General features: G+C 33.2%; 113 protein-coding genes and 1 riboswitch (2 of these 114 cut by a window edge). Of the genes, 28 read left to right on the forward strand and 85 right to left on the reverse strand.

The window, feature by feature from the left end; genetic code table 11:
- From rplX to J2S15_RS03975, 15 genes are all read right to left on the reverse strand, one after another.
- Positions 1-150, reverse strand: the 5' end (the start) of a protein-coding gene (gene rplX / locus J2S15_RS03905; RefSeq protein ID WP_307405660.1) for a 50S ribosomal protein L24. It extends 159 nt beyond the left edge of the window; the window shows 150 of its 309 coding nt (coding positions 1-150); the start codon lies at positions 148-150; its stop codon lies beyond the left edge, outside the window.
- Positions 151-161: 11 nt separating this feature from the next.
- Positions 162-530, reverse strand: coding sequence for a 50S ribosomal protein L14 (rplN, locus tag J2S15_RS03910; protein ID WP_307405661.1), 369 nt, complete (start codon positions 528-530; stop codon positions 162-164).
- Between the two features lie 19 nt (positions 531-549).
- The gene (gene rpsQ, locus J2S15_RS03915; RefSeq protein WP_442319961.1) at positions 550-810 is read right to left on the reverse strand and encodes a 30S ribosomal protein S17; all 261 of its coding nucleotides are present in this window, start codon (positions 808-810) and stop codon (positions 550-552) included.
- 12 nt (positions 811-822) lie between these two features.
- Complete coding sequence (rpmC, locus tag J2S15_RS03920; RefSeq protein WP_307405664.1) at positions 823-1,020, reverse strand: 50S ribosomal protein L29; 198 nt, start codon at positions 1,018-1,020, stop codon at positions 823-825.
- A gap of 2 nt (positions 1,021-1,022) precedes the next feature.
- A complete protein-coding gene (rplP, locus tag J2S15_RS03925; RefSeq protein WP_307405667.1) occupies positions 1,023-1,436 on the reverse strand; it encodes a 50S ribosomal protein L16 in 414 nt (137 codons plus the stop codon).
- Between the two features lie 2 nt (positions 1,437-1,438).
- A complete protein-coding gene (gene rpsC / locus J2S15_RS03930; RefSeq protein ID WP_307405669.1) occupies positions 1,439-2,287 on the reverse strand; it encodes a 30S ribosomal protein S3 in 849 nt (282 codons plus the stop codon).
- A 10-nt stretch (positions 2,288-2,297) separates the two neighbouring features.
- On the reverse strand, positions 2,298-2,633 hold the full coding sequence (gene rplV / locus J2S15_RS03935) for a 50S ribosomal protein L22 (protein ID WP_307405670.1): 336 nt from the start codon (positions 2,631-2,633) through the stop codon (positions 2,298-2,300).
- A gap of 14 nt (positions 2,634-2,647) precedes the next feature.
- Complete coding sequence (rpsS, locus tag J2S15_RS03940) at positions 2,648-2,920, reverse strand: 30S ribosomal protein S19 (protein WP_307405671.1); 273 nt, start codon at positions 2,918-2,920, stop codon at positions 2,648-2,650.
- Between the two features lie 18 nt (positions 2,921-2,938).
- Positions 2,939-3,772, reverse strand: a complete 834-nt coding sequence (gene rplB, locus J2S15_RS03945; protein ID WP_307405673.1) for a 50S ribosomal protein L2 — start codon at positions 3,770-3,772, stop codon at positions 2,939-2,941.
- A 66-nt stretch (positions 3,773-3,838) separates the two neighbouring features.
- On the reverse strand, positions 3,839-4,126 hold the full coding sequence (gene rplW / locus J2S15_RS03950) for a 50S ribosomal protein L23 (protein WP_307405674.1): 288 nt from the start codon (positions 4,124-4,126) through the stop codon (positions 3,839-3,841).
- The gene (rplD, locus tag J2S15_RS03955) at positions 4,126-4,755 is read right to left on the reverse strand and encodes a 50S ribosomal protein L4 (RefSeq protein WP_307405676.1); all 630 of its coding nucleotides are present in this window, start codon (positions 4,753-4,755) and stop codon (positions 4,126-4,128) included. Before rplD ends, rplW begins: the two co-directional genes overlap by 1 nt.
- A gap of 3 nt (positions 4,756-4,758) precedes the next feature.
- Complete coding sequence (gene rplC / locus J2S15_RS03960) at positions 4,759-5,517, reverse strand: 50S ribosomal protein L3 (RefSeq protein WP_307405678.1); 759 nt, start codon at positions 5,515-5,517, stop codon at positions 4,759-4,761.
- Between the two features lie 12 nt (positions 5,518-5,529).
- Positions 5,530-5,841: a 30S ribosomal protein S10 gene (gene rpsJ, locus J2S15_RS03965; RefSeq protein ID WP_277490622.1), complete on the reverse strand. Its 312-nt coding sequence runs from the start codon at positions 5,839-5,841 to the stop codon at positions 5,530-5,532.
- A 327-nt stretch (positions 5,842-6,168) separates the two neighbouring features.
- Complete coding sequence (locus J2S15_RS03970) at positions 6,169-6,852, reverse strand: TIM44-like domain-containing protein (RefSeq protein ID WP_307405680.1); 684 nt, start codon at positions 6,850-6,852, stop codon at positions 6,169-6,171.
- Positions 6,853-7,103: 251 nt separating this feature from the next.
- Positions 7,104-7,850 (reverse strand): nitroreductase family protein, encoded by a 747-nt coding sequence (locus J2S15_RS03975; RefSeq protein ID WP_307405682.1) that lies wholly within the window; start codon positions 7,848-7,850, stop codon positions 7,104-7,106.
- A gap of 115 nt (positions 7,851-7,965) precedes the next feature.
- On the opposite strand from J2S15_RS03975, the gene J2S15_RS03980 reads away from it, so the two are divergent.
- The gene (locus J2S15_RS03980) at positions 7,966-8,370 is read left to right on the forward strand and encodes a VOC family protein (RefSeq protein ID WP_307405684.1); all 405 of its coding nucleotides are present in this window, start codon (positions 7,966-7,968) and stop codon (positions 8,368-8,370) included.
- A 34-nt stretch (positions 8,371-8,404) separates the two neighbouring features.
- Here J2S15_RS03980 and J2S15_RS03985 read toward each other — a convergent pair whose 3' ends face one another.
- From J2S15_RS03985 to J2S15_RS04020, 8 genes are all read right to left on the reverse strand, one after another.
- The gene (locus J2S15_RS03985; RefSeq protein ID WP_307405686.1) at positions 8,405-8,911 is read right to left on the reverse strand and encodes an energy-coupled thiamine transporter ThiT; all 507 of its coding nucleotides are present in this window, start codon (positions 8,909-8,911) and stop codon (positions 8,405-8,407) included.
- 41 nt (positions 8,912-8,952) lie between these two features.
- A riboswitch (TPP riboswitch) is annotated at positions 8,953-9,056 on the reverse strand.
- 233 nt (positions 9,057-9,289) lie between these two features.
- Positions 9,290-12,616: a toxin Cry1Ac domain D-VI-related protein gene (locus tag J2S15_RS03990; RefSeq protein WP_307405688.1), complete on the reverse strand. Its 3,327-nt coding sequence runs from the start codon at positions 12,614-12,616 to the stop codon at positions 9,290-9,292.
- A gap of 19 nt (positions 12,617-12,635) precedes the next feature.
- A complete protein-coding gene (locus J2S15_RS03995; protein ID WP_307405690.1) occupies positions 12,636-13,994 on the reverse strand; it encodes an RNA polymerase sigma factor in 1,359 nt (452 codons plus the stop codon).
- A 222-nt stretch (positions 13,995-14,216) separates the two neighbouring features.
- A complete protein-coding gene (locus J2S15_RS04000) occupies positions 14,217-15,653 on the reverse strand; it encodes a glycoside hydrolase family 1 protein (RefSeq protein ID WP_307405692.1) in 1,437 nt (478 codons plus the stop codon).
- Positions 15,654-15,666: 13 nt separating this feature from the next.
- Positions 15,667-17,094, reverse strand: coding sequence for a glycoside hydrolase family 1 protein (locus J2S15_RS04005; protein WP_307405694.1), 1,428 nt, complete (start codon positions 17,092-17,094; stop codon positions 15,667-15,669).
- Positions 17,095-17,146: 52 nt separating this feature from the next.
- Positions 17,147-17,482, reverse strand: a complete 336-nt coding sequence (locus J2S15_RS04010; protein WP_307405696.1) for a PTS lactose/cellobiose transporter subunit IIA — start codon at positions 17,480-17,482, stop codon at positions 17,147-17,149.
- 24 nt (positions 17,483-17,506) lie between these two features.
- Complete coding sequence (locus J2S15_RS04015) at positions 17,507-18,742, reverse strand: PTS sugar transporter subunit IIC (RefSeq protein WP_307405699.1); 1,236 nt, start codon at positions 18,740-18,742, stop codon at positions 17,507-17,509.
- 31 nt (positions 18,743-18,773) lie between these two features.
- The gene (locus tag J2S15_RS04020; protein WP_307405701.1) at positions 18,774-19,085 is read right to left on the reverse strand and encodes a PTS sugar transporter subunit IIB; all 312 of its coding nucleotides are present in this window, start codon (positions 19,083-19,085) and stop codon (positions 18,774-18,776) included.
- A 414-nt stretch (positions 19,086-19,499) separates the two neighbouring features.
- Between J2S15_RS04020 and J2S15_RS04025 the strand changes: the two genes are divergently transcribed.
- Positions 19,500-21,413: a BglG family transcription antiterminator gene (locus J2S15_RS04025; protein WP_307405703.1), complete on the forward strand. Its 1,914-nt coding sequence runs from the start codon at positions 19,500-19,502 to the stop codon at positions 21,411-21,413.
- 73 nt (positions 21,414-21,486) lie between these two features.
- Here the strand turns inward: J2S15_RS04025 and J2S15_RS04030 are convergent, their stop codons facing one another.
- The 11 genes from J2S15_RS04030 to J2S15_RS04080 all read right to left on the reverse strand — a co-directional run bounded on the left by J2S15_RS04030 (position 21,487) and on the right by J2S15_RS04080 (position 31,993).
- The gene (locus tag J2S15_RS04030) at positions 21,487-22,197 is read right to left on the reverse strand and encodes an Rv2686c family ABC transporter permease subunit (RefSeq protein WP_307405705.1); all 711 of its coding nucleotides are present in this window, start codon (positions 22,195-22,197) and stop codon (positions 21,487-21,489) included.
- Entirely contained in the window at positions 22,194-22,874 is a 681-nt protein-coding gene (locus J2S15_RS04035; RefSeq protein ID WP_307405706.1) for a fluoroquinolone export ABC transporter permease subunit, read from the reverse strand. The genes J2S15_RS04030 and J2S15_RS04035 overlap by 4 nt, the downstream gene beginning before the upstream one ends.
- Positions 22,871-23,716, reverse strand: coding sequence for an ABC transporter ATP-binding protein (locus J2S15_RS04040; RefSeq protein WP_307405708.1), 846 nt, complete (start codon positions 23,714-23,716; stop codon positions 22,871-22,873). The genes J2S15_RS04035 and J2S15_RS04040 overlap by 4 nt, the downstream gene beginning before the upstream one ends.
- 55 nt (positions 23,717-23,771) lie before the next feature.
- Positions 23,772-24,368, reverse strand: coding sequence for a TetR/AcrR family transcriptional regulator (locus tag J2S15_RS04045; protein ID WP_307405710.1), 597 nt, complete (start codon positions 24,366-24,368; stop codon positions 23,772-23,774).
- A gap of 273 nt (positions 24,369-24,641) precedes the next feature.
- Positions 24,642-25,715 (reverse strand): SIS domain-containing protein, encoded by a 1,074-nt coding sequence (locus J2S15_RS04050; protein WP_307405712.1) that lies wholly within the window; start codon positions 25,713-25,715, stop codon positions 24,642-24,644.
- Positions 25,716-25,725: 10 nt separating this feature from the next.
- Entirely contained in the window at positions 25,726-26,721 is a 996-nt protein-coding gene (locus tag J2S15_RS04055) for an SIS domain-containing protein (protein WP_307405714.1), read from the reverse strand.
- A gap of 15 nt (positions 26,722-26,736) precedes the next feature.
- Positions 26,737-27,549 (reverse strand): PTS system mannose/fructose/sorbose family transporter subunit IID, encoded by an 813-nt coding sequence (locus J2S15_RS04060; protein WP_307405715.1) that lies wholly within the window; start codon positions 27,547-27,549, stop codon positions 26,737-26,739.
- Positions 27,536-28,306: a PTS mannose/fructose/sorbose/N-acetylgalactosamine transporter subunit IIC gene (locus tag J2S15_RS04065; RefSeq protein ID WP_307405717.1), complete on the reverse strand. Its 771-nt coding sequence runs from the start codon at positions 28,304-28,306 to the stop codon at positions 27,536-27,538. The genes J2S15_RS04060 and J2S15_RS04065 overlap by 14 nt, the downstream gene beginning before the upstream one ends.
- A gap of 13 nt (positions 28,307-28,319) precedes the next feature.
- Positions 28,320-28,790 carry a PTS sugar transporter subunit IIB gene (locus tag J2S15_RS04070; protein WP_307405719.1) on the reverse strand — a complete coding sequence of 157 codons (471 nt, stop codon included), beginning with the start codon at positions 28,788-28,790 and terminating at the stop codon, positions 28,320-28,322.
- A gap of 12 nt (positions 28,791-28,802) precedes the next feature.
- Positions 28,803-29,252 (reverse strand): PTS sugar transporter subunit IIA, encoded by a 450-nt coding sequence (locus J2S15_RS04075; protein ID WP_307405721.1) that lies wholly within the window; start codon positions 29,250-29,252, stop codon positions 28,803-28,805.
- Positions 29,253-29,296: 44 nt separating this feature from the next.
- On the reverse strand, positions 29,297-31,993 hold the full coding sequence (locus J2S15_RS04080; protein ID WP_307405723.1) for a sigma 54-interacting transcriptional regulator: 2,697 nt from the start codon (positions 31,991-31,993) through the stop codon (positions 29,297-29,299).
- A 114-nt stretch (positions 31,994-32,107) separates the two neighbouring features.
- On the opposite strand from J2S15_RS04080, the gene J2S15_RS04085 reads away from it, so the two are divergent.
- On the forward strand, positions 32,108-33,325 hold the full coding sequence (locus tag J2S15_RS04085) for an RNA polymerase factor sigma-54 (protein ID WP_307405725.1): 1,218 nt from the start codon (positions 32,108-32,110) through the stop codon (positions 33,323-33,325).
- Between the two features lie 14 nt (positions 33,326-33,339).
- On the opposite strand, the gene dmpG is transcribed toward J2S15_RS04085, so the two are convergent.
- Genes dmpG through J2S15_RS04120 form a run of 7 tightly spaced genes read right to left on the reverse strand, consistent with a single transcriptional unit; the run spans position 33,340 to position 38,890 of the window.
- The gene (dmpG, locus tag J2S15_RS04090; RefSeq protein WP_307405727.1) at positions 33,340-34,344 is read right to left on the reverse strand and encodes a 4-hydroxy-2-oxovalerate aldolase; all 1,005 of its coding nucleotides are present in this window, start codon (positions 34,342-34,344) and stop codon (positions 33,340-33,342) included.
- A 1-nt stretch (position 34,345) separates the two neighbouring features.
- A complete protein-coding gene (locus J2S15_RS04095) occupies positions 34,346-35,227 on the reverse strand; it encodes an acetaldehyde dehydrogenase (acetylating) (protein WP_307405729.1) in 882 nt (293 codons plus the stop codon).
- Between the two features lie 8 nt (positions 35,228-35,235).
- Positions 35,236-36,006 carry a 2-keto-4-pentenoate hydratase gene (locus J2S15_RS04100; RefSeq protein ID WP_307405731.1) on the reverse strand — a complete coding sequence of 257 codons (771 nt, stop codon included), beginning with the start codon at positions 36,004-36,006 and terminating at the stop codon, positions 35,236-35,238.
- Between the two features lie 4 nt (positions 36,007-36,010).
- Positions 36,011-36,829, reverse strand: coding sequence for an alpha/beta fold hydrolase (locus J2S15_RS04105; RefSeq protein ID WP_307405733.1), 819 nt, complete (start codon positions 36,827-36,829; stop codon positions 36,011-36,013).
- Between the two features lie 55 nt (positions 36,830-36,884).
- On the reverse strand, positions 36,885-37,820 hold the full coding sequence (locus J2S15_RS04110; RefSeq protein WP_307405734.1) for a catechol 2,3-dioxygenase: 936 nt from the start codon (positions 37,818-37,820) through the stop codon (positions 36,885-36,887).
- 12 nt (positions 37,821-37,832) lie between these two features.
- Positions 37,833-38,114 (reverse strand): 2Fe-2S iron-sulfur cluster-binding protein, encoded by a 282-nt coding sequence (locus J2S15_RS04115; RefSeq protein ID WP_307405736.1) that lies wholly within the window; start codon positions 38,112-38,114, stop codon positions 37,833-37,835.
- Complete coding sequence (locus J2S15_RS04120; RefSeq protein WP_307405739.1) at positions 38,111-38,890, reverse strand: IclR family transcriptional regulator; 780 nt, start codon at positions 38,888-38,890, stop codon at positions 38,111-38,113. The genes J2S15_RS04115 and J2S15_RS04120 overlap by 4 nt, the downstream gene beginning before the upstream one ends.
- Positions 38,891-39,212: 322 nt before the next feature.
- Between J2S15_RS04120 and J2S15_RS04125 the strand changes: the two genes are divergently transcribed.
- Complete coding sequence (locus J2S15_RS04125; RefSeq protein ID WP_307405741.1) at positions 39,213-39,761, forward strand: hypothetical protein; 549 nt, start codon at positions 39,213-39,215, stop codon at positions 39,759-39,761.
- Between the two features lie 41 nt (positions 39,762-39,802).
- On the opposite strand, the gene J2S15_RS04130 is transcribed toward J2S15_RS04125, so the two are convergent.
- Positions 39,803-40,405, reverse strand: coding sequence for a hypothetical protein (locus J2S15_RS04130; protein ID WP_307405742.1), 603 nt, complete (start codon positions 40,403-40,405; stop codon positions 39,803-39,805).
- Positions 40,406-40,474: 69 nt separating this feature from the next.
- On the reverse strand, positions 40,475-41,317 hold the full coding sequence (locus tag J2S15_RS04135) for a DUF2238 domain-containing protein (protein ID WP_307405744.1): 843 nt from the start codon (positions 41,315-41,317) through the stop codon (positions 40,475-40,477).
- A 215-nt stretch (positions 41,318-41,532) separates the two neighbouring features.
- On the opposite strand from J2S15_RS04135, the gene J2S15_RS04140 reads away from it, so the two are divergent.
- The 6 genes from J2S15_RS04140 to J2S15_RS04165 all read left to right on the forward strand — a co-directional run bounded on the left by J2S15_RS04140 (position 41,533) and on the right by J2S15_RS04165 (position 46,443).
- Positions 41,533-42,030 (forward strand): VanZ family protein, encoded by a 498-nt coding sequence (locus J2S15_RS04140; protein WP_307405746.1) that lies wholly within the window; start codon positions 41,533-41,535, stop codon positions 42,028-42,030.
- 91 nt (positions 42,031-42,121) lie between these two features.
- Positions 42,122-43,294: an NAD(P)-dependent malic enzyme gene (locus J2S15_RS04145; RefSeq protein WP_307405748.1), complete on the forward strand. Its 1,173-nt coding sequence runs from the start codon at positions 42,122-42,124 to the stop codon at positions 43,292-43,294.
- Positions 43,291-44,139, forward strand: coding sequence for a fumarate hydratase (locus J2S15_RS04150; protein ID WP_307405750.1), 849 nt, complete (start codon positions 43,291-43,293; stop codon positions 44,137-44,139). The genes J2S15_RS04145 and J2S15_RS04150 overlap by 4 nt, the downstream gene beginning before the upstream one ends.
- Positions 44,136-44,657, forward strand: coding sequence for a Fe-S-containing hydro-lyase (locus J2S15_RS04155; protein WP_307405752.1), 522 nt, complete (start codon positions 44,136-44,138; stop codon positions 44,655-44,657). Before J2S15_RS04150 ends, J2S15_RS04155 begins: the two co-directional genes overlap by 4 nt.
- The gene (locus J2S15_RS04160) at positions 44,650-45,384 is read left to right on the forward strand and encodes a copper homeostasis protein CutC (protein WP_307405754.1); all 735 of its coding nucleotides are present in this window, start codon (positions 44,650-44,652) and stop codon (positions 45,382-45,384) included. The genes J2S15_RS04155 and J2S15_RS04160 overlap by 8 nt, the downstream gene beginning before the upstream one ends.
- Positions 45,385-45,396: 12 nt before the next feature.
- A complete protein-coding gene (locus J2S15_RS04165; RefSeq protein WP_307405756.1) occupies positions 45,397-46,443 on the forward strand; it encodes an alpha/beta fold hydrolase in 1,047 nt (348 codons plus the stop codon).
- Between the two features lie 53 nt (positions 46,444-46,496).
- Here the strand turns inward: J2S15_RS04165 and J2S15_RS04170 are convergent, their stop codons facing one another.
- Both J2S15_RS04170 and J2S15_RS04175 read right to left on the reverse strand, forming a co-directional pair.
- Positions 46,497-46,895, reverse strand: coding sequence for a VOC family protein (locus tag J2S15_RS04170; protein ID WP_307405758.1), 399 nt, complete (start codon positions 46,893-46,895; stop codon positions 46,497-46,499).
- 107 nt (positions 46,896-47,002) lie between these two features.
- The gene (locus J2S15_RS04175) at positions 47,003-48,199 is read right to left on the reverse strand and encodes a PucR family transcriptional regulator (protein ID WP_307405760.1); all 1,197 of its coding nucleotides are present in this window, start codon (positions 48,197-48,199) and stop codon (positions 47,003-47,005) included.
- A gap of 125 nt (positions 48,200-48,324) precedes the next feature.
- Here J2S15_RS04175 and J2S15_RS04180 point away from each other — a divergent pair, with 125 nt between their 5' ends.
- Complete coding sequence (locus J2S15_RS04180; protein ID WP_307405762.1) at positions 48,325-50,259, forward strand: NAD(P)/FAD-dependent oxidoreductase; 1,935 nt, start codon at positions 48,325-48,327, stop codon at positions 50,257-50,259.
- A gap of 80 nt (positions 50,260-50,339) precedes the next feature.
- On the opposite strand, the gene J2S15_RS04185 is transcribed toward J2S15_RS04180, so the two are convergent.
- From J2S15_RS04185 to J2S15_RS04210, 6 genes are all read right to left on the reverse strand, one after another.
- Positions 50,340-51,122 (reverse strand): MerR family transcriptional regulator, encoded by a 783-nt coding sequence (locus tag J2S15_RS04185; RefSeq protein ID WP_307405763.1) that lies wholly within the window; start codon positions 51,120-51,122, stop codon positions 50,340-50,342.
- Between the two features lie 181 nt (positions 51,123-51,303).
- Entirely contained in the window at positions 51,304-52,116 is an 813-nt protein-coding gene (gene rhaD, locus J2S15_RS04190; RefSeq protein ID WP_307405765.1) for a rhamnulose-1-phosphate aldolase, read from the reverse strand.
- A 1-nt stretch (position 52,117) separates the two neighbouring features.
- Positions 52,118-53,371: an L-rhamnose isomerase gene (locus J2S15_RS04195; RefSeq protein ID WP_307405767.1), complete on the reverse strand. Its 1,254-nt coding sequence runs from the start codon at positions 53,369-53,371 to the stop codon at positions 52,118-52,120.
- Positions 53,349-54,758: a rhamnulokinase gene (locus tag J2S15_RS04200; RefSeq protein WP_307405769.1), complete on the reverse strand. Its 1,410-nt coding sequence runs from the start codon at positions 54,756-54,758 to the stop codon at positions 53,349-53,351. The genes J2S15_RS04195 and J2S15_RS04200 overlap by 23 nt, the downstream gene beginning before the upstream one ends.
- A 72-nt stretch (positions 54,759-54,830) precedes the next feature.
- Complete coding sequence (locus J2S15_RS04205; protein ID WP_307405770.1) at positions 54,831-57,368, reverse strand: hypothetical protein; 2,538 nt, start codon at positions 57,366-57,368, stop codon at positions 54,831-54,833.
- Positions 57,369-57,457: 89 nt separating this feature from the next.
- Positions 57,458-58,432 (reverse strand): AraC family transcriptional regulator, encoded by a 975-nt coding sequence (locus J2S15_RS04210; RefSeq protein ID WP_307405771.1) that lies wholly within the window; start codon positions 58,430-58,432, stop codon positions 57,458-57,460.
- A 332-nt stretch (positions 58,433-58,764) separates the two neighbouring features.
- Here J2S15_RS04210 and J2S15_RS04215 point away from each other — a divergent pair, with 332 nt between their 5' ends.
- Positions 58,765-59,328 carry a type III toxin-antitoxin system ToxN/AbiQ family toxin gene (locus tag J2S15_RS04215; protein ID WP_307405772.1) on the forward strand — a complete coding sequence of 188 codons (564 nt, stop codon included), beginning with the start codon at positions 58,765-58,767 and terminating at the stop codon, positions 59,326-59,328.
- A 67-nt stretch (positions 59,329-59,395) separates the two neighbouring features.
- On the opposite strand, the gene J2S15_RS04220 is transcribed toward J2S15_RS04215, so the two are convergent.
- Positions 59,396-60,769: a PTS transporter subunit EIIC gene (locus J2S15_RS04220; RefSeq protein WP_307405773.1), complete on the reverse strand. Its 1,374-nt coding sequence runs from the start codon at positions 60,767-60,769 to the stop codon at positions 59,396-59,398.
- A 320-nt stretch (positions 60,770-61,089) separates the two neighbouring features.
- Between J2S15_RS04220 and rpoN the strand changes: the two genes are divergently transcribed.
- The 8 genes from rpoN to J2S15_RS04260 all read left to right on the forward strand — a co-directional run bounded on the left by rpoN (position 61,090) and on the right by J2S15_RS04260 (position 70,877).
- Positions 61,090-62,340, forward strand: a complete 1,251-nt coding sequence (rpoN, locus tag J2S15_RS04225) for an RNA polymerase factor sigma-54 (RefSeq protein ID WP_307405774.1) — start codon at positions 61,090-61,092, stop codon at positions 62,338-62,340.
- Between the two features lie 2 nt (positions 62,341-62,342).
- Positions 62,343-65,096, forward strand: coding sequence for a sigma 54-interacting transcriptional regulator (locus J2S15_RS04230; RefSeq protein ID WP_307405775.1), 2,754 nt, complete (start codon positions 62,343-62,345; stop codon positions 65,094-65,096).
- A gap of 148 nt (positions 65,097-65,244) precedes the next feature.
- The gene (locus J2S15_RS04235) at positions 65,245-65,670 is read left to right on the forward strand and encodes a PTS sugar transporter subunit IIA (protein ID WP_307405777.1); all 426 of its coding nucleotides are present in this window, start codon (positions 65,245-65,247) and stop codon (positions 65,668-65,670) included.
- Positions 65,664-66,146 carry a PTS sugar transporter subunit IIB gene (locus J2S15_RS04240; protein WP_307405778.1) on the forward strand — a complete coding sequence of 161 codons (483 nt, stop codon included), beginning with the start codon at positions 65,664-65,666 and terminating at the stop codon, positions 66,144-66,146. Before J2S15_RS04235 ends, J2S15_RS04240 begins: the two co-directional genes overlap by 7 nt.
- Before the next feature lie 24 nt (positions 66,147-66,170).
- Positions 66,171-66,968 carry a PTS mannose/fructose/sorbose/N-acetylgalactosamine transporter subunit IIC gene (locus J2S15_RS04245; protein ID WP_307405779.1) on the forward strand — a complete coding sequence of 266 codons (798 nt, stop codon included), beginning with the start codon at positions 66,171-66,173 and terminating at the stop codon, positions 66,966-66,968.
- A complete protein-coding gene (locus tag J2S15_RS04250) occupies positions 66,961-67,782 on the forward strand; it encodes a PTS system mannose/fructose/sorbose family transporter subunit IID (RefSeq protein ID WP_307405780.1) in 822 nt (273 codons plus the stop codon). Before J2S15_RS04245 ends, J2S15_RS04250 begins: the two co-directional genes overlap by 8 nt.
- Before the next feature lie 8 nt (positions 67,783-67,790).
- Complete coding sequence (locus tag J2S15_RS04255) at positions 67,791-68,867, forward strand: SIS domain-containing protein (RefSeq protein WP_307405781.1); 1,077 nt, start codon at positions 67,791-67,793, stop codon at positions 68,865-68,867.
- A 57-nt stretch (positions 68,868-68,924) separates the two neighbouring features.
- Positions 68,925-70,877, forward strand: a complete 1,953-nt coding sequence (locus J2S15_RS04260; protein WP_307405783.1) for a Gfo/Idh/MocA family oxidoreductase — start codon at positions 68,925-68,927, stop codon at positions 70,875-70,877.
- A 23-nt stretch (positions 70,878-70,900) separates the two neighbouring features.
- On the opposite strand, the gene J2S15_RS04265 is transcribed toward J2S15_RS04260, so the two are convergent.
- Together J2S15_RS04265 and J2S15_RS04270 are read right to left on the reverse strand one after the other, a co-directional pair.
- Positions 70,901-73,177 carry an ABC transporter permease gene (locus J2S15_RS04265; protein ID WP_307405784.1) on the reverse strand — a complete coding sequence of 759 codons (2,277 nt, stop codon included), beginning with the start codon at positions 73,175-73,177 and terminating at the stop codon, positions 70,901-70,903.
- Complete coding sequence (locus J2S15_RS04270) at positions 73,177-73,881, reverse strand: ABC transporter ATP-binding protein (protein ID WP_307405785.1); 705 nt, start codon at positions 73,879-73,881, stop codon at positions 73,177-73,179. Before J2S15_RS04270 ends, J2S15_RS04265 begins: the two co-directional genes overlap by 1 nt.
- 159 nt (positions 73,882-74,040) lie before the next feature.
- Here J2S15_RS04270 and J2S15_RS04275 point away from each other — a divergent pair, with 159 nt between their 5' ends.
- Positions 74,041-74,664 (forward strand): TetR/AcrR family transcriptional regulator, encoded by a 624-nt coding sequence (locus J2S15_RS04275; protein ID WP_307405786.1) that lies wholly within the window; start codon positions 74,041-74,043, stop codon positions 74,662-74,664.
- Positions 74,665-74,671: 7 nt separating this feature from the next.
- On the opposite strand, the gene J2S15_RS04280 is transcribed toward J2S15_RS04275, so the two are convergent.
- The 5 genes from J2S15_RS04280 to J2S15_RS04300 all read right to left on the reverse strand — a co-directional run bounded on the left by J2S15_RS04280 (position 74,672) and on the right by J2S15_RS04300 (position 86,458).
- Positions 74,672-75,760 (reverse strand): hypothetical protein, encoded by a 1,089-nt coding sequence (locus J2S15_RS04280; RefSeq protein WP_307405787.1) that lies wholly within the window; start codon positions 75,758-75,760, stop codon positions 74,672-74,674.
- A 196-nt stretch (positions 75,761-75,956) separates the two neighbouring features.
- A complete protein-coding gene (locus J2S15_RS04285; protein WP_307405789.1) occupies positions 75,957-78,908 on the reverse strand; it encodes a hypothetical protein in 2,952 nt (983 codons plus the stop codon).
- A 10-nt stretch (positions 78,909-78,918) separates the two neighbouring features.
- A complete protein-coding gene (locus tag J2S15_RS04290; RefSeq protein ID WP_307405790.1) occupies positions 78,919-80,235 on the reverse strand; it encodes an RNA polymerase sigma factor in 1,317 nt (438 codons plus the stop codon).
- A 462-nt stretch (positions 80,236-80,697) separates the two neighbouring features.
- Positions 80,698-83,826: a UvrD-helicase domain-containing protein gene (locus J2S15_RS04295; RefSeq protein ID WP_307405791.1), complete on the reverse strand. Its 3,129-nt coding sequence runs from the start codon at positions 83,824-83,826 to the stop codon at positions 80,698-80,700.
- Position 83,827: 1 nt separating this feature from the next.
- Complete coding sequence (locus tag J2S15_RS04300) at positions 83,828-86,458, reverse strand: PD-(D/E)XK nuclease family protein (protein ID WP_307405792.1); 2,631 nt, start codon at positions 86,456-86,458, stop codon at positions 83,828-83,830.
- A gap of 706 nt (positions 86,459-87,164) precedes the next feature.
- On the opposite strand from J2S15_RS04300, the gene J2S15_RS04305 reads away from it, so the two are divergent.
- Positions 87,165-87,782, forward strand: coding sequence for a hypothetical protein (locus J2S15_RS04305; protein WP_307405793.1), 618 nt, complete (start codon positions 87,165-87,167; stop codon positions 87,780-87,782).
- Between the two features lie 23 nt (positions 87,783-87,805).
- On the opposite strand, the gene J2S15_RS04310 is transcribed toward J2S15_RS04305, so the two are convergent.
- The 3 genes from J2S15_RS04310 to J2S15_RS04320 form a co-directional block, all read right to left on the reverse strand.
- Positions 87,806-88,315 carry a transcription repressor NadR gene (locus J2S15_RS04310; RefSeq protein WP_307405794.1) on the reverse strand — a complete coding sequence of 170 codons (510 nt, stop codon included), beginning with the start codon at positions 88,313-88,315 and terminating at the stop codon, positions 87,806-87,808.
- Positions 88,316-88,318: 3 nt separating this feature from the next.
- Positions 88,319-89,086, reverse strand: coding sequence for a ZIP family metal transporter (locus J2S15_RS04315; RefSeq protein WP_307405796.1), 768 nt, complete (start codon positions 89,084-89,086; stop codon positions 88,319-88,321).
- A 78-nt stretch (positions 89,087-89,164) separates the two neighbouring features.
- A complete protein-coding gene (locus J2S15_RS04320) occupies positions 89,165-90,895 on the reverse strand; it encodes an ABC transporter ATP-binding protein (protein ID WP_307405798.1) in 1,731 nt (576 codons plus the stop codon).
- Between the two features lie 395 nt (positions 90,896-91,290).
- Between J2S15_RS04320 and J2S15_RS04325 the strand changes: the two genes are divergently transcribed.
- Positions 91,291-91,701: a Spx/MgsR family RNA polymerase-binding regulatory protein gene (locus J2S15_RS04325; protein WP_307405799.1), complete on the forward strand. Its 411-nt coding sequence runs from the start codon at positions 91,291-91,293 to the stop codon at positions 91,699-91,701.
- An 11-nt stretch (positions 91,702-91,712) separates the two neighbouring features.
- Here J2S15_RS04325 and J2S15_RS04330 read toward each other — a convergent pair whose 3' ends face one another.
- The 9 genes from J2S15_RS04330 to ade all read right to left on the reverse strand — a co-directional run bounded on the left by J2S15_RS04330 (position 91,713) and on the right by ade (position 99,398).
- Positions 91,713-92,579 carry a hypothetical protein gene (locus J2S15_RS04330; protein WP_307405800.1) on the reverse strand — a complete coding sequence of 289 codons (867 nt, stop codon included), beginning with the start codon at positions 92,577-92,579 and terminating at the stop codon, positions 91,713-91,715.
- 88 nt (positions 92,580-92,667) lie between these two features.
- A complete protein-coding gene (locus J2S15_RS04335; RefSeq protein ID WP_307405801.1) occupies positions 92,668-92,919 on the reverse strand; it encodes a hypothetical protein in 252 nt (83 codons plus the stop codon).
- A gap of 156 nt (positions 92,920-93,075) precedes the next feature.
- Complete coding sequence (locus tag J2S15_RS04340; RefSeq protein WP_307405802.1) at positions 93,076-94,386, reverse strand: hemolysin family protein; 1,311 nt, start codon at positions 94,384-94,386, stop codon at positions 93,076-93,078.
- A 150-nt stretch (positions 94,387-94,536) separates the two neighbouring features.
- Complete coding sequence (gene nudC / locus J2S15_RS04345; RefSeq protein WP_307405804.1) at positions 94,537-95,382, reverse strand: NAD(+) diphosphatase; 846 nt, start codon at positions 95,380-95,382, stop codon at positions 94,537-94,539.
- Between the two features lie 15 nt (positions 95,383-95,397).
- Positions 95,398-95,814 carry a pyridoxamine 5'-phosphate oxidase family protein gene (locus tag J2S15_RS04350; RefSeq protein ID WP_307405805.1) on the reverse strand — a complete coding sequence of 139 codons (417 nt, stop codon included), beginning with the start codon at positions 95,812-95,814 and terminating at the stop codon, positions 95,398-95,400.
- A gap of 82 nt (positions 95,815-95,896) precedes the next feature.
- Positions 95,897-96,100 (reverse strand): helix-turn-helix transcriptional regulator, encoded by a 204-nt coding sequence (locus J2S15_RS04355; protein ID WP_307405806.1) that lies wholly within the window; start codon positions 96,098-96,100, stop codon positions 95,897-95,899.
- A gap of 3 nt (positions 96,101-96,103) precedes the next feature.
- Positions 96,104-96,463, reverse strand: coding sequence for a hypothetical protein (locus tag J2S15_RS04360; protein WP_307405807.1), 360 nt, complete (start codon positions 96,461-96,463; stop codon positions 96,104-96,106).
- Between the two features lie 76 nt (positions 96,464-96,539).
- Positions 96,540-97,340 carry a Cof-type HAD-IIB family hydrolase gene (locus J2S15_RS04365; RefSeq protein WP_307405808.1) on the reverse strand — a complete coding sequence of 267 codons (801 nt, stop codon included), beginning with the start codon at positions 97,338-97,340 and terminating at the stop codon, positions 96,540-96,542.
- A gap of 264 nt (positions 97,341-97,604) precedes the next feature.
- Complete coding sequence (gene ade / locus J2S15_RS04370) at positions 97,605-99,398, reverse strand: adenine deaminase (protein WP_307405809.1); 1,794 nt, start codon at positions 99,396-99,398, stop codon at positions 97,605-97,607.
- A gap of 144 nt (positions 99,399-99,542) precedes the next feature.
- Between ade and J2S15_RS04375 the strand changes: the two genes are divergently transcribed.
- On the forward strand, positions 99,543-100,676 hold the full coding sequence (locus J2S15_RS04375) for a VanZ family protein (RefSeq protein WP_307405810.1): 1,134 nt from the start codon (positions 99,543-99,545) through the stop codon (positions 100,674-100,676).
- Between the two features lie 79 nt (positions 100,677-100,755).
- Positions 100,756-101,187, forward strand: a complete 432-nt coding sequence (locus J2S15_RS04380; protein ID WP_307405811.1) for a MarR family winged helix-turn-helix transcriptional regulator — start codon at positions 100,756-100,758, stop codon at positions 101,185-101,187.
- 45 nt (positions 101,188-101,232) lie between these two features.
- On the opposite strand, the gene J2S15_RS04385 is transcribed toward J2S15_RS04380, so the two are convergent.
- The 14 genes from J2S15_RS04385 to nagA all read right to left on the reverse strand — a co-directional run bounded on the left by J2S15_RS04385 (position 101,233) and on the right by nagA (position 113,345).
- Positions 101,233-103,539, reverse strand: coding sequence for an HAD-IC family P-type ATPase (locus J2S15_RS04385; protein ID WP_307405813.1), 2,307 nt, complete (start codon positions 103,537-103,539; stop codon positions 101,233-101,235).
- 277 nt (positions 103,540-103,816) lie between these two features.
- The gene (locus tag J2S15_RS04390; protein WP_307405814.1) at positions 103,817-104,245 is read right to left on the reverse strand and encodes a PTS sugar transporter subunit IIA; all 429 of its coding nucleotides are present in this window, start codon (positions 104,243-104,245) and stop codon (positions 103,817-103,819) included.
- A 1-nt stretch (position 104,246) separates the two neighbouring features.
- Positions 104,247-104,888, reverse strand: a complete 642-nt coding sequence (locus J2S15_RS04395) for an HAD family hydrolase (RefSeq protein ID WP_307405815.1) — start codon at positions 104,886-104,888, stop codon at positions 104,247-104,249.
- Complete coding sequence (locus J2S15_RS04400) at positions 104,885-105,976, reverse strand: SIS domain-containing protein (protein WP_307405817.1); 1,092 nt, start codon at positions 105,974-105,976, stop codon at positions 104,885-104,887. The genes J2S15_RS04395 and J2S15_RS04400 overlap by 4 nt, the downstream gene beginning before the upstream one ends.
- A 14-nt stretch (positions 105,977-105,990) precedes the next feature.
- Positions 105,991-106,467 (reverse strand): PTS sugar transporter subunit IIB, encoded by a 477-nt coding sequence (locus J2S15_RS04405; RefSeq protein WP_307405818.1) that lies wholly within the window; start codon positions 106,465-106,467, stop codon positions 105,991-105,993.
- A 13-nt stretch (positions 106,468-106,480) separates the two neighbouring features.
- Entirely contained in the window at positions 106,481-107,311 is an 831-nt protein-coding gene (locus J2S15_RS04410; RefSeq protein WP_307405819.1) for a PTS system mannose/fructose/sorbose family transporter subunit IID, read from the reverse strand.
- A gap of 3 nt (positions 107,312-107,314) precedes the next feature.
- Positions 107,315-108,094, reverse strand: a complete 780-nt coding sequence (locus tag J2S15_RS04415; protein ID WP_307405821.1) for a PTS mannose/fructose/sorbose/N-acetylgalactosamine transporter subunit IIC — start codon at positions 108,092-108,094, stop codon at positions 107,315-107,317.
- A gap of 151 nt (positions 108,095-108,245) precedes the next feature.
- Complete coding sequence (locus tag J2S15_RS04420; protein WP_307405822.1) at positions 108,246-108,974, reverse strand: GntR family transcriptional regulator; 729 nt, start codon at positions 108,972-108,974, stop codon at positions 108,246-108,248.
- Complete coding sequence (locus tag J2S15_RS04425) at positions 108,967-109,491, reverse strand: GntR family transcriptional regulator (protein WP_307405823.1); 525 nt, start codon at positions 109,489-109,491, stop codon at positions 108,967-108,969. Before J2S15_RS04425 ends, J2S15_RS04420 begins: the two co-directional genes overlap by 8 nt.
- Before the next feature lie 125 nt (positions 109,492-109,616).
- On the reverse strand, positions 109,617-109,889 hold the full coding sequence (locus tag J2S15_RS04430; protein ID WP_307405824.1) for a hypothetical protein: 273 nt from the start codon (positions 109,887-109,889) through the stop codon (positions 109,617-109,619).
- Between the two features lie 59 nt (positions 109,890-109,948).
- Positions 109,949-110,785: a PTS system mannose/fructose/sorbose family transporter subunit IID gene (locus J2S15_RS04435; RefSeq protein WP_307405825.1), complete on the reverse strand. Its 837-nt coding sequence runs from the start codon at positions 110,783-110,785 to the stop codon at positions 109,949-109,951.
- Positions 110,775-111,551, reverse strand: a complete 777-nt coding sequence (gene agaW / locus J2S15_RS04440) for a PTS N-acetylgalactosamine transporter subunit IIC (RefSeq protein ID WP_307405827.1) — start codon at positions 111,549-111,551, stop codon at positions 110,775-110,777. Before agaW ends, J2S15_RS04435 begins: the two co-directional genes overlap by 11 nt.
- A gap of 21 nt (positions 111,552-111,572) precedes the next feature.
- The gene (gene agaB, locus J2S15_RS04445; protein WP_307405828.1) at positions 111,573-112,049 is read right to left on the reverse strand and encodes a PTS galactosamine transporter subunit IIB; all 477 of its coding nucleotides are present in this window, start codon (positions 112,047-112,049) and stop codon (positions 111,573-111,575) included.
- Positions 112,050-112,154: 105 nt separating this feature from the next.
- The gene (nagA, locus tag J2S15_RS04450; protein WP_307405829.1) at positions 112,155-113,345 is read right to left on the reverse strand and encodes an N-acetylglucosamine-6-phosphate deacetylase; all 1,191 of its coding nucleotides are present in this window, start codon (positions 113,343-113,345) and stop codon (positions 112,155-112,157) included.
- A gap of 140 nt (positions 113,346-113,485) precedes the next feature.
- On the opposite strand from nagA, the gene J2S15_RS04455 reads away from it, so the two are divergent.
- The 3 genes from J2S15_RS04455 to J2S15_RS04465 all read left to right on the forward strand — a co-directional run.
- Complete coding sequence (locus J2S15_RS04455; RefSeq protein WP_307405830.1) at positions 113,486-114,352, forward strand: LysR family transcriptional regulator; 867 nt, start codon at positions 113,486-113,488, stop codon at positions 114,350-114,352.
- 149 nt (positions 114,353-114,501) lie between these two features.
- A complete protein-coding gene (locus tag J2S15_RS04460; protein WP_307405831.1) occupies positions 114,502-114,699 on the forward strand; it encodes a PLDc N-terminal domain-containing protein in 198 nt (65 codons plus the stop codon).
- 4 nt (positions 114,700-114,703) lie between these two features.
- Positions 114,704-115,343: the 5' portion of an ABC transporter ATP-binding protein gene (locus J2S15_RS04465; RefSeq protein WP_307405833.1), read on the forward strand. The gene runs 263 nt beyond the window's last position; the window shows 640 of its 903 coding nt (coding positions 1-640); the start codon lies at positions 114,704-114,706; the stop codon falls past the right edge of the window.

Here is a 115,343-nt window from a genome sequence, read left to right on the forward strand (position 1 = left end):
TTCTTGTGTAGGTTTCATATGTTTTTTCTTCATATTAACACCTTCAACAATTACCATATCTCTATTTGGAAGAACTCTTAGAACTTCAGCTACAGTACCTTTGTCAGATCCTGTAATAACTTGAACTTTATCACCTTTTTTGATTTTCACAAAGATACCTCCTATAAAACTTCCGGTGCCAAAGACACTATTTTCATAAAGTCTTTTTCACGCAATTCTCTTGCCACTGGTCCAAAAATTCTGGTACCACGTGGAGTATTGTCATCTTTAATAATTACTACCGCGTTATCATCGAACTTAATATATGTTCCATTTTCTCTACGGATTCCATAAACAGTACGAACGATGACAGCTTTAACAACTTCACCCTTCTTAACTGTTCCACCTGGAGCCGCTTGTTTTACAGTACATACTACAATATCACCAATGTTAGAAAATTTACGAACGCTCCCACCAAGGTTACGAATTACTAAAACTTCCTTTGCACCAGTGTTGTCCGCTACGCGTAATCTACTTTCATTTTGAATCATAAAATTACCTCCTAGCGTCCTAAAGCACAACTGCTTTTTCAACGATTTCAAGTAAACGGAAACGTTTTGTAGCACTTAATGGACGAGTTTCCATAATTACTACCTTATCTCCGATTTTTGCTTCGTTGTTTGCATCATGAGCTTTGAATTTTTTAGAATATTTAACACGCTTTCCATATAAAGGATGTGTTTTTTTAGTTTCAACTACAACCGTAATTGTTTTATCCATTTTATCGGAAACGACAGTTCCACGATATACTTTACGTCTAGATCTTTCCATCACAACATCCTCCTATTCTGCAACACGGGTTCTTTCACCCATGATTGTCTTAATACGTGCAATAGTCTTCTTAATATCTTTCATACGAGCACTGTTTTCAAGTTGCCCTGTAGCTTGTTGAAAACGAAGGTTGAAAAGTTCTTCTTTTAGTAAATCAACATCTTTTAGCAATTCTTCATTGCTTTTTTCTCTTATTTCTTTAGCTAACATAATTACTCTTCCCCTTTCTTAACAAACTTACATTTTACTGGTAATTTGTGAGAAGCTAAACGGAATGCTTCACGAGCAACTGCTTCTTCCACTCCAGCGATTTCAAACATAATACGTCCTGCTTTAACTACTGCTACCCAGCTATCTGGAGCACCCTTACCAGAACCCATACGTACTTCTAGAGGTTTTGCTGTTCTTGCTAAATGAGGGAAGATTTTAATCCAAACTTTCCCACCACGTTTCATATAACGTGTCATCGCAATACGAGCTGCCTCGATTTGACGGTTACTTACATAGTTACCTGTGTCTGCCATCAAACCATATTCACCAAAAGCAATCTCACGACCTGCTTTTGAACGACCTTCGTAACTTTGACGGTGAGGTCTTCTATACTTTGTTCTTTTAGGCATTAACATAATTAATTACCTCCTTCAGTTTTAGCTGCTGCTTCAGGAGCTTTTGCTTCTGGTTTTGCTGCTGCCTTCACTGGACCATTTCCTCCTGCATTTCCTTGTGCAGTACGGTTATTGTTATTTCTGTTATTATTGTTGTTTCTGTTATTGTTGTTATTTCTTCTTGGACGACGACGGTCTCTCATATCAACTTTAGGTGCTTCTGGTTCTTTAACCATTTCTCCTGGTAATACTTCACCACGACAAATCCAAACCTTAACTCCTAAACGACCATATGTAGTAGCCGCTTCTTCCCAAGCGTAATCGATATCTGCACGAAGTGTATGTAAAGGTACATTTCCTTCACTATATCCTTCAGTACGAGCCATATCAGCTCCACCTAAACGTCCTGAAACAGCAGTTTTAATTCCTTTTGCTCCAGCTCTCATCGTTTGTTGGATTGTTCTCTTTTGTGCAGTTCTAAATGATGCACGGTTTTCTAATTGGTCTGCAATGTTTCTTGCAACAAGTTTAGCATCTAAGTAAGGATTAGCAATTTCTAAAACTTTAATATAGATTGCTTTGTTGTCAGTCATTTTAACAAGTGCTTTTTTCAATTTTTCAACTGTTTCACCACCGTTAGATCCAATTACCATACCTGGCATAGCAGTTTTGATAATTACATCAACGCGACTTTTCGTTCTTTCAATTTCAACTTTAGAGACTTGAGCGTTCTTTAGTTCTTTAAATAAATATTCACGAATTTTAATATCTTCTAGTAATAAGTCAGCATAATCCTTTTCAGCGAACCATCTTGATTCCCAATCACGAATAATACCAACTCTCAACCCGATTGGACTTACTTTTTGACCCATGAGCTACCTCCTAATCTCTTTCCGCCACAACTACTGTAATGTGGCTTGTACGCTTGTGGATTGCACTTGCAGATCCCTTAGCACGTGGCATGAAACGCTTCAAAGTAACACTTTCATCTGCATAACATGCTTTCACGAATAATTTTTCTTCATCTAAATCATGATTATTTACAGCATTTGCTACTGCTGAGTTTAACACTTTACCTGCTGCATCTGCTGCAAAGTTTGGTGTAAAACGCAAGATAGCTGCTGCTTCTTCTACATCTTTTCCACGGATAAGATCCAAAACTAATCTAGCTTTTCTTGGTGGAACACGTAGAGTTTTTGCTGTTGCTTTAACTTCCATTATTAATTCCTCCTCTATTTCGTTTTCTTATCATCACCGTGACCAGAATATTTTCTGGTTGGTACGAATTCGCCTAATTTATGGCCTACCATATCTTCAGTAACAAATACTGGCAAATGTTCTTTACCATTGTAAACAGCAAACGTGTGCTCTACAAATTGTGGGAAGATAGTTGATCTACGAGACCAAGTTTTAATTACTTCTCTTTTTCCAGACGCGCTAACTGCTTCCACTTTTTTCATTAAGTGCTCATCACAGAAAGGTCCTTTTTTAAGACTACGACTCATTTACTTTCCTCCTTTGCCTTACTTACTGTTACGACGACGAACGATTAATTTGTCCGATGCGTTCTTTTTCTTACGAGTAACAACACCCATAGCTTTTTTACCCCAAGGTGTCATAGGTGACTTACGCCCGATAGGTGTACGTCCTTCCCCACCACCATGTGGGTGATCATTAGGGTTCATAACTGATCCACGAACTGTTGGACGAATACCTTTCCAACGGCTTCTACCAGCTTTACCAATGTTAACCAAGCTGTGGTCTTCATTTCCGACAACACCAATTGTTGCACGGCAGTTTGCTAATACTTTACGAACTTCTCCACTAGCTAAGCGAAGTGTTACATATTTACCTTCTAAACCAAGGATTTGAGCAGAACATCCAGCAGATCTTGCAAGTTGTCCACCTTTTCCAGGTTTTAATTCAACGTTGTGAATTACTGTACCTTCTGGCATATCTTTCATTTCCAGACAGTTACCAACCTTGATATCAGCGTTTTCACCAGATTCTACCTTTGTTCCAACAGTTAATCCTTTTGGAGCTAAGATATATCTTTTTTCACCATCTGCATAGTTTAACAATGCGATGTTAGCTGAACGGTTAGGATCATATTCAATTGCAGCTACTGTAGCTGGAACTGCATCCTTATTTCTTTTGAAATCAATAACACGATACAATCTTTTGTGTCCACCACCTTTGTGGCGTGTTGTTATACGTCCGTCATTATTACGACCAGAGTGTTTCGTAAGTGTTTCAGTAAGACTTTTCTCTGGAGTTGTTTTTGTAATTTCTTCGAACGTTAAACTAGTCATACCACGACGACCTGGCGTGGTTGGCTTATAATTCTTAATACCCATTTAACATTTCCTCCTAACGCATTTTATATACGAGAAATAGCGTGATTCTCCTCGTTCTATTCACTCTTATTCAGCGAATAAGTTAATTTCTTGTCCATCAGCAACTTTTACGATAGCTTTACGAATTGCTTTAGTAGTTCCTTCGTATTTACCCATACGTTTTGCTTTTGGGCGAACATTCATAATGTTCACTTTATCAACTTTAACGTTGAAGATTTCTTCAACTGCAAGTTTTACTTCTGTCTTATTGCTTCCCTTCGAAACTTCGAAAGTCACCTTGTTTTCATTATCCATGTATGTCATCGTCTTTTCAGTGATGATTGGACGGATGATAATATCTCTAGCATTTTTCATTATCCAAGCACCTCCTCAACCTTTTTCATAGCAGCTTCTGTGAAAACTAATTTGTTTGCATTTACAATATCGTAAACATTGATTCCATCTGATCCTAACATCATCATTGAATCGATGTTACGCATTGATAAGAATGCATTTTCGTAATCTTCTTCAGTATCAACTACGAATAATGTTTTTCTTCCTGCACCAATTGCATCAATGATTTTCTTGAAATCTTTTGTTTTTGGTGCTGCAAGTTCAAACTTGTCAACTACGATAATATCTTTATCATTTGCTTTTTCAGATAATACTGATTTTAAAGCTAATCTTCTAACTTTTTTGTTTAAAGAATATTTGTAACTTCTTGGAGTAGGTCCGAAAACAATTCCTCCACCTCTCCATTGAGGAGATCTGATTGACCCTTGACGAGCACGTCCGCTTCCTTTTTGGCGGTATGGCTTACGCCCCCCACCTCTAACTTCAGTACGGTTCTTCACATCGTGAGTACCTTGACGTTTAGAAGCTTGTTGCATAACGATTGCGTCAAAGATTACTTGCTGGTTTGGCTCAATTCCAAAGATATCAGCTTTTAGAGTGATGTCTTTTACTTTTTTGCCTTCTTGGTTAATAACGCTCACCTTAGCCATCTTCTATTCCTCCTTAGCATCGCTAGCTTCACTAGCTACTTCTTCTACTACTGGTACTTCTACTTCTTCAACTGCTTCTTCTACAACTTCTTGTGCATAAGAAACTAAAGTTTTAGCATCAGTTTTTGTTTTCTTAACTGCAGATTTAACGATTACAAGTCCTTTTTTAGGTCCTGGGACATTACCTTTAATTAATAAGTAGTTTTGTACTTCATCAACTTTGATAATTTCCAAGTTTTGGTTTGTAGTCTTATATCCACCTTCTTGTCCAGCCATAACTGTACCTTTGTCAATCTTACCTTTACGAGAAGTAATCCCCCCTGTAGCAAGAGATCCAATGTGTCTATGGTGACCAGAACCATGTGATTTAGGTCCAATCTTCGCATTGTTACGAACAACTGTTCCCATAAATCCTTTACCTTTTGAAGTCCCTGTAACATCAACGATGTCACCAGCTTCAAAAATACTAACTTTTACTTCCGAACCAAGATCTAAGTCCATCATTTCGTTTCCACGAATTTCTCTAGCAAATTTCTTTGGGCCAGTGCTTACTTTAGCAGCATGTCCTTTGATTGCTTTTGTAGCTCTTTGTTCTTTCACATCTTCAAAACCTAATTGAACAGCTTCGTATCCATCGTTATCCACTGTTTTCTTTTGTAATACGATATTTGGTGTAGCCTCAACTACTGTTACTGGAATAAGTACTCCATCTTCAGTGAAAACTTGAGTCATACCAATTTTACGTCCTAATATACCTTTCATAGTTTTCACCTCCTATAACTTAATTTCGATATCCACACCGCTTGGCAATTCTAATCTCTGTAGAGAATCGATTGTCTCAGCTGTAGGTCCAACGATTTCAATCAAACGCTTGTGAGTTCTAACTTCGAATTGTTCACGAGAGTCCTTGTATTTATGTACCGCACGCAAGATAGTAACTACTTGCTTTTCAGTTGGTAATGGTACTGGCCCAACGATTTTCTTCGCACCGTGAGATTGTGCTGATTTTACGATCTTTTCTGCAGAAGCATCCAAGATTCTGTGTTCATACGCTTTTAATCTAATACGTACACTGTTTTTTGCCATGATTAACTCCTTTCATCTATAATTGATTATAGACTCGCTCCATCCGAATTCCCCAACACACCTTCATGACAACGTTCGTCGGTGTGTCAGCAACCTCGCACTTCATCGCGGTCACGAATTGATTATACTCTCTATTCATCGGGTTTGCAAGACTTTTTTTATTTTTTTGCAAACGATTTTTCTCACCTGTTTTTTAACGCCTTTTCCAAATCAAAAAGGCGTTCATTATGAACCCCTCTGTTTGTTTTCTTCTATATTCTTTATTACCTTCAACAATCTTACGAATCATAGCATGGTATTTAATTTCTTTCTATATATTATATATGTCTACAAATTATCTTGTATATTATATTGAATTAATGTCCATGTTAATGCATGTCCGTCTAATCCAGCCCCACAATACTCACACATACGATCATGTTTAGGTTTTACAGGCGCTCCACATTTTCTGCAATTTGTGATAAACCCAATTTCTCCAATTGGTGTTTGTGTTCCATAAGGCCGATCTAATCGAATTGTTGTTTCTACTGGCAATACGATATTTTCATCTTTTTGTAATTTATGAACTTCATAAGCTATCTTAAGTGATATTGCTTGCTTATTTCCTTTTCGATAACAATTTTCAAGTCGACAATCTTTCATCAGCAATGATGAATAGCTAAAGTCGTCCCCTTGTTTCTTTAATACATTGTGCGCTTCATGAAAATGTTTCAAAAGGTTCTCACTAACATATGATTTCACCCATTCATCATTCCCATCATTCATCATCTGGTATATTTTAAATAATAATTTTTCCATCCCATCTTGTAAAAGCGATTCACTGAATCCTTTATCAACTTTCTTCATAACTTCAATAGGACTCTTCTGAAGATATGGTTCATCCTGTTTCCAAGCCTGCTGAAGCTTTTCCATCTCTGCAGCTTCCTCTTCTTTTTTGTACTCAATCATCATTGGTATTGAGTTAATAATAATGATGATTGCAATCCCGATAACAATTAAAATCATTTCCATTTCTTTCCCCTCCAATCATATAAACTTTTTGTTAATTACTGTTTACTCTTATATAATATCTCAACCTTATCACTATAGTCGCTAGAATTATAATGATCAATTTTTTCATTATCAATTTTCCCTTTTGCTGATAATTACTTAAATTCGTTGTAGATGATGAACATCCACCTTTCCTTCATAATCGCTATCCCTTAACTATAAGACGACTCATAATATGAATAAGTTTCATTAATTTTATGAGTCGTCTTTATTTATTTTCCATCAAACAGCTTTATATATTCATTTACAGAACGTGTCATTTCCTTTGAAAAATCAGAATTATACTTACGATTATAAAAGGCTTTCACCCAGTTTTCAAAATCAAATGGTACATTTGGGGTTAATGATGCACGTTGCTCAAACATTTCTCTTAGTTCATCATTGTCCATTTGATGATATCCATTCTCATGAACAATATACTTTCGATCAAATCGATTTGGTTTCACTCTATCTGCTTGTTGTTTCGTTGGATAGCCAAATACTATTAACGTAACTGGAAACACATAACGAGGTAGATTCAATAATTCTTTATGATATTCAAAGCGTTCCATCATATCTCCAATATAACAAGAACCCACTCCATAGCTTTCAGCAGCTACAACTGCATTTTGTGCAGCGATTAAAGCATCATTACAACCCAATAGTAACTCTCCCACCCCAGGCATACGCGGTGCTTCTACCACTGACGCAAAAGTATCATACCATTTCTGATAATCGGCACAGAACACCAATGCCATTTTTGATTGCGCAATAAATGGTTGGTGATCACAACTTTCTGCCAATTTATCTAATATATCTTGATCTGTAATATTCAGAATCGTATACATCATTTGATTTCCTGCAGTTGGCGCTTGTATTGCCGCTTCAATAATATTATCCTTAATTTCTTTTGCTACTTCTTTATCTTCAAAAACTCGCACTGACTTTCGATCCAGCAGTTGCTTCATTGTTTCATTCATAACAAGACCTCACTTTTTTCTTATTATACCAAACTTAGATAAAAGTTCGAACCCATCTTTACACAATCTCTCTTTTCTATATATAATATACAAAACAAGAAAGAGGCGATTAGTTATGGATAAGTTCAAAAACAGAGGTTATGTAGTGTGCGAAACCGGACCTGTATATTACACAAAAGATATGGATAAAACGAGTAAATGGTTTGAAGATGTTTTAGGTTGGTATAGTGAAATTGATGAACGTGATGAAAACAACAATGGATTATACGGTTGTGTTTATGATACGCCTCCAGAATTTGAAAACTTACATCTTGCTCCTTTCACTGGAATTCATATGTTTTATGGTGAAAGCGATAAGCGTATGCTAGCATTCATGAAAGTTAGTGGAATTGAAAAATTAAGAGATTATGTAATTGAACATGGATGGAATGATATTACTAAAGTAAATATAGAACCTTGGGGTGCTAAAACATGTACCCTTACTACAATTGATGGTACAGTTCTTCATTTTTTCGAATAACAAATATAAAAAGACACGCAATGTGTCTTTTCATTTACTTCATAAAACGATCTAATGATTTCACCATAATTGGAATTAAAACCATCCCTAAGATTAGTGTTGGAACCATGTAACTTGCCTGATATGCCATAGAACCCCAAATATCAAGTCCCCAAACAACCATACCAGAAATGGTACTACATGCGAAACGCCATGCATTGGTAAATAGTACACCTGTGTAGAAATATCCAATATTTGGAAACACACAAGCAATTCCATAAATTGCAAATGCAAATAAATAATCTAAAGCAAATCCAATCAAATCTGGTGTATACATTGGACCAGTGATAAACTGCGCTGCAACTGATAAGGTTGAAACAGCTAGACCTTTCTTCCACCCTAAGTGATACGAAGCCATCAACAATGCGATTGTTGATACTCCTAAGGATCCACCATTTGGCATTTGCAAGAATGGCACCATATTTGTAATATAATCAAGGGCCATAAACAATGCAACATAAAATGCCATCAATACAAGTTCTCTAGTTTGATTTCTTTTCATAAAAAAACACCTCCGTGAGGCGTAGCAAAGTAATCTTACAAACTGAATAAGATCAGACTCCCTACGCTAGTATTAACTAGATCAGGTCGTAAGGGACCGTTGCAAAGCAACATCTCAGCCATATTCGGCGCCCCTGTCGTGACGTTATTATTATATAGAAGAATAAGTAAAGATGCAAATGCAATTTAAAAAGCAACAACCTTTCATTATTAAGTTTGTTGCTTTCTTTCTATTGAAGAACCAATACTGTTCCTCTAAGAACCTATGCATAAGGATTATACTATGAGATGAAGGGCGGTTTATCTAATAGTTTTATTACGTTATTAACGGGCGAACTGTTAATAGTAACAATTTATGCTCATTATGCATATATAAATTTTATTTTACATATTTTCTTTTAGTAATTACTACCACTCCAACAAGTGATATTGCAAACATAGCATATAGCATTGTTAAATCCGTACTATCACCAGTATTCACAGTACTTCCTCCTGTTGTTGAAGAAACACTTGAAACTGGTTTAGAGTTAGTAGGAGGAGCTATTGATGCATTTCCTTTCACATTTACAGTTAAAGGAACACTTACCTTTGCACCACTAACAAATTCTACTTCTACATCATATGTTTTATTCTCTAGTGTTAATAAGTAACTTTCTTTTAGTGTAATTATTGTACTACCACTTTTTACTTCATAGTTACTCTTATCAAGTTCTTTTCCATTTACATAAACTTTTGAGAAGTTTTCTGCTGGTGCATCTATTCTTGTACTTACATTCCCTTTTCCTGTAAATATAGCGAAACCTTCTAACACAACATATGTTCTTTCATCTACTTCTTTTTGTGCTTCTTTAATTAGATTTAATAACTCATCTTTTAAACTTCCATCTGGTAAGTTGTTTACTAGATCAAGCGCATCATTGATATCATCTTGTGTTACTCCATCTTTGATTGATCCATCTGGATTAAATAAATCATTCACTGCATCTTTTGCATCTAGCATGTCTTGCGCTTTATCAATCTCTTTTTGCAGTTCTTCTTTCTTGTCACCATTAGGTAACTTATCTACCGCTTTTTGTGCTTCATCAATTTCTGTTTGACCTACTTCATCACCTAAATCTGTTTTGTCTTCGTTGAATAAGTTATCTACTTTATCTTGAGCATCTTCATTTCTTTTATTAAGTGTAGTTTGTGCTTCTTCCACTTTATCTTTTAAGTTATCTTTAAACGTTCCATCAGGAAGTGCATTTACGATATCTTCTAATTCTTTAATCATTTCTTCAGTAACTGTAGATTTCAAGTTGCCATCTGCATCATACATATCATTCACTTCTTTTGATGCATCTAACATATCTTTTACAGTATTTACTATTTCTTCAAGCTGATCTTTTAGTTTTCCATCTGTAATTGAGTTTAATATTTCTTCTGCTTTACTCAGACTTTCTTCATCAACACCATCCCCTAAGTTTGTACCATTTGTTTCATCTTCTGTAATTAATCCATTAATTGGCACATATTCTGTTTTCCCTGTTGATGTATCAAAGATGATTTCTCCTGGATATACTGTATCATCATCATCAATTGTAACTACCATATCTTTTGGTATCGTCACTGTTCCATCACCATTATCAACTACTGTTGTTCCATTAGGAACTGTAATGTATGAACCTGATGAGATTGTTCCATCACTATCCATTTCTATATCATCAATTACATAAATAGTATCTCCATCTTTATTTGTGACCGTACTACCTGCAGGATACGTAACTGTTTTTGCTGAATCATTTGCATCAATTGTTATTTCACTTCCATTAGGTACAGTTATTGTAGTTGTTTCTCCACCAACAACAACTGTCCCACCCTCATTTATTATATTTTTAGAATATGAGTAATCTGCACCTGTTGTAATTTCTCCATCCTTAATTGTGAACTCTCCAGTGAATTCATACACACCATCACCTGTTACGACCGTACCTGAATCAAGTGTTATTGATCCATCATTACTAATATCTGTCACTACAGCGCCTATAATCAAATTACCTTCGTCATCCATAAGACTACCACTAGACAAATCAATATATGAACTAACTGATATACCTTTAAATGTGCCATTTTCATCATATCTAGGTAATCCAATTGCATATTGAGCGTCATTGTTTGCCGATATTACATAATAATTAATTGAATCATCCCATGAAAATGTTCCTACTGCTCCCAACAGTCTGACCATTGCACTATTCTCAGGTTTGCTACCTGATACATAGAATGAAGTCAATTTACTTAAATCAGCATTCTTTACCTTTGAGGCTGTTAAATTATTTAATGTATTAATACCACTTAAATCAATTATTAAATTAGGATTATAATGTGAATACAATGTTGTAAGATTTTCCAATCCAGTAACATTAACATCATCTAAATTGTTATTATTTACTTGTAAACTTACTAGGTTAACCATATGAGTTGCATCTAAAATTCCTGACAATTTATTTGTATTAACATTTAATGTGATTAATTCACTATTTTTTGATAAATCAATTGTTGCTAGTTTGTTATTATCAACCCTTAATGTTTCTAATTTTTCATTATTTGAAACATCTATTGTGTCTATTGAATTCGCATATAATTCTAGAGATACTAAATCCTCTGCATCGCTTATATCAATAGTTGTTAATTTATTTATGTATGCTGTTATTGTTTTTAGTTTAATATTTCTAGATAGTTTTAATTCTGTCAATAAATTTCTATATACAATTACAGTTTCTAATTTTTCTAACCCAGATACATCTATTGATTCTAGCTGATTAGTATGAGCTTGAAACATTTTCAATTCACTCAAATGTGTAAGATTTAATGATCCTGTTAATTTATTATTATCAACTCTTAATGTTTCTAGTTTTTCATTTTTTGATACATCTATCGATTCTATTAAATTCGCATATACTTGCAAGATTACTAGATTACTTGCATTTGTTACATCGATAGTTGTTAATTTATTATTATAGGCAGTTAGAGTAGTTAATTTGATATTACCTGATAACTTTAACTCTGCTAACTTATTATTGTATACAACAATTGTTTCCAATTGATCCAAACCAGATACATTTAGTGATTCTAACTGATTGGTATGGGCTTGAAAAGTTTTTAAATTACTTAAAGATGTTAAATCTAAAATACCTGTTAATTTATTATTACTGACATTTATTGATGTTAAATTAGTAAAATACTCTATTCCTTCCAGTGAGGAAATTTCTTTACTAAGTGCACTAATAAATGTTGTTGTAGTAATTTTAGTAATATCTGCCGTGCTTAATGTATTTCCTTTATCAGTACTGTCATCATAAGTTTTATTTCCTAATATTGTTGTAACTATATAAATTCGAAAGTTCGTATCAGGAAAAGCTTCTTCAAATGTTGTTGTATCAGCAATCAATGCAGAAGCAGATAATGGAACAATATCAGATATTGCTTTTACGCTAACCTCTTGTTTTATTTCACTATCAGTTGCTTCATTTAACTCCTCTTCTTTTATGTCTTCTGATTTTTCAGTTTCTTTTTCATTTACTTCTTCCGTTTTTACTTCTTCTACTTCATCAACGATTGGTTCTTCTATTTCATCTCCATTTACCACAGTTGGAGCTACCAATCCAATAATCAATGTTGTTATTGCTAAACTAGTTAATAGTTTTTTTAATGTATTCTTTTTCATATTTCCTCCAATTATTCTCTTAATTTGTTATGACGAGATACTTTCGATAGCAATTCTCATCAATATAAATACTTACCTCTATTTCACCTTTAAACTTACCTATTACTTTTAATTCATTCGTAACTTTATATTGCTTGCCATCATATTCCACATATGATAAGTCATAATCTACCTGCAATAATTTATCATCCAAATGTAACTGAAGATAGTCTCCATAATTATCAACACTAAGAAGCTGCGGTGCGTATGGATCAATAACATCGATTTTAAATGTTACTCGTTTCTCATTAATCACAACTGCATACTTACCATTCTCTGTCACTTTGAATGTGATATCCTTTTTATCTTTTTCAAATGATAGATGTTTTGAATCTGATGATATTTCTATATCTTTTTCATCAATATTCTTTTTTAGTTTAATTGTTATTTCTAGCGAATCTTTTGTAGGGAATGTTTCATAGTTAATACTTTCAATATAAGGATTACTATTTGCTTTATTAAACATATCTACATCAACAATCATTGCATCATCTAAACTAATCACAGAGGATTCATCACTTCCTTGATTCCAATAACCAGCAGCAACAACCGAAGCAATAATTGTAACTACAGCAGCAATTACGACTGCTAATACTTTCCCTGAAATTATTGTTGCTAGATTGGTAACTGCAGTTGTATTGGTTGCTTTGAATGCATTATTATCAAAATGCAAATCTTGACTACTACACATCTCTTCACGATATTCATTTAAAATCAATCCAATCATTGGCAGTAATGGAGCAGTATATAGTTTCACATTGTTCTTTATCTGATATTCACTAATTTGAGTTTCTAGACTTTTACGTCCTGCATGAAGTCGAGACTTTACAGACCCCACATTATAATCAAGAACTTCTGCAATCTCACCTATCTTCATTTCATCAAGATAATATAAAGTAATTACTTCTTTTTGTCTTTTAGGTAAATTATTAATAAAACTAGTTATTAATTCTTTCGTTTCTTTTAAGTCATATGCTTCATGTGGCATATTGTCACGTCTTTCTTCTTTTAAAGTTGTTTCAAAACTTTCTCGGTAATCTTCGTCATGTAAGAACTCAACCTCTTTCTTCTTATGCAAACGAATATACGTTAAACAATTATTTCTAACCAAACGATACATCCATGTATTAAACATCTCAGGATTTTGTAGTGATGAGATATTTCGATAAATATCTACCATTGCTTCCTGCGTCGCATCTTTTGCATCGGTTTCATTTCCAATGACGGTATAGCACCAGAAATAAACTTTATTTATTATTTGTGAGTATAATAATTCAAACTTACCAACATCCCTTTGAACCTCTTTCACAATCTGGGTAAGTTTCTCCTTCTCTACCATTTTTTTCGCCCTCCTTAGTTGTCACAAGTTATATACTTTGCTTACCCTTGATACATTAGTCTACTAAGGTAATCAAAAGGTTCGCTTTTTTATTTTTATTATTTTACTATCCAGTAATTGGTCGAAAAAAATCTACATATCGTTCATTTTTTACACAATAAAAACGCCCTGTTTCCAGAGCGTCTTCATTAAATGTGTTTTATATCTTATTTTGTTTTTAAATTAATCTAAATCTTCTCCATTGCTGGCAATAACTTTTTGCATCCAAGCGTAGCTATCTTTCTTGATTCTTTCACCACTACCTTTACCATAGTCATCAATATCAACATAGATAAATCCATAACGCTTACTCATTTCACTAGATGAACAACTAATGATATCAATTGGTCCCCATGCATAGTATCCACGAAGATCAACACCATCCTTAATTGCTTCTTTCATTGCTTTGATATGATCACGATAGTAAGCTACACGATAGTCATCATGTACTGCACCATCTTCTAGTTTATCAAAGTATCCTACACCGTTTTCGGTAATGTAAATTGGACATTGGTAACGGTCATAGAATTCATTTAATAAGATTCTTAATCCATTCGGATCAATTGACCAACCCCATGGGTTTGCATCTAATTCTTTATTACGACGAGGTCCTTCATCTTTGTCATAAGAATCCTTATCGCAGATTTGTGTATAGTAATAAGAAAATGACATAAAGTCAGCAGTATTCTTTAATGCTTCTTCATCACCTTCCCCAAACTCTACATGAATTCCTTTATCTTCAAAATAACGGAATGCATAACCTGGATAATATCCACGAAGCAATACATCTGCATAGAAGTATTCCATTTGGTTTACTTTTAATGTCGCTAATACATCATCTGATTTACAAGTAGCCGCATAAGAAGGTCCACCACATAACATCATCCCTACTTCATTGTCTGGATAGTTTTCATGTGCATACTTTGTGATTAATGCACTTGCCACCATTTCATTATGAACTCCTTGGTATTTCGCAGATAACAAGTCATCGACTTTATCTTCTGCAATTCCTAAGTGATTGAATGATTCATGTACAATCAGGTTAATTTGATTTACAACAATCCATTTCTTTACTTTTGTGTGATAGCGATCCAAAATCGTTTTTCCATAACGTACAAAGAAATCAATTACTTCTCTAGAATACCAACCTTTGTATTCTGTTGTCAGATGAATTGGAATTTCATAGTGTGACATGGTAATCATTGGTTCCATTCCATTTTTAATTACTTCATCAAATAAATCATCATAGAATTTTAACCCTGCTTCATTTGGCTCAGTTTCATCTCCTTTCGGAAAGATACGAGACCAGTTGATTGAAGTTCTAAATGTTTTCAGTCCCAATCCTGCTAATAACTTTAAGTCTTCTTTATAAGTATGATAGAAATCAATTCCCCAACGTTTTGGAAAAATACGTTCAGCACTGTTCATTGCTTCAATTACATATGAAGTAGTAATCTCCGTATTTGATTTCTTTTCTAACTCTACATCATCACGGAATTCATTAATATCCGCAACACACCATCCTTTGCCGTCAAGGTTCCATGCACCTTCACATTGGTTGGCAGCAACTGCTCCACCCCATAAAAAATCTTTTGGAAATCCTGTTGGTACTTTACTCATGTTATCTCCTCCTCTAAATTGTTTCTCCATTTGTATTAATAACTTTTTGATACCAGTAAAAGCTATCTTTCTTCATTCGTTTTCCACTACCTTGTCCTCTGTCATCTAAATCCACATAGATATAGCCATAACGTTTGCTCATCTCACCTTGCGATGCACTAACAATATCAATTGGTCCCCAAGATGCATAACCAAATACATTTACACCATCTTTGATTGCTTCCTTAATTTCCAATACATGTTCTCTTAAGTAGTTAATACGATAGTCATCATGAATACCATCTTCTTTTACTTCATCAATGGCACCTAGACCATTTTCAGCAATAAAGATTGGTAAACGATAACGATCCCAATATGCATTTAGTGAATAACGAATACCAAGTGCATCGGTTTGCCATCCCCATACCGAAGATGGTAATAATGGATTCTTATCTAATTCCAGTTTATTTTCTTTTGAATATAATCCAGATGAATAATAACTAAAAGAAATAAAATCCACAGTATTGTTTTTGATAGTTTCTAACTCTTCTTCTTCCATCTTAACATTAATGTTATTATCTTCAAAGTAACGAAGTGCATAACCAGGATACTCACCTCTGGCTAATACATCACTGAAGAAAAAGTTATTCATTTGGTTTGCTTGTAGAGCTGCAAATGCATCTTCTGGTGATGTTGATGCAGGATATCCTAACATCTCACCATTCATCATACCCATCTGACAACTTGCATCTTTTTTATGAGCATACGCACATGCTTTTGCACTTGCTAAGAACTGATGATGTACTCCCTGATAACGATCACTTACCCAGTCATCATGAGCACCTTCAAGCATACCCAAAGAAGCAAAATCACCCCAACCAAGCATATTGATTTGATTGATTAATATCCAATACTTAATTTTCGTATGATAACGATCAAATAAAACTTTGAATAGATTCATGTAGAAGTCTACACATTTTTTATTTGTCCAACCTCCATACTCAACAGCTAAATGAAGTGGCATTTCATAATGCGACATTGTCATAACCGGTTCAATTCCAAGTCTTACCATTTCATCAATTAAACCATCATAGAATTTTAATCCTTCTTCATTTGGTTCACTTTCATCTCCATTTGGAAAGATTCTTGGCCAGTTAAATGATGTTCGAAGACATTTAAACCCCATCTCCTTCATTAGTGCTAAATCTTCCTTATATGTGTGGTAGAAATCAATTCCAACACGTCGTGGATAATAACCTACCTTATCCTCTACTGCTGCCAGTAATTCTTCTTTGGTATGTGAATATCCAAGTACACCCTGACGACTATATTCTTCAGGTAATACTTCCACATCCATTACACTGACACCTTTACCATCTACATCCCAGGCACCTTCACTCTGGTTTGCTGCAATCGCACCACCCCAAAGAAAATCCTTTGGAAACCCTTTATTTACTTTCATGTACTTCCTCCTTCTATAACGAAAGGGATTTCATTAGAAACCCCTCTGTTCTTTATTTTTCTAATGCAGAAATACGTTTTTCATAACTTTCAAAGATTTTAATCATTTGTTTTGTTATGTTTATTTCGCTGTAAATTGTCATAAGTGTATCCTGTGCATGAGCAAACAACAATGAGTATTCTGATTTCTCTCCTCTTGTTTCCCCTTGAATTGCATCGGTCTGCACTTTATGAGCTTCTGTAATCTTTGCCTGTGCCTCTTTTAATTTTGCCTTCGCCAAATCCAGATCAAACGATGCAATTGCATCCAATGATTCTTTACATTTTACTCGAGCATCTCCAGCAGCTAGGATTATAGCCATCGCAGTTTCCACTTGTTGTTCAGACATTAGCGACACTCCTTTCTCTCCACTTTATTTTGCTTCAACTTTTGCTGCAGCCTCATTATCTAATTCTTGTTTTTCATATGCCTTAAAGAAAGGATACCAGATTGCAGACGCAACCACAAATACAAGTAACATCAATGCGATTGCAGTTAATGATCCACCAGTCGTCAACCAAGTTGAGATTGGGAATGGACAATACCACATTTGGAATGAAATCGTAGGTATTGGTGCAAACTCAATAATCTTTGTAAACATCCACACTACTAATGGAAGAATTGCTCCTTGTAGCCACATTGGAATCATCAATAATGGGTTCCATGCAATACAACCAAATACTACTGGTTCATTAATATTAAAGATGGTTGGTGCTAAAGAAGCTGTACCCAATGCTTTTAGTTTCTTTGATTTTGATCTCATTAACATAAATACTAACGGCATTGTACATCCAATACCACCAATCCATAAATAAGCTGAATAAATTGTTGGGTCAGTAACTAAGTTTAATGCTGTACCATCAATGTTTGCTTGAATAGCAGCTAATAACACTGGGTTCAGTACTGGTGTTAATACCCAAGTAGAAATACCAAGAGAGTATAAGAAACATACTACAATCATCATTAATGAGAATCCCCAAGGTGTTTCAATTACATTTTGAAGTGGCATAAAGATTGATAATACAATGTTGTAAACATCAACACCTGCGATATCAACTAATACCCATCCTGTTACAACTACAATTGCAATTGGTAACATTGCATCGAACCAAGATCTTACGAAGTCAGGAATTACCGAATCTTCTTTAAAGAATGAGAATTTTCCAAATAAGCTCATTACAAAACCTGCAAATACACCAGCTACAATTGCAATAAACATACCACCAGCACCTAATGCACTGTGTCCAAATCCTGGCATTCCATCTGCAATTACTTGTGGTGAAATAATGATTAAGAATAAAATCACACCAGCCATTGCAGCATTGATTCTTTGCTTACGTAATCTTTTCTTTTCCATTAAGTTAAATGGAATTAAGAATGCAATTACTAATGAAATCATTCCCATTGTCCAACCAAATGGTGTCCAGAATGTGAATGGTAATGCAATATACTCTTCAACAATTGCTAACATACAGAATACAGAACCTAAGAAGATCAAAGGTAATGCCTGCATGATTGAATCTTTTAGTGTAACAATCCATACGTTATTATTAATTTTGTTCATTTTTGGCGAGAAACTGTTTTCTAACCAATTAATTAATCCATTCATTATAAATCCTCCCTATAACTAGATTTTAAATTTATTTCATTTCTTCTAATAAATGATCAAGTGCTTTTTCCCCATCCAATGTAGAATAATAATCAGCTCTCATAAGAATTACTTTAACTGGTGCATCTCCTACAAATTCTTCCACTTCATCAAGAATGTAAGCCAAGTGTGGTCCTACCATAAGCGCATTGATTTCATCAATGTAATTTTCAATTTCACTTTCTCCACGAGCTGTAATACTTAATTCAACTCCTCTAGCTGAAGCAGCTTTACGAATGTTCGCAGCCATAAATCCACTACTTGCTCCTGAACCACATACTAACAAAACATTTAATTTTTCCATAACATTAAGTCTCCTTTTCTTAAACCGGTTTGTTCACTCAAATTATCATACACGTACCAAATCGGTGCAACTACACTTTTTCACTGTTAGAGTGAAAATGATTATTTCCACCCCAACAATGTTTGAACAAACCAAACCATGTGTTATGGTTCATGGTTTTATCTAAAAACTGAACATCTGTAATTTGCAGAATTCAGATTTTTAGCCATGATACTTTTTGGAAACATCTGTTGTCTCCTATTCAATTTTCAAACCGGTCCTCGTTTACATTATCGAAAATATGCGATTTTCTTTCAACCACACTTTTTCACTACTAAAGTGAAAACAACTACTTTCACTCTAATAGTGAAAAAGAGTGTTGGGCAAAACTTGACATGCTCGTTATAATGTAGTTAGGAGTTCTATAGGTATCTTATGAAAGAAAAACAATTATTACTTGTCAAAACACTGATGGATAGTAGTGGTTGGGTAACTGCAAACTCGCTAGCAAGTATGTTGGAAGTATCATCTCGTAGTATAAAAAACTACATCGCAGAGATTAATAAAGATTATAATGAGGCAATCGTCTCTTCGCGCGAAGGATACAGAATCGACATTACCAAAGCTGGTAGTATTTTAGACGACAATCAAAGTTCATTACCTCAATCATCTCAAGATCGTGTTACATATATTATTACATTACTTGTCAAAGGTGATCCAGTTGACGTTTTTTCTGTATGTGATGATTTGTTTATCAGTTTATCTACACTTAAGAATGAATTAAAAAAAGTAAAACGTAAAGTCGCTAAATTTGACCTTCAGGTAATTAATAATAATGATTATTTGACATTGGAGGGGCCAGAAAAGAATAAACGCAAATTAATGAGTTCAATTCTATATGATGAGTCGAGTGTAAACTTTGTGAATCTTAAATCAGTTCAGGATGCGTTTCCTGATATCGATATCGACTATATTAAAAAAGTCGTAATGGAAACATTTGAAGAATATCATTACTTTGTGAATGATTATTCGCTTACCAACTTAGTATTGCATATTACCATTGCAATCGATCGGATTAAAAATAACTATACAAGTTTTGTCAGTGAAGGTGATAAACCAATGATTAAACTTCATGAGTTTGAACTTGCAAAGAAGGTAGTTACAAAGTTAGAGAAATACTTTGATGTTGTCTACAATGAAGGTGAACTATATGAGTTAACTTTATTACTTATCTCTCATGCAAATAACATGGACTACAATACCGTTAATGAAGCAAACTTAGAAAAATTAGTTGGTAAAGACTGTATGGATTTAGTAAATGAATTGGTAAATGATGTAAATGCTTTTTACTATATTAATCTATCTGAGCCTGAGTTCTTAACCAGATTTGCTTTACACATTCGTAACCTGCTTGTACGCAGTCGTTTTAACTACTCTAGTAAAAATCCTTTAGCTAATGGAATACAGGCTTCCTGTCCGCTAATATACGATGCTGCGATTGGTATGGCTAGTATGATTAAGGATAAAACTGGATTAACAATCAATGAAGATGAAGTTGCTTATATTGCCTTCCATATCGGAAGTGCACTGGAAACCCAAAAAGCAATTAGTTCTAAAATAAATGCAGTATTATACTGTCCAAATTATTATGATATGAATAAGAAGTTAATCAATACAATCAACACTAACTTTTCAAATAGTATCTTAATTAAAAATGTAATTACAGATGAAACAGAATTTGATAATCTGTCGAATTATGACTTAATTATTTCCACAATTCCAATCAGTAAAGTATTGCCAATTCCGACAATAACTGTTACATTTTTATTGAATGATAAAGATATCTATTCGATCCGCAATAAGATTGATGAAATCAAGATCGAAAAGAAAAAGCATATGTTAAAGAAACATTTAGAATCACTTATATATCCTGAATTATTTGAAAAGAATGAGAAACTGAAAAACCACGAATCAACGATTCACTACATGTGTGAAAAATTAGTTAAACTGGATTGTGTGGATGAGCAATTCGAACAGGAAATTCTAGCACGTGAAAAAATGGCTTCCACTGCATTTGGTTCCTTTGCGGTACCACATGCAATACGAATGGACGCCAAAAAGACTAGTATGAACATAATTATCAGCGAAAAGGGTATACAATGGGATGATAAACAGGTAAACTTAATTATGATGTTATCATTCAATAAAAATGAACGTTATATTTTTAACGAAATTTTTGATACATTAACTATGATATTGACCGACGCTGATAATGTTAAGCGGATTATCAGTGCGAATGATTATGAGGAATTCATAGAGTTGCTTGTATCCTTCGTAAGGGAACCATAAACTCATCCCAAAACCCAACAAAAGGACGCTTAAACTTTAAAGAGCAGAAATCACACCCAATGATTTCTGCTTTTTATTTCATTCTTTTTTGATATTTTACTTGAACTAACATTATCCATATCCCTAGCAATACTATAGCTACCAGTATAAATAATAATTGATGTTCAACAAGAACTTTGCTCATCCAAAAGGATGGTAAAAAAGAAAAGAGATACTGAATGTTATCATTTATAAAATATGGAATAACTGCTCCTATCGTAAATAAAGATGTTATCTTACCAATCGCCATTCCTTCCACTTTATTAGAAGAAAAAGCAATAATAAATATAGATATAAATAATCCCTGTAATCCACTGGCAAGTGATAGTGCGCACCACAACAGATGATTATTCACACTAAGATGAAACAATGTAACAAGCAATATACTGATTGGTATTGAAATAAGAGCAATCATTCCTATTCTTGAAAAGTAGTACCCTTGTCTCTTCAATGGAGTTACTGATAAATAAATAGATAAATTATCATCACGTTCTTCCAACACAAATAAAGCACTGACAAAACAGAACATAGAAGGTGTAAACATAATCAGAAACGTATCAAACAACTCGTAATATGGTTGCAAGATTTTATGTCCAAACTGTGATGCAAGTAATTCGTCTACAAAAGGAATACCATAATAAAACAATACTCCCATAACGAATGGAATCAAAGCAATTACGATTATAATCAAATCTTTACGCATTAGTTTTAGCATATGAAGAAAACTTTTCATAACTACATTCATAGTTTTATACCTCCGACATTCTTCCACATCCTGGTAACCATTTTATATGCAACAACATACAACATCACAATTGTGAGAACTAATAGTAGAATACTTACAACTGGCATTGTTGAAGTATTCGATAAGAGTAACATACTGTGATTCAATGGATACCAGTATAAAAAATCCAAAGGATAAAACAGAATTGAAATCGGCGGCACAAAACAGAAGATCTCAAGTGCAGATGTAATCATTAAATTCTGATTTAAACTATTTACTTTAGTTGCAATCATCAATCCCAGCAAGGTGAAAATAGCAGAAGTCAAAATAACGGAAGTAATCATAAGAACTAAATTTTCACTTTTCGCAAAGACACCCAAGAATAAAGACACAAGTATTGAAATTACTTCTAACGATATTATTTTTGACAACATATATTCATGAACCGTAACTGGTGATACCACTAATGCATTTAAAACTCTCTCACTTCTTTCAAATAACATAATTGCACCAATAAAGAATAACCCCAGTGCTGCTGGATCAGAGTAAATCAGAATATTGCCAACAACACCTCTCCACTCCTCTGGCATTACATGCAACAAAAGAATATACAGTACACAAAACAAAGCATAAATAAAATAGAATCCATATTTGAATTGAAATCTTATATCTCCTTGTATTAACTTTAATAATCTCATTTCAAAGTTCTCCCTGTTATATCAATAAAAATATCATTTAATGTTGGTTCACTACTGTGAATCGAACTTATTTTATTTTGACTTAGTAAAGATAGTAATTGTTTATCATCAGCTGTCTGTGATAATAGGGTTTCACAATTATATTCCTTATCATCATAATAACTATAGTGAATCTTCACTGCTCCATAACTCATAATTAAATTATGTGGGGTATCAAGTGCTTTAATTTCACCATCCACAATAAAAGCAACTCGATCACAAAGTTCAGTCGCATCTTGCATATTATGAGTAGTTAGTATGATTGTCTTCCCTTTTCGTTTCTCTTCTAATATCAGATCTTTCATAATTTTACTATTCGTTGGATCTAATCCACTTGTTGGTTCATCCAGAAATAATATTCCTGGATTATGAAGTAATGCCTTAATAAAATTCAACCTTGATTTCATTCCTTTTGAATATTCTGATACTTTTTTATCTGCATCATTTTGAAGACCAACTGATTGAAGTAACTCATTAATATCCTTAGACGTGTTTTTATACAATGATTGAAAGAATTCTAAATTCTGTCTGGCAGTTAATTTTTCATACATTGTTGAAAACTCAAAATCCACACCAATTTTCTCGTAAAAAGAATCATTATAGTTATTGCATTCTAAACCATCTATCACTACATTACCTTTGTAGGTTGTAATAAGACCAGTAAGTATCCTCTGTAAAGTTGTTTTCCCTGCTCCTGATGGTCCCAAAAATCCAAAGATTTCTCCTTCTTTCACATCAAAATTCATATCTTCAATGAATGGATGTTTTGTATAACTGAATGTCAAGTTCTTAATTGTAAGCATATGTTCTCCTTTTTGACTGTTTTTATATTTTCGGTCAAATAAATGATAAAAATTTTTATTTTTTATTTATTAATTGAATTACTAATCCTCGAATCGTTAATTTTAAAGACTCATCGAAATAATCTTCTTTCATATCTTTTCGATACATTGTACTCATAAATAGATTTCGAAATGCTGTCGAGAATACTTCTGCATCTTTAGCATCTGGTAAATTCAATAATTTAATTATTCCATCAATCATTGAATCATCATGAGCAAAGTGTTCCTGAAGTACTTCAGGTGGTAATTTACGATACAACAATTCAATCTCTCCAGATGTTAGAATTCTTAAAATACCTGAATCATCAATCACCTGATAAAACTTAAAGATTACCTCTGTAAGATTATCAACAGTTACATTATCTTTTATTCGCATCATCTCTGTGAACATTTCCTTTTCGACACGATCATGAATATCTAACAACACTTCAAACATTAATTCTTCCTTTGTTTTGTAGAAAAGATAAAATGTTCCTTTTGGAATTTGAACCTTTGATACCAACTCATCGACTGTCGTCTTCTTAATTCCCTGCATCTGCATACAATGAGCAGCTGATTCTTTTAACCTTCGTCTTATATCATTGCGTTCTTTATCAGAATATATTTTTGGCAAACTATCACCTCTTTTTGACTAAATCATTCATCATAGTCAAAATAACATTTATTTACAGTGTTGTCAACCATAAGAAATACCCACCTTCTTATGAAAGTGGGTATTGGTTTATATAGGGTGTAAAACAAGGAAGAATCTAGGAAGGGATTACAAGACCTTGTTTTACTTTACTATTATAGCAAATGTATCAGATAATTTCATCTAAAACTTTTCATATTTATTATTTTTTTAGATTTTCAGCATTATCGTATCGAAATTCACTTTAATTCCTGATTAATCTTCATCATAATTTATGAAATTTTCGGTTTTGGATGATACAATTTGCTTAAACTTTTTCATTAATGGATGCTGAAGATTACTATTTGTATCTTTACTGATTACTCCACTAAGTAGTTGTGGAAATACAATATAGATTAAAACCTTAACTTCACTACATACATCATTTTCAATAACCAAAATATTTTCATCATTCGTATATTCTGAATTACTACTAATCATATAACAGCTATCACTAACTTCTCTTGTTGCTTTATAAATATTATACAATCTCTCGCTTGCTTGATCCTGATTATCATAAAATAGAATACTATAAGATGGTGCAAGTTGTAAATTTGGCCCATGAATATATTCTTCTATTTCATAATGGAAACTTGGTACATGTATTGTTTCACCTATCTTCAGGGCACTTTCCATTGCTGTACCAACGTTACTTCCACAAGCACATACATAACAATTTTGCATTGAAGTAAACTTCTTATAATGCTTTTCAATAAACTGTAAGGTTTTTTCAATCATATCCTCATTATGTTTTATTGCTTTCTTTATATCATTTAAATACACTTCATCATTTGTATAAGCAACTGCAAAGAGCATTAGAAATAAAATTAAGGTAGTAACTCCCTTCGTCACATATCCTACAAGTTCCTCACCAACTCCATAATCAATTACTATATCAGCAAACTCTTTGATATCTGCATTAGTATTCGCCGTCAAGCAAATTGTCTGATATCCTAAGTCATTTGCTTTCTTCACCGCATCAATCGTATTCGTACTTAATCCACTTTGCGTAATAAAGATAAGTAACTCATCATCTTTTATTTCACTTTCATACATTGTGTAGACAAACGGAGTAATAATCTTAACCTCCATTTGCAGCACTTTCTCTAAAAATGGTTTTGCACAGTAACAAGCATTATTGCTTGATCCAGATGCAACTAAAATGATTTTTGATATAGATTTATCCTGTGCTATATCTAATAGTGGCTTGATAAGTAACTTATAATTCTTTATATTTTCTAAACATACACTTGGTGTCTGTCTTACATAATCTTCCATCGTCCACTTCATAGTACACCTACTAATAATCTAATTGACGATAGTATCTTCTAATTTCTACCGGATGACAGTTGATCTTTTCAATATGTGCATCAATTCTTCTATTAACAGCCATCATAACCAAATGACTGATGTGTCCTCTGTACTTTTCACTGATTCCTGCTAATTCATAGTCTTTACTATCAATTACTTCGTAATTTCCACAAATTCTAGGAATGAAATCAACAACACGCTTTGATAATCCACGTTGTGTATCTTCTCCAACAAAGATTGTTACTGCAGTATCACGTTCAACTATTTCAAACATTCCATGGAAGAACTCTGTAGCATGAATAGATTTGGTTTTAATCCAGTGCTGTTCCTCCCAATAACACATTGCATAAGAGTAAGTAGCACCCCACTGGTTACCTGCTCCTACAAAGTAATGAATATCATCGTTATGATGTTTTTGAGCAAACACTTGTGCAAAGGCATCGGCTTTCACTTCTACATCTACTAACGCCTGTGGTAAGTATGTATCAAACTCTGCATACATATCATCATAATCATCAAACTCACCATTTAAGAACATTAATCGATCCATAAACATAAAGAATTTTAATTGTTCATTTAGCACATACGATACTAAATAATCACCCATTTTTGCCAATTGTGAATCTGGTTCATCCACAAATGCCATAATCGTACATCCAATCTCTTTTAATATCTTCACTGCTTCAACTACTTCTTGTGTAGTCCCTGTAACTGATGAATATACAATCAGTGAATCTTTTGTAATATGCTTATTTCCACTGGCAATGAATTCTGCAGCATGTTCCACATACACTTCCAGTTTACTCATTTCTTTTACATGATGAACAACCTGCATACTTGATGCATAAGTCCCACCAATACCAATAAAGAATATTTTATCAAATCCTTTTTTGTAGATATCATCTGCTGCTTTTTCAATTTGTGGACGCAGTGCAAGAGCACCCTTTACACTGTCAAATTGCTGTTTTTCATTAAATTTAATCATTCTCTTTTTCTCCCTCTAACCTAAAATATTAAAAAATGCACCTGTTAATCCAATTACTGCACAAAGTAGTAGTAATGTCGTCGTTTTTACGTTCTTACGTAATAAATAGTAAATAAATAGTGTAAACAGTAATGGTAATAACCCAGGCATAATATTATTAAATACATCACCTACAGTCGTTGCATCATCTCCTGACCCAAATGCTAATGGAACATTGATTGAAACATTTTCTGCAGTCATCGCTCCAATAACACTTAATCCTAAAATCGAAGCTCCATAGGTAATGGTATCCATAATCCCACTAGACTGAACCTTCTCCAAGAATGTTGCTCCTAATGAATATCCTTTATGTAATAAGAAGTAACGTAGTCCTTGTGCTGGAATATTAAACAATAATAGGAATAAAATAGGTCCCAGAATATTTCCTTGGTTTGCCAAAGAAACCCCAATTCCAGTTGCGATAATTCTTAATGTTCCCCAGATAAATGAATCTCCAATACCTGCCAAAGGACCCATCAATGAAATCTTTACTCCACTAATACTTTGTGTATCAAAGTCCGGTTGTGAAGCATTACTTTCTTCCATTGCACAAGTGATTCCAAGAATTAGTGTAACCAAGTGTGGTGTTGTATTGAAGAATTCCAAATGACGTTGCATCGCTTCAATTTGATCTTCTTTTTTATCATATAGTTTTTCAATTATTGGTAATAATGTATAACAGTACCCCATGTTCATCTGTCTTTCATAGTTCCAATCCCATTCCATTCCAAATGAACGCCAATATACTTTTTGTAAATCTTTCTTTGTTAGTTTTCTAGAAGTCGTCATCTTCCACACCTCCTGCTACTTGTGGTTGAGTTGTAGGTTTACTCAATTGCGTAATTGTAATTGCTGCTATCGCTCCAAAGATTGCTACTCCAGTTACTGGAATTCCCAAGTATACTGATAAAGCAAATCCAAAGATAAAGAAGCATGCCACCTTTTTGTTTGCAACCATCTGTAATAACAGTCCAAATCCAATCGCTGGAAGTAGACCCATTGTAATTTGTAATCCATTTGATACCCATGCTGGTATTAAATCCAAGAATGATGTTACTGCTGTCCCTCCAGCATAGAAACCCACTGCAACAAGAACACCAATAATTAAGTTAACTCCAAAGAGTCCTCCTAAAAAGTGCATTCTCGCCACACCTTTCATATCTCCCTTTGCTGCATAATCATCTGCTTTATGAACAAACGGTGGCAATATAAATACCATTCCAAAGTTCTTTGCGATAAGTACAAGTGATGCTACAGGTAATCCGATTGTCAATGCTGTTTCTGCTCCTGTACCTGTTGTAATCGCAAATGCTGTCCCCAATACGGTTCCTGATATCATTTCTGGTGGAATACTTGCACCAATTGAGAAAGCACCCATAAATGCTAACTCTAAAGTTGCTCCTAACGTAACTCCAGTTGTTACATCTCCTAGTACAATCCCAGTAAGCGTCCCCATAACAAGTGGTCTTGATAACATACTTGTCCCTAATAAATATTCCGCATTACCAAGCATTGCAACTAATCCTAATAAAATTGCTTCAAACATTTCTGTTCCTCCTTTACAAAACCTTTTCAGCTAAGATCTTTGTATCTTCTGGTACCATACGTATCTCAACTTCAATATTGTCTTTGATTAACTCTTTTAATAAATTGGTCTCTTCTTCATTTACACTTACTACTTTTGAAATACTGCGTGTATTCTCTTTTGGTCTTGTTCCCCCAAGATTTAAACTAGTAAATGCAGATGTATTCTTGATTAGTTTGTATGCATCTTCAATAGATTCAACAACAACCAATAATTTGTATTTATCTGTAACTCCACTATTGATTGATTCAATAGCCCCATCAATTGTTTTCATTACTAATTTTATATTTGCTGGTTTCGCAAATTTAATTGCTGTTTTTCTCATTTCATCTTGCATTACATCATCATTTGCAACAAGAATACAATCAGCACCTAACTTCGATGTCCAAGAAAATGCTACCTGCCCGTGCAATAAACGATGATCTACGCGTAATAATTTAATCATTTTTCCACTCCTTTAGAAGTCCTCGTCTTCTATCTCTTCTTTGTCTTTTGTAAGCAATGTTATTCCATTCTTACAAACTTCTAAGAATTTCATATTTTCTTTTGATGGAATTCCATCTTTATACGTTAATACTACTTCCAATGCCATGTTCATATTCATTCCTGAAAGTACAGTGACATTCTCATGGATGGTCAATCTAGAAAGTGCAGTATGTACGCTTCCACCCTTTAAATCACATAAGATTATATATGATTCACCATCCTTCTTAATCTGTTCATTTAGTTCCTCATAATAATCATTTGGATTTTCACCTAATAGCAATGAATATGTTTCGATACATTCTGCGCTGTCACCGACAATCATTTTCATTGAGTTTTTCATCCCCATAGACATTTCCCCATGAGTCGCAAAGATAATTCTACTCAATTCTTCAGCTCCTTTCATCGATAAATTTGTGCACATTTACCTCTTCACTTGTATACAAGCAAAAAGCGTGCCACAGCACGCTAATTGTTTTCAATATATTCATAAATGTATGCAATTTCTTCCATAGTGAAGGTCACACCATAGTAATCCTCCACTTGAGCAAATGATTCTTTTACCTTATCAATAAATGATTGATGTTCTTCAATAAACTTTTCAATATCTGCATGGCTCTCAATATTTTTATTCATAACCAATCGTTCAATCAGACAACTGATATGAACATACAGACCAAAGCAGGTACTGTTTGAGAATGATAATTCCATTGATTGTTGTAAACGGTCAATCGCATTTGCTACATACTCTAGTAACTGTGTAGGATTTAAAATGGTTAATGCATTCATAATATTCGAAAGAGAGAAGTTCTTTACCATATTACGTTTGAATACCTCAATATCTTTTTCATCCATATAATCGCAAAGATATGAAGTTAACTCCTTAATATCATCACTAATAATCAGTTGTTCAATTGGAATGAATTTTAATCCATCAATATTTGGATTCAGTGTCCCTACTGTACATAATACATTGTATTGTGTAAAGAATTCACTATCCGTTTTCTTTTCCAGCAAAGATGTATAATCATACGTTAATACTTTAATATGAATATTGTTTGGTAAAGAATCATTGATAATCTTCTTTAACTTTTCGGCTGTTCCAATTCCACTTGCACATGAACAAAGAATTACATTTTCTTTCTGCTCACTCTTTTTCATATGATAAGCATAATCGGCTGTTTCCACTATCTTTGACAAATTCTCTTCCATTGGCATTTCCTGCAAAATATTAGAACCAACTTCCAACGCCATCTTTGTCGTTACATTATTGATGATTCCTACATTGGCATGATCAATTTGAATTCCATCATCAATCGCTTCCAGACTTCCCATATCAACTAACAAGTATAAATTATCAAATCTTCCAATATTTGATAAGAATTCATTTAGTCGATCAACAATTGTATTTGTATCAACATGTAGTGGCATATCAATTGAATCAAATACATAATGATTCAACATCTTATTTGCCGCTTCCGCAATACTGCTTGCTGTAGAAAATCCATGTGCCAGTATAACCGCTACTACTTGATTTGAAGCCTTTACCTTTCCACTAATCACAAAGAATAGAGTTAACCATACGTTTACTGCTTCCCCTAATTCCATATCAGTAAAATGTTCAAGATAATGAGCTACCTCATTTGCTATCTTTACCTCTCGATAATACTTCATTTTCAGATAATCATAAAAAATCGTAAAATCTTGCGTATATTGTTCATAGAAATGTTGCAATTCAAAATAATACTGTAAAGCATCACCTAGAAATTTCGTTAATGATAACACATCGTTATTACTAATATGTAATCCATAACCACTAGCTACAATATCAACAACACTTTTTACCGTTTTCTTATAGAACTGCTTCTGATTATTTTCTACTGATTTATTTTCAAAATAAGCTGTAAATATTTCCTGATACTTATCAATATTACTTAAATCATTAAAATGGTCTTTTTCAGCTAGTTTATAAATACTATTATACATCTCAATTAATTCAGAAGTTTTTCCTACAAAATCCAATAGTTGATGAATCTCCAAATAAGTAATCTGACTTGATAACACTTGTTGTTCTTCACTATGTGAATCCAATACATTCTTAGGAAGATGCGCAATCGTTACTGTGATTTGCTGAGAATCTTTGTTATCAAACAAAGAACTAATACAACAGTACTGAATACAACTTTTCAACTCACCAATATTTCCTGTGAAATTATAATGTAGTAACGCCTGATATACTTGTGAACTAATACGAATAGGTTTATTGATTCTCTGCTCTTCCTGAGAAAACAGGTAATACAATAATTCAGCCCTTTCTTTCTGTTCACGTTGTGCTAAATTAGGAATATTAATCGTAACAGGAATTCTTCTTAATAGCGTCTTCAACAATACTTTCTCCGGATCTTCTGTTGTCGCAAAGATTAGACGAACATTTGATTTCATCCATACTTTGTTATCTCCCATCCGATGAAAGATCCCCTGATCCATAAACAAGAATAATTTTTCCTGATTCTCTGCCTTTAGTTCATGAACTTCATCCAAGAATAAAATTCCACCATCAGCCAACGATAGTAACCCTTCTACATCCTCATCAGCACCAGTAAAGGCACCTTTCACATAACCAAATAAGTTTGCAGTTATTAGTTCTGGATTGTTCGCATACTCACTACAGTTAAGGGTTAAAAACTTTGCATCCTCTGCTATCAATCCTTCATTTTTAGAATATTCATACAACAACTGTGCCATATAACTTTTTCCTGTTCCCGTATCTCCATGAAACAGTAATGGTATTCCATGGGGTGGGTAAGAAACTGTAGCCTTACTTTGTTTTACAACTTCATTTAAACTACCATGAGCACCAATCAATTTATCAAAATCTTTTTTCTCTGGTTGTTTTTTTCCTTTTGAAAAGATTTCTTCAATTGAACTATATTCTGTATCCTCCAACAAAAAACCACAACGTTCTTCCAAAGCTTTACGCGAAAGAAACAGTAATGGTTTCACAGTTATTTTTATACACTTACGTTCAAGATACAAAGAATGCAAAATCTGTGCAACTTGGTTCCTACTAATTTTTAAAGTAGCACTGATTGACTGAGCTGTATTCGCTTCATAGTCTTTTTGCTCTGTATTTTGATAGATTAATTCTAGTATTTTTTCTTTCATTTTGTACCTCAAATATCAATTTCATAGTATCAAACTATCATAAAATGTCAATTGATGATTTATAAAAATCCTGTGGCATGATTCTTGCTATAATATAAGTGAAAGAAGGTTGTAATGAAACAAAATTTCACACAGAAGCAAACACACAAACAAACATTGAATTTATCTTTATCCATGAAAAAATCATTGGATATTTTAAGTGCACCTCAAGAAAAGTTATACCAACAGATAAAAGTGATTGCGGATAAAAATCCATATATTTCTTATACACCTTCCATCGATATGGATTTATATATGAATGAAGCTCTTTCGCACAAGGTAACTTTAAGTGAGGAACTATATTTACAACTTCATGTATGCAAAGAAAAATATGATAAGCATATCGCTGAATATATTATTGAGTCATTAGATGAAAATGGATTTTTTACTCTTTCTATTTCAGAAAGTAGTAAACATCTCAATGTTAGTGTTCCAGAATTTAAAAACACATTAAAAGTAATTCAAAGTTTTGAACCAATTGGAGTTGCAGCAAAAGACAGTTTTGACAGTATTATTCTTCAGTTACAATATCAGAATCTAGACGACTGTGTTGATATTTTCCAAAACTACAGTGAATATCTAATAAAAAATGATTTAAAAAGTATCGCCAAGAAAAAAGGATATTCTATTGAAGAAATCCAATCTTATATCGAAGATATACGATTGTGTAATCCATTCCCTTGTGAGCAGTATATAACAAGAAAAGTTGAAAATATTATTCCAGATTTAATCGTAAATATCGAAGATAATAATCTTGTATTATCTACAAACGAATTAGGAAATATTATTTTAGATGAAAGTTTGAATGAAGAGAATATAAAGAACAAAGTTTTAAAAACTTATTTTAAAGAGGCTCTTTTCTTTATTGACAGTTTATCCAAACGTAATAAAACATTATTGTTGTTAGCAAATGAATTATTTCAGATTCAAAAGAGTTACTTTTTATTTCATGATGAACTGCAAACTTGTACACTTGCTATGATTGCTAAGAATACTGGGTTTCATGAATCGACGGTATCTCGGACCTTATCAAATAAATATTACTCTTTTCAAAATGAAGTATTTCCAATTAAAAACTTATTTGTTTCTTCCACCACCTCAGGTGATAGTAAAGATTCTATTGTAAAAGCAGTACATGATTTCATTAAGAATGAAGATCCTTCTAACCCACTTAGAGATATTGATTTAGTTGATAAGTTAAACGAAATAGGTTTATCAGCTTCCAGAAGAACAATTGCGAAATATCGAATGCAACTAAGAATTCCTAACTCTAAGGATCGCATAAAAAAATAAGGAAATTGAAATCCTTATTTTTTTTGTGATAGTTGATAAGCAACATCGATAATCATATCTTCCTGTCCACCTACCATTTTTCTTTTTCCTAACTCTACTAGAATATCTCTAGATTCAAGTTGGAATTTTTCTGCTGCTCGTTTTACGTGTAGGAAGAAACTTGAATATACTCCTGCATACCCTACCATCAATGAATCTTCATCAATGATTTGTGGTCGTTTCATAATTGGTGTTACAACATCTTTTGCAACATCCATTAATCCATAGAAGTCTAATCCAGAATCTAAACCTTTTAAGTCCAATACTCCAGCAAGTACTTCTAGTTGCGTATTTCCTGCTCCTGCTCCTAATCCACATAACGTACCATCCACATAGGTTGCTCCTGCTTCAATCGCTGCTAATGTATTCCCCATAGCTAATGCTAAATTGTTATGAGCATGGAATCCTACTGGTATTGATACTGCTGAGCAAACTGTCTTAATTATTTCTGAAACATTTTCTGGCAGTAAATGTCCTGCAGAATCTGCAATATTAATATAGTCAGCTCCATAACTTTCCATTAATTTTGCCTGCTCTGCAATTTCACTTGGTGTTGACATATGTGCAAGCATTAAGAATCCAACTGCTGTCATTCCTAACTCTTTCGCTGCTTCAATATGTTGTTTACTAATATCCGCTTCACTTACATGTGTCGCCACCCGCACTGCAGTTACTCCACAGTGTTCATGAACATACTTTAAATCTTCTACTGTTCCAATTCCTGGTAACAATAAGACTGTTAATTTTGCATTCCTTATTACTTTACTGGCTGCTTTTAATAGTTCCATTTCTGATGATTTCATAAATCCATAATTATAAGAGGAACCATTGATACCATCACCATGAGAGATTTCAATCAATTCAACACCACTTGCATCCAGTCCTTGTGCAATTTTGGTTACATCTTCAACACTGAATGAGTGCCCTATTGCATGACTTCCATCACGCAATGTTGTATCTACAACATGTATTTTTTTCATACTATTCTTCCCCCTTCAGCAATTCCTGTGCAATCTGTTCTGCCGCCTGAATTGCTGCAGCATTGATAATATCCAGATTTCCTGAGTAAGTAGGAAGAAAATCTCCTTGACCTTCAACTTCAACTCCAACGGTCACTTTATCTCCTTCTAAAATTGGAGGTACACGTAACTTGTATCCTGGTACATAACGTTGAATTTCTTTCACAATCTCATTAATTGACTCACTGATTGCTTCTAAAGAAACAGAAGTATCTTTAATAGTTACATAGATTGTATTTGTCATCATAATTGGTGGTTCTGCTGGATTCAATACAATGATTGCTTTTCCTTTATCCGCCCCTCCTACTTCTTCAATCGCTTTTGCTGTAGTTTCGGTAAACTCATCAATATTTGCACGAGTACCTGGCCCAGCACTTTTTGAAGAAATACATGCGACAATTTCTGCATACTTTGCTCCAGCAACACGTTCAACTGCATGAACGATTGGGATTGTTGCCTGACCTCCACATGTAACTAAATTAATATTTTTATGGTTTTGTTTCATCAGCTGATCTAAATTCACGGATGGAACCATATAAGGACCAACTGCAGCTGGCGTTAAGTCAATTGCAATCTTCCCCGCCTTTTCTAATAATGGTGCATGAGTCAAATGTGCTGGAGCACTGGTTGCATCAAATACGATTTGAATATCGTCTTTTTCAAGTACACCTTGTACACCATCCGTTGTTGTCTCAATTCCCAAGCCCTTTGCTCTTTTTATCCCTTCTGACTCTACAATACCTGCCATCATCGTCATTTCCAGGTAATCACTACGTAAAATTTTGTACATTAAATCACTTCCAATGTTACCTGGACCGATGACCGCTACTTTTATCTTTTTCATAAACTTAATTATTTGAATTCACACAACACACTTCCCAGTTGTGAGAATTTAGCTTCAAATATATCTCCTTTCTCTGCAGGCAAAGCAGCAGAAAAAGCACCAGATAATATTACTTCGCCTTTTTTCAAAGGTATACCAAACTCACTCATCTTATTAGCTAACCATGCTACACAATATGCAGGGTCGCCTAATACATCTTCTCCTTTACCAGAATTGACTTTCTTACCATTCATGTAGAAATCCATCTCTAATTTCTTTAAGTCACATACCGATGGTTCTAATCGAATTGTTCCCAGACAATAACCACCAAACGATGCATTATCAGCAACTGTATCTACAAGTTTAATTTTCCAGTCTTCAATTCTGCTGTCTACAATTTCAAGTGCTGCAACCACATATTCCGTTTTCTCCAGCACCTCTTCAACCGTTACATTTGGACCAATTAAATCTTCTTTTAGTACAAATGCAACTTCTCCCTCCACTTTTGGTTGCATGAACAGAGAACGATCAACATCATGCTTAAAATACACATCTTTAAAGATATGGCCATAATCGGGTTCACCAACACCAAACATATTCTGCATTGCAAGTGATGTAAGACCAATTTTCTTTCCAGAAATTTCTCTTCCTTCACTTACAAAACGATCAATATTCTCTAATTGAATTTGATATGCATCAACAACTGTTAATGCTTTATCTTCTGACAAAGGTTTTATGGCTTGTCTAGTTTTTTGTGCTTCATACAATTGCTTTGCTAATTCTTTATGTAAATCACTCATGATCTTACTCACTTAAAAAGTTTGCCACTACCGCATTAAACTTCTTAACTTGTTCGATTTGAGTCCAGTGTCCACAGTGACCAAAGACATGCAATTGTGCATCATCAATCAAATCAATTAACTTATAAGAATTTGATATTGGAATTACTTGATCCTCACGTCCATGAACAATTAATGTATGGTGTGGAATTTTCGCAATTTCTTCATCTGGATATGCCATAAAGTCTACCCATTCCTGTCTAGGTTCTGGGAACATTGCTGCAAATGATTCTTGGAATCCTGGTTCAATACTAGCTTCATAACGCATTGCTGCCAAATCATCAGTAGCGATTGATTTATCGTATACAAACAGATCCAACATCTTTTTCATGTTTTCAACTGATGGAGTATAACCCCATACTGCATTCAATCCTTCTGATAATTTAAAGTTCACTCCCATTGCACCCATTAGTACAACACGACGAATACGCTTAGGGTGTTCGATTGCCATTGCGATTGCAAGAGCTCCACCAAAAGAGTTTCCGACGATATCGGTTTGTTCAATTCCTAAAGCATCTAAGAAATCAACAGCTTGCTGCACCCAAGTTTTCATATTTAATTCAATTCCTTCAGGTCGATCTGTATATCCAAATCCAACCATATCTGGCGCTAACACTCTAGCCATCTTTGATAACTCAGGAATTACCAGACGCCAGTTCGCCCATGCTGAGACTCCTGGTCCTGAACCATGAACCAACAGTAAAGGAAAACCTTCTCCTTGGTCATGATAATTTGTATTATAACTTCCTGTTTTGATTGTGTTTGCTATTTCTGGTCTACTCATAATTTCCTCCTTCATTCCTGTATTAACAGAAGATAACAGTAAAACTGTTATCTCCTTATGTAATCACCTCAAGGTAATTTTCTTTCAGTTTACGGTCGTAATAGAAGATTCCTTTTCCTAATTGATCGAAATCCCATACACGAACTGGCATATCTGGATAATATGCATATCCACCTGCGAATAATTCACAACGGTTTCCAGAAGGGTCAAAGAAGTAAATTGTATATCCTCTTGTAATACCATGACGCATTGGTCCAGCATCGATCATAACATTATTGATTGTTAAGATATCAGCTGCACGTCCAACTTCTGTCCATGAGTTTAATTTAAATGCTAAGTGGTGAATCTTACCTGGTTGGTCAAATTCTAATACAGCAACATCATGAGGACGATTAGATCCTGTTAACCATGTACATGCATCTGCTTTACCATCAGGAGTTCTTGCAACTTCTGCAACACCTAATCCCATAACTTCTTTCATATAACGAACTGCTTCTGCAGAGTTAGGTCCAAATAATAACGCGTGGTCTACCATTGTAGCTCCAACACCTTTTGGTTGTTTTCCACCTGGCCAGATATCTGGGTTATGTAGATCTGGGTGGTTTTCAGCCATTTCTACTTCTGCAAATAAATCAATACGGTGACCAGTAGGAAGTTGAACTGCTAAACGTTTTCCATAACCTGGTTGGTCAGTATTTGCTTCAATAACTTCATAATCTAATCCAAATGCTTTTGTTTGTTCTTCAATTTCATCCAATGCTTTTGGACAAGAAACTTTAAATGCTAAGAAATCAAGACCTGGTTTATCTGCTAAACGAATTGTAAATGTATGATGATCAAATTCATCATAACCTTTAAAACATACTCTACCATCTTCGGTTCTACATACTTCTTCTAATCCTAAAATATCACGATAAAATTTTACTGAGTCTTCAATATTTAAAACTCGAACCTGCATCATTGATGCACGTAATACACCTTTTATTGCCATTTTTTTCTCCTATTAACGGTTTCGCATTATTGCAATCTTCATATCACTGCAAGGAGTGATACAACATGCTAATAATCGATTACTCGCTTCATCTTTCACATATTCCTTATTCATGTTCCTACAAATCTTATACGATCCTTCAAGCACTTCAATCAAGCACCTGCCACAACCACCACCAAAGCAGCCATTGATAATCTCATCAACGTTATTTCTTCGCATGGAAGCTAAGAGGGTCTCATTTTCATAACAGTTGACTATTTTATCATCTACGATGATTTGATATGTGGTTCTCACTTTCGGTATCCTAACTTTCTTGATATTTCATAAGTTGCATCCAACAGTAATTCACGATATTTTTCAATTTGTTCATCCTGCATTCGATACAACGGTCCTGAAACACTTAGGGAAAAGATAACTCGATTTGTGTGATTAAAGATTGGTGCTGATACACAGCGTAGTCCATCAACAAACTCTTGATTATCATACGCATACCCTTGTCTTCTTATTCTCTGCAATTCACTTAATAAATCTCCCTTATCAGTGATTGTAAACTCGGTATGTGGTGATAATTCATAGCCCTTCAATATTTCATCAATTTCCTGAGCGCTGCTAAATGCTAACAGAACTTTACCAACTCCTGTACAGTGAACTGGAAGTTTCGCACCTGGTGCAGTTGCGATTCTAATTGAACTATAAGCTTCCTGCTTTTCCACATATAGAACTTCACCATTACTTAGCATTGCCAGATGAACAGTTTCACCTGTTTTCTCTACCAATTTCTCCATATATGATTTCGCAATCTCTTTTTCATTCCACGTATTCGCAATCTGACTACCCAATTCAAAGAGTTGGATTCCTAATTTATAACGCCCTGTGTCTTGTTCTTGTTCTAGGTAATGAATATTTACCAAGGTTGATAACAAACCATGCAGCGTGCTCTTCGCCATACCTAACCGGTTCGACAATTCACTTAATGATAATGGTTTTCTTTCGAATGCTATTACATCAATAATCTTGCTAGCTTTCACAATTGATTTAATATCATTCTTTCCTTCTATTCTCTCCTTCATCATCAACCTCCTCTCATTACTCATTCTAAGAATTGCAATTCCTACATCCTCATTATATTGTAAGCCCTTTCAGTTGTACATAGGTTTTTTAAAATTACGAACACTTTTCGACATTATCGAACGACAATAAAAACAGTAATATTTATCTTAATTATGCTATCATAAAAAAACTAAAATCATTCCCTGAATATTCATATATTTAGGGAATGATTTTTATGATTGATAGTTGTATGGGGTTACAATTACTATTTTCCTTGCCAAGTAAACAACTTTGTTCTATAATGTGTCTTGACACTTATAAAGACACAAGGGGAGTAAGTCAATGAAAAACAATAAAATATCTCAAATGATGCTAGCAAGTATGCTATGCGCAATCGGAATTATTATTCCATTATTTTCACCAATTAAGGTTGTAATTGAACCAGCTTCATTTACACTAGCAAGTCATGTTGCTATTATGATCGCAATGTTTCTGTCACCAGGAATCACTGCGACAGTATGCATAGGAACAACAATTGGATTTTTCTTTGGTGGGTTTCCAATTACAGTTGTTGCCAGAGCAGCATCGCATTTAGTATTTGCATTAATTGGTAGCTATGCTTTAACTAAAAAACCAGATTTAATTCAAGGAAAGAAGTTTATCGCATTTACACTTGTATTATCACTAATTCACGCAGCATGTGAAGTGATTGTAGTTATGCCTTTCTTCTTCAGTGGAGCTGACACTTCTAACTTCCTATATTCAATTATTGTATTAGTAGGAGTTGGAACCGTTGTTCACAGTATGGTTGATTTCATGATTGCAAGAGCAGTCTATCAGGTCGTACCTGCGAAATATAAGGCACAAGTTCCTGCATACCAACAAGCATAGAAAAAAGTCGTTTATGAGTTATCCTCACAAACGACTTTTTTCTATGCTTCAAAATTATAAGAATATCCAATCTCATCCAAGTCTTCTTTTAGTTGGTCCCAATCCTCTAACTCTTCATTGATGTTCAAAACATCCTTTGTATTTAATTCTTTTTCATTAAACACAACATTAAGTGCATCATAATTTAATGTGTCCGTTTCATAATAATCAATAGCCCAATATAAGTAAACACGAGGATCTGTCGTATACATATTCATAAAGTCTGCATACTTTTGACTTAAGCCTTCAACATCTTCAGGATTCCAGTTACCATTCTCATCACTCCAGATACAAAAGGTTGTACCAATTGTGATAATTGGTTCTCCAAAGATAAACGATTGAAATATTGCTGGCACATCTTCTTTCAATTTACTTTTATCCATACAGCCTTCTTCACTAAGAAACCCATTGATAATACATTGATGATTTTTAAATAAAATCAATAACTCATCACCTTCACCATTTCGCATCGTAAAACATTCTTCGTTTTCAGACCAATTCTTATTATAGGAATAATAACGATATTCCCAATCCTGAGACAGGATAGCATCGAGCACCGCTAGGCTCTTACAAGTATTCTGCAAACTTTCTTTATTAGGAAGCATCTTTTTTCTCCTTATTATATATAATAGTAATTAAATTTATTATTACATAAAGAACTTCCTTTATCTATATTATTCTTCGTCCAATGTCCCACCATTGAGATAATCCATCTCCTCTGGTCGCTTCCTTGGAATAAAGCGTTTAATAAATTTACCAGTAATATATCCTTTGGCATAAAAGAAACCAAAAACAGAAAAGATAAAAGCACCTACGAAATTCACTATTAAATCATACATCGTATCAATTAATCCAATATCCACATATCCCTCGACAGTAAGCGGAATTCCATTTACCACAACACTGGTTATGTTTTCAATCGTCTCACGTTCTCCATTTGGTCCCGTTGGCAAATAAGGAACCGAAGTCAATATGGTATCTTTCTGTGTGTTCATTCCAAAAAACTGATCCATTCCAAATTCAAAGAACTCCCATAATACACCAATGGTCATTGAAAAGCTAAATGCTACAATTGCCATAAAGATTGGTGATAACTCAAACTTTACTCGATCACTCTTATTAAGTAAATCTACGAGTGAATACCCTACAGCAGCAGCTAAAAATCCATTGATTGTATGTAAAATAGTATCCCAGTACTGATAAGTATAATAGTAATCATGTATTTCACCAAGAATTTCTGCAGCGAAAATAAATAACAGAATAATGATTTCAAGTGTTGATGGCAGATACACCTTAAACTTTAATTCAATAAAACTTGGTACTATAAATAATACAAGCGTCAAAATACATAAAAATACATTTTCATAATTTCCATTTAGTATCTGCAAAATCATAACTGCGATAACTGCAAACCGAAGAACAAAATATACAATCGTTGTACTTTTGTTTTCTTTCATCGCCATCATAATTGTTCTCATATATTCACGAAAGCGAGCTATTTTTTTAGGTTTTCCCATATGAAGTTCTCCTTGATTTCTTTACTACCTTATCCCCAAATCTTGGATTTTATATAAATATTTATAAAATTACATGTATTGATTATTAAACATATTTCCTAAAATGTCCAGTAAAACCAAGGAGAAATATGATTATTAAAATTTATAATTTAAAGTTTATTAAAATTTAAGGTTCTTTTAAGTTATTGAATTTATTTTTATGATATACTACGGCTATGAAAAAACATGAAGTAAACACTACAATAAAAATTTTATTCTATATTTATATCATCTGTCTGTTTTTATTTGTCATCATCAAAATTGACAATGGACTTCATGGTATGAACATTTTCAATATATTCAATCCTAATCTATATCTGAAAGTAAACCTAACTCCATTTGAGACAATCAATGGATATACATATGAACTTGCAAATGGATTAACAATGAATGGTTTTCTTAATATTGCAGGAAATACAATCGTCTTTATTCCATTGGGATTCTTTATTGGTTATTTATATGGAAAGACGTTTATCAAGACTATTCTGATTTGTTTCTTAATATCATTATTCTTTGAAACTTTCCAATTACTTACTAATCTAGGAAGTTTTGATATTGATGATATTATCCTAAATGTCAGTAGTTGTGTTATCGGTTATTTTATCTACTATATCTTTTATTTGTTATTACTAAAACCAAGCATTAATTCAACTGCATTATCTCACAATCTATAATCATATTTTATATTTATAAGCAGAAATCAATTTAATTAGTATTTCTGCTTTTTATTTATTATAATAAATGTATTAAAAAAGGAGTTTGAATATGGACGTTTATGAACAATCATTAGCATTACACAAAGCAAAAAAAGGTAAAGTAGCAATTACCTCAAAAGTAAAAGTAGAAAATATGGAAGATTTATCGCTTGCATACACACCTGGTGTAGCACAACCTTGTAGAGAAATCGTAAAAGATCCTAAAACAGTATACGAGTATACAAGCAAAGGTAACTTAGTTGCTGTAGTAAGTGATGGAAGTGCAGTATTGGGATTAGGTAATATTGGACCAGAAGCGGCAATGCCAGTCATGGAAGGAAAAGCAATTTTATTTAAAGAATTTGCGGATATCGATGCCTTCCCTATTTGTCTGGATACACAAGATGTAGAAGAAATTATTAAAACGGTTAAGTATTTAACACCAACATTTGGCGGAATTAATTTAGAAGATATTAGTGCACCTCGTTGTTTTGAAATTGAGAAAAGATTAATTGAAGAATTGGATATCCCTGTATTTCATGATGATCAGCATGGGACTGCAATTGTGGTTAGTGCAGGGGTATTAAATGCACTAAAACTAGTTGATAAAAAACTGAAAGACGTACAGGTTGTCATCAATGGTGCTGGTAGTGCTGGAATCAGTATCTGTAAACTGTTATTAAAAATAGGAATCAAAGACATTACTTTAGTTGATATCAAGGGTGCCTTATGTACTGGTGAAGAATGGATGAATGATGCTCAAAAAGCTATGGCAGAAATTACCAATCCTCAAAAAATACGTGGTGACTTAGCTACGGTAATGAAAGATAAAGATATCTTTATTGGCGTTAGCGCACCAAACATCGTTACCTCACAAATGGTTTCAACAATGGCCGATGATGCAATTGTATTTGCAATGGCAAATCCAGTTCCTGAAATTATGCCAGATGAAGCAAAAAAAGGTGGCGCGAGAGTAGTTGCTACTGGTCGCAGTGACTTCCCTAACCAAATTAATAATGTATTGGTTTTCCCTGGAATCTTCCGTGGTGCATTGGATGCTAAAGCTACAATGATTAGTGAAGAAATGAAAGTAGCTGCTGCTAGAGCAATTGCTTCAGTTATCCATGAAGACGAATTAAGTGAAGACTATATTATTCCAAACTCTTTTAATCCAAAAGTTGCTCAGGTTGTTGCAGATGCAGTGAAAAAAATCGCTGTAGAAAGTAATCTGGTAAAACAATGAAAGAAATAAATGTTCAAATCATAACAAACAAAATTAAAGATATGGTACAGGATATCAATATTAATTATCCAAAAGATATTCGTTACCTCTTAGATCAGGCAGCAGAAAATGAAACAAATCCATTGGGCAAAGAAACACTGCAACTGCTCCAGCAAAATGCTGATATTGCTTCTCAAGAACAAATTCCTGTTTGTCAGGATACCGGAATGGTAATTGTATTTATTAATATTGGTCAGGAAGTACATCTTGTTGGTGGAGACTTAAATGAAGCAATTAACGAAGGTGTGCGTCTTGGATATGAAGAAGGTTACTTACGTAAATCAATTGTAGATGATCCAATCTATGAACGAATCAATACAAAGGATAATACACCGTGTGTAATCTATACATCGATTATAGAAGGTGACCGTATTGAGTTAGAAGTAAGTACCAAAGGATTTGGTAGTGAAAATATGTCTACCCTGACAATGTTGAAGCCAGCTCAGGGAGAACAAGGTGTAGTTGATGCAGTTATTAATGCAATTAAGAATGCTGGTCCAAATGCATGTCCACCAATGGTGGTAGGTGTTGGAATTGGTGGTAGTTTTGATTATGCTGCAGTACTAGCAAAGAAAGCTACACTTCGTGATGCAACACTACCAAATCAAAATCCAAAGTATGCTCAATTAGAAAAGAAATTATTAAATGAAGCAAATAAATTAAATATTGGTCCACAAGGTTTCAAAGGTGATACAACTGCACTTGCAGTTAATGTAGAATATTTCCCAACCCACATTGCTGGTTTACCAGTTGCTGTTAATATCTCTTGCCATATTACACGTCATGCCAAGGAGGTAATCTCATGAGAAAAGTTACTACACCACTCACAAAAGAAGTATGCGATACCTTTACATGTGGTGAAGTCATCTACTTAAGTGGAATTATCTATACTGCAAGAGATGCAGCACATAAACGCTTATGTGAAATGTTAGATCGAAATGAGCCATTACCTATGGACTTAAAAGATATTACGATTTATTATGTAGGTCCTACACCAACTCCTCCAGGTAAAATATTTGGAAGTGCTGGTCCAACAACCAGTTCAAGAATGGATGCCTATGCTCCTCGATTATATGACTTAGGAGTAAAAGCTACCATTGGAAAAGGTTATAGAAGTACACAAGTAAAAGATGCAATTACCAACAATCATGCCGTTTATTTTGTAGCAATTGGTGGTGCTGGGGCGCTTTTAGGAAAATGTGTAAAGAAAGCAGAGTTAATTGCTTTTGAAGATTTAGGTGCAGAAGCCATTCAACGTTTGGAAGTAGAAGACCTTCCATTAACTGTTGCAATCGACTCGAAAGGAGTGATGCTGTATGAATAATTTATTAGAAGTATGTTGTGGTAGTTTTGAAGATGCACTACAAGCAGATAAAGCTCATGCGCAACGAATTGAATTAAATAGTGCATTATACCTTGGAGGTTTAACACCTTCTCTAGGAAGCCTAATTAAGACTAAAACACTCACAAATATCAAAACGGTTTGTATGGTACGTCCTCGTGCTGGTGGATTTTGTTATTCTAATGATGATATTGAAGTAATGTTTACAGATGCTATCTTACTTCTTGAAAATGGAGCTGATGGTCTTGCCTTTGGATTTCTGAATGAAGATTCAACTATCAAATACGATCTTACAAAGAAAATGATTGATTTAATCCACTCTTACCAAAAAGAAGCAGTCTTTCATCGAGCAATTGATGTCAGTAAAAACTATGAAGAATCAATTAAAGCATTAATTGAATTAGGGTGTGATCGAATCTTAACAAGCGGCTCTTATGCTACTGTAAATGAAGGTAAAGACATTATGAAGTCTGCTTATGAAACTTATGGCAGTAAAATTGAGTTTGTGATGGGTTCTGGAGTTAATGAAAACAATGCACAACAACTGATTGATTATACTGGTATTCACCAAGTACATTCTTCATGCAAAGGATTCAAAGAAGATCCAACAACAAGTAACCAACATGTTAGTTATCAGTATTTGGACTCTAATAACTATGAAGTTGTTGATATTGATAAAGTAAAAGCAATTTTAAATGCAATAAAATAATTGGTATCTATTATGATAATTATATTTTTAGAATCAATTTTTGGTCTTATGATAATGATTTTTACGATTTATTTTATTCTTACTCGATATAAAGACCCCTATCATAAAAAAGTGATAAAAGCTGGATTTAAGGAATACCAAGTACAAATTGGTAAAGTAAACTTCAACTATGCAGAAGGGCCAAATAATGGACCTGCACTATTGCTTCTGCATGCACAACATATGGATTGGTACAGCTATAGTCGTGTATTACCTAAGCTATCTAAATCATTTCATATATTTGCTGTTGATTATCATGGTCATGGAAAAACAAGTGCTCCTTCAGACTATATGAATGCTAATCAGATTGGCAATGACCTTGTAAAATTTATTCAATATGTCATTCAAAAACCTGTATATGTTAGTGGTAATTCATCTGGTGGTGTGTTAACTGCCTGGCTTGCTACTAATGCTCCAGAACTAGTAAATGGAATTGTATTGGAAGATCCTGCATTATTATCAAGTGAATATCCAAGAATTTTGGACACTATTGCAGATAAATCTTTCTCAGTCTGTTCTGATTTTATCCAAGATCATACGAAACATGATTTTCTGCTTTATTGGATTGAACAATGTAAGAATTTTTTTAAGGAACGTATTGGTTTTAATGTAGCTCCACTGCTAGCAAATACAATTAAAATTTATCGCAGACACAATTTGAATCGAGGATTAGAAATCATCTATTTACCTGTTATGGTTCGTTTAATGATACGAGGAATGAATTATTATGACCCACATTTTGGTGCTGCATTTCATGACGGAAGTTGGAATAAAAGTTTTAACCATAGTAAAACATTATCTAAAATCAAATGTCCCTCATTATTGTTACATGCTAATTTTAAAATACAGAGCAATGGCATTCTTAATGGAGCAATTGATCAGGAAGAAGCAAATCAAATTATTGATTTAATTCCAAATTCAAGTTATCTGCGTATCGACTCACAACATGTAGTTCATATTGATAAATCAGATCAGTATATTGAAATAGTAACAAGGTTTTTCAACGAAAAGAAAATCTAATCATAAACAAGGAGGGTATCTCATTATCGAGATACCCTCCTTATTTATTCATGTTAGACTGCCATCCAAGAAGGTTCTAATGTATTACCATCAAGATCCTGAACTTCTAGTCCATACATTTGCTCTTCTGGAATTCCCATCTCTACATGATGGTAGTTTCCACCGTTGGCTTTAGCATTTTCTCCAAAGTCTTTAACTGCCTGTGCATTCTCCAAACTAAATGCAATTAATGCACCACTTGTCTTTTGAACATCAGCAATTGTTTTACCACTAAGAAATTTTTGATAAAACTCATGATTTAGCAGCATAATCCAAAAATGATCATCCCACACCATTGCACTCGCATCATCATTTGAAAATTCCTTGTTTTGCTTAAATCCCAACTTTTGATAGAACTCAGTAGACTTTTCAACATTTGCTACTGGAAAATTAACAAATACCATAGTATTCATAGTAAAACTCCTTTCCTTTATAATTAGTATAGTTTCCCACCAGGAGTAAGAATTGTCAATGATTATACCCATTAGAAATAACACTTAAATACAGCACTTTTAGTTGCTTAATAGTATATATAAAAATTACATAATAACTGAGTAATTACTTTCTTATCTTTTAGATTTAAAGAAGTAATTTCCTGTATTTTATCCAATCGATACAATAAACTGTTACGATGAATATTCAGAATCTGACAAGTATCTTGAGATGAACATAATTGTTTTATGTATATTTCTAATGTGAACATATAATTACTATTATATTCTTTATCATAATCCTTCAATACTTCTAATGCAGGAAGTAAGTAAAGATTATTCTCATCTGATTTTTGAATCTGTGTAAACAAATCTTCTACAGCAACATCTTTGAAGAAGCAGTAATCATGATTATCTGTAAAACTATGAGCATGAATTGCCTGCTGTTTAAACGTTAGAATATCATGAATAGAAGTAAAATAATTACTGATACCAAAAGAAAGATCCACAACCTTTGTCTGATTTAAAATTGGTTTCAGTCGTTTCTGAATAAAGGAACGCAAATCCGTCCCTTTTACATCTGTAAATAATAAGTATAAATGATTATCATCTAATATAGGATGAATATAATCCAAACGATTCACATGGTTGAATAATTGATAAAGATATACTATTTCATTCGACTTATCAATTACACTAGTATATGCAATTACAAATCCACCATTTAGTTCTGTAATTGATTTAATAATATGATTCTTTAAATCTTCTCTTCTTATATCATTGTTTGCGAAGATATCTTGTAAATGAAAATACATATCATTATTAGGAATATGAGGAACTATATGCTTGGATAGATATAAACTAAGAAATTTAATTAATATCTCAATTCTTTCAAATTCATCATCACTTACTTTTCGATCGGTTAACAATACACAAATATATCCAACTACTTTCTCTTCGAAACGAATACTAGCTACGATTCTTTGAATTCTCTCACCAATTCCATAATCGATATAAATAATGTTATCATTTTGATCCAATGCTTCTTGATATCTATCTTTTTGAATCAAATACACCATCTCTGGAATTACCGTCTTATGCTTCAACATCGAATCCCATAACTCATCCTGATAATATTGCTGAGGAACCTGCATTACAACATTATAATTGTTATCGCAGATTACAAAAGGAAGTTCAAGTATCGCTTGAATTGTTGATTGTAAATTATCAAAGTTATTATCTTGAATTGCTGTTAACAGCACCTCATATATCATTTGTGTTTTCATAATCAAATCATACCTTATTTCACGCTATTGTGCAATTGCACAATATGTTCTCCATATTTTAATTATATGCACATTGTTTATATTTTCACAACTGTTTATGATATAGATAAGGAGGTATTTCTTTTATGAAATATGATGCATTGTTTACACCTTTCTCAATCGGTAAAATGGAAGTGAAGAATCGACTTGTTATGAGTCCAATGGGAACAAATTCTTCTCACATTGATGGTACGATTGCAGATGACGAAATCGATTATTTCGAACGTCGTGCAAAAGGTGGAGTAGGACTAATAATAATGGGGTGTCAATTTTTAAACCCTGAGCTTGCACAAGGATCACTGGAAGGAGTATTACAGAATACCTATGTCATTCCTCAACTAACAAGTGTTGTTGAAGCATCACATCGTTATGGAGCTAAAATCTGCTGTCAGATTAGTTGTGGAACTGGACGTAATGCTTTTCCAAATATGATGGGTGAACCACCATTTTCATCAAGCGAAACACCATGGACATTCAACCCTGAAATTAAATGTCGTAAATTAAGCAAAGACCAAATTAAAGATATTATGAAAGAATTTGCAAACTCAGCAAAAATTGCAATGGATGCAGGTTTTGATGCAATTGAAATTCATGCACATGCTGGTTATCTGGTTGACCAGTTTATGTCACCAGTATGGAATATTCGTGATGATGAATATGGTGGAAGTGCTGAGAATAGAATGCGTTTTCCTTGTGAAATTGTTGAATCAATTAAATCCGTCGTTGGTGATAAGTTACCTGTTATCTTCAGAATCTCTTTAGACCATATGTTTGAAGGTGGAAGAACTTTAGAAGAAAGTATGGAATTAATCAAGATCTTAGAAAATGCTGGAGTCGATGCTCTTGATATTGATAGTGGTTGTTATGAAACAATTGACTATATCTTCCCTAGTGCATATACAGGCGATGCTTGTATGATGTATGTATGTGATGAAGCACGAAAACATGTTTCTATTCCATTAATGAACTCAGGAAATCACACTCCTGATAGTGCATTGGATTTAGTAAGCAATAACAAAGCTGACTTCGCAATGTTTGGTAGACAATTAATTGCTGATCCAGATATGCCTAACAAATTAATGGATGGAGATACTGAAAATATTCGTCCTTGTATTCGTTGTAATGAAGAATGTGTTGGACGTATTGTAACAAGACTTACAAAATTAAGTTGTGCAGTAAATCCAACAGCATGTGATGAAAGAAGATTAGCGCTGGAAGATGCTGATAAAGTCAAAAATGTAGTTGTTATCGGTGCAGGTCCTGGTGGACTTGAAGCTGCTAGAGTCGCTGCACTACGTGGACATAAAGTTGCTGTATATGAGAAAGATGGTAAAATCGGTGGCCAGCTTGCAGTTGCTGCTACACCAAAATTCAAAGACCAATTAAAGAAATTAGTTTCATGGTTCGAATTACAATTAAAGAACCTGGATGTAACAGTTCATCTTAACCACGAAGTTACAATCGATGATGAAATTCTTAAAAATGCTGATGAAATTATTATTGGTAGTGGTGCAACACCAATTGCTCCTAATATCAATGGAATCGATAAGAGTATCAGTGTAATTGATGCACACATCAATAAAGACATGATCAAAGGTGATACCGTAATCATGTGTGGTGGTGGACTATCAGGATGTGATAGTGCCATTGAATTAGCCAGTGAACACAATAAGAAAGTAAAGATTGTTGAAATGGAAGATACAATTGCTAAAGATGTAATGTTCATTAATGCAGCTTCTATCTTTAGAGATTTTGGAAAGTATGGTATTGAACAACATACAAACTCTAAGATTGTGGAAATACTAGATGATGGAGTTATAGTAGAAGACAAAGATGGAAACAAACAAAAAATCGATGGAGATACTGTCATCAGCGCATTTGGTATGTTGCCATCTAATAAACTAGCAAAAGAAATACAAGCAAAATATCCGAAACATACAAACATTATTGGTGATTCGCTGAAAATTGGAAAAGTAGCTGATGCTATTCGCAGTGGATATTATGCTGGAAGTAGAATTTAATTATTACAAGTAAATCAGTCATTATAAAAAACAGGAGCGACAATTATCTTCAATTGTTACTCCTATTTTCAATTATAAATTTATGATTCCATTTCTTCTTCAATAATCTTTATTCTCTCTTCAAAACTTAGCACCTGATAAATCTGATGCAACATCCACATATAACCAAATGGATCCACGAAAAGTGAGTTACTAATTGCGCCATCCATCATTTCTGTTACTGGTTGAATCTCCATACAATTATTCGCAAGTGCAGTTTCGTGCGTTTTCTTAATATCTTCAACTGATATATTAAACCAAATGGTATTTGGATGCTCGGGATCTGGTGCCATAAGTCCATATTCAGGATTTGCATCCAACATATGAAAACGAGTTCCATATAAAGTGAATACCGCTTCATTCTTACCCTCAGGATAATCCGTAGCTTCAATTACTTCAATCTCAAATATCTTTTTGTATAATTCTAAAGCTTTTAAACTATTCTTAACGACAAAATCTATTTCTGTACCTTTAATCACTCTTTTTTCCTCCTTAAGTAATTTCATCTGTTCTTCTAATTTTTTAATCTTCTTCTGTTCATTTTTAATCGTAGTATAAGATTGTTTTTTCTTACTCTCTAAAACAGATATCAAAAATGAGGTATCCTTTGCATGTTCAAGTGCAGAGTTTATTTCTTCTATCTTAAATCCAGAATCTCTCAGCATTATGATTTGATTCAAATGAGGTATCTGATGTACACTATACATGCGATAACCACTATTCTCATCTGTGTAAGCAGGACTAAAAATCCCACACTCATCATAGTGTCTCAGCATTCGCTTAGACACATTGACAAGTTTAGAAAACTCTCCAATTTTATACATCACATTCCCTCCAAAAGTTATACTATAATTCGAATTACACCTATATCATAAACCTTCACACAATGTGAAAGTCAATAGTAATGTTGATTATATATTTCTACAATATCATACAACAAGGATTTCGTCTCTTTTCACGCAAAAATAGTGACTATACATTTATTTATGTATAATCACTATTTTATTAATCTAAAAACTTATCCGGTAACTCAACATTAAAATCTTTTGCCAATTCTTTGAAGTTATTAGAAGTAATTGTCTGACGTTTTCCTCCCATTGACAAAACTTTTACTAAAATTTCTGCAGATTTCTCTACTGTATCCATTAATCCAAAAGTTAAATCCAAATCTTTACCTGCTGCAAAGGTTCCATGATGTGCCCATATAACTACATCATATTCTCTCATCAACTTTGATGTTTCTTTACCAATTGCATGTCCTCCAGGAACCATCCAATCAACAACACCAATTCCATCTGGGAATACAACTGGACATTCAGTAGCCATTTCCCATAACTCTCTTGTAAATACTTTATCTTCTAAAGGCAAGACAAATGTTAATGCAATAATATTTGTTGTATGGCTATGCATAATAACACGATATTCATTATCTAGCTCTTTTTTTACTGAATGAGATCGTAAATGTGTTGGCAGTTCACTTGTTGGTTTGGCATCTATTAATCCCCAAATAATTCGATATTGTTGCCCAGTTGAATCAATTTGAATAAGTCCACAATTTTCTTTTAAATGAATACTGATGTTTCGTATAAACTTTCCACTTCCTGTAATCAGGAATATTTCATTAGATAAATTTGATAGTGTTTCTCCTATCTCAATCCAATCACTTTGTTCATCTATGTCTTGCTTAACCAATTCCACTTCACCTTTTGTTAAGCGATAACTGATATTACCACCATTGCGTTCATGCCATCCTTTTAACCAAGCATCATTTGTAATTTTTTGGAATTCTTTAATAAAACTTGTATCTTCTACTTTCATATCAGTCTCTCTTTCGCAATACTTCTTGTTCATAGTTCATTACATCTTGATACCATTCATCTTTGATAGGCACATTATTAGTTTCACAATAATAGTTCCATATATCATTGAATGGATATGTTTTTAATTCTTCTTGAATCATCATTAATTGAGTAAAATCTTCTTGATCTTGAAGTTCACTTAATTTTTCATTTGGCTGTAATAAAGCATATAATAACGCTTTTTGCGCATTTCGCATTCCAATCACCCAAGCACCCACACGATTAATACTTGCGTCAAAGAAATCAAGTCCCAGATAGATACGGTCCATTGCATCATTGCGCACAATCTCCTTTGTAATCTCTTTTGTTTCATCATCAAATAAAACTACATGATCACTATCCCATCTTACTGGTCTAGTTAAATGAAGAGCTATCTTATCATGAAATAGCAACATGGAAGATATCTTATCCGATACTACTTCTGTAGGATGGTAATGTCCATTATCCATTAATGGCAAGATTCCTCTTGATAATGCATAATTCATTGTAAACTCACTTGAACCAACCGTATACGATTCCATTCCAATTCCAAACACTTTTGATTCTACACATACTAGTACTTTATCTTCGTCATAACTAACAGAAAGAATTTCATCAAGTGATTCCATAAAACGTTTTCTTGGTGATAAGCGATTTCCTGGAATATCCTTTAATCCATCTGGAATCCAGATATTCATTAAACAATGCGTATCTAATTCATTAGCCAAGTATTCTGATATACGAATACAGGCCTGACAATGTCTAATCCAAAAATCTCTTATATCTTTATCTGAACTCGCTAACGTTAATCCTTCTGCTTTTTCATGAGAGAATAGTGTAGGATTAAAATCAATACCAAGTTCTCTTTCTTTTGCAAACTCCACCCACTTTTTAAAATGTTTTGGTTCTATTGCATCACGATCCACTTTCTCTCCATCTTCGAAAATAGCATAACTTGCATGTAAATTGATTCGTTTGGTACCAGGTACCAAAGTAAACACCTTATCCATATCTTCCATTAACTGCTCTGGAGTTGTTGCTTTACCCGGATAATTCCCAGTTGTCTGAATTCCTCCAGACAAAGAGGTTGACCCATCAAAACCAATTACATCATCTCCTTGCCAGCAATGCATTGATACAGGATACGATTGTAATTTCGCTAATGCTTCATCGACATTTATCCCCAAACCTTTATACTCTTTTTTTGCCTCTTCATATTTGTTTTTTGTTCTCATCGTTTCCTCCTTTATGATATTCCAAAATCTGGAATGAATTTCTTATTATATTTCTTCCTTCCTGTAAGTCTTTCACTTCCCCTTTCGCAATCATCTGGGTAAGTAAATTTCCTAATGCAGTTGCTTCTATAGGTCCAGCTAAAACTGTTTTTCCTGTCTTTTCTGCTATCATTTCGTTTAATAGTTTATTCCTACATCCACCACCTACAACATTAATAGTTGAATATGATTTATGAGTGATTCGTTCTATTTCATCTACAGTTTTTTTATAACTGTATGCCAATGAGTTATAAACACAATATGTGAGTTCTCCTACATTCGTTGGTACTATTTGATTGCGTTCCTGAAAGTATTCTTTTATTTCCTCTATCATATTCTGTGGATTTAAAAACCGTTCATCATTGACATCAAATACACCTTCAAATGGATGTTTATATGCTAAGTTAACTAATTCATCAAACGTATAACGATTTGCATACATTCTTGATACTTCTTGAATAATCCATAAGCCCATAATATTTTTTAAAAATCGATATCCTTCATATCCACCTTCATTTGTGAAATTTGCCATTTGAGCATCTTTACTAAGAATAGGATTGTTTATTTCTACTCCCATAAGCGACCACGTTCCTGAACTAATTATGATGCTGCCAACGCCTACACTTGCCATAAACGCTGATGCAGTATCATGAGTTGGTGGTACAATAATTTCACTTTTCAATCCAAGTTCATTTGCTATTTCATCACTTAGATTACCAATTGATGTTCCAGGTTTCACAATCCTCTCAAACATAGAATGATTTACTTTACTAGCATCTAACAACTCAGTTGAGAGTTCGTTTTCCTTTATATTAAATAATTGAGTAGATGTAAGATTTGTATACTCATTCACCATCTGATTACTTAACCTATAGTGAAGATAATCTGGTATCATTAGAAAATGATTTGCTTTTTCTTTTACTTCTTTATCATCACTTTTTAACTGATAGATTGTATTGAACTTCTGATATTGAATACCTGTCAGTTCAAAGATTCGATCAAACTCTATTACCTTAAAATATTCAGGTATATATATATCAACTCGTAAATCACGATAAGCATATACATCCTGTAATCGTTGTTGATTATAATCAAGTAATACATAGTCAACTGCCCATGTATCAATACCCAGAGTCACTGGAACTTTACCTGCAGTTACGCAAGCTTTTATCCCCTTCTTTACTTCATCAAAGAGATAATCTATATCCCAATACTTATGTCCATCTTTTTCTATCATCTCATTGGTAAATCGATACACTTCTTCAATTATTATTCGGTTATTATCCATATAGCCAAGAATGTGTCTTCCACTTGATGCACCAATGTCGATTGCTAAATGATATTTCATTGCTTCACCTCTCCTTTAGTATAAAAAAAAACAACTCACATTCTAATAACGCAAGTTGTTTTTTCTATTAACCTAATTTGCAATTTTCTTATACAAGCCAATTGTTCCTACAATCCCCATTGGTTCCAATGGCAGATATTGTGAGAATGCATCACGCTGATTTCTTGAAAGGTTATTAGTTACGATAATCTCAATCGTATTATTGCCTACTTCACAAGCTTTTGAAATATCAAACACATACTCAGGGGCAATCTTCACTCCACAGTTTTTACCATTCACAATTACTTCCACTATTTCATATACTTCACTAATTTGCAGAAGTACATCTGTTTCTGCCAAGTCAACTGTAAACCTGTACTTCATATTTCCACTAAAACGAGGATATTGATCACCAAAGTATGCTAATTCTTTCAAATCAAAAGTCTCTGAATACTCCTTATCAGTATAAGCTTTTAAGGATACTTCAATATCATTTGTTATATCAATAATTTTATCTCCCATAACTGCTTGCTTTTCTTTACTCATTCCACTAACAAGCACAAGCATTTCATATGGTTTTAAGTGTAAATCGAACACAATCTCATTATTTATCTTTTGATAATCTAATTGGTATGTTCTATTTTCATAGGCATCATAAATCATTAAGTCACTTGATGCCTTTAAAGACACTGTTGTATGAATATCCTTCATTATATCTTCATTATTAAATAAGAATACATCTCCATCTTCTTGCACATAATGATAGAAGGTAAGATTTTTTTCGTCACTCTCTAACTTGATTTCGCTACTAGATTTCAAGGTCTTTGCAATCTTTGAAAGTGGTAAAACAGTACCAAATTCTTTTGTAATATTGCCAGGGAAATAATCAGTAAATATAACCTCTATTGTACTAGATAATTCCTCTAATTTCTTTAATAAAACATCTGGCAACTGTTTTGCTGCTGGAACAATTAATGTATGAAATCCAAATCCATTAATATAGTATTTTCCATCTTTTAACTGTGCATCATTCAGATAATCCTCGCTGATTACATTACAGTCAATTTGATGTTGTTGCAGTTCTTTTAAAACTTTCTGCATATACATCGTTCCACCTGACCACTCAGCAAATGCATGATATAAAACTCCTACTTCACATTTCTGATATCCATCATTCAACAAATTGCATAAACGATTAGTATATCCACTCCAATAATGGAAGTAAGGAAACTGTGGATTGTTTCCATTTGCATAAAAATGAGGAGGACAATCCCAGTCAGGAAATTCCTTAGGATCAAATGCATGAGGAACGATTAGGTTCACACCATGAGCTAGCATATGGTTCGTAATCCATTTCATCATCTTGAGTCCTTCAACCCAACCATATGCACCGAATGCTTCACACATCAAGATTCCACGTTTATCTGCTTCTAATTTAGCAGCTGATGCTCCCATCTTACATAATGCATAATGGTAAAACTCTCCATCACTTCCTCCTGTTGAGAAAGCATCATGATGATAATCCATTCCTGGAATAATCTGACCACCAATGACATCAATACCTGCCATGCTTTGTCCAGCAATCCCTCTGAAGTAGTGTCCTGGTCCATAACCTAACCTAGCATGAACATTATTATCTTCAATCACATGACCTACATAGTCAACACCTTTTTCTTTACACCAGTTTCCTAGTACCTTAGAAAAATTATCACTATATAATTGACTAACAACATTCATATATTCAAAGCGAGTATTATTTGCCTGCTCACTTTTACCTTTGAATAAAAACACTAAATCAGTATCACTGATGTGCTCTAGTTCTTGTTGAATGTTATCATTCCATGGTAACACCATATCAGTTTTTCCAATAATTGCTTCTGTTCCTTTGATATTTCCAAAACGCGGTTCATCTGAAAAGAAACCAACTATCGTCTTTCCAAAGTCATCTTTAAAATGCTCATAATGTTTTTCATATACTTCATTCAGTAATATCTGTGTTGCTTCTTTACGAGTAGGATCCAAATAATCTTTTGTTGTTTCTTCTCCACCATAAGTTGTCTTATAAACAACAAAGATACTATAATGTTTTGCATCCAAATCTAATGTAAGCATTCCTTCTTTCAAGTATTCTGTAACATCACATAAACTATCCTCTTTAAAGCTATCAGCGCTTTCAAATGAATTTTCAGCTAAAATTACTTTATAGATTTCATCATTCACATAATCAGGATTCTTCATCATTTGACGAAAATCTGCCATATTCATCATATTAATTTCAGCCTTACGTAATGGGCCAACAATATCAAATCTACGCATGTTCAAATAACGTTTCTTCAAATCATTAGGTACTTTACCATTTGCATAACCTGTAGGAAACTTTGCATCATCTAAAATCCAAATCTTCATATCACGTTTCTTTGCTTCATCAATAATCAATGTCATTGTTTTCCACCAACCATCTTCCAAAAACTCTGGATGTGGTCTGGATTCAATACAAAGACTATGAATACCTGATTCATAAATCTTTTCAATATATTCGATTAACTTATCATCTGACTCTCCATGTTGCCAGAAAAAAGGATAGAGATAATTATCATTTCTATTTTCTATATTCTGAATTATTTTTTTCATAATAGTTTCCTCTTTTTATCTATTTCTATAAGTTAATAGTACCAATTCAAACAAAAAAATAGAATATCGAAACTTGTTTCGTTATTATCCTATTTTGTCGCTTTTAACTTCATTCGAAATTCATTTGGAGTCATATGATACTTCCCTTTAAATATCTTATAGAAGTAAGTAATATTCTCATACCCTACTGCTTCCATTACATCCACAACTGCCATATTGGTTGTCTTTAATAAGCTCTCACTATTTTTCAAACGTTCATTTTGAACCAGTTGTTTAAATGTAGATCCTGTATGCTTCTTTATAATCTTACAAATTTTATAATCTGGCTGATGAATCTGTTTTGATAAAACCTTTAATGACCCTTCTTTATAGTTGGTATTAATATATTTTAAAATAGAACTACTAATCAGTTTTTCATAACTTTCATTTCGATAGGCTTCAATCTGGTCAGGGCGATTGATTAGTTCTGTAAGTAATAATCCTACTAATAACTTAAGTGTTAAGTCATTATTCATCTGTGGACGATATATTTTGGTAATAATATTCGCCACAATATCTCGAACTTCTTCATTAACAGCTGTTTTAAATACTAAAAACTCACCACTATTATCATAAGAATATAATGCCTGAAAAATAAAATTAAACACTTCATTTTGCTCATCTACCATTGATGATAAAAACTCTAAGAATTCAGGACGAATAATAAAATTAAAGATGATATCATCTTCACCAGTAAACTGAATTTCATGTTCAATGTTCTGATTCAATAATATAAGTTCTCCCTGTTGTATAGTGACTTCTTTCTCCTCAATCTGATGAGTCATACTTCCACTATATACATAGGAAAGTTCAATATAATTATGACGGTGTTTTGGATACTGAGCGAAACGAGCATGCTTACGCACAGACAGTAACTGATTTTTACTAAGCATTTTATTATAGTCAATTACATTTGATTTTTCACTTAAATAAATAGAGCGATCAACAATATACTTTTTATTAAGATTATCGATTTCTTCATCTGTAAATGTAATAAGTTCATCTAAAACATCTTGTGGTATCATAATGCTCCTCCAATCATCTTTTATTCATATCTTTATTCTACCACAATCGTCAATAATCGAAGATAGTATACGTTATTTTCCATAAAAGTCCTAAATATTTAGTTAGCAAAAATCATATTAAAATTTAGAATCAGCCGTTGATTTTCGAATCAAATCAGTTATAATGTAAGTATAGTTATTTGGTGTTTCTCTACCACATAGTGAGAGCGTTAAAATCGGTGTTTCTCTACCATACAGTGAGAGCGTTAAAATAGGTGTTTCCCTACCATAAAGTGAGAACATTGAAGAGGATTTATCCTCTTTTTTGTTTATATACATATTGGAGGGATTTTATGAAATTATATTATGTGCAAAATGATTACATCCATTTCTTAAATAAAGAAGGAGATAACAGAATTTGTATCAATGAGAAAGATGGAAGTAAGAGAGTATATTTTGGATTTTTATTATCTATAAATAATTATACATATCTTATTCCATTAAGCTCAGCGAAAGAAAACAAGGATTACAAAACTGATAAAGTAAATAATAAAGGTTATGAAAGTCATAAACTATTGAAACCTATGCGAACTGTGCCTGTTGTTTTCATTACTGAACAACGTTTTGATGGAAGTCTACATGTAATATCAAAAATATTATTTAGCAATATGTTTCCTGTTTCAATAACCGATTGTATGGAAATCAATATTAACAAAATAGAAGACTACAAGAAGAAAAGTTTATTACAAAAAGAACTTAACTTTATTAGAGCAAATAAAAAATTTCTCACAAAGAACTTCAACCTCATTTATAAGTTAAAGTCTTCCAATAGAAATGACTTGGGATACATAAGAATTGCTACAGTTGATTTCAAATTGTTGGAATCAAAATGTGATGAGTGGAATTCGAAAAAGTAGTATTTCATCACTTGTGATTTAACCAACAAGACGAAAAAGCCGATCCAAATTGAATCGACTTTTCATTTTATTTATCTCGATCTGCTACAACAAATGTAATTGCTCCTGCTACTGCAAACGCAAGTAATGCACATGCAATAAATCCATAGAAACTGATATCCAATCCCTCAGGATTGATCATAGCTGGAAATCTGAATAATCCATCACCAGCAAAGGTATACATTTTACCACCTAGAGCAGCTAGGATTCCTCCTGCAATTCCTCCACCAATCCAAGCTGCTGCAAAGCACTTGATTTGTGGTAATGCAATTGAATAAATTGTAGGTTCTGTTACTCCACATAGACAAGAAGCCATACCACCAAACCCAATTGATTTCTTTTCTGGATCTTTCATCTTTAACGCATAACCAAGTGATACACCAGCTAATGCCCATACAGTTAAACCTAAGATTGCATTAATTGGATCATATCCCATGGTAAATATATTATTTAATAATACTGGAATAAATGCAGCATGTAGTCCTAGCAATACCATTAACTGCCAGAATGCTCCAAATAAGATTCCACCAAGAATTGGACTAAAGTTAAAGATTCCTACTACTGTATCTGATAATACAGTTGATACTGTATTCATAACTGGACCAATTGCTAGCCAGCTTAATGGAACTACTATAATCAATACGATTGTTGGAACTATCATTAACTGTAACATTGTTGGAACAATTTTTTTCGCAAACTTTTCCACCCATGATGCAACATAAGATGCTAATAAAATAGGAAGTAATGTTTGTGTATAATCTACATATGTAAGAGGAATACCCAAGAATGTTAATTGTGCCTCTCCACTCAGTGCAGTTGCAAGTGATGGATAAACCAGTGCAGCCCCAATCGCTGCGGTAACATATTGATTACATCCAAATACTTTACCAGCTGTAAACCCAACAATAATTGGCAGGAAGTACATTACTGAATCAGCAGCTGCATATAATACCTGATATGTTCCACTAGCATCTGATAACCACCCAAATGTAGTACATGTAACTAAAATACCTTTAATAATTCCACCAGCAATTAATGGTCCAATCATTGGTAATATACATCCACTGATTGCTTTAAACAAACGATTGAATACTGTATCTTTCTTACCATCATCTGTTTTTTCAACTGGTTGATCTTCTTCACTGATTCCTAATACTTTACGAACAAATGGTGTAACTTCACTAACTTCAGTTCCAATAATTACTTGATATTGTCCCCCTTTGTTCATAACTCCTTTGACTCCTTTAACTGCTTTTACTTCAGTTTCATCAACGATTGAGTCATCTTTTAAAGTAAATCGTAATCTTGTCATACAGTTTGTAACACTTGTTATATTTTCTTTTCCTCCAACTGCTGCAACAACTTCCGTTGCCAGTTGTGTATAGTCCTTATTTTTTGCCATATAGTTCTCCTTATAGATTTATATATTCCCTATATCGATTGTCTTCGTGGTACCTTTGACAATCACAGTATATCAAAATGTAAACGCTTAATTAATAACGCAGTTTGTTTTGAAATTATCCTTTTTTGCAATCACTATAGAAAGTCAAAAACACAGTGTTTATGCATATTATTCCTTATCCATTACTATTATCATACTATGAAATTGCAATTTCTTTTATCCTTTTTAGAGAAGTAATGTTACAAATATTACGATATCTTTAAAATCAGTTTTGACAATTCACTCATTTATTGAAATAATATCAATGAGATAAAGTAAGTATGACAAAGACAAAAACCGAAATTTTAATCACGCAAAAACAAAAGCTGAACTTATCACTACAGATGAAACAGTCGCTTTTTATTATGCAGTTGAATCGCATTCAACTAAAAGACTATATCAAAGAACAGTTAGAAGAGAATCCCCTTTTAGAAGTTGAAGAAACTTATTTTAGTGATCATTCACAGGATTTTATTCAAGCTGATTTTTATCAGGAAGACAATTCCTTAGTTAGCATTCTGTTGGAACAACTTTCTTACAGTGATATTAAGAATAAAAATTTAGGAGAATATATTATCTATTCACTAAATGAACAGGGATACTTAAGCGAAGCATTTGCAACAATTGCTAAAGTAAACAAAACAACTGTCAAAGAAGTAAAACAGGTAGTTAAAGTAATTCAGCAGTTTGAACCATTAGGGGTTGCTTCCAAAGATATGTATGAAGCATTGATAGTTCAAGCAGAAACACTTTATCCAAAAGATCAATTGTTACCTGTAATCATCAAATATCATTTAAGTGATATTGCTGAAAACAAGTTATCAATAATAATTGAAGAAACTAATTCTTCCAAGGAAGAATTATCTGATAGTTTAAAGAACTTAAGAACACTAGAACCAAGACCTGGAAATGGGTATACGCATCAACCTACTGTATTTATTGAACCAGATATTGAGTTTATAGTAGAAGATGACCATATACAGGTAAAACTATTAAATATACCAAAAATAAATATCAAAAATATTTACAACAATCAAAAGACATTAGATGCAGAAGATAAGAAGATAATACAAAATTTTATTCGTGATGGTAAGCAACTAATTGATTTTTTAAATAAAAGAAATCTTTCTTTACTATCTATTGTGGATACTATGGCAGATACACAATCTGCTTCCCTGATAGAAGACCAACCACTTCAACCTTTGCGTTTAAAAGATATTGCGGAAAACTGCAATATGCATTTATCAACTGTATCAAGAATTATAAAGAATAAGTATTTCTTATTTCATAATCAAATTTATCCACTGCATATCCTATTATCTAAAAAGACAAAAGATGGATCATCAGTTGAACAAGTAAAACATTTGATTGATTCATTAATAAAAAACGAAGAAAAACCTTTAAGTGATCAAAAATTATACACACTAATCACTAACCAGGGTATTCAGTGTTCACGTAGAGCAATTTCTAACTATCGAAATGAACTTGGATATCCCTCATCCTATTTAAGGAAAAAACATGAAGAGAGGTAAACATGAATACAAAAGAAAAAGTTTATATATACATAGAAGAAAACTATCAGTCAATTAACTGGGAAGACTTGCATACCTTTAGTGCCTCAGCAATTGCAGAACAGTTTAATGTCAGCCGTAATGTTGTATCACAATATCTGAATGAATTAGTCGAAGAGAAACGACTAATAAAAATAAACAGCAGACCAGTAATATTCGTGCCACGAATATTAGTAACAAATAATTATGAAGTATTAGAGGACACCTATCCTTCATTAGAAAAACTTCAGGAAGATATTGCAGCAAAGAAAAACAAGTCAAAATCATTTACGAAACTAATTGGACATGAAGGAAGTTTGAACTATTTGATTGACCAATGTAAATCTGCAGTTACCTATCCTGATGGTGGATTGTCTACCCTATTACTTGGTGTAACTGGTGTTGGAAAGAGTCTGATTGCTCAAACCATGTATGATTATGGTGTAGAAAAGAGTGTCTTTGCCAAGGACAGTCGTTTTATTGCGGTAAACTGTTCAGAATATGCAGATAATCCAGAACTGTTCTTAACCAACCTATTTGGAAATGTAAAAGGTGCTTATACTGGTGCCAGTCAGGAAAGAAAAGGTTTACTTAGTTTAGCCGATGGTGGTGTTCTATTCTTGGATGAAATTCACTGCTTGCGTCCTGAGTGTCAGGAAAAACTTTATCTGTTTATGGATAAAGGAATTTATCATATGATTGGTGATAATGAAAAATGGTATTCTTCTAAAGTATTTATTATTTTCGCAACTACTGAAGATCCACAAATCTCATTATTAAAACCACTAATGAGAAGAATTCCGATTACTTGTAAGATTCCTTCATTGGCACAACGACCAAAACAGGAAAAGAAAGAACTGTTACATTTCCTATTATCAGATGAATCAAAGAAAATCCAAAAAGAAATTGCAATCTCACAAAGGGTTTACAATCTACTAATTGATTATGAATTCAATGGTAATATTGGTGAAATGAAAAACCTGGTAAAAGTATTAGCTGCATCAGCACTAATGGAACATACCCGTTTAAATAAACAAGATGACTGTATTCAAATTGATTTACAACACTTACCTGACTATATTATTCATGAAGTTGCTGAGAATATGAATCTATTGCAATTAGATAATGATACATTCTTAAAGCTATCTGAAATCCATCTTGCTCAAAATAAAGAAAAGCAATTGTATATCTTTAATGAGCATATGATTGAAAACTATAAAAAGATTCAAAAGGAAAATGAATCGTACTTCCAGTTCATTGATAATGCAAAAGCGATTCTTCGTGTTTATTTGGATGAACTAACATTTACTGAAGAAGGTAAAAAGAACGTAAATGAAGTATTGTATCAAAGTCTGTTTGAAAACATACGATTAAAAATATCGCAAAAATTTAGAATTTCCTTAACTAACACAGAAGTAATCAGTTTAAGTAAATTATTATATGATTATCGAATTGACATCAATTCCTGTACCTCTCTTTATAACGAAGAAAAACAAATAATCCTAGATTGCTTAGAGTATATTAAAAAACAAGACTTTGAAAATTATAATATGACACAAGAAATCTTACAGATTATTAGTAACAGTATCAATATAGAATTTAACTCTTTAGGAATTCTTGACTTCTATGTCTACCTGAAGACAATGACTGGTGTAGAAAAGAAGAAGGAAACCCATGGTATTGTATTGGCACATGGATACTCCACAGCCAGCAGTATTACCACAACTGCGAATCATATGCTGGGAAGCTATGTCTTTGATGCCATTGATATGCCAATGGATTTACAGGCAACTGATATTGCAGCTAAGTTAAATGCGTATATTCATTCTCAACCCAATATCAGTAATATTGTAATGCTGGTAGATATGGGATCCCTAGAAGAAATCTATAAGAATATTAATACTAATGAATCTGTAAATATTGTGATTTTTAATAATGTTACTTTAAAGTTAGTACTTGATATTGGATTTATGATTACAAGAAATGAATCAATTACACAAATCATGAATACAGTAGAAACAACAGATTATCAGAATCGACATATTTATATTGAAACCAAAAGAAAAAATAAGGCAATTATTACGGTATGCCCTACAGGAATTCAGACTGCTGAAAAACTATCACAATTGTTGCAGGATAGTTTACCTGAAGAAGTGGATATGGAAATTATTGCCCATGAGTTTAGTGAAATTCAGAATAACCAAAAGAATTCAGATATTTATGAACAGTATGATGTTCAATATATTGTAGGTACTGCTAATCCACTGGATGATAAAGATTCTTATATTCCAGTAGAGGAATTAATTGAAAAACAGAATATGGATAAGATTCAATTATTATTCAATACAGTGTTAACTGATGAACAAATTGATAAGTTCTCACATAACCTATTACGTAACTTCTCGTTGCAAAATTTATTAGAGTATCTGACAATCTTAAATCCAGAAAAAATTGTAAGTTATACTGAGGAAATTATAAAGGAACTTAAAACAACAATGAATCCTGCTTTAACTAGTAGTACCGTTGTAGGATTGTATATTCATATCAGTTGTTTAATTGAGCGACTCATAACAGATAACTATATTACGAAGTATGATCAGCTAGATTCTTTCATTAAGGAAGAAGCAGAGTTTATTGAGATTGTTAAAAACAGTTTCAAGAATCTGGAAAAACACTATTGTGTAGAAATACCAATTAGTGAAATTGCATATATCCATGATCACATTTATCGTAAGTAGTGTCGAAACAATCAACCGACAGTGTCGAAACCAAAAGACTTAAAATGTTTTTTGGTTTTTTATATCCTTTGTTTATCGATACTTTTCGTATCAAACATAAAAGTTGGCACGTTTTTTTCTTATATACAGGGTGAAAGGAATGTGAAACATGAATAAGAAGTTAATTTTAGCTTCTCATGGTTGTCTTGCAGAGGGTATGCACAACGCCGCTGAAATGATTGTAGGTAAGAATAAAGATATCTACTCTTATGGATTGGAAACGTACGAAACTCCACAAGCAATTTATGAAGAAGCAAAGAAACTAATTGATGAACATCAAGATAGTTACATTTTTGTGGTTTGTGATTTAAAAGGTGGAAGTGTTTATAATCAAATGATTCAACTAAGTAACATTGACAATGTGTTTGTGATTGCGGGAATGAATCTGGCAATGGTACTAGAACTTGCATTATTATGTCAAATCACAGAAATCAAACAAGATATTCTGCGTATTGTTGAAAACAGCAAAACTGGAGTGGAGTTGTTTGATTTAGAAAAAATGCAAAGCGAAGAAGAGGAGGACAGACTATGGTAGAACTACTTCGTGTTGATGAACGTTTATTACATGGACAGGTTGCAGTTACATGGGTATCTAATTTAGATATCACATCAATCTTAATTGCGAATGATGATGTAGTAACTAACGAAATGTCAAAGATGGCATTAAAGATGGCAAAACCAACAGGTATTAACTTAGCCATCCGCAGTATTGATGAAGGTGCTGCACTATTGAACGATCCAAGAGTAGAAAAATCAAAAGTACTCGTATTAGTAAAAACAGTACAAGATGCTTCTCGATTAATCGAAAAGATAAACGAAAAAGTGGATCATGTAAACATTGGGGGAATCAAACGTAAAGAAGGTAGCAAATTAATTGCACCTGCAGTTTACGTAAATGAAGATGATGTTAACGCACTTAATAAATTAATTGAAATGGTTGATAAGGTAGAATTTAGAATGGTACCATCAGAAAACGCTAAATCTGCAGAGTCAATCATCAAAAACTTTTAAAGTAAATATAGAGGAGGAAATGATATGGACTTATTTACAGCATTACTTATTGCGTTAGTTGTATGGTTATTGATTAGTTTGGAAGCATGGTTGTCATATCCGATGATCAACGTTCCATTAGTAGTTTCACCAATTGTAGGATTGATCCTAGGTGACTTTGAACAAGGGGTTGTCATAGGGGCAACATTGCAGTTAGTATTCTTAGGGGTAATGCAAATTGGAGGTACCTTACCTTCGGATGCAACCTTAGGATCAGCGATTGGTACCGCATTTGCAATTTCTATGGGACAAAGTACAGAGGTAGCATTAACATTTGCTGTTCCTGTGGCATTACTTGGTTCTTTCTTAACATTATTTGGTTACCTGTTACGTGGTTTATTCAATCCATTAGTAGAAAGATTATGTGCTACTGGTAACACAAAAGGACTTGAAAGATTACATGTTGCTTTAGCATTCCTACCAGAATTACCAAAAGGAATTGTTATCTTTGCAGCTCTTTACTTTGGTACTGGATTTGCACAGGATTTAATTGAAATCATCCCACAAACTGTAATTGATGGATTGGATTACGCAAGTGATCTTATGCCAGCCGTTGGGATTGCATTATTATTACGTATGATGTGGTCTAAGAAGATGAGTGTTTACTTCTTCTTAGGAGTAATTCTTGTAGCTTTCTTCAACTTAGAAATGCTTGGAGTAGCTGTTACTGGAGTTGTTATTTCAGTAATTATGTTGTTAGAAAGTAATAATAAAGGTGGAAAAGAAGTGGCACTAGCTACATCTTCTGAAGCTGTAACTGAGGAGGACTTATTCAATGATTAAGGATAGATTTGATATAGCACCAACTGAAAATAAAATGTTGGGAAAAGTGTTTAGAAGAACATTGACATTAAGTAGTACTTATAACTATGAAAGAATGCAGGGTCTTGGTTATGTATATACAATGATTCCAGTAATTGATGAGTATTACACTACAAAAGAAGAAAAGATTGAAGCTTATCAACGTCACTTTGAGTTATTCAATACAACACCTACAATGGGTGGATTCATTACTGGTTTAACTGCATCAATGGAAAAAGAAGCAGTTGCTGATAAAGAATTTGATAAATCATCAATCAATGCAATTAAGATTAGTTTAATGGGACCACTTGCTGGGATTGGTGATTCAATTTTCCAAGGTTCCTTACGTGTTATCTCACTAGGGATTGGGATTTCATTGGCAGCTACTGGTAACCCACTAGGAATCTTAGTTCACCTACTAATTTATAACATTCCTGCAACATTTGTTCGTTACTATGGTGTATTTGCCGGATTTGGTTTAGGTGGTAAATTCATTAAGTCAGCTACTGAAAGTGGACTGTTAGGAAAAATCACCAAAGCAGCTACTACTGTTGGATTAATGACGGTAGGTGCGATGGCATGTACAATGGTTAAATTTAATATTGGAGCAGTGGTGAATATGGAAGGTACAGAAATTGTTGTTCAAGACATTCTTGACTCTATCTTCCCAAAAGCACTTCCATTACTATTAGTATTCCTATGCTACAAAGCAATCAACAAAGGTGCAAAACCAATCGTTATTATGATTCTACTAATGGCGTTTGGTGTAGCTGGTAAAGTACTTGGCTTCTTGTAGGAGTATCTATGGATAGTTTGCGTGATTGTATCAATCGTATTCCTTCTTTGTTAACTAAAATTATTGATAACAAGGAAGTGAATATCGCAGATACACTAAATAAAGAAAAAGCATTTATTAAGAATGCTGATGAATTAGTATATATTGGTTCTGGAACGTCACTTACTTCAATCTCAACTGCAAAGAAATTTGCACAAAAAGTTTCAGGAATCAGAATTAGTATTTATAATCCTAATGAATTTTTAAATGATGAATACATTTATAATCCTAATGCAATTTATATTATTGTTTCTCAAACTGGTAACTCAGTAGTTACCAGAAATGCACTACAGTTCCTTCAAGAAAAAGGATACTGTGTATTTGCAATGAGTGAATCAGCAGATACTAAAATTGCGAAAGATGCAAAGTATCATATTGATATGGGTTGTGGATATGAAGAATATCCAACTCGTACGATTGGTTATACAACAACTGTATTCACATCTATGTTAATTGCAATGCAAGTTGCAATTATAAAAGAAAGCATCACTCAACAAGATTATGATGGTTACATAGAAGAAGCAAAAGCTTCTATCGCAAATCATCGTAATGTTAGTGACAGTACATATGAATGGTTAACATTCAATAAACGTAAAATGTTACGTTCAAGTTGTTTACTATTTGTAGGTAGTGGTGAACTATTACCTGTTGCTCAGGAAGCAGCAGTAAAGGTTTGGGAAATTCCGCAAATACCTGCATTTGGATATGAGACAGAAGAATGTCTTCATGGTCCAAACTATGGATTCAACTCTACTCACTGTGTAATCGTATTGAATGGTGGAGGAGATGATGAATCTAAGATGATGGCTTTAGGAAGATATGTAAAAGATATCTTTAAGAATGGATTCATTATCGGACAACAAGTATACAATGATGAAGATTTATTATTCACACCAAAAAGTGATAACTTTAAATTCATCGAATTCTCAGCAGCAATTCAAATCCTTGCATATCGTTTAGCTGATGATGGTGGTCGTGATTTATATGCACCGCATGATAATAGTGTAATGGAAAGTTACTTCATTACTCACGATGAAAGTAAATAATATTTAAAAGGAAATCAAAACGATTTCCTTTTGTACTATAAAGAATGGAGAAATTATATGAATGAAATTGTAAAAGTATATGAAGATACTTATCTAATCAAAGGTTTTGGCTGTCACTGCTATGTATTGCTTGGAAATCCCAATATTATGATTGATGCGGGATGCAAAGGTGATATTCGCTATTATGCAGAACAGCAACTTAACATCTCAATCACCCATGTAATCAATACCCATAGTCATTTTGACCACACTGGTGGAAATGGATATTTTGATGTTGTGTATATGAGTGAAAAGAGTTCTAAAACCGCTAAGAACTATATGGATGAGAACCCTGCAAATCTACCTATGAATTATGATATTACTTATGTAAGTGATCAGGATATTATCGATTTAGGAAGCAGAAGATTAAAAGTAATTGCTAGTGATGTTCATGCAGAGGGTAGCATCTTCTTATATGACTTAGACAATCATTTATTATTTACAGGGGATGAAATTGATTCTGATCAGATACTATTGCTTCCTAGTTTCGCTCAGAAAGAAGGTCAGTTTCATTCATATAGCGCTTCAAGTATTGAACGATTCAAAGAAATGATGAGGACAATCAAACAAGATTACCCTAATATTAATTATATATTTACAGGACATAATACAACTCCACTCTTATCCTCATTTATTGATGAATTAATTGAGTTAGCAACTAGACTATTGGGTGGTTATATTGGAAATGAGGATTGTTCCAGTAGCACCTACACAAAAAATGATTCACATTATCCTTATGAAAATGCTGGATATCGAAGAGCAACATATAAACATGCAAGCTTAGTTTATAATCACAATTTACTTTGGAAAGTCGATGAAGCATTAGAACAACCTATTGCTACTCCTTTGCATCGTTTATCTGCAACAACTACAAACTATATTAATAATAATTCTAACATAAAGTTTGGTATCACAAGTTATGGGAAAATCACTAAAACTCATCTTCATGCACTTCATAAAATGAATATTCAACCTTACTCTCTACTCACAAGAAAAGCAGATAAAGAAAAAGAAAAAATATTCACTCATGTACATACAAATGCGGATTCTTTCTTTGATGATCATTTGGATATTGTTGATGTATGTGGTGCAAACTATCAGCACTTCCCATATGCATTAAAAGCAATACAAAAGGGATGTGCAGTTTATCTAGAAAAACCCATTGCATTAAATATAAATGAAGCCAAGGTTCTTCTTGAGGAATCACAGAAACAGCAAATAGTAAATGCAGTTGCACTTATCAATCGCTTTAATCCCATTATTGTATTAGCAAGAGATTTGTGTAAAAGTGGAAAACTAGGTAATATCATTAACTTTAAGGCACACTTTTATCACAACAGTTATAACACTATGAATAAATTAATGACCTGGAGACAGAATTTCGCTTTGAGTGGTGGTGGAGCGATTGTTGACCTTGGAGTTCACACCATTGATATTGTTCATTTTCTATTAGGCAATATTGAATCTGTAGTTTCCACATCATCAACTGTTTATAATAAACGGTATGTTGATGATACACACACGACTACAGAAGATAACGATACAGATGAATATACAGCTGTTTTAATGAAAATGGAGAATAATGCCATTGGTATATTAGAATCATCAAGGATATCTAATTCTATTGAAAAGGATCCAGTAATTGAAATCTTTGGTACTAAAGGAAGTGCAATTGTATATGAAGATGAAATCAAATGGCTAGATATCGAAAATAATGCACAACATAATCAAGATGATATTGAACCTTCCCACTTCTATCGCTACCTGATTGATTCTTGTTTACCACAAACCACAATGAATCATTTTGAGACGATGCATTATACAGCACTTCATAACTTTTTGAATATCTATCATAAGAAACACTTCTTTGAGGAAACACCAACCATCAAAGAAGCATATCATGCACAAGCAGTACTTGACGCCATACTTACATCCTGGAAATCAGGAACATGGGAAAAGATACAGGCTTAGACAATATGTCCAAGCCTGTTTTCTTATTCATTTGCTTTTAACGCTGCAACCATATCAATCTTTTTTGCTCGTCGTGAGAACATAATACTAATCACCATTGTAATCACAAAGGTCATTGCACCACACAATATCCATGTTTGTGGTGATATATACATTAAGATATCAATTGCATCCCCCATATCTGCCATAATCACCTTTATCAAAAAGGCTCCAAACAGGAATCCAAATGGTATCCCTACGATTGCCAGATATAAATTTTGTTGGATTAATAACCAACGAATCTTCTTCGTTTTAAATCCTAATACTTTTAATGTTGCAAAGTCTCGATATTTTTCCATAAACGAAATAATACCCAAACAATATAAAACTATAAGTGCCATCAATACAGCGGCAAGAGCTAAGATATAAACTAATAAGTTCATCATCTCTAGTCGTTCATCCATTTCTGTTTCCAGCTGGTTCTGGCTCCATATACTACTGACTCCTTCATAACTATCATCCACTTTATCATTTGTCACAAAGATACTTGGGTAGAATGTATAATCATTTTGTTCAAGAGTTGTTTGAGTCATGCTGATTCCTTGCGAAGTTGGAGCGTAATTAATGTAAGTAATTTCTGAACGAATCCATTCTTCTCCACCATAAATTCTCCAAGAAATCTTATCACCTTCTTCAACACCTAATAAGCTTGCCATCTTCTTACTAATACTTATATCTCCATCTTGGAGTTCTATTACTTCTTTACTTGAATCCAAAACTGAAGTTAATCCATAATCATCTTCATACACGCTAACACTGCCTGTTCTTCTTTGATCATCAGCTTTGATTTCAATTGCCTGTTCCATAATAAATTCACCATCAAGTGAATTATCTAAGTGCATCATCTGTTCACCTGTAACTGTTTCATCAAACTTTAGTTGTGTTTTATAATGACTTAAATCCCTGAACTGCCAATCCATAAAATTATTCATACTGTCTAATATTCCAAATGCACACACTAATAATCCAGTACATCCAGCTATTCCTACTATCGCCATTGCTGATCTTGCTTTATTTCTAAAAATATCTCTTAGATTCCACTGATTAGAAAATCCTAAATGTTTCCAGAACCAGATTCTCTCTACAATACTTTTCTTCATTTTCTTTGTTGCCTGTAGTCGCATACCCTGTGCTGGTGATTCCTTTACATAAGAGCGACAAACTAGATACGTAATAAATGTACACACTAGTACAAGTAGCATTGGTAGTCCTAGAAATGACCATGATAGTATTGGTGACCATGATGGCAGTGCAAATGATGAACTCATTGATGGATAGAATAAGTAAGAAAGTGTAAGTGGTCCTACAATAACACCTAGAACAGCACCAGCTAGTGAGATCACAAAACCATAAGAAAGATAATGAAATAGAATCTTTCGCTTCTTAAACCCTAACGCTTTTAGTGTACTAATAATTGGTCGCTGTGAACTAATCAGACGAATCATTGTTGTTAGTACGGATAAGACTGCAATTAACAGAAAGGCAATTGGAAATATTGAACCCATTGCTTCATGTTGGGCTACTTCACTTGCAAGTGTATTGTATGATGAGTGTTCATCACGTGTTACAATTGCACTCGCTTCACCATTTACAACATCTTCTATCTCGTTTACAGCATCTTTATAATTATCTGTATCCGTTGTAATTAATAATTCTGAATAATAAGATTGCACTTCTTCAGGAAGATTGCTTTTTGATATGTAGGCATAACCATAATTATTATGATTGGGAACTAAGTCACCTTCCTTAATATAATATACATAATCAGGTGCAGTAATTAAAGCTGAAACCTTATAATCCAATTTCATTCCCATTACTTCAAACTCAATCGTATCTCCTACTTTAATATCGTGTGCATCTGCAAACAATTCAGATAAATAGATACCTTCATTATCTTTATCAAACGTATCGCCTTCCATGACATAGGCTTGAGATATCTTATGATCATCTATTGCATTTAGTTTTAACGATGGATTACCTTCCATTGTCATTGTTGCTGATAACTCCAACCGTTTTTCAATACCAGTTACACTATCAAGATTTTCTATCTCTTCTAAGTTATCTTCATTGAAGTTACTACCATATACCCATATATTTGCAGCATTGGTATCATCATAGAAATTCTCTGCAATGGTTTCCATTCCAATATATTCTGCACTTACTCCTGCATAAACAAAGGAACCTAGAAAAACCATTAAGAAAATCGATAAAAACTGTATCTTGTGTTTGAAGATATCACGAAACATCTTTTTTCGTAACATTACCATTCCACCTCATCAATCATTAATGGTTGTTCATTCAGTGTCATCTTTTCAATTTCACCATTTTTTAAATAAATCACTCGATCTGCTGTTTGTGCAATCGTCGCATTGTGAGTAACAATAATTACTGTTTTATTTTCTTCCTTACAAAGATTATGCAACACCTTTAAGATATCTACTCCTGTTTTGGAATCTAAGGCACCTGTAGGCTCATCACAAAGCAACATCAGTGGATCTTTACGAATTGCCCTTGCAATTGAAACACGTTGTTGCTCCCCTCCAGACAACTCTGCTGGGAACTGATGCATCTGTCTCTCTAAATGAACGGACTCCAGAATAGCCTCTGAAGTCCGTTTAGATTTTTTGATATCTTTTGTAATTGAAACATTCTCCAGAGCAGTTAGTGTTGGTATAAGGTTGTAGAATTGAAATACAAATCCTACATTATTCGCACGAAACTCTGTCAGTTGTGCATCATTGTACCCCTCTATGTTAGTTCCCTCCACTAAAATTTCTCCACTACTCGCCTGATCCATTCCACCAAGCAGATTCAGTAATGTTGACTTACCAGCCCCACTGGGACCTAAGATTACTACATATTCACCTTGGTTGATTTCAAAGTTTACATTATGCAAAGCATAGAACTTCTTATCACCTTCACCATATTGTTTACTTACGTTTTTAAACCGTATTAATTCTCTCATAATCATCCTCCTGTAAAAGTTGAAACATATTTCATGTTTTTAATTTACCATTATATTTCTCGTTCGTCAACAAAAAGTTGAAATTAGTTTCAACTTTTGACATTCCTCTTGAAAATCATTTAAAATAGATTATAGTAAAATTAGTAAAGAGGTATTTCTATGGGTATAATCAAAGAACCAAAGCAAGAACGATCAATTGAAAAACGTAACAAAATATTAGAAGCTGGATACAAACTAATTCTAGAAAAAGGTTACTATAATACAAACACTGCAGAGATTGCCAAAGCTGCAGGTGTTTCTTCTGGAATCGTATACCGCTACTTTAAAGATAAAAAGGATATTCTGCTACAAGCAATGCAGGCACATTTTGAAGATTTAATGTACAATCGAATATTTGTTCAATTTGAAAACTTAACATCCAAAGAAGAAATACCTGCTCTATTACCCAGTATCTTACAGTACTTCGTAGAAATGCATAATTATGGTCTAAAGGAAATCAATGAACTTACAGCTCTTGCCTTACTTGATGATGATGTACAAGAGTTTATGGAGTACTTCCGTAATCGTACCTGTACAGTTATTGAAGAAACAATGATTCGTTTAGGATATGGTGAAGAACATACGAAAGAAAAAGCATTTATGATCTGGCAACTAGCAAATCATCTTTGTGATGATTCTGTACTTGTCCGACATTTAAACTTAGATTTTGATTTTATTTTTCAACACTCACTTGAACAAATCATGGATATATTAGAATGCAAAGGCTTAGAACACACTTTCTAAGCCTTTTTCAATTAAATTCTATAGTCCACCTTTCACTTCCATCTGTATTACACCCACAAGTCCAAGCTCTATATCCTTTCAAATAATAAATACTATTTTTATTATCTATTTGCGCCTGTGCCCACTTTCTTGCATCAGATTCACTTTCAAATGCTAATCCTGTATTTCCTAATGGCTTAATTACCCACTCACACGTATCTGTATCATTACTTGTATAATATAGCTTAACACCTGCGACAGTGATAACACTGGTAGCTACTGGTTCCTCTATTGATTCTTTATGATTAGAGCTATCATTAGTTTCAGAATTCTCTAAAGAAGCATTACTTTCTATTTCTTGATTATTTTCATTATTTACACTCTCACTTGTTTCATCGCTGTTAAGAGCCACCACTTCTTCTCCCTCCACATTATTATCTTCATTTATTTCTTGTTGTATCACTGAAGCAATGAGATTCCCGTTTTCATCACGTTTACTTATAGTCATTGAAACACCATCTCGTAACGCTGTTTCTGTGTCAACAATTACAATTTTTGAAGTCCTCTCTACAAAGTTACCATGAATATCCCAAGCAACAACATTTACCTCGTAAGTTCCAACTTCAGTAACATCTACATCTCCTATAACACTTATTGATACATCACTAAGATCAATAGCTAAAAAATAGTTTTCCAAATTTACACTATTATTGGTCGCAATTATTACTTCATCATAAAAACTAACTAGTTCAGGAACTGTTGTGTCTTCAACAATGATTTCAAAACTTATTTCCTGACCATTATAGATTATAGATGCTTCATATTCACCTACTCCATATTCCAAAAGGCTAATCTTTTCTTCTCCTTTATCATAATCAAAGGTCATATTTAAATTAGTTGTAGTATTTATGATTATAATTTTATCTATTTCTTCATTCCTTCCATCTATAATTTCGTCTAATTCTATCTGCATAGATTCTCCCAATTCGAATATAAATGAAGTATTTTTCAAAACTAATTCCTTATTATTAAATATAATAATTCCAAGAATAATAACAATAACTGTAACAATTGCTCCACCATATACTATAAGTTCTTTATCTCTATTTATTTTCATCAAATAATCATCTCCTTAACCATAAACCGTCTTATTATAAACAAGACCCATTAAGTTTTAAAAAGTCTCTATTTTCTATGAACTAAAATCAAGCACAACAAAGAGGATTGTCTTTACTAAATCCTCTTTCAATTATTATAAATTTTATTCTAATTATCAGTCATTCATTAATTGATCAATTTATTGATAGGAACTATTAAGAATTTATTTCTTTATTATGTTTTTTCAGCATCATTAGTAATCCCATTAATGATAAGAACATTAGTCCTATGTATGTATTTATATTTGTAGTATCTGATGTACTAACTGCATTATTACTATTATCTCCTGCAATACTTGGTTTTTGTGTAAGTTCAAGTTCTTGCTTCGTATAGTACAATCTTAAAGTTAAGCTACTATCAGCTAACACAATTCCACTCTCAATTGTTTCAGAAATTGTCTTATCTAATTTATAACCTACAAACACTTTTGCATCCGCATTAACACTTGCTCCTATAGTCCCAGCTATTGTATCAGACTCTTTCAATACATAACTACCATCTGATTGTTCCAGATAATATTCAACTTTATATGTTGCTTCAGTAGGTGCCACACTTGGATTCTTTTCCAAAACATAATACAAACGTAACACTAAACTTCCATCATGTGCAACAACCCCACTTTCTACAGTTAACGAATGAGTTGCATCATGTTTATGAGTTGTATATGTCTTTACGGTTGCACTTACATTACTGCCAGCAGTTGCAATAAACAAATCGCTTGAATCTAATTGGAATGATCCATCTTTTTGTTCAAGATAATGCTCTACTTTATAATCAACATCATCTAAGCCATAATATAATCTCAATACAAGAAATCCATCTCCTGCAATTATACCAGCACCTATTGTATCAACATGAGCAGTATCTAATTTATAACCAGTATATGTTTTCGCTACAGCTACCACTGTGTGTCCTGTTGTTCCAGTTAAACTCTCTGTATCTTGTAATACATAGCTTCCATCTGATTGCTCTAGATAATGCTCCACTTTATAAGCGATATCTGTATTTGCAGACCACTGTGCTACATAAGTAATATCTTCAGTTACTGTGGAACTAACTACTGGTGACCATCCTGTAAATGTATATCCAGCATTACCTGAAGGTTTCCCATCACTTGCTACTGCTCCACTGTATGCTGGTGTAGCAGTATTAATTACTACATTATTATGAGTAATTATACTAAATGTACCTTGAGTCCCTGGATCATATACCACATCATATTTATATTTCACATTAGTCATATAGACTGTTTTACCTTCAGGTTCAGTCGAACTAATCGTGAATTCTTCTGAAACCACTTTTCCTAATCCTGTATCATAACCATCTGAATTTGGTAAGTCATACTCACTACTGTATGCATCTTGTTGAACAAAACGATATGTTCCATCTCCAATTGCAGTAGTATCTACATATCCATTGGTACTAATTGTATCTCCAGACCATCCATTATAATCTACCCAATTTATGCCATCATGTCTTTGAAGTTTCATTGAAACACCATTTAAGAAATCAACTGTGTCCACATCAGTTAACCATACTCTTGCTTTACTTGCATCTACCGTTGCAACCGATCCACTAATTCCCTGAAGTGTACCTTTCCCAGTAAGTGAACTCTCATTGCCCCCTTTTGTGACAATTGCTGTATTCGTTTTCTCTGTATCAACAATTACCTTGTCATAACTCTCACCGATTCTCACCATATACTTAACAACATGTCCATTAATTACATTTCCATCTCCATAAACATCAGTAAAATATTGAACTAATGCAGCCCGATCACTTTCAGCATAATATCCATTTGATATACAAGCGTTTGCTGCTATTGTTGCAAAGTTTGGATCTATATCTGAATATCTTAACCCATTATCTCCAATATCACCAAAATATACCACTACTGTATGTATACCATTACTATCCTCATAAACACCCCATTCCAACGGGTTTAAACTATTTTTAAAATCATCATAAGACTGCCCACTTGTTTGATAAACTCTTGTGAAATAAGATGTAATTGCAAACTCTCGTGCAGTTGCTGATGCTGCTGCTCCACTAGTTAAATCAAAGGGTGCTGCTATAGTATACGAAACTATAAAATTACCATCAAATTTTCCACTTAAAGTATCTTCAAGATACATATCTTCAATCATTGTGAAATTTTGCCCCAATGGTTGCTGTGTCAATTCAAAAATTTTCTCATTATTAAGTGAAATTAACCAACGAATAGTTGAGTTTGATGGCAGTGTAGCAACTTTAGAATTATTTGGGCTAATAGGATATAATGTGTATTGTTTAAAGGTTATGTTTTTGGGGATTGTCCCTATTATTACATTCTGTGTGACTCCAAGCATTGTTCCATTATAAAGTGCACTTTCACCAGTAATAAAAGTCCCTTCAATATATTGCTTCCCTTCTGCATTTTCATTCAATCTTACTTCAATTTTACTAGCATTAATTCGCCATTCCCCTATTTCGATATCATTTTCATCAGTAAAAACTTCCCAATCCGAATTTGACATTGCCCAATAGCCACTTGTTTGATTCGTTGGGAGTGATGCAATGGTAAATGTATCATTTTCATGTAAAACTGCTCCACCTGTTGTTGATAAACTCCAATCAACCTTTAATTGATAATTGTACCCTGGAGTTGCTTGATTTGTTGTTGACAATGGGAGTTCATTTGAATCTAATATATCCCAGTCTTCCACCACAACATCTGCGGTATAATCCGTAACAGCCCTAGCAAGATCACTTCGATCAACCGTTTTCACTCCATCAACTGTTACTGTTTTTGTATATTCATACTTTTTATTAGTACCATCAAAGTATGAAACATAAAAATCATATGTTCCATTCTCTAATACATTATAATTTAAATCTGTAAGGTCCATTGCATTCCCATCTGGATCTTTAATTGATTCTACTGTATATTCTTCATCAATACTTGTTAAATCTAGTGAGATTACTGCGTTTTTATTATCTTCACCATAAGTAACTTCACTACGAATATCAAATTGCTCAACTGCTGATATTGTAGGTGCCCCAAAACTTGTCAACAATATAAAAGCGGACAATACCACTTTCCATGTTTTATTTAATTTTCCCTTCATTTTTTGCCTCCTATTTTACTTCTATTTCTAATAGATTATTTGCGTTATCTCTTATATAAAATTTATGTGTCGCAAACCGATCATTTTTAAATGTAATCGAGTTTGCTTGCTCATCATAAACGAAACTATCTGCTAATGATTCATTATAATAGTATTTAATACTGTCAGGATTTACTCCTGATATATCATCACTTAAATAAATAATATAGTTTTCATTTTTTGAATCTGAGATTACTAAAGGACTATGTTTATCAATATTATTTATTTCAATCATATGAGAATCTACGATTTTCCCTTCATGCTCCACTTCAATTACATAGGTTCCATTAGTATGAATCGTAGTTGTATTTTCATTATTGACTAAAATTTGATTATAGTTATCGCTGCTTAACTCAATCAATAAGTCTATACTTTTATTTGTATATTCCTTTTCATATTCAACACTAACAATTTGTGCAATCGCTACAACATCTTCCTTTTTTTCATCAATTACAGTGGTCTCTATTTTTTCTGGTTCCTGCGATTGATCTGGTGTGTTTAACCACAGTGCACCTCCACCTAGTAGCGTTAATATGACACCTCCACAAATCATAGCCTTCGTGAAAATCGAAAAGCCACTACCAGTTGTCACTACTGCTACTTTACTCAACACTTCCTGTAATTGAAGACTTACACTTTGTTCACTTATATTTCTGATAGGTTCAAACAATAGTGTATATGTTTCGCTTAACGCTGCTGGTGTTATTAGTACTAACACGTATGGTGTTTGTACACCCTTTGATTTTAAGTCTGTTCTTAAAGCTTCTTTGATTCTAACAAGTCGGGTAGATACAGTAGCTTTTGGTATGTCTAATATATCTGCTATTTCTTGTAACTTTAACCCTTCAAAGAATCTTAATAATGCAACTTCTTTTAATGGTTCACTCAACGTATCGATTGATTCACTAAGAATTTCTTTTACACGATTATTTTCAATTTCTTCCATTATTCCAATACTTTTTGTGTCTGCGAAATCTTCAACTGTTATATCACCCCCAAGATCTGATATTTTCATTTTCTTTCGATTCTGATTTTGGCACATACGATAGGTCATACGATATAGCCATGTATAAAATGCTTCAGGAGCTCTTAGACCATTAATACTTTTATAAACTCTTATAAATACATCTTGCGCAATATCCTTAGCAATCTCTTCATTTCTAAAATACTGTAATGCTATAAAATAGACATGACGATAATAAAAATGATATATTTCAGAAAATGCTTCGGAATCTCCATTAATTGCACGACTGATTACTTCATTAGAAATATTTTTTTTGTTTTCCATACTTATTTTGCCCTCAATTTCTTTCTTTAGTTACTGTTAAAAATTTCTAAGAAAGCTCTTTTTTTACTCAACTTTTAAGACTCCTGCATAATAGACCCCCATATTTAGAAAAAGTCTCACATTTTTATTAGAAATCTTTTTAAAACTTTAAACCTATACCCATCAGAACTTAAATTAACGTTTTTAACTAGTAATATATTTATTCTTTTATCTGAATAAATTACTGCCCTTATTCAATAAATTAGTCGTTATTTATTTTGCTTTCGTTCATTTAAATTGTCTTTTTTTATAAGAAAATGGTGCACCAATAAAGCAAAATGAAATAGTTTTCACTTATCAACTATAATGTTTCCTTTTATATTATTCTTCTATTTCTCACTTCTGTTAGTATTCCTAAAAAGACAAAAAAAGAAGAAACTTATCCACTTGGGATTTGCTTCTTCTTATTACGTTATAAATCATTTAATTTAGTTTTATCATCTTCTTTAATTCAAAACTATAAATGTATGTTGAAACTTTATGATTCTTATACATCCTTATTAATGCGTCATAATATGCATCAATCTGGGAACGATAGCGTTCCAATAAAACTGACTCATCAACACCTCGATCACTCTTGAAATCAATCATGATAACATCCTGTGTATCTACTGCAAGGAAATCCATGAATCCATGCATGATTCCATCATCCATTTTCACCATAAATGCATATTCATAATAAACATGCTGATATTGCAGCGCTTCTTCAAAGAGTGGCTGATTACGTAATGCTAACAGAACTGTTTTATCGTGTGCATCTAATGTAATCATTTCCTTTGAAGCTACTTCATCTAGCAATGATTCATTCCACTCAGTAGGTGGCAGTACTTCTACCATACGATGAAGATTTGTTCCTCTCTCGAAACCTAAATCCTCTTGCATTGTAAATTCCTGTGGTTTGGTAATTTTCATTTCTGTATCACTTGGAGATAAGAAACCAACTTCACTTACTGTTCCCTGATATGGTTTGAACTTATAGCTTTGGACTTGTTGTTCCATTACTTCACTTTCCCACATCTCATTTACATATCGATATTCAAAGAGTGGTGATGGTTCAATTGCGAATGCTTTTTGAATCCATCCTGTATAGCCTTTTAGCTTATAAAATTCATTGATTGAATATTCTTCAACTGAACTGTCTTTTCCTACATCCACAATATGAAGCACTTCCTGAGCTCTTGTCGTTGCAACATAAAGCAATCTTTGTTCTTCCTCTAAATATTCCTGCAGTTGCTTTTGACGAATTGCCAGAGATGTAATTGTTGGATAACGAACCAGTAGTTTTAAATCTAGATATTTCATACCCAATTTTAATTCTTCATCTACACTCGTAACACCTTCACTTGCGTGTATTCCAAAACTATTCGATGAGTATAAGAATACTACTCTAAACTGAAGTCCTTTAGATTTATGAATACTCATAATACGAACAACATCATCGTTCGCTCCGATTGGCATAGCTTCTCCAATTTCTAAACCTTTTTGATTTTCTAAATAATTCAAGAATCCATTGATGGAAAGTGCTTCATCTTTTTCATAAGCACATACCATTTCATATAGCATATCCAGATTCGCACGTTCCTGCGCACTTTGATATTCCATATAGTAATTATTAATATTATAAATAGTTTGAAGTAACTCACTTAATTTACTTGAGTACAGTTGTTTACGTAAAGCAAAGAAACTTTCTAATCTAGAATCCTCTTTGTAGTAATTTACATACGATGTTTTATCACGTTCAAGCTGAGCTTTCGCTAAGTCATTTACATCAAATTGATATAACTCTGAAGTTAGAATTGATACAAACTGTAAATCATCATATGGATTCACAAGCGCTTTTAAATAACTGATAATTGTCTGTACACTTTTACTATCGTAGAATCCTTGCTTCTTATTATAGAAACAAGGGATATTCACTTCATCCAGTGCTTCTTTAATTTCTTCCATTCTGGCATTGCTTCTTACCAAGATTACCATATCACGATAAGAGTATCCTTGCTTGACATGCTCCTGAATCTGATTAGCGATATAAGAAGCCTTTAATTCTGCCGAAGTATATTCTCCATCTACATCCACTTCTTTCTTATCAATCAAATGCATCATAACTGGAATAGCAACTTCTTCCTGTTTTGGTGTACCAGTTGCAACCTTATCTTCCTCTAAATAAGAAGAAGATAATTCATCTAGATTCATCAAACGATCAAAGAGAATATTATTAAAATCCACAATCGTTTTTGTGGAACGATAATTGTAACTCAAGAAAATCACTTCATCTTGCTCTTGAGGTTGTTCCATTAACCCTCTCATGATGGAAGGTAATGCGTGACGAAATCCATAAATGGACTGTTTAATATCACCAACTCGAAAGATATTATTTTCTCTGGCAATCAGTTTTACCAGTTCATCCTGTACATCATTACTATCCTGAAACTCATCAACCATAATTGAACGAAACTTTTTACGATATAAATTTGCTACATATCCACCATCAGCTTTTAATATCTGAATTGCATATTGCTCCATATCATTAAAATCAATTACTCCTTCATTGATTTTAAGTTGTTCATAAGCTTTTAAATAATCACTTGTTATCGAAATAAAGAAATGAATATCTTCTACCAGTTGATTATGATAAAAAACATAATCCTTTTCTTCAAACAACAGATTAAGAATACCTTTTTCCTTATCTGCAATTTCTTTAATATACGTTGCTTTTGATTCAGCAGGTAATTTCACTTTCATTCCTACTTTAAAATGCTCACGGAATGTTGCATAATCTTCATTTTCTAAACATGTGAATGCTTGTATATAATGATTCACTTTTGGCTGTAGTATATCATCTTCCATCTCTAAAATTGTTTTCTTACCTAAATCAATCAACAGATTTAATGGCACTTTAAACGAATCCAAGAAATAGTGAAAAATTTCAGAATTCACTTCTGCTATTTTTTCAATTGGTTGATAGTTTGATCTACAAGAATTTAAGAATGCTACAGGATCTGCTTTTGAATTTGCTAAGTTTGATAAACTTTCAATCTCACCCTCTAAACTTCCTCCTGTTTCTGGTCGTGAAGTAAAGTGCAGTGAAAATCTCGCAAACTCATCATTCTGGTATGCCTTATCCATTGCCTGTTTCATTGCTTGTTTTTTTAATGTACCAGCCTGTAATTCATCCATTGGATGATTGATACGCTCTTTACTAAGATCTGCCATATAATAGTATTCTTTAATAATATTCAGACAAAATCCATGAATCGTTGATATATTCGCTGAATCTAAATTAGCTAATTGTGTTTGAATATACTGTGGATTCTCACTTACTGCAAGTTCATCATGTAATGACTTTGCCAAACGCTTCTTCATTTCCATTGCTGCTGCTTCAGAGAATGTCATTGCGAGTATTTCATCAACTCCAATTCCCTCATCTTTAATTAAGTGCATTAAGCGAGCAATCAGCACTGTTGTTTTCCCAGCACCTGCACTGGCAGAAATCAGAATATTTTTATCTTTTGTATAGATTGCTTTTTTCTGAGCATCATTCCACTGTACCATGTTATCTGCCCCCTTTTCCTTTATGCACAATATATAAATCTTCTTCTACTTCTAATTGTTCACGATCATATTTGTGTCCTTTATAATGACAGATACTGCCATAACTACAAAAGTCACAAGAGTTTGGAATAATATCCATCTTACCTGCTTTGATATTATCAATTAACATCTGATAAATTCTTATCATTAGTTTTTCCAATCCATCAACATCATAGATATTTGTAAGTGATGTATAACCACCATCTTTCTTATATCCCACTCCATTTACAAACTGATGTTCTTTATCAATAACTTTAATATCTTCACTGGTAGTCCATCCTTCCAGTTTTTTACTCTTGATAAATTCATTATTGTAATCTTCTTCCCCATACACTTCAATTTCATTATCTTTCTTTACATACTTTGCATAACTTGCTGATTGAACTTTATTACCTAGGGAATAATAATACGCACCTACTGTACGTTTATGCAGAGTTCTAGCAGCTACCACCAAATAAGTTAATAACTGTAGTTTTAAAGATGAAAACACTTCTTCCTCTTTTAGTTTTCTTGCACTACTTTTATAATCGATAATTGATAAGAAATCATTGTTTTCATTCAAACGATCGATATATCCATATAAATGTAATTGTTCTTCACGAAGCGGTAGCGTGTAATCAAAGCGTGCTTCAGTTTTCGTAGGTATAAGTGCTGATTCTTTTTCCATTGTACTAAGAATCTTCATATTCTTCTCTATCGCAAACAGAAGTCTCTGCTTCACTACTAGAATTTCCTGTTTCAAATTTGGATACAGTCGTAATATTTCATCAATTTTAAGATCCAGTAATTCACTTACTTCTTCGATTGACTGATCTGCATATGCTTTTCCATACTTTTGCACAAATACTTCTAATACATAGTGCATTAGTGTTCCTGCTCTACGACTTTCAAACTCATAATTCTCAGGTTCTGGTATTTTAAGTCCATGACGAATAAAATATTTAAATGGACAGTTACTGTACATTTCATATGCACTGATAGATCCCTTAAACATTCCCTCAGGGTAAAATAACTGTCTACTATATTCTTTATCTAACTGTGCATTTATATCATAAGAATTTGTTGTAAAAGGTAGTACATATTGTTTTGGTCTTTGATTCATAAAGTTTTCAATTTCTAAAGACGCTTCCTTTTCTTTTCCAACAAAATTTGATGTAGCATAAAAGACTATTAACTTTTCACTTGAAGTTAGATTTTGTTGTAAATTCTTTTCATGTAACGCAAAACGCTTTTCTACTGATGGATAATTAAACAACCGTACATATCCTTCAGAAAATAATCCTCCAAGACTTTCAAAAGCTGGATAGTTATCACTACTTGCTCCTAGTATAAAATGATACTCATAATCACCCAACGGTTGACGCAGTGAAGTTACTGCAATACCTGCAGCAGTTGCTTTTCTTGAAATCTGGATTGACATAATCACATGTTCTAATATTTCTAAAGGTACTTCATCCAAATACGGAACTGCTTCTTTAATAGCACTACGAATCTGTCTTATTCCCTTTACATCATCAATTGATTTAAAGTTATGATGTTCATTCACTATTTCATCAATATAAAAAAGTGCATCTACTGTATTTAAAGTAACCAACTTTATCAGTTGTGCAGAAATTATCTCTTTTACTTCTTTAGCAGCAGTTTCTAATTCACATAAACGTTCATAATCAACTTTGCCAATTACATCAAAAACAATATCTGCTGTTTCCACATGATTAAAATCGTCTTGAATATTCTTTTCAAAGATTGTTACATATTGAAGAAAATCACTAATATTTTGATGATAGAATACTTCTTCTTCAATAACTTTTACCAATGTTTCCACACTCGGATTCAGGTAGTACTGTATAAGTGCAATATATTTAAATATTAATCTGCTTTTCGCAGATGAAGTAACCAGATAATAAGGAATCTGATAACGTTCAAATACCTGTTCAATAAATCCTTCATATTCACTATTTAAAAGAGTTAGTTTTGTTTTCTCTACAGGTACATTATGCTCAATAATATAACGTGCCATTGCTTCCACTTCTTCACGCTTATTTAATGTATAGTAAAATTCATTTTGAGGAATCAGTTCCGCTTTTTCAATCTTTAGCGCTCCCTTTTCCATCATCATTCGATAGATATCTTCATTATATAAATCAGGCATATAATCAATAATATAAACATTAGAAAAATCAGACTGACGATCTAGTGCCTGTTTGTGGAAATCAATGGTTAGTGGTATCTTCTGCAAAGCCTCCACTATATCTTTTAGTTCTTTTTGATAAGCATCTTCCTGAGGTAATGTTTCAACATCAATATCATAGCGTTTCATATTTTTAATAAATAATAAAACTTCATCAATAAAATCACCAGTTAAGGCGACACTTTTAAAATAGGTAAGATTTAACTTTGATAATACTTGATAATAGCGATAATAAAGTGCTTCACTCTTTTCACTACAAAGACTGTCCAAATAAACAGATAAAGAAAGAATCGAAACATTCGATACACTTTCTCTATTTTCAAGTAACTTCATTCTTATATCACTATGTAAATAACTATCTGCTAGAATAACAGAATTATCTTTAATATCTTCTAATCTCATATCTCACCTCTGCTCTTTTTATTATAAAGGTTTTTCATATAAAATCACAGTTAAAATAAATTCACTAACACAATAAAACAAAGAACTTATTTATGTCTTCTAATTTTAGGATTACTTACAGTTTTAGAGTAGTATATATCAAGGAAATAAAGATGACTAAATAGTAAATTTTGTTAATTTTTAATCTGTGATTTATCGTTGACACTCCACATTCAAATTGTTAATATAGTGATGAAAGATCTAGATATATCATTTTAATCTATATGAGTGGTGAACTCAATAAACTATCATGCGGGTGGTGAGCCCTATTAATAAAAGAACAGAAATCAATGAAATTCTGTTCTTTTATTTTAGGATTTAGATTGCTAATTGAGTAATAGATAGGGAGAAGATAAAAATATTCAAATTAAAATAGTAACCAAAAATTACAGATCAATATCATATATCAAAGATAGGGTAAAAAATGGTAAAATATCATTGACACCTACCTTTCAAATTGTTACCATATGTACAAAGAACAGTTATAAAATAACTGTCTTAAAGAGTCTTATACCATTTATGGTTTTGACAAACCTGTGGATTGAAAAATCTTCATTGGTAGACGGTAACCACTCCGTCGGTCTGGGATTCCTAGTTAAGCTAGGAATTTCAAAGTTTGGATACTGTTAAGTATCCTTTTTTTATTTTTATCTTAGAAAGGTAAGATATGGATAAAAAATCGATTAAAAATGGTGGTATCTATTTGGTAAACTATTCTGGAAATATTACTCCAGAATTTGGTATGAAGCATTTCAGTGTTCTTATAAAGACAACTGACTCTGAAATCTTTCTATCTTTTCCGATTACTTCAAAAATAGAAAGAATGTCTGATAAATCTGCTATCCTTTGTCCCCATAATAATGATTACGTTATTTTGTTAAAGCATGTAAGACCTGTGTCATTTAAAAGAGTTATTGCTCCACAAACAATTAACGGAATTAATATCATCTTAAATGAAAGACAATTAATAGAATTATTTACTGGATATGACACTTATTGTTTGAATATAAAAAATAAATCCATAGTTTCAGTAAGAAATTATCATAATCATAAGCATCAGTCAAAAAACAAAATGAAACTCATATGTTATCATTCTATCAATATAAATTGTGGTGATTCCTTATCCCCCATAGACTGTGTAAAAGAATATACAAATGGAAAATTAAGCATTCTAAATAACATATCCACTAAGATGAGCGGAGAATATATAATTAATGTACAGCTTAAAGATAAATATGGTCATAAAATAATCAGGAAAGTTAACGTAATTGTTAATGACAACTAATATCCCCTCTCATAAAAAAGCAACTACTCATACAAGTAGCCACCTTCTTTTAATTTATCTTTAATACGTTTTAACATCTCCTCATCATTGCACTTAATTGTGTGCAAGTGTACACCTTCATTCATCTCACTAAGATTTTTCGCATTATGCAACTGCATCTGTTCAATGAATAAGTCCACATCATAACGAGAAGCAATTTCCAGTTTTCCAACTAACTCACCATACAGTGGATGATCTACAATTACATTTTCTACAATTGCTCCATGGTCCACCATAATATAAAGTTCTTCTCTTGTATCCTCTGCCTTATGTTTGCAAGCGATTGTATAGTAATGATCTTCATCACTGTTTACATATACATAGCCTTTCACACTGGCAACAATTGGATTTTGATGTGCCTTTAAAATAGCAATATCACCAACAACAATCTGTCTGGAAACACCATAGCGTTTTGCCAGAGCCGTCGCATTGATTGGTGCATCTGCTTCTTTTAAATCTTTTAATATCTGTTCTCTTCTTTCGTTTGTGTTCATAATTTATCCTAGTACAACATCCAGAACCATCATCATAGCAAACCCAATCATAAAAATAAATGTAATTGAGTGTGAATGCTCATCCATATGGGCTTCTGGTATCAATTCCTCCACGACTACATACATCATAGCACCTGCAGCAAAAGATAACAACCACGGCATCATTCCATCAACCAGTGAAACTGCAAAGATGGCAATTGCGGCACCAATTGGTTCCACAATTCCTGAAAGCATACCGTAAATAAATGCTTTCCAGTTAGACATTCCCGTTTTCTTTAATGGCAATGAAATTGCTGCACCTTCTGGTATATTCTGTAATGCAATCCCTACCGATAAAGCAAGAGCTGCCGAAAATGAAACAGCATCACCACTTTGTAGTGCTACTCCATATAACAACCCTACTGCCATTCCTTCTGGAATGTTATGCAGTGTTACAGCAAGTACAAGCATCGTTGATTTCTTTAAGTGTGCAGGTATTCCTTCTACTGTATTTGTATTTGGATGTAAGTGCGGTAAAATCCTATCTAAAATATATAAGAATATACCTCCACACATAAATCCTATTGTTACTGGTATAATCGCATCATCTCCACCTGATTGTAGCGCTGGCAGAATGAGCGAAAAAAACGATGCACTTACCATAATCCCTGCAGCAAGTGCTAAAAAACTAGCTAATATTTTATCATTTACTTTTTCTTTGAATAAGAACACACAAAGTGCTCCTAATGTTGTTCCCACGAATGGAATCATAATCCCTATAAATGTATTCATATCTTTCTCCTCTAATCAATATTTTATAGATTTTAAGAAAAAATACAAATTTAATGAATAAGAAAAGGATAGGGAATCCTATCGAAACTGCATATTGTACAGTTTTGCGTATTCTCCATCCTTCTTTAGTAAGGATTCATGATTTCCTGTTTCTTCAATTCCATGTTCACCAAGCACAACAATGCGCTCTGCGTTTTTGATCGTAGATAAACGGTGAGCAATAACAAATGTTGTACGATTCTTCGCTAAGATTTCAAGTGACTCTTGTACGACTTGTTCACTTTCATTATCTAGCGCTGACGTAGCTTCATCGAAGATTAAGATTGCAGGGTTCTTTAGGAACACTCTGGCGATTGACAAACGTTGTTTCTGTCCTCCAGATAGTTTTACCCCTCTTGACCCAATATCCGTGTAATAGCCATCTTCTAAGCCCATAATGAAGTCATGTGCATTGGCTTGTTTTGCTGCACGAATAATATCTTCTTCACTTGCACTTAAATTTCCATAAGCTATGTTATCCATAATCGTACCAGCAAACAAATAAACATCTTGTTGAACTACACCTATATGATCACGTAAAGACTTTTGTTTAATATCTTTAATTGAAATGCCATCAATTTTAATATCACCTTCATTGATTTCATAGAATCTTGGAATCAATGAACATAACGTAGTCTTACCTGCACCACTTTGTCCTACTAAGGCAATATATTCACCAGCTCTTACATCAAGGTCTACATGACGAAGTACATAATCACTTTTCTCATTGTATCGAAATGACACATCTTCAAAACGAACATTTCCTTCTACATTACCTAACTCAATTGCATCATGTTTATCTTCAATATCCGGATTAATTTCTAATAACTCCATGAAACGTTCAAACCCAGAAATTCCATCCTGGAATGTTTCAGTAAAGTTAATTAGACGTTTAATTGGATCTGTCAGATTCGATATATATAATAGGTAAGCAATTAAATCACCAGCATTCATTTGATTGTCTGAAATGAAATATGCAGCACCTAAGATAATAACCACACTAAGCATACTGATGAAAGCACCAATACCTGAATGGAATCTACCCATCTTGTGATAAGAATTACGTTTTGTATCAATCCATAATCGATTCTCATGTTGGAAACGATTCATTTCTTGTTCTTCATTCGCAAATGACTTTACAACACGAATACCAGATAAGCTATCTTCAATTCTTGCATTGATATCACCAATCTTCTTGCGGTTTGCTTTAAATGCTTTCTTCATCTGCTTGTTGTAGTAAACACTAAACACTATCATAAATGGAATCATTCCAAATACAATTAAAGTAAGTGGTACATGAATTGTCATCAGAATCACAAATGCACCAATAATCTTAATAAACGAAATTACAATATCTTCCGGACCATGGTGATATAATTCAGTCAGTGAAAATAAATCATTTGTAAGTCTTGTCATTAACTGACCTACTTTTTGATCATCATAGAAGTTAAAACTTAACTTTTGATAATGTTGGAATAATTCATCACGCATATCTGCTTCCATATATGCACCCATAACATGTCCTTTATAGGCAATATAATAATTACATAAATACTCTACAATAACTAATGCAATCATTACGGCACCAACTTGCAGGATAATATCAAATGCAACACTATCAGCAGTTAGTACATCATTGGCGATGTATCTTGTCAAAAGTGGAAACATCAACGTAACCACAGATGCAATCAAGGCACAAGCCATATCGGTAAAAAATATTTTCTTATATGGTTTATAGTAACCCAAAAACTTTCTCATTCTCTTGCTCATAACAACCCCCAATCACAACATTATAACATAATCTATAAAGAGCGAAAAATAAAAAGCCTTTCGGCTCTTTATTAATTATTTAAAAAAAGGGAGAATATATGAAGTATTATTTTAGGGAATACTTCTAGCAAACCTATTATCGTTTGCTTGGTTAAAGTATAACTCTTTTATCTATCCGAATTATCAAGAATCAATGTTAAAATATGTGATAGAAAAATCTATGATAAAACCATTCATTTAGTTTCCCGAAAATGCCACGAAACCGACAGTTTTTTCCACCTTTTGTTAAGAAATTGTTAAGTTTTATTAATTCATAGTAAAAAAGTAGGGTTTTGACTTGCACGCCCCTTTTTTTGTGCTACAATGTAAGTGGATAAAGGAAAGGAGGATGTTGTATGATTTTAATGTATACATCATTCGGCTGTACATCAGCAATTAAGGCAAAGGCTTGGTTAAAGGAGAACCATTTAGAGTATGTGGAGAAAAATATTCAAAGTACTCTATTGAACAAGGAAGAGATCAGGTACTTGTTAGAACGTAGTCCAAATGGAACTAAGGATATTATTTCGACTCGTTCAAAAGCATTTAAGGAATTAGGGAAGGATATTGATGAATTAAAGTTCAACGAACTTGTTAGTTTCATCCAAGAAAACCCTACGGTTTTAAAACGACCAATTATTATGGATACTAGTCGTTTCGTAGTAGGATTTGACAATGATGAAATTACCACATTTGTTCCTAGTGAATCAAGGAACTCATATGATTATTCATATAATCTTCAAGATACAGCAAGAAGCACTTTCTAAGTGCTTCTTTTTTATTTGTTTAAACTGTTATTAATAAAGTAACTTGCCCACAAAGAAGTATTCCTTCTTGTCTCAAATGCTTTATATCCCTTATTCTGATAAATATAATCAATCTTCCATTCATTATTAGTTACTGCTTTTTCCTCAAGCAGTTTTTTTAATTCGTTTGTTCTTTCATCTTCCCACAAGCCACACTTCCCTGCTATATAAACCAAATCGGTTAGTGATAACATATATGCCTGAGGAACCATAATATCCGTGATATGAGCGCTAATTGGCTTTCCAGTTGTAAGTCTCTGGTACATATGATGAGTAAGCATATACTCACTTCCCAGTTTTATTAGACTTTCTACTTCTTTATCCTGATGATTTATATATTCAGCATACGTAATCAATGCACGAACTGTTTTTCCAATCCCAATATAACAAGGTGTTTTCTTCATACAACCACCATATTTACAAATTCCATCATATTTCCATGAAGTCTCTTGATTACGATCAAACACCTGATATTGTTTGATCCAGTTAAGTGCATTCTTAACCTCTTTTGAATCTACCTTGCCTAAACGAACATATGCTTCCAGTAACAAGGCATTATAACAAGGAACAATCCCTTTTACTTTTCCAGTATAAGAAAATCCTTCTTCAGTGGCCATCATATTTGATATGGTATTCAATATAGTTTGTGTATACTTCAAACGTTCAATATATGGAATTTCACTTAAACATAACAAGCGAAAAATTAAGAAGAATGTTGTTTCTTCATAATCCTTTGTCAGTTTCTCTACCAGTTTAGATTCATTAAGCAACTGATCAATCTCATTATCTTTCAATTCATTTCGATCAAACTTCTGACGTAATATGAGTGCTGTATCCATAACATATACCTCTCTAAAATTATCCTATCATTATCCTTGTTCTATGTCATTAAGAAAAAAACATTCCCGAAGAAATGTTTCTATATAATTAAATTTTAAATATCCACAAATAAATAAGTAACAGCAGAACCAATACAGAGAAGAATATACATAATCCAGCTCGAAACTTCTTTTTATTCTCTATAAAAACATATGCATCAATGCATAGTGTTACTGATAAAATAACTGAAGCGATACTCATTGCAACATTGTATTCTATGAAAGTAGTAATTCTACTTAATATTACAATCAGTATTCCTGTTGTATATAAACCTAAACGTAATCTCTGTATGTTATTCATAATCCCTATCTATCACTCCATTTTCATTAGTAAGTTACATTTCTTACATTTACAATGATAGCACACTTTAGCAGTATTTTAAAACAATTCTAATAATGAAGTCAAAACATTACGCTTATAAGTTATAAGGAATCATAAAAGACTGATATTTTGGTATCAGTCTTCATCCTTTTCTTCTTTTTTTTCCAGTTTTTCAACTTTCACTTGTTCAATTACTTTTTCATCAACTTTCAGAATTCTAAATCGATATCCTTCATCTTCTACTGATGATCTGTCATCTTCTTCAGGTAAACGTCCAAGTTTTGAAACAATAAATCCATTTAATGTATCATATTCATCCACTGGTAAATCAATATCAAGAATTTTTTCAACTTCATCTAGTTCCAAAGAACCATCCATTAAATATTGACCTTCACCAATTTTACGATATCCTATTGGAATATCATCATACTCATCAAACACTTCACCAACGATTTCTTCAATCAAATCCTCCATGGTAACAATACCAGCAGTTCCACCATATTCATCGATTACAATCGCAATATGGGTTTTCTCTGCCTTTAGTTCATAGAATAATTGATCAATCATTTTTGAATCAGGTACAAATACTGGTTTACGAATAATTTCTTTTAGTGAAAACTCACTAATATCATTCATTCTTGAAATACAGCTTAATACATCTTTCGCATGTAAGATACCAACAACATCATCTAGTGTTTTTTCAAAAATTGGAATTCTTGTATATTTTGCTGTTTCAAAATATTTTAATACTTCTTCATAACTTGTATCGATATCAAGAGCTTCCACATCTACACGATGTGTCATAACATCTTCTACAATCGTATCATTAAATTCAAATATATTATCGATCATCTCTTTTTCAGAGTCATCGATTTCTCCTTCTTCACTACTCGTTGCAACCATCAGACGAATTTCTTCCTCTGTCACCTGATTATCATTTTTATCTGGATCAATTCCAATTAGACGCAATACCAAATTCGTAAGAAATGATAATGCATGTACCAATGGGATTACTGCACGATAAATAATGTAAAGTGGGTATGCAATTGCATTTGAGAATTTTTCCGGACTGTTCATTGCAATACGTTTTGGTACTAACTCACCAAAAATCAATGTAACAATCGTTAATAACAAGGTAATAATTACCATTGCAATTGAACGAGTCATTGGTATACCTGCACCTACCATAAACTCAACCAAAACATCCGCAAATACATCTGATGCCAGGGCACTATTTAAGAACCCTGATAATGTAACACCAACCTGAATCATTGATAATAATCTGGTAGGTATTTCAATCAGTTTGTATAAGATTTTTGATTTTTTATTCCCTTCCTCCATCTGCGAACGAATTTTATTCTTGTTTAACGAAATAAGTGCGATTTCACTACCAGCAAAAAAAGCATTTACCAGTACCAGGATAATTAAAATAATAATATTAACCATGTGTCATTGCCCCCACTTCCTTATAAACTACTTCATTTAAACTACTCGGGTCTGTTTCTTCCACAATATATTTCCTCCATGTGTATAATGAAATTTTATAGATTTTCGATAATCATGTCAAGTGATGTAAAACACATATGAATATTTTTTTTATTTTTCTATTTTTTCGCTTCTAAATAACTGAATCATTTCACTTGTAAGACTGTAATGTTTACGAGTTGGATCAATATCCTTATAATGAATCCATTCGCCAATTGCTAATTCTTCTTCGTCTAAAGTAATGGTATCATCACCATCCACATCTACATAGAATCCAAACAGTAATGTATCAGTTAATCCCCAAGGCTGACTCTTATAATAAGTGATATTCTTCACCTTCAAACCAACTTCTTCCATAACCTCGCGTTGAACCGTTTCTTCTATCGTTTCTCCGATTTCCGCAAACCCAGCAACTAATGCATAGTATCCAGCTGTACGCCCACGATACTTGGTCATAAGTAAGTAATCACCATTTCGGATTCCCACAATCACTGCAGGAGCCAATTTTGGATATTCCATATTTCCACAGTTCTCACAATGAAGCATTCGCTCCTTATCTGAGTGAACTAGTTCATGACCACACTTCCCACAAAAGCGATGATTCTGATACCAGTTAGATAATTGGAATGCTGTTACTGCCGCAAACCCACGATGACGTTTGCTTGATTCCAAAAATTCTTTTATTTCAATATAATTAAAATTTCTGTCTTCTGGCACATTTAAATGAGATACTAAAAAATATGGTCGTTCATCTACAGAAAACAGAAATATATCATCTCCATAAATATCTGGATTCCATTCTTCTAAATCTTTAAATCTGGGAATATGCGCATTATCATTCTCATCCATCAGACATAAAACTTCACGTCCTTTGAAGAAAATCAGATAATCCTCTTTTCCTGCATCCATTTTGGTATATTGGTTTTTCAATATATGTGGTGTAATATCTTGAATCATAAATTATTCCATCCTTTATTCATTGATACAATCAATTTCTTTTACTTTAAAGTTAGTGTAATACTCACCTGATACTACTGTGAATTTTAGTACACAATAGTCAGGATCCGTTACGCCCTTTGGATAATACATTGTATCACCTTCCTGCCAAATCATATCCTTACTTGCCTGATCTTCCAATACTTCCATTTCACCAAGTAATGTTACTCCACGAAAAAACCGTTGATCACAAAAGTAAATGCTTGCTTTCGAATGCGTTCTAAAATGCTGTACCTTTTTAGAAGACGTATTGGTTGTGAAATAAAACGTTTTTAACCCTTCTCTTTTTCTTGGTGCCAACATTGCTTTCGTATTTGGATATCCTGCTTCATCAACATAACTTAAATATGCCAGTTTCTGATGATCGATTAATTTTTGAATGGTTGCTTCCATATTGTTCCTCCATATGTTTTTCTCTACTATCTCATAGTAAATGATTTTATCCTTTAGGGCAAACAAAAACTGGTAATTTTACTTACCAGTTATCAATCTCCAAAATAAATAATTCTTCTACTGGCGTTTTCAGTATTTTTGCCAGTTTTATCGCTAGTTCCAGTGTTGGATTATATTTGTTATTTTCAATCGCAATAATTGTCTGCCTGGAAACATTGGCAATTCTTGCCAGATCTTCCTGACGAAATCCACTTACTTTCCTTAGTTCCTTTACTTTATTCTTCATCGTTTATAGATACCTAATAACAACGAAAATCATTGTACTTATAATAGCAATACAGAATACTACATTTCCGATTACTGCAATCATACTACTTCGATAATCAGGCATCCCTTTATCCAGTACCTTTAATCGAAAGAAACTGCGAAAACCAAACATAAATGAATTTTGTAGAGAAATCACAAACATTGGAAATAATGCAAAGTCACTAGGTATACTATCATTCCACATTAACCCAAGGACAGCAAATTGTACAACTACCATAAGAATAATTGTAACTCGCCATGTCCATTGCACTGATTTCAGTTCAATACTCTGATCCAACTCATCCATCTTTTTAAAGCCTAAATTTTTATAGAATGCATCCATAAGATCACCTCGCAAAATGTAAAGACCTCTTTACATTTATAGTATATCCAGTAATCTTCAAAAAGTAAAGAACTCTTTACATTTTATTTAGTGTTTCTTCTATCTTATTTAGTACTCCATCTTCATCATTACTGTCAGTTTCATATTTCGCAACCGCTTTTACCTTTGGATGTGCATTTTTCATTGCATAACCATAACCAGCATGAGCTAACATTTCCAGATCATTACCACTGTCTCCAAACGCCATTACTTCTTCATCTTTGATTCCCCATAGTTCTTGAAGTAACTGAATTCCATGTGCTTTGTGAACTCCAGGAATAATAAAATCAATCCCTGCGTGTCCAGTAGAAACTGGTACCATAATATTTTCCATCTGTTTTGAAAGATTCTCTAGTACTTCTTCGATATCACTACCAATAAAATCGGCACAGAATTTAAAGATTTTATCATCTACATCTGCCAGGTTATCGACTTGTTGTAATTTATGATAATACTTCTTTGTTTCTTCCTTAAAGTAATCACTGCTTTCTTTGTGAAGATAAGCACTCTTTTCACCACACATTACATAGTTCTCACGATTTACTTTTTCTAACACATCAATCATATGTAATACTTTATCACGACTTAATTCACCACAAAACAATGGTTTTCCTTCATTTACAATATAGGCACCATTCTCTGCAACAAATGCAATTTCATTTTGAATCTCTGGAAAGAATGAACGTAACTGATAGTATTGGTTCCCACTTGCCACTACAAAATGTATTCCTTTTTCTTTCATCTCTTTATATAATCGTTTGAATCTTTCACGATTATAATCCATCTTACTATTTAAGAATGTTCCATCCATATCAACTGCTATAAGCTTAATATTCATAGGTTACCTCTTTCTCTTTCCTTTCCAATATACCACACATTTACAGTTTTTATTCATATGAAATGACATATAATTTTAAAGTGCTATTATATAGATACCACTTAAATAATAATAGGAAGGTGGTAAACTTCTAAAGTATGGATATTAATTTGTTCCCTTAATTTTTCTCATATATAGTTGTTAATATTCATATAGTTCCCTCCAAGAAAGATAGAAGTTTATAAAAAAGCAATTAGTCCCCTAAGCTAATTGCTTTTTTATTTTTTATACTTCTAAATCAACAAACTGGAAGGTTGTACAATCCACCAAGCCACGATTTGTTAGTCTTAATTCTGGCAGACAAGCTAAGTTTAATAATGCCATTGTCATATATGGAGATACATGAGGACAACCAATTTCCTTCCATGCATCATCTAGTTTCTCAACTAGTTCTGCCATTTCTTCTACTGGTTTCTCTGACATTAATCCAGCGATTGGTAATGCAACATGTGCCAGCACTTTACCATCTGCTACCACTACCATTCCTCCACCACTCTCTACAAGGGTGTTGGCTGCTAGTGCCATATCTTCATCATTAGTACCAGCTACAAGTAAATTGTGTGCATCATGAGCAACGGTTGAAGCAACTGCTCCTTTTTTTATTTCAAATCCCTTCACAAATCCATAACCTTTAGTACCTGTATATTTGTGACGTTCAAATACGGTAACCTTTAATACATCCTGACTTGGATCTGCCTGAATTTCTCCATTCACAACTGGAAGTTTTAAATGACGTTCATAATTTCCTACTTTTACAGGAATAATTTCAATTACTCTAACTTCAGCCTTAGCCTGTTTATCTGTTAGTATTTTAAATGAATCTGGAGTTATTGTTTCTTTGATATGCATGGTATTTGTTGCCTCTTCTGGGAAGGTATATGCAGGCATATCAATTACCATCTTTCCATCTTGTGCAACTACATGACCATCAATGATTACTTTAGTAATGTTTAGTTTCTCTAAATCATCAATGAATACAATATCAGCACACTTCCCTGGTGCGATAGAACCCAGTTCATGGTCCATTTGGAAACATTGAGCACAGTTAATCGTAACCATCTGAATCGCGCTTAAAACATCAATTCCTTCTTCTACAGCACGTTTCACAATATGATCCAAGTGTCCATCATTTACTAAAGTGTCTGGATGGGTATCATCAGAGATAAGTACTGCATATCTTGTATCAATATTATTCTCAGTAACACTCTTAGCTACTTCTTTTAAATCATGCCATGCACTACCTTCACGAAACATTGCATACATTCCTAAACGCATCTTCTCTAATGCATCTTCTTTACGAGTTGATTCATGACAACAACGTACTCCAGAAGCAATATAAGAATGTAATCCATTTCCAGTATCAGGAAGTGAATAATGTCCAGTAACAATCTTATTCGCTTTTAATGTTTCATCAACTACTCCATGCGCATGATCTGTACTATTTAGAATCCCTGGAAAGTTCATCATCTCTCCAAGTCCTACAACATCGTTCCATTTCATACTTTCGGCAATTTCTTCAGGTCCAATAAATGCTCCCGTATCCTCAAATCCTGGAACTGCTGGTACACAAGATGGCATTGTGACCATATTTTTTAGTGGTGTTGTTTTTCCACTATCAATCATGTACTTCACACCATCCATTCCAAGTACATTACAGATTTCATGAGGATCCATATAAATCCCAATTGTTCCATGAGGAACCACTGCTTTTGCATATTCACGAACACTCATCATTGATGATTCCACATGAATATGTCCATCCATAAACCCTGGTGCTATATAACTTCCCTTCGCATCAATTACAACAGTTTTATCACCAATACAATGCTTTGCATCCTTTACCAAAGCAATTCTACCACAAGCAATCGCCACATCTGTATTAGGAATAATCTCCTTAGTACAGACATTAATCAGTTTCGCATTGGTAATCACCATATCGGCTTTTTCATTACCCATCGCAACTGCAGACAATACTTTTGATACTTCCCATAAAGGTTTGTCTTCAAATTGATTAAACATAAGTCCTCCTCTTAACTTTACTTTGTTAGTTTCATTATAGCGAAACCCTATACCAAAGTCCAAAGATACTGGCATTAAATCGGTTATCTTATTATGAATATCATTTTGATACAAGTATAATAGAAACATAAGCGAGGGATGACTATGAGTACATATCTATTTAGCATTGAAACTGCAGCAATCACATTTCCAATTATTGCCTTTTTACTGGCAATTCCATACATGATTTATCAATATCACAAATATGGTTCCATACCATGGCTACGCACCCTTATCATCTATTCTTTTTTTCTATACCTTCTGGTTATTTATTATCTGGCAATCCTGCCATTACCAGATCCTGAAGAGGTCGCAAAACTAACAACACCTCGTTATCAGTTACTTCCCTTCTATTTCATTATAGACATTGTAAAAAATGCAGATACATCATTACATGGGACTGCACTGGTAATTAATATAATTAGAAATCCGGAGTTTTATACAACCTTCCTAAACATCTTAATGTTTATTCCTTTTGGTGTTTATATGAGATATTATTTTAAACTCTCATTAAAGAGGACTATTCTATATTCCTTCTTATTAAGTTTGTTTATTGAACTGACTCAATTAAGTGGATTGTATTTTATTTACCCTCGCCCTTATCGTCTCTTCGATGTAGATGATTTAATGATCAATACATTAGGAGGATTGAGTGGTTATCTGATTGCACCATTGTTTACATTCTTTTTACCAAGCAGAGAAACAATTGATAAAACATCGATGAAAAAATCAGAAAATGTAAAATTTTTCCGACGCTTAGCTGCACTAATCATTGATTATATTGTTATTCAACTATTATTGACTATTATTTCATTCTTTATTAATCTAACTACAATTGATACTTATGGTCTTTTCTATTTCCTATATTTCTTCTTATCCACTACATTCACCAAAGGTTCTACTATTGGTAAACGAATCGTGAACATCAAAGTCGTTGGAATTAGTGAACACACTGGAATATGGCAATATGCATTACGGTACTTTCTATTATATGTAGTCACTTTCCAGGCATTTACAATCGGTGTTGATACTCTGTCTTATTTACTGACAAACACAATTGAAATTCTTCCAAGAATCGCTTTATATGGATTTGTAATCCTATGTTTTCTTATTAATATCATATTCTTTGTGGAGTTATTAATATCTGTTTTTCGAAAAAACTATCGCTTTTTATATGAGAAACTATCAAATACAAAAAACATTAGTACATTTCATGACGAAACCACCAATACCATTTGACGAAAAAACATATATAAATTATAATTTATAAGTAACAACTAAGTTGAACAGCAATCAAATTAGTTTCGGAGGAACATGGATGAATTGGGATTTAATTAAGAAAAGTGAAAAGTTAAAAACAGATATGGAAGCAGTAGGGCTAATTATCATGCAACCATTTTATGAAGAGTATGGGATGAACTTCTTAAAGTTATCAATCCTTACTGAGGCAAGTACGGTTGAGAATTTAACATTAAATGCCTTATCTCAAAGCGTAGGGAAAGCAACTGCAAATATGTCAGTTGTTGTAACCACATTAGTAAATGATGGATATCTTAAGAAAGTAGCATCGGCATATGATCGTCGAGTTACTTATATTCACATTACAAAAAAAGGAAAGCAGATTGTTGAAAAGAGTCACAAATTCCTTATGGATCGTTATGCACAAGTTATGGATGATGACGATTCTGAAATTCTTGAACTAATCAAAGCTCAAGAAAAATATTTAGCGAAACTTCGCCAAATAAAATAGGCAATGAAAAACATTCGCAAATAAAACGAATGTTTTTTTCTTTACTTAATTTTTCTGATGAACTGCAATATCACTTTTCTGATATCGCTCGTTCCATTTTCGTTTATGCACAATAAGGAGTACACAAGCACTTATGACTAGTAATACCAATAGTAGTGGAACCCTTACAAAAGATGCATCCAAGAAATGCGAGAATAGGAATACTCCTAAACTAAATCCAATCGCTACGCTCACAAATAAGAAGATACGTAGTGGATTGAATGGCTGACATGCCTTAAATACTGCCATTACACTAACATAACCAAGAACCAGATACATCATTGAAAGTAAGTCATCTGATGATAAATTCAAATCTGATTGGAACAGATATAATCCTACAAAATTTATAATAATTACGATTGCAAATGGTAGAGCTGATGATAATGCTTTTTTCAGATAACTTCCCTCTACCTTTCCATCATTCGGTTCAAATGACATAAAGAATGATGGATATCCTTCAATAATTAAATCTATAAATGTAATTTGCATTGGTATAAATGGAAATGATATATTTGCTAGAATACATAAGATACTAAGTATGAATGAATAGATTGTTTTAATAAAGAAAATAGAAGATACCTTGGTAATATTATTAATAATTCTTCTACCTTCACTTAATACAATAGGTAACCTTGAGAAGTCATTGTCTAACAGAACTAATTGAGCAACTTGTTTGGAAGCAGCATTTCCCTCTGCCATCGCAATACTACAGTCAGCTTCTCTAAGAGCAAGTACATCATTTACTCCATCACCAGTCATTGCTACAGTATGTTCTTTCTGTAATTCATTTACAAGAATCTTTTTTTGCTTTGGACTTACACGACCAAATACTTTATGCGTATGGGCTAAACCTCTAAGATCATCTTCGTCAGTTATTTTTGATAAATCAACAAATGCTTTATAATTCACTAACCCAGCACGTTTCGCTACATTTGCAACTGTAAATGGATTGTCACCTGAGATAACTCTTACATCGATCCCTTCTTTAGCAAAGTAAGCAAACGCTTCTTGTGCATTGGCACGAATTGGATCATCTAATAAAATCATTCCAATTGGAAGTTGATCTTGTGTAACCAATAAAACACGATATCCTTCTTTTTGTGCTACAGTTACTTCTGTTGGAGGAATCGTCTTCAGTTCCATCTTTTCAGGAGCTCCTACACTAATTTTACCTACTTCTTCAAAGGTAATACTTCCCCATTTTCTCTCTGATGAAAATGGTACTTTCTCATTTACTATATATTCTTCTGTTTGTTTATCAAAATATTGACGCATTGCTGTATAAGTTGCATTGTTGTCATCCGCAGATGCCACATAGTTTGCCATAATTAAATCCAAGTCTACATCCACAAACTTCTTAACATCAACAACCTTCATATTACCTTCCGTAATCGTTCCCGTCTTATCAAGGCATAATACATCCACATGAGCAAAGCGTTCCATACAGTGCATATCCTGCACCAACACATCTTTCTTTGATAACTTGATAACACCAGTCGCTGAACTAATACCTATTAACAATACCAATCCTTTTGGCAACATTCCTAATAGCGCCGCTGCTGTATTTACAATCGATAAGTACATACTTGTATCACGAATAAAATACGCCTGAACAAATAAGATAATTCCAATAGGCACAATCACAAAACTTGTAAATCGTGATATCTTTGCGATTGCATCAATCAACTCCGAATGAAGTCGTTTGTATTGCTTCACTTCATTAATTAATTGAGAAGAAAAACTTTGATCTCCTACTTTATCCACTTGTGCATAAGCTTTTCCGCCTACAACATAACTTCCTGAATATAAGATATCTCCGACCTTTTTCACAATCACATCAGATTCTCCAGTTAGCAGTGACTCATTAACTTCCATCTCATTATAGACAACTGTAGCATCAGCACTAATCTGATCTCCCATTGATAGCAACATAATGTCACCTTGTACAATCTCTTCAACAGCAATTTCCACTTCTTTACTATCACGTATCACTTTCGCCTTATCAGCAGCAATCAGTGTAAGTTTCTCAACTAAATTCTTCGCATGAATTTCTTGGGTAATCCCAATCAATACATTAATTAATATAATAACTAGATATACCATGTTGGAATATGCACCAACTAAAAAAAGAGCAACACCAATCATAGCATTCAAGAAATTAAACAATGTGAACACATTATCCTTGACGATATCCCAGTTGCTTTTACTTACTTTATCTGGTGGAGTATTTACTAAGCCATCATTGATTCTTTGTTGAACCTGCCAAGTCGATAATCCTTTTTTATAATTTACATCCTCTGTCCTTAAGTCCATCATACACCTTCACTTTGTTATCCTATTATACACGTAATTTATTTTAATATTGTGGGAATAGTGTAAAGAGTTTGTTAAATTTATACAATAATCAGGTTATCTATTATTATAATTAATTGGATTAAGAATACAAAAGAGATTTACAAAGGAAACAACAAGTAAGTATCCATGCATAAGAAAAGACGATCTATCTTATGATAAATCGCCTATGTAAATTATATATATTTCACCAGTCTACTTGGCACGGATCACATCAGTTTACAACACTTTCGTTCTATTATGAATCAAACTCATCTTCATCATTATTTATTCTATCAACATCAAATATACCGATCTGTTCTTTTCCTGTTTCTAGTACAGTTTCCATAATTTGTGGTGCTGACAAACCCATTGTTCGCTGCACAACCGCCTCTAGCAACATACCCAAATTAACACCATAATATAGATGAATACGTTTGTCTTGCATCGCTTTCATCACTGCTGTATTAAATGGTGATCCACTCAACAAATCTGAAAAGATAAAAATATCTTCATAATCTTTATATTCTTCAATTGCCCTATGAATGTTTGCTTCTAACTCTGTTGCTGTATCAGTAGCAGGAAAATTAACATATTGCATCCCTTCTTGTTTACCACCTATCAATTCTACTGCACTCATCATTCCCTGAGGAAATTCACCATGGCCAATGATAATAATTCCAATCATTTCATTCCTCCCTCTTTATAATATCAATCACTTCACATAAATCTTCTATTACATAATCAGCTTGTGAAGTATCATGTTGTAAGATTTTATCTTCTAATGCAATTACTTTTAAATTTGCATTCTTTCCAGCTTGGATACCATATACAGAATCTTCAATAACAAGCACCTCTTCTTTTTTAGCACCAAGTTTCTTTATTGTATACTCATATATTTCTGGATTTGGCTTTGTTTCATGAAAATCTTCTCCACTGGCAATAATTGAAAAATATGATTGAATCTCACAGGCATTGAGCACCTCTTCTATATTATCTTTTGGCGAGGATGATGCCAGTGCTATTTTAATATCCTGCTCTTTTAAATAATCTAACAACTCTACTACATAACGTTTTCGTATGGATAGATAATCTACTGGATTTCGATTATAAAACTCATATTTTCTTCGTTTCGCTTCATTCTCAGAAATTTGTAATTTCTCTTTCATGAATTGATCTTCAACCTTTCTGCTGGAACCAGCAAGAAAATGGAGTTCATTCAAATGAACTGTTACTCCATTTTCTTTTAGAAATGATTGAAATAACTTCATATATACAATTTCACTATCAATCAAAACACCATCCATATCAAAGATTACATATTTAATCATTCGCTATCTTCAAAGTGTGCCAATGGTTCTTTGAATGGATTAACTCCAGTATCAATCCCAATGTCTTGTGCACCTTTCGCTGATACAAACTGGAATGGTACAGTGTACATAAGTGGTGCCAGATACTTATTTGTTTTTACACTAAACAGAATATCTCGATCATCGACTTCGCTATCCTTACATGTAACTAAGTGCACGCGGTCTGTGTACTTCTTAAATGTTTCCCTAAACATTAACATTCTATCCCATTCTGCATCATCAGAACCAATCATAAATAACGTCTGTCTTGGTGACAATGCCATTGTAGGTCCATGCGAATATTCTTCTAATTCAAATCCAATGGTTGGTAAGCGTAACATTTCACCAATCTTCAGCATTCCTTCTAATACGGAACCATAGTCAACACCATAACCAATTACAAAGATACGATCACTGTTTACGATTGTAGTTTTGTTTCGCTCATACCAAGCTTCACTTTCATCTACAACAGTTTCATAGTTGTCGCACAAATCTTGTACCGCTTGCAGTTCTTTTTGATACGTATCATCATCATAGACATTCCAGTCTCTTGCAACACCTAATACCCATAAATATAAAGTTAATAAAGTAACTGTATATCCTCTTGTTTCTGGAGGTGTTTCTTCTTTACCACACAATAAATGAATAACACTATCTACATGATTTGTGATTTCACTTGCTAATGCCTCTGTTAATGCAATTGTCTGATATCCATTTGCTTTGGCATATTTCATTACATTTACCGTTGATATTGAAGTACCCGACTGACTAATTCCTACAAATAGAATTTCATCATTTTGTAATGTATTGCTCCAATCTGCTTTTTCATAATTTTCAAACACAGTTGGATATTGTGCTTCAGCGGCAATTCCAATGATTTGTTTAAAGTAATATGCCGCAATAATTGCTGCATTATATGATGTACCTGATCCAAAGAAAATCACTTTCTTTATTTTTTTATCATGTAATTTCTCTACAAAAGGTTTCACAAATACGTCTTGTTGTTTTAATGCCTCTCTTAGTGCCCTTGGTTGATCTTTCATATAACCTAATACTGTTGGTTTTTTCATTTTTTCCTCCCGTTTTATTTGAAATCGTTTGTGATTTCTTCTCGTTGTTCATTTGGTACCATTTGTGAATAAATCTTTACACCATGTTGTGCCAGTTTCTTAAAATCTTCTTTTTCCTCTTCACTGACAAACACTGTTTTCTTAATCTGTTTGGCACCATCTTTTGTGGACATATTCCCCACTGTAATCGAATCTACCTTGTACCCTGCTTCCACCATTTGCAGGATTGGTTTTGGTCGATTACATAAAATCATTACGCGTATGCCTTCATCAATTTTACGGATGAACTTATCTGCTGCTGCCTCAGGTGCAAATACTGATAGTTTTACTTTCCCAGGACAACCAAATTTCAATGCTGTCTTTCTTGCCTCATCATGAACAATCACATCATCTACAATTGCAATTCGCTCTACACTAAAGTGCGGAATCCAGAATCCACATACTTGCCCATGAATCAGACGGTCATCTATTCGAACATCTACAATAGCCATATTCTTATTCCTCCTATAAGATTCCTAATACTCCACAGATAAATCCAATTACTACAATTCCACCAATGATATGCATAATTTTCATTTTCTTTTTCAGACAACCATAAATAATTAGAGTTGCACTCAAAGGTAATAGTTTAGGAACAATTTGATCCAAGTATTCCTGTACAATAATTTCACTTCCTGAAATCGTAAAGCTTAAAGGTGTCGAAATTTCTACCCATGCTGCAACCATACATCCTACTGCAGCTACCCCTACAATTCCAGCACAATACGTAAACAGTTCCATTTTTCCAGATGATTCTAAATCTTGCAGTAATGAACTACCATTCTTATATCCTATTTTTAATCCAATCCATCTTGTTAAGATATTTGGTACATTGAATAATACCAATAATACAAATGGAGCTAGAATATTTCCATCCTGAGCAAACGATACAGCAATTGCACAGGCGATAATTCTAAAGATTCCCCAGAAGAAGGTATCTCCAATTCCGGATAATGGACCCATTAAAGCAACCTTAATTGCGTTTATCGAAGTTACATCAAACTCTTTATCCTTTTTCGCAAGTTCTTCCATTGCAATAGTAATTCCCATAACAAATGGAGCAGGTGCAACAGTCATGTTAAACGCTGCCAGGTGACGATGCATCGAAGCTTTTAGTCCTTCTTCGTCATCACGATAAATCTTTTTTAATACTGGCATTAATGCATATAAGTAACCCAATCCTTCCATTCGTTCATAGTTGAAAGAACCAAGTAATGTGAATGAACGCCAGAATACACCTCTGAAATCTTTCTTTGTTAAATTATTTTCTACACTGATGATTTCACTTTTTGCCATTTTCTAATCCTCCCACTCATCAACCACACCTGATGAGATTGTAACTGTTTTATTTTCATTTCGACGAAGCAAGTAAATAATCCATGCAATTGCAAGAGCAATCGCTGCTACTGCAATCATTGTAAGATCAGTATAAGCTGCAATTACAAACCCAAGAATCAAGAAAGGTATTAAATCCTTCTCTAATATAATGTTTAGTAATAATGCAAATCCCATCGCTGGTAAGATAGATGCTACTGCACTCAATCCATTGTTTGCCCAATCTGGTAATCCATTAACGATTGAATCAATTGCATTGTTTCCAAAATACATAACAATAAATGTAAGTGAGAAATAAAGCAAGAATGTCAAGAATCCACATAAGTAGTGAATCATGATAATTGAACGAAAGTTAAGTTCATCAATTTTGCGTTCCGCAACTTGCATAAACCCTGAAAATCCAGTTAATAATAAAGTATTTAAAAATTGCATAATAACTGCTACTGGTAATGCAAATACGATTGCTGATTCAGCACCAGTTCCAGTTGTGATTGCAACTGCTGCTCCAATCGTACCACCTGTACCAATATCTAACTGAGCTGTTGGTCCAATACCAGTTGCACCCATCCACATCATCTGCAATGTTGCACCTATTACTAAACCTTTTTCAACATCTCCTAAAATAAGACCTACCAAAAATCCTGTGATAACTGGCTCGCGAAGTTTACATTCACCAAGCCATCCCCCTTCCAATTGTGTTAACGCTGCAACACATCCAATTAATACTGCTTGTAAAATACTCATAGTTTTTTTCCTCCCTATAATAAGTATTTCCAACAGGGACGAGTCCTCCTTTCACCTGTTTGGTTAAATTGGTATACTATGTATACCTTTATACACAATATATACCACTTATCAAAACTAATTACAAGTAAAAAATAAAAAAATCGATTTTTCAATCGACTTTTCTAGTTACATATTTGAATGATGTATACTCTGGAAGATGATAAGATATCGTATATTCTGTCAATACATGATCTTCATCAAACCCAAAGTAATCAAACAGAAAAACATTTTTCTGTTTTGGTAATTTTAATAACGATACATATTCCTCTGGTATTTTTTCAATCTTTAGATAAGATACCAATTTATAAGGACGATGTCCCTGTTCCTCCATATAATCATATAATGATTCATCAACAAAATTGAATCGTTCAGCATCTTTAAACAGATTACAGGGAATATATGTTTTCTGAATTGCATAAGGCTCATCATTAATCAGAGACAAACGAATCAGTTCATAAACTTTATCACTATCAGGAAAGAAATCTCTAAACTGATCAGAAGTATCAATTTTCTTAAAAGATAAAATCTCTCTGGAAGACTTTAAACCTTTTTGACGAATCTGCATACTCAAACTAATTAAAGAAGTATCTCCAAGTTCAACTTTCCGCTGAACTTCTGGAACTTTCATAATGTAAGTTCCTCTTCCTCGCTGTGCCGACAACACACCTTCTTCCTCTAACAGCTTCAACGACTTACGTACCGTCATTCTACTGATTCCATATTGTTCAGCCATTTCACGTTCTGACTTCAGACGCTCTCCAACCTTCATTTCACCCTTTGCAATCTTAGTTTTTATATTATCCGCTAATTGTTCATACAATGTTTCTGGTCTATTCATAAGGTGTCACACTCCTAAAACGATAAAAACTTGGTAAGGATACAAGTTCAAAGTATTCAAGTGGACTCACCTTGGAATCTATATAACTCTTTCCCTTTATCAATAACACTTCATTATCTTCATCAAGTTCTAATAATTCAGCTTCCTCCTCTGTTGCATCAACTATTAAAATCTCTTCTTCACTTTTATTGGTAGACAATCCATATTGTTCTCTTAACACGACATAAAATGATTCATTCTCAAAATCGTGATGTTCAATTCCTTCTACCATTGCATAGTCTATATATGTTTTTTCAATCGACCGTGGTTTTCCTTCCACATAACGAATCTTTTGTAGACAAAAAACTTTACTGGCAATTGCTATATCCAACTGTTTGCTAATTCTTCTATTTGCTTCAATTACTTCACACTCTAACACTCGATATTCATAACTTAATTTTTGTGCTTTAATCGCATCAGTAACCGAAGAAAAATGTTCCAACTCTTTTAATACAAAAACATTGTTCTTACTTTCCATAAGTCACCTCAGTTTATCATTTGATAATACTACTTTCATGTGCATTATATCACGCAAAACAAAATTGGTATAGTGTGAAATGGTTATATACCAATTTTCTATATTTAAAAGAAAAACAATGTAATTTACGAATTACATTGCTGTTTCTCTCTTAATTTATCTAGTCTACTATTTCTGAAATACAGAATCATATCAAATGATACTGTAAGCAGATTTATAATATAAAATACGAATACATAAGTAAGTTCATCTGATAATAATTTTCCAGTAGTTCCAAAGATATAACCTGCCCATATAAATAAGGTAAAAATTATACTTTTTCCCTTTGCTGTTCTTGATTTCCATGATTTATAAATGGAAATTGGCCAAGAGATTCCAAACGACACTACCATTAACATCTCAAAAATCTCCGCAATAGTAATCACCCCTTCCCATACATAATCTTAGTGTATTAATTTTAGAAAATACCAAAGAATGCACCTGCTAGGGCAAATACTACTGTAAGCATAATAAGTACAATTGGATTTTTTCCTTTACGCAAAATCATGAAACATCCTAATGTATATAGAAGTGGTAATAGTTTTGGCATGATGGTATCAAACAGTTGTGTCTGTAAATCAAGTTCAACTTCACCAGCATGAATAATATAAGCAACATTGATTCTTACACTCTTCGCAATTAGTGCACCAACAACTGCCAATCCTACAATTGATGCAGCTCTTGATACTTTCTTCGTACTCTCACTAAGTAAAGAAATTGCCTTTACTCCCATATCATATCCTAGTTTCATTAATCCAATCTTAGCTGCAAGATATGGAATGTTGTATAGAAGTAAGAAAATAAATGGTCCCATGACATTTCCTTCTAAGGCTAATGATGAACCAATACCTGCTGCAATTGGTAATAAAGTTAAGAAGAATAAAGCATCTCCTATTCCACCTAGTGGACCCATAAGCGCGACCTTAATTCCTTGAATTACACTTGGATCTTCTTTTCCTTCTTCCATTGCGATAATAATTCCCTGTACAAGTGTTACCAATTGCGGACTTGTATTAAAGAATTGCATATGGTTGGATAATGCGATTGCAAGGTCTTGATCATTCTGGTGAATTTTCTTTAATCCAGGAATTAGAGAATACGTCCATCCTCCACCTTGCATACGTTCATAGTTGAATGACCCCTGCAGTAAATTACTACGCCAAATCATTTTATTAATTTCTTTTTTTGTTACTTTATTTGGTGTCTTATCCTGATATGTCATAGAACCAAAATCTTGTTTAATATTAGATTCCATTTGAGAAGTCCTCCTCTACAACTGGTGCTGGCTTCGCCTTATCACCATTATTAGAAATACCATAGTCATATGCAGCGATTGCGATTGCAAGTGCTGCAATTGCCAATGTATCAAGTTCTAAATATGCAGCCAATACAAATCCCACAATAAAGAATGGAATATAAGATGTCTTCCACATAATCTTTAATAACATTGCAAATCCTACTGCTGGCATCATCCCTCCTGCAGTACTAAGTCCATTGATTACCCATTGTGGTAAAGAAGATACTACTTCTGCTGCTTGTTCTGAACCAAAGTAAATACAACTGAATGCAATAACAAAGTATAATACAAATAATAATACTGGTAATAAAAAGTTTAATCTTTCAATTCCTTTTGTATCTGCTTTATTTGCATATTCATCAAAGCGATGCATAATTGGAGACATTGCTGTATATAAAAGCGTAATAATTGCTTGCAATGCAACTGCAAATGGCACTGCCAATCCTACAGAAACCTGTGGATCTGACTTTGTGATAATTGCCAGAGCAACCCCAATAATTCCACCAATAACAACGTTTGGTGGTTGTGCACCAGCAAGCGCTACTGCACCTGCCCAAACTAATTCTAATGTAGCACCAGTAATCAAACCAGTGGTAACATCCCCTAAAATTAACCCTACTACTAATCCTGTAACAATCGGTCTATGAAAGTGGAATTGAAATATTAGTTTCTCAACTCCTGCAAATCCTGCCCATAAACCGATTAATAATGCATTTATTAACATACATTTTCCTCCTTATGGAAATTAAATTAAGTTAAAAATATCTTGTTTCTTTTCTCCAGGTATTCCCTGTACAAATAAATCTACATTAAATTCTTTAATTTTCTTAAACACTTCAATATCGGCATCATCCACACTAACTGTAGGCGCAACTTGTTTCTTCCCCTCTTTGTAGTGCATGTTTCCAATATTAACCTGTTCCAGCTGTACTCCATTTTCTAAGAGTCTTAATACATCCTGTGGTGTTTTCACCACAATGAAAATCTTTTGATGAGGTGCAGCCTTATCAATGATCTGACTTGTTCTTTCAATTGTGAAGAAACGAATACCAATTGTATCTGGTAATACCATCTTCATTAATTGTTGCTGTACATCATCAGTGGCAACATCATCATTCGCTACGATTACTAGATTAGCAGCCAATGTATTTGCCCAAGTAACTCCTACCTGTCCATGAACCAAGCGGTTATCAATTCTTGTCATAAGTATATTTGGTGTCATTTCTTTTTTCTCCTTCCAAATAATTTATCTGCATGCAAATATTCTAAGTCCTATCACTACCTCCTTCATTCTCCTTTTATTTAATAGCTAGCTATAAAAAGATATTTATTTAGAGTAAACCACAATTCCGTCTACAATTGTTTCTAACACATCAAATTGCTTATTTACTACAGTAAAATCCGCAATATATTTTTCTTTGATATATCCATATTGGTTTCCAATTCCCAATAAGTGAGCAGGATTACAAGTGACTGCATTGATTGCCATTTCTAAAGGAAGTTTTGCTTCATCAATCAAATTACGTACCATAACATTTAATCGATTGGTACTTCCAGCAAGACTACCTGTTTCCAGTCTCACAACATTATGCTCATCAATTACAATGTTCACCCCTTTATCTGGTTTTGGATAAATACCAGGTTCACATCCTTTTGCCCAGATAGAATCGGTTACTGCAATCAGGTGATCTTTTCCTTTGGCTTTTCCTAAAATTCTTACTGCATTAAAATCAACATGCACACCATCTGCAATCACTTCAGCATATGCATCTTCAATATCCATTGCTGCTCCAACTACTCCAGGTTCACGATGATGCAATCCACTCATTCCATTAAAGGTATGAACGAAACTCTTCGCTCCTGCTTCTACTGCTTCTTTTGCTTGTTGATAAGTTGCTGCTGAATGCCCAATTGCAACAACTACTCCATGCTCAGTACAGTACTTTGTCATTTCATAATTTTCATCATTCTCTGGAGCGATTGTAATCATCTTAATATGATTATTGCTCATCTCTTGCCATTTCTTAAATGTCTCTACATTTGGCTTTAATAATAATTTGGGATTATGAGAACCACGATACTTCTCTGAAATCATTGGTCCTTCTAAATGCATTCCTAATATTTTCGCTCCATCATATTTACTATCAATGAACGCCCCTAACATTCTATAAGATTCCTCAAGTGCATCAAAGAATGCTGTTGAAGTTGTTGGTAAAAATCTAGTAATTCCTTCTTGTGGTAAATAATTCGCCCACTTACTTAAAAATTCAAAATCCGCATGATTGGCATCTCCTCCTAAACATCCATGATCGTGAATATCAATAAATCCTGGTAGTATGTAATTCTCCCCATAATCTGCCGTAGGTCGAATCATTCCATAGGGATGTATTTTAATAATTTTATTTCCCTTAATTTCCAGCTGTGCTTCTTGAAAAGATTCATCAATCCATACATTTTTACTTTGAATAATCTTTATTCCATCCATCAACATTATTTCATCCCCCTTGTATAGTTTCATTATACGTTTACCTAACCATTCCGTCTAATACATAAATTTTTATATATTCATAACTTTTTTGATATGAATATATTTTCTTTTTCGTATTTTAACTATATAATAGGATTATAGTATCATCATATATAGAAATGGGGCAAATAATGAAAATTAGTCAACTGAAACTATTTAAGACAATTGCAGAATACGAACACATTACAAACGCTGCAAAAGACTTACATGTTGCTCAACCTGCGTTAAGTAAAACAATTAAAGAATTAGAAAATGAACTTGGTGTTCCTTTGTTTGATCGTATTGGTAAAGGAATCATTTTAAACGAGAATGGTAAAATATTATTAAAGTATACAAATAAAATTTTAAATGAGTTGGAGAATATTGTATTGGAAATTAATGAGCATAATGAAAAAATAGAAAACGAAATTACCCTTTCAATGCAAATAGCTACCAAACTTTTACCAGAAATTCTATCAACTTTTCATACCAAGTATCCAGATATTAAAGTATCCGTGATTCAGGAAGAAGGTGGAGATATTCAGTTGTTTGCAAGTTCTCTACCAGTCGATTATGAAAATAGTGTTATGTTATTAAAGGAAAATCTACTATTAGCACTTCCTATGGACCATCCGCTGGCAAATCAAAAACATGTTTCATTAAAGATGTTGAAGGATGCAGACTTCATCAGTCTTTCCAGAAGTAAGAGTTTAGGACAATTAACTTCTGAATATTGTAATCGGGTTGGTTTCAATCCAAACATCGCTTTAGAAAGTGATAGTCCATCCATTGTTCGTGATTTGGTAAAACTGGGACTTGGCGTATCATTAGTTCCTGAGATATCATGGAGAGACATTGATGATGATAAAATCAAGCTACTTAAAATTGATGAACCTACCTGTATTCGATATTTCTATCTTTCATGGAATGAAAACAAGTATCAAAGAAAGGCATTAGTTTTATTCAGAAATCATATTATTGAGTTCTTTAAACAACAACAAAATCCAAGCGATTACTAAAAGGCACAATGTGTCTTTTTTAGTATACTAATGGTTGATTTCACTCCATAAAGTAGAGACCTACTCCATTGTTAATTTATGCATGGAATCTTACAATTTATAGAGAGTCAAAATATTGATTCGTCACTATAGTTTAAAGGAGATTAACTATGACATTACATGACATACTTCCGTTCTTAATACCATTAATTATTGTAGAAGCAATTTTACTAATTATCACATTAAGACATATCTTAACTCACAATCACTATAAACGAGGAAATCGCGTTCTATGGATTATTATCTCAATTGTAGGAGTTCAATTCATTGGTCCTATCTTATATTTTGTTTTTGGAAGAGAGGACTAAACAAATGGATATCTTAACCCTTTCCCATGTATCAAAGAAATTTGGAAATCAGAGTGTTATTAATGATTTGAGTTTTTCGGTTCCAGAACATTCTATCTTTGGCTTTATTGGTGAAAATGGTGCAGGAAAAACAACAACCATGAAAATGATTCTTGGATTACTATCAATTGATACAGGTGAAATAAAAGTAAATGGAGAAACAGTATCGTTTGGTCAAAATAAAACAAATCAGTATATTGGTTATCTTCCTGATGTGCCTGAATTCTATGATTATATGACACCAATGGAGTATCTTCGTTTATGTGGAATGATTACAGGAATGAATAAGCATGAAATAACTACCAGATCAACAGAGTTGTTGGCTTTAGTTGGTTTAGAAAATTCGAAAAAGCGAATTAAAACCTTTTCTCGAGGAATGAAGCAACGTTTAGGGATTGCACAAGCATTATTAAACAGCCCTAAATTACTCATTTGCGATGAACCAACCTCAGCACTTGACCCTTCTGGAAGAAAAGACATTTTAGACATTCTAGTTTCGGTAAAGCAACATACTACAATTATTTTTTCCACTCATGTTCTTTCGGATATCGAAAGAGTTTGTGATGATGTTGCTCTATTACACAATGGGAAAATTGCACTTCAAG

The organism is Breznakia pachnodae, from assembly GCF_030814225.1.
In the GTDB taxonomy this organism is placed as follows: Bacteria; Bacillota_I; Bacilli_A; order Erysipelotrichales; family Erysipelotrichaceae; genus Breznakia; species Breznakia pachnodae.

Bases quoted from the DNA above. Each gene is read 5' to 3' on its own strand.
- J2S15_RS04400 (WP_307405817.1), bottom strand. From the start codon at position 105,976: ATGAAAAAACCAACAGTATTAGGTTATATGAAAGATCAACCAAGGGCA.
- J2S15_RS04130 (WP_307405742.1), bottom strand. From the start codon at position 40,405: ATGCTTCCTAATAAAGAAAGTTTGCAGAATACTTGTAAGAGCCTAGCG.
- J2S15_RS03985 (WP_307405686.1), bottom strand. From the start codon at position 8,911: ATGAAAAGAAATCAAACTAGAGAACTTGTATTGATGGCATTTTATGTT.
- J2S15_RS04255 (WP_307405781.1), top strand. From the start codon at position 67,791: ATGGATAGTTTGCGTGATTGTATCAATCGTATTCCTTCTTTGTTAACT.
- J2S15_RS04430 (WP_307405824.1), bottom strand. From the start codon at position 109,889: ATGTTAATGGTAGTGTCGTTTGGAATCTCTTGGCCAATTTCCATTTAT.
- J2S15_RS04405 (WP_307405818.1), bottom strand. From the start codon at position 106,467: ATGGCTATTGTAGATGTTCGAATAGATGACCGTCTGATTCATGGGCAA.
- J2S15_RS04340 (WP_307405802.1), bottom strand. From the start codon at position 94,386: ATGGTTAATATTATTATTTTAATTATCCTGGTACTGGTAAATGCTTTT.
- J2S15_RS04310 (WP_307405794.1), bottom strand. From the start codon at position 88,315: ATGAACACAAACGAAAGAAGAGAACAGATATTAAAAGATTTAAAAGAA.
- J2S15_RS04010 (WP_307405696.1), bottom strand. From the start codon at position 17,482: ATGTCTGAACAACAAGTGGAAACTGCGATGGCTATAATCCTAGCTGCT.
- J2S15_RS03980 (WP_307405684.1), top strand. From the start codon at position 7,966: ATGGATAAGTTCAAAAACAGAGGTTATGTAGTGTGCGAAACCGGACCT.
- J2S15_RS04125 (WP_307405741.1), top strand. From the start codon at position 39,213: ATGAAAAACAATAAAATATCTCAAATGATGCTAGCAAGTATGCTATGC.
- J2S15_RS04100 (WP_307405731.1), bottom strand. From the start codon at position 36,006: ATGAGTGATTTACATAAAGAATTAGCAAAGCAATTGTATGAAGCACAA.
- J2S15_RS04195 (WP_307405767.1), bottom strand. From the start codon at position 53,371: ATGAGAACAAAAAACAAATATGAAGAGGCAAAAAAAGAGTATAAAGGT.
- J2S15_RS04415 (WP_307405821.1), bottom strand. From the start codon at position 108,094: ATGAGTATTTTACAAGCAGTATTAATTGGATGTGTTGCAGCGTTAACA.
- rplV (WP_307405670.1), bottom strand. From the start codon at position 2,633: ATGGAAGTTAAAGCAACAGCAAAAACTCTACGTGTTCCACCAAGAAAA.
- rpsQ (WP_442319961.1), bottom strand. From the start codon at position 810: ATGGAAAGATCTAGACGTAAAGTATATCGTGGAACTGTCGTTTCCGAT.
- J2S15_RS04285 (WP_307405789.1), bottom strand. From the start codon at position 78,908: ATGAAGGGAAAATTAAATAAAACATGGAAAGTGGTATTGTCCGCTTTT.
- rplB (WP_307405673.1), bottom strand. From the start codon at position 3,772: ATGGGTATTAAGAATTATAAGCCAACCACGCCAGGTCGTCGTGGTATG.
- J2S15_RS04140 (WP_307405746.1), top strand. From the start codon at position 41,533: ATGAAAAAACATGAAGTAAACACTACAATAAAAATTTTATTCTATATT.
- agaB (WP_307405828.1), bottom strand. From the start codon at position 112,049: ATGACACCAAATATACTTATGACAAGAATTGATAACCGCTTGGTTCAT.
- J2S15_RS04160 (WP_307405754.1), top strand. From the start codon at position 44,650: ATGAATAATTTATTAGAAGTATGTTGTGGTAGTTTTGAAGATGCACTA.
- J2S15_RS04390 (WP_307405814.1), bottom strand. From the start codon at position 104,245: ATGATTGGAATTATTATCATTGGCCATGGTGAATTTCCTCAGGGAATG.
- J2S15_RS04250 (WP_307405780.1), top strand. From the start codon at position 66,961: ATGATTAAGGATAGATTTGATATAGCACCAACTGAAAATAAAATGTTG.
- ade (WP_307405809.1), bottom strand. From the start codon at position 99,398: ATGTTTAATCAATTTGAAGACAAACCTTTATGGGAAGTATCAAAAGTA.
- J2S15_RS04235 (WP_307405777.1), top strand. From the start codon at position 65,245: ATGAATAAGAAGTTAATTTTAGCTTCTCATGGTTGTCTTGCAGAGGGT.
- J2S15_RS04210 (WP_307405771.1), bottom strand. From the start codon at position 58,432: ATGATACCACAAGATGTTTTAGATGAACTTATTACATTTACAGATGAA.
- J2S15_RS04150 (WP_307405750.1), top strand. From the start codon at position 43,291: ATGAAAGAAATAAATGTTCAAATCATAACAAACAAAATTAAAGATATG.
- J2S15_RS04080 (WP_307405723.1), bottom strand. From the start codon at position 31,993: ATGAAAGAAAAAATACTAGAATTAATCTATCAAAATACAGAGCAAAAA.
- J2S15_RS04050 (WP_307405712.1), bottom strand. From the start codon at position 25,715: ATGAAGTGGACGATGGAAGATTATGTAAGACAGACACCAAGTGTATGT.
- rplN (WP_307405661.1), bottom strand. From the start codon at position 530: ATGATTCAAAATGAAAGTAGATTACGCGTAGCGGACAACACTGGTGCA.
- J2S15_RS04040 (WP_307405708.1), bottom strand. From the start codon at position 23,716: ATGCTTACAATTAAGAACTTGACATTCAGTTATACAAAACATCCATTC.
- J2S15_RS04025 (WP_307405703.1), top strand. From the start codon at position 19,500: ATGAAAGAAAAACAATTATTACTTGTCAAAACACTGATGGATAGTAGT.
- J2S15_RS04305 (WP_307405793.1), top strand. From the start codon at position 87,165: ATGGATAAAAAATCGATTAAAAATGGTGGTATCTATTTGGTAAACTAT.
- J2S15_RS04230 (WP_307405775.1), top strand. From the start codon at position 62,343: ATGAATACAAAAGAAAAAGTTTATATATACATAGAAGAAAACTATCAG.
- J2S15_RS04060 (WP_307405715.1), bottom strand. From the start codon at position 27,549: ATGACGACTTCTAGAAAACTAACAAAGAAAGATTTACAAAAAGTATAT.
- J2S15_RS04360 (WP_307405807.1), bottom strand. From the start codon at position 96,463: ATGGATGCATTCTATAAAAATTTAGGCTTTAAAAAGATGGATGAGTTG.
- J2S15_RS04335 (WP_307405801.1), bottom strand. From the start codon at position 92,919: ATGAATAACATACAGAGATTACGTTTAGGTTTATATACAACAGGAATA.
- J2S15_RS04085 (WP_307405725.1), top strand. From the start codon at position 32,108: ATGAAACAAAATTTCACACAGAAGCAAACACACAAACAAACATTGAAT.
- rplC (WP_307405678.1), bottom strand. From the start codon at position 5,517: ATGAAAGGTATATTAGGACGTAAAATTGGTATGACTCAAGTTTTCACT.
- J2S15_RS04280 (WP_307405787.1), bottom strand. From the start codon at position 75,760: ATGAAAATAAATAGAGATAAAGAACTTATAGTATATGGTGGAGCAATT.
- J2S15_RS04105 (WP_307405733.1), bottom strand. From the start codon at position 36,829: ATGAGTAGACCAGAAATAGCAAACACAATCAAAACAGGAAGTTATAAT.
- J2S15_RS04175 (WP_307405760.1), bottom strand. From the start codon at position 48,199: ATGAAAACACAAATGATATATGAGGTGCTGTTAACAGCAATTCAAGAT.
- rpsC (WP_307405669.1), bottom strand. From the start codon at position 2,287: ATGGGTCAAAAAGTAAGTCCAATCGGGTTGAGAGTTGGTATTATTCGT.
- J2S15_RS04055 (WP_307405714.1), bottom strand. From the start codon at position 26,721: ATGATTAAATTTAATGAAAAACAGCAATTTGACAGTGTAAAGGGTGCT.
- J2S15_RS04075 (WP_307405721.1), bottom strand. From the start codon at position 29,252: ATGTGCACAAATTTATCGATGAAAGGAGCTGAAGAATTGAGTAGAATT.
- rhaD (WP_307405765.1), bottom strand. From the start codon at position 52,116: ATGAAAGTAGAAGATACAAGTTTTATTAAAGAATTCCAAAAAATTACA.
- nudC (WP_307405804.1), bottom strand. From the start codon at position 95,382: ATGATTCAAGATATTACACCACATATATTGAAAAACCAATATACCAAA.
- J2S15_RS04290 (WP_307405790.1), bottom strand. From the start codon at position 80,235: ATGGAAAACAAAAAAAATATTTCTAATGAAGTAATCAGTCGTGCAATT.
- J2S15_RS04425 (WP_307405823.1), bottom strand. From the start codon at position 109,491: ATGGAAAGTAAGAACAATGTTTTTGTATTAAAAGAGTTGGAACATTTT.
- J2S15_RS04295 (WP_307405791.1), bottom strand. From the start codon at position 83,826: ATGGTACAGTGGAATGATGCTCAGAAAAAAGCAATCTATACAAAAGAT.
- J2S15_RS04435 (WP_307405825.1), bottom strand. From the start codon at position 110,785: ATGGAATCTAATATTAAACAAGATTTTGGTTCTATGACATATCAGGAT.
- J2S15_RS04395 (WP_307405815.1), bottom strand. From the start codon at position 104,888: ATGATTAAATATGTAATCTTTGATATGGATGGTGTTTTGATTGATAGT.
- J2S15_RS04070 (WP_307405719.1), bottom strand. From the start codon at position 28,790: ATGATTAAATTATTACGCGTAGATCATCGTTTATTGCACGGGCAGGTA.
- J2S15_RS03975 (WP_307405682.1), bottom strand. From the start codon at position 7,850: ATGAATGAAACAATGAAGCAACTGCTGGATCGAAAGTCAGTGCGAGTT.
- J2S15_RS04155 (WP_307405752.1), top strand. From the start codon at position 44,136: ATGAGAAAAGTTACTACACCACTCACAAAAGAAGTATGCGATACCTTT.
- J2S15_RS04460 (WP_307405831.1), top strand. From the start codon at position 114,502: ATGACATTACATGACATACTTCCGTTCTTAATACCATTAATTATTGTA.
- J2S15_RS04300 (WP_307405792.1), bottom strand. From the start codon at position 86,458: ATGAGATTAGAAGATATTAAAGATAATTCTGTTATTCTAGCAGATAGT.
- J2S15_RS04205 (WP_307405770.1), bottom strand. From the start codon at position 57,368: ATGAAAAAAATAATTCAGAATATAGAAAATAGAAATGATAATTATCTC.
- rplW (WP_307405674.1), bottom strand. From the start codon at position 4,126: ATGAAAAATGCTAGAGATATTATCATCCGTCCAATCATCACTGAAAAG.
- J2S15_RS04365 (WP_307405808.1), bottom strand. From the start codon at position 97,340: ATGAATATTAAGCTTATAGCAGTTGATATGGATGGAACATTCTTAAAT.
- J2S15_RS04000 (WP_307405692.1), bottom strand. From the start codon at position 15,653: ATGAGTAAAGTACCAACAGGATTTCCAAAAGATTTTTTATGGGGTGGA.
- J2S15_RS04065 (WP_307405717.1), bottom strand. From the start codon at position 28,306: ATGTTTGAAGCAATTTTATTAGGATTAGTTGCAATGCTTGGTAATGCG.
- J2S15_RS04200 (WP_307405769.1), bottom strand. From the start codon at position 54,758: ATGAAATATCATTTAGCAATCGACATTGGTGCATCAAGTGGAAGACAC.
- J2S15_RS04275 (WP_307405786.1), top strand. From the start codon at position 74,041: ATGGGTATAATCAAAGAACCAAAGCAAGAACGATCAATTGAAAAACGT.
- J2S15_RS04420 (WP_307405822.1), bottom strand. From the start codon at position 108,974: ATGAATAGACCAGAAACATTGTATGAACAATTAGCGGATAATATAAAA.
- J2S15_RS03995 (WP_307405690.1), bottom strand. From the start codon at position 13,994: ATGGTAGAGAAGGAGAAACTTACCCAGATTGTGAAAGAGGTTCAAAGG.
- J2S15_RS04035 (WP_307405706.1), bottom strand. From the start codon at position 22,874: ATGAGATTATTAAAGTTAATACAAGGAGATATAAGATTTCAATTCAAA.
- dmpG (WP_307405727.1), bottom strand. From the start codon at position 34,344: ATGAAAAAAATACATGTTGTAGATACAACATTGCGTGATGGAAGTCAT.
- J2S15_RS04315 (WP_307405796.1), bottom strand. From the start codon at position 89,086: ATGAATACATTTATAGGGATTATGATTCCATTCGTGGGAACAACATTA.
- J2S15_RS04245 (WP_307405779.1), top strand. From the start codon at position 66,171: ATGGACTTATTTACAGCATTACTTATTGCGTTAGTTGTATGGTTATTG.
- J2S15_RS04270 (WP_307405785.1), bottom strand. From the start codon at position 73,881: ATGAGAGAATTAATACGGTTTAAAAACGTAAGTAAACAATATGGTGAA.
- J2S15_RS04145 (WP_307405748.1), top strand. From the start codon at position 42,122: ATGGACGTTTATGAACAATCATTAGCATTACACAAAGCAAAAAAAGGT.
- rpsJ (WP_277490622.1), bottom strand. From the start codon at position 5,841: ATGGCAAAAAACAGTGTACGTATTAGATTAAAAGCGTATGAACACAGA.
- J2S15_RS04165 (WP_307405756.1), top strand. From the start codon at position 45,397: ATGATAATTATATTTTTAGAATCAATTTTTGGTCTTATGATAATGATT.
- J2S15_RS04220 (WP_307405773.1), bottom strand. From the start codon at position 60,769: ATGGCAAAAAATAAGGACTATACACAACTGGCAACGGAAGTTGTTGCA.
- rplP (WP_307405667.1), bottom strand. From the start codon at position 1,436: ATGTTAATGCCTAAAAGAACAAAGTATAGAAGACCTCACCGTCAAAGT.
- J2S15_RS04355 (WP_307405806.1), bottom strand. From the start codon at position 96,100: ATGAAGAATAAAGTAAAGGAACTAAGGAAAGTAAGTGGATTTCGTCAG.
- J2S15_RS04380 (WP_307405811.1), top strand. From the start codon at position 100,756: ATGAATTGGGATTTAATTAAGAAAAGTGAAAAGTTAAAAACAGATATG.
- rpsS (WP_307405671.1), bottom strand. From the start codon at position 2,920: ATGAGTCGTAGTCTTAAAAAAGGACCTTTCTGTGATGAGCACTTAATG.
- J2S15_RS04350 (WP_307405805.1), bottom strand. From the start codon at position 95,814: ATGGAAGCAACCATTCAAAAATTAATCGATCATCAGAAACTGGCATAT.
- J2S15_RS04320 (WP_307405798.1), bottom strand. From the start codon at position 90,895: ATGAGCAAGAGAATGAGAAAGTTTTTGGGTTACTATAAACCATATAAG.
- J2S15_RS04135 (WP_307405744.1), bottom strand. From the start codon at position 41,317: ATGGGAAAACCTAAAAAAATAGCTCGCTTTCGTGAATATATGAGAACA.
- J2S15_RS04020 (WP_307405701.1), bottom strand. From the start codon at position 19,085: ATGGAAAAATTAAATGTTTTGTTAGTATGTGGTTCAGGAGCAAGTAGT.
- J2S15_RS04410 (WP_307405819.1), bottom strand. From the start codon at position 107,311: ATGGCAAAAAGTGAAATCATCAGTGTAGAAAATAATTTAACAAAGAAA.
- J2S15_RS04030 (WP_307405705.1), bottom strand. From the start codon at position 22,197: ATGAATGTAGTTATGAAAAGTTTTCTTCATATGCTAAAACTAATGCGT.
- J2S15_RS04330 (WP_307405800.1), bottom strand. From the start codon at position 92,579: ATGGATACAGCACTCATATTACGTCAGAAGTTTGATCGAAATGAATTG.
- J2S15_RS04005 (WP_307405694.1), bottom strand. From the start codon at position 17,094: ATGAAAGTAAATAAAGGGTTTCCAAAGGATTTTCTTTGGGGTGGTGCG.
- J2S15_RS04185 (WP_307405763.1), bottom strand. From the start codon at position 51,122: ATGTATAAAATTGGAGAGTTTTCTAAACTTGTCAATGTGTCTAAGCGA.
- J2S15_RS04120 (WP_307405739.1), bottom strand. From the start codon at position 38,890: ATGAAGGAGAGAATAGAAGGAAAGAATGATATTAAATCAATTGTGAAA.
- rpmC (WP_307405664.1), bottom strand. From the start codon at position 1,020: ATGTTAGCTAAAGAAATAAGAGAAAAAAGCAATGAAGAATTGCTAAAA.
- rpoN (WP_307405774.1), top strand. From the start codon at position 61,090: ATGACAAAGACAAAAACCGAAATTTTAATCACGCAAAAACAAAAGCTG.
- J2S15_RS04260 (WP_307405783.1), top strand. From the start codon at position 68,925: ATGAATGAAATTGTAAAAGTATATGAAGATACTTATCTAATCAAAGGT.
- rplD (WP_307405676.1), bottom strand. From the start codon at position 4,755: ATGGCTAAGGTGAGCGTTATTAACCAAGAAGGCAAAAAAGTAAAAGAC.
- J2S15_RS04265 (WP_307405784.1), bottom strand. From the start codon at position 73,177: ATGTTACGAAAAAAGATGTTTCGTGATATCTTCAAACACAAGATACAG.
- nagA (WP_307405829.1), bottom strand. From the start codon at position 113,345: ATGAAACTATACAAGGGGGATGAAATAATGTTGATGGATGGAATAAAG.
- J2S15_RS03970 (WP_307405680.1), bottom strand. From the start codon at position 6,852: ATGGAAATGATTTTAATTGTTATCGGGATTGCAATCATCATTATTATT.
- J2S15_RS04095 (WP_307405729.1), bottom strand. From the start codon at position 35,227: ATGAAAAAGATAAAAGTAGCGGTCATCGGTCCAGGTAACATTGGAAGT.
- J2S15_RS04375 (WP_307405810.1), top strand. From the start codon at position 99,543: ATGAGTACATATCTATTTAGCATTGAAACTGCAGCAATCACATTTCCA.
- J2S15_RS04325 (WP_307405799.1), top strand. From the start codon at position 91,291: ATGATTTTAATGTATACATCATTCGGCTGTACATCAGCAATTAAGGCA.
- J2S15_RS04385 (WP_307405813.1), bottom strand. From the start codon at position 103,539: ATGGACTTAAGGACAGAGGATGTAAATTATAAAAAAGGATTATCGACT.
- J2S15_RS04015 (WP_307405699.1), bottom strand. From the start codon at position 18,742: ATGAATGGATTAATTAATTGGTTAGAAAACAGTTTCTCGCCAAAAATG.
- J2S15_RS03990 (WP_307405688.1), bottom strand. From the start codon at position 12,616: ATGAAAAAGAATACATTAAAAAAACTATTAACTAGTTTAGCAATAACA.
- agaW (WP_307405827.1), bottom strand. From the start codon at position 111,551: ATGTTAATAAATGCATTATTAATCGGTTTATGGGCAGGATTTGCAGGA.
- J2S15_RS04240 (WP_307405778.1), top strand. From the start codon at position 65,664: ATGGTAGAACTACTTCGTGTTGATGAACGTTTATTACATGGACAGGTT.
- J2S15_RS04455 (WP_307405830.1), top strand. From the start codon at position 113,486: ATGAAAATTAGTCAACTGAAACTATTTAAGACAATTGCAGAATACGAA.
- J2S15_RS04180 (WP_307405762.1), top strand. From the start codon at position 48,325: ATGAAATATGATGCATTGTTTACACCTTTCTCAATCGGTAAAATGGAA.
- J2S15_RS04215 (WP_307405772.1), top strand. From the start codon at position 58,765: ATGAAATTATATTATGTGCAAAATGATTACATCCATTTCTTAAATAAA.
- J2S15_RS04110 (WP_307405734.1), bottom strand. From the start codon at position 37,820: ATGGCAATAAAAGGTGTATTACGTGCATCAATGATGCAGGTTCGAGTT.
- J2S15_RS04170 (WP_307405758.1), bottom strand. From the start codon at position 46,895: ATGAATACTATGGTATTTGTTAATTTTCCAGTAGCAAATGTTGAAAAG.